At 29.3% G+C, this 115,343-nt stretch carries 115 protein-coding genes and 1 pseudogene (1 of these 116 running past the window's edge); 46 read left to right on the top strand and 70 right to left on the bottom strand.

All coding sequences use genetic code 11. The annotated features are described in order from the left end of the window. The 4 genes in view from F754_RS0100585 to F754_RS0100570 are tightly spaced (at most 60 nt apart) and all read right to left on the bottom strand, a layout consistent with a single transcriptional unit that may run on beyond the window. Positions 1-572: the 5' portion of a heme o synthase gene (locus F754_RS0100585; protein WP_023647976.1), read on the bottom strand. The gene continues 340 nt to the left of window position 1, outside the view; only the first 572 of its 912 coding nucleotides appear in the window; the start codon lies at positions 570-572; its stop codon lies off the left edge, out of view. Positions 573-601: 29 nt separating this feature from the next. Continuing rightward, positions 602-2,236, bottom strand: coding sequence for a cytochrome c oxidase subunit I (gene ctaD, locus F754_RS0100580; RefSeq protein ID WP_023647975.1), 1,635 nt, complete (start codon positions 2,234-2,236; stop codon positions 602-604). A gap of 1 nt (position 2,237) precedes the next feature. Beyond that, the gene (coxB, locus tag F754_RS0100575; RefSeq protein ID WP_023647974.1) at positions 2,238-3,053 is read right to left on the bottom strand and encodes a cytochrome c oxidase subunit II; all 816 of its coding nucleotides are present in this window, start codon (positions 3,051-3,053) and stop codon (positions 2,238-2,240) included. A gap of 60 nt (positions 3,054-3,113) precedes the next feature. Beyond that, a complete protein-coding gene (locus tag F754_RS0100570) occupies positions 3,114-3,812 on the bottom strand; it encodes a 16S rRNA (uracil(1498)-N(3))-methyltransferase (protein WP_023647973.1) in 699 nt (232 codons plus the stop codon). Positions 3,813-3,828: 16 nt separating this feature from the next. Between F754_RS0100570 and F754_RS0100565 the strand changes: the two genes are divergently transcribed. Beyond that, a complete protein-coding gene (locus tag F754_RS0100565) occupies positions 3,829-4,491 on the top strand; it encodes a haloacid dehalogenase type II (RefSeq protein WP_023647972.1) in 663 nt (220 codons plus the stop codon). Here F754_RS0100565 and F754_RS07520 read toward each other — a convergent pair. Beyond that, positions 4,484-4,843: pseudogene (locus tag F754_RS07520) on the bottom strand (helix-turn-helix transcriptional regulator). The gene F754_RS0100565 and the pseudogene F754_RS07520 sit on opposite strands and share 8 nt — an antisense overlap. 94 nt (positions 4,844-4,937) lie before the next feature. On the opposite strand from F754_RS07520, the gene F754_RS0100555 reads away from it, so the two are divergent. From F754_RS0100555 to F754_RS0100545, 3 genes are read left to right on the top strand one after another with little or no spacing between them, the layout of a single operon-like run. Beyond that, complete coding sequence (locus F754_RS0100555; protein WP_023647971.1) at positions 4,938-5,177, top strand: CDGSH iron-sulfur domain-containing protein; 240 nt, start codon at positions 4,938-4,940, stop codon at positions 5,175-5,177. A 36-nt stretch (positions 5,178-5,213) separates the two neighbouring features. Next, entirely contained in the window at positions 5,214-6,050 is an 837-nt protein-coding gene (locus F754_RS0100550) for a pirin family protein (RefSeq protein ID WP_023647970.1), read from the top strand. 3 nt (positions 6,051-6,053) lie between these two features. After that, positions 6,054-7,028 (top strand): quinone oxidoreductase, encoded by a 975-nt coding sequence (locus tag F754_RS0100545; RefSeq protein WP_034390894.1) that lies wholly within the window; start codon positions 6,054-6,056, stop codon positions 7,026-7,028. Here F754_RS0100545 and F754_RS0100540 read toward each other — a convergent pair. Continuing rightward, positions 7,021-7,425: a DUF2721 domain-containing protein gene (locus F754_RS0100540; protein WP_023647968.1), complete on the bottom strand. Its 405-nt coding sequence runs from the start codon at positions 7,423-7,425 to the stop codon at positions 7,021-7,023. The two genes, F754_RS0100545 and F754_RS0100540, sit on opposite strands and share 8 nt — an antisense overlap. Before the next feature lie 52 nt (positions 7,426-7,477). On the opposite strand from F754_RS0100540, the gene ubiA reads away from it, so the two are divergent. The 5 genes from ubiA to F754_RS0100515 are packed head-to-tail and all read left to right on the top strand — an operon-like array spanning position 7,478 to position 13,104. Then, positions 7,478-8,341 (top strand): 4-hydroxybenzoate octaprenyltransferase, encoded by an 864-nt coding sequence (gene ubiA / locus F754_RS0100535; RefSeq protein WP_023647967.1) that lies wholly within the window; start codon positions 7,478-7,480, stop codon positions 8,339-8,341. A gap of 4 nt (positions 8,342-8,345) precedes the next feature. Further along, positions 8,346-10,082, top strand: coding sequence for an ATP-binding cassette domain-containing protein (locus tag F754_RS0100530; RefSeq protein ID WP_023647966.1), 1,737 nt, complete (start codon positions 8,346-8,348; stop codon positions 10,080-10,082). Between the two features lie 2 nt (positions 10,083-10,084). Next, positions 10,085-11,335: a 3-deoxy-D-manno-octulosonic acid transferase gene (locus tag F754_RS0100525; RefSeq protein WP_023647965.1), complete on the top strand. Its 1,251-nt coding sequence runs from the start codon at positions 10,085-10,087 to the stop codon at positions 11,333-11,335. Then, positions 11,316-12,257, top strand: a complete 942-nt coding sequence (gene lpxK, locus F754_RS0100520; protein WP_023647964.1) for a tetraacyldisaccharide 4'-kinase — start codon at positions 11,316-11,318, stop codon at positions 12,255-12,257. The genes F754_RS0100525 and lpxK overlap by 20 nt, the downstream gene beginning before the upstream one ends. Beyond that, a complete protein-coding gene (locus F754_RS0100515; RefSeq protein WP_023647963.1) occupies positions 12,244-13,104 on the top strand; it encodes a lysophospholipid acyltransferase family protein in 861 nt (286 codons plus the stop codon). The genes lpxK and F754_RS0100515 overlap by 14 nt, the downstream gene beginning before the upstream one ends. Positions 13,105-13,110: 6 nt before the next feature. Here F754_RS0100515 and F754_RS0100510 read toward each other — a convergent pair whose 3' ends face one another. Further along, positions 13,111-13,308: a DUF2093 domain-containing protein gene (locus F754_RS0100510; RefSeq protein ID WP_023647962.1), complete on the bottom strand. Its 198-nt coding sequence runs from the start codon at positions 13,306-13,308 to the stop codon at positions 13,111-13,113. Positions 13,309-13,329: 21 nt separating this feature from the next. On the opposite strand from F754_RS0100510, the gene purD reads away from it, so the two are divergent. Next, positions 13,330-14,592 (top strand): phosphoribosylamine--glycine ligase, encoded by a 1,263-nt coding sequence (purD, locus tag F754_RS0100505; protein WP_023647961.1) that lies wholly within the window; start codon positions 13,330-13,332, stop codon positions 14,590-14,592. 2 nt (positions 14,593-14,594) lie between these two features. Beyond that, entirely contained in the window at positions 14,595-15,158 is a 564-nt protein-coding gene (gene rsmD / locus F754_RS0100500; protein ID WP_023647960.1) for a 16S rRNA (guanine(966)-N(2))-methyltransferase RsmD, read from the top strand. Here the strand turns inward: rsmD and F754_RS0100495 are convergent. Genes F754_RS0100495 through F754_RS0100470 form a run of 6 tightly spaced genes read right to left on the bottom strand, consistent with a single transcriptional unit; the run spans position 15,155 to position 21,557 of the window. Continuing rightward, positions 15,155-16,294, bottom strand: coding sequence for a glucose-6-phosphate isomerase (locus F754_RS0100495; RefSeq protein ID WP_155242597.1), 1,140 nt, complete (start codon positions 16,292-16,294; stop codon positions 15,155-15,157). The two genes, rsmD and F754_RS0100495, sit on opposite strands and share 4 nt — an antisense overlap. 18 nt (positions 16,295-16,312) lie before the next feature. Next, on the bottom strand, positions 16,313-16,624 hold the full coding sequence (locus F754_RS0100490) for a DUF3035 domain-containing protein (RefSeq protein WP_023647958.1): 312 nt from the start codon (positions 16,622-16,624) through the stop codon (positions 16,313-16,315). After that, entirely contained in the window at positions 16,611-17,111 is a 501-nt protein-coding gene (lspA, locus tag F754_RS0100485) for a signal peptidase II (protein WP_023647957.1), read from the bottom strand. Before lspA ends, F754_RS0100490 begins: the two co-directional genes overlap by 14 nt. Next, positions 17,111-19,825: an isoleucine--tRNA ligase gene (locus tag F754_RS0100480; RefSeq protein WP_023647956.1), complete on the bottom strand. Its 2,715-nt coding sequence runs from the start codon at positions 19,823-19,825 to the stop codon at positions 17,111-17,113. Before F754_RS0100480 ends, lspA begins: the two co-directional genes overlap by 1 nt. Beyond that, positions 19,825-20,745: a bifunctional riboflavin kinase/FAD synthetase gene (locus F754_RS0100475; RefSeq protein WP_023647955.1), complete on the bottom strand. Its 921-nt coding sequence runs from the start codon at positions 20,743-20,745 to the stop codon at positions 19,825-19,827. Before F754_RS0100475 ends, F754_RS0100480 begins: the two co-directional genes overlap by 1 nt. Beyond that, positions 20,739-21,557, bottom strand: coding sequence for a TIGR01459 family HAD-type hydrolase (locus tag F754_RS0100470; protein ID WP_023647954.1), 819 nt, complete (start codon positions 21,555-21,557; stop codon positions 20,739-20,741). Before F754_RS0100470 ends, F754_RS0100475 begins: the two co-directional genes overlap by 7 nt. A gap of 122 nt (positions 21,558-21,679) precedes the next feature. Between F754_RS0100470 and groES the strand changes: the two genes are divergently transcribed. Together groES and groL are read left to right on the top strand one after the other, a co-directional pair. Further along, the gene (gene groES, locus F754_RS0100465) at positions 21,680-21,970 is read left to right on the top strand and encodes a co-chaperone GroES (RefSeq protein WP_023647953.1); all 291 of its coding nucleotides are present in this window, start codon (positions 21,680-21,682) and stop codon (positions 21,968-21,970) included. A gap of 23 nt (positions 21,971-21,993) precedes the next feature. Beyond that, complete coding sequence (gene groL, locus F754_RS0100460) at positions 21,994-23,655, top strand: chaperonin GroEL (protein ID WP_023647952.1); 1,662 nt, start codon at positions 21,994-21,996, stop codon at positions 23,653-23,655. Between the two features lie 196 nt (positions 23,656-23,851). Here the strand turns inward: groL and F754_RS0100450 are convergent, their stop codons facing one another. Continuing rightward, positions 23,852-25,423 (bottom strand): DEAD/DEAH box helicase, encoded by a 1,572-nt coding sequence (locus F754_RS0100450; protein ID WP_023647950.1) that lies wholly within the window; start codon positions 25,421-25,423, stop codon positions 23,852-23,854. Between the two features lie 177 nt (positions 25,424-25,600). Here F754_RS0100450 and typA point away from each other — a divergent pair, with 177 nt between their 5' ends. Continuing rightward, entirely contained in the window at positions 25,601-27,427 is a 1,827-nt protein-coding gene (gene typA / locus F754_RS0100445) for a translational GTPase TypA (RefSeq protein WP_023647949.1), read from the top strand. Here the strand turns inward: typA and F754_RS0100440 are convergent. Beyond that, on the bottom strand, positions 27,424-28,071 hold the full coding sequence (locus F754_RS0100440; protein WP_023647948.1) for a membrane protein: 648 nt from the start codon (positions 28,069-28,071) through the stop codon (positions 27,424-27,426). The two genes, typA and F754_RS0100440, sit on opposite strands and share 4 nt — an antisense overlap. A gap of 51 nt (positions 28,072-28,122) precedes the next feature. Here F754_RS0100440 and F754_RS0100435 point away from each other — a divergent pair, with 51 nt between their 5' ends. Continuing rightward, positions 28,123-28,803: a hypothetical protein gene (locus tag F754_RS0100435; protein ID WP_023647947.1), complete on the top strand. Its 681-nt coding sequence runs from the start codon at positions 28,123-28,125 to the stop codon at positions 28,801-28,803. Positions 28,804-28,805: 2 nt separating this feature from the next. On the opposite strand, the gene F754_RS0100430 is transcribed toward F754_RS0100435, so the two are convergent. From F754_RS0100430 to tldD, 3 genes are read right to left on the bottom strand one after another with little or no spacing between them, the layout of a single operon-like run. After that, complete coding sequence (locus tag F754_RS0100430; protein WP_023647946.1) at positions 28,806-29,777, bottom strand: NAD(P)-binding protein; 972 nt, start codon at positions 29,775-29,777, stop codon at positions 28,806-28,808. After that, positions 29,774-31,090: a protein for maturation of antibiotic MccB17 gene (locus F754_RS0100425; RefSeq protein WP_023647945.1), complete on the bottom strand. Its 1,317-nt coding sequence runs from the start codon at positions 31,088-31,090 to the stop codon at positions 29,774-29,776. The genes F754_RS0100430 and F754_RS0100425 overlap by 4 nt, the downstream gene beginning before the upstream one ends. Before the next feature lie 3 nt (positions 31,091-31,093). Then, positions 31,094-32,506 (bottom strand): metalloprotease TldD, encoded by a 1,413-nt coding sequence (tldD, locus tag F754_RS0100420; RefSeq protein WP_023647944.1) that lies wholly within the window; start codon positions 32,504-32,506, stop codon positions 31,094-31,096. Between the two features lie 89 nt (positions 32,507-32,595). Between tldD and F754_RS0100415 the strand changes: the two genes are divergently transcribed. Then, on the top strand, positions 32,596-32,943 hold the full coding sequence (locus F754_RS0100415; RefSeq protein WP_023647943.1) for a DUF393 domain-containing protein: 348 nt from the start codon (positions 32,596-32,598) through the stop codon (positions 32,941-32,943). On the opposite strand, the gene F754_RS0100410 is transcribed toward F754_RS0100415, so the two are convergent. Genes F754_RS0100410 through F754_RS0100395 form a run of 4 tightly spaced genes read right to left on the bottom strand, consistent with a single transcriptional unit; the run spans position 32,940 to position 36,536 of the window. Next, positions 32,940-33,233 (bottom strand): hypothetical protein, encoded by a 294-nt coding sequence (locus tag F754_RS0100410; protein WP_023647942.1) that lies wholly within the window; start codon positions 33,231-33,233, stop codon positions 32,940-32,942. The two genes, F754_RS0100415 and F754_RS0100410, sit on opposite strands and share 4 nt — an antisense overlap. A 30-nt stretch (positions 33,234-33,263) precedes the next feature. Beyond that, positions 33,264-34,430, bottom strand: coding sequence for a hypothetical protein (locus tag F754_RS0100405; protein ID WP_023647941.1), 1,167 nt, complete (start codon positions 34,428-34,430; stop codon positions 33,264-33,266). A 29-nt stretch (positions 34,431-34,459) separates the two neighbouring features. Next, on the bottom strand, positions 34,460-35,650 hold the full coding sequence (locus F754_RS0100400) for a cyclopropane-fatty-acyl-phospholipid synthase family protein (protein WP_023647940.1): 1,191 nt from the start codon (positions 35,648-35,650) through the stop codon (positions 34,460-34,462). A 1-nt stretch (position 35,651) separates the two neighbouring features. Further along, positions 35,652-36,536, bottom strand: a complete 885-nt coding sequence (locus tag F754_RS0100395; protein ID WP_023647939.1) for a dihydrodipicolinate synthase family protein — start codon at positions 36,534-36,536, stop codon at positions 35,652-35,654. Positions 36,537-36,585: 49 nt separating this feature from the next. Between F754_RS0100395 and F754_RS0100390 the strand changes: the two genes are divergently transcribed. After that, the gene (locus tag F754_RS0100390) at positions 36,586-37,545 is read left to right on the top strand and encodes a glycosyltransferase family 9 protein (protein ID WP_023647938.1); all 960 of its coding nucleotides are present in this window, start codon (positions 36,586-36,588) and stop codon (positions 37,543-37,545) included. Here the strand turns inward: F754_RS0100390 and F754_RS0100385 are convergent. Next, positions 37,542-38,045, bottom strand: a complete 504-nt coding sequence (locus F754_RS0100385) for a J domain-containing protein (RefSeq protein WP_023647937.1) — start codon at positions 38,043-38,045, stop codon at positions 37,542-37,544. The two genes, F754_RS0100390 and F754_RS0100385, sit on opposite strands and share 4 nt — an antisense overlap. A gap of 16 nt (positions 38,046-38,061) precedes the next feature. Here F754_RS0100385 and F754_RS0100380 point away from each other — a divergent pair, with 16 nt between their 5' ends. Next, positions 38,062-40,137, top strand: coding sequence for a S9 family peptidase (locus F754_RS0100380; RefSeq protein ID WP_023647936.1), 2,076 nt, complete (start codon positions 38,062-38,064; stop codon positions 40,135-40,137). Positions 40,138-40,239: 102 nt separating this feature from the next. Beyond that, on the top strand, positions 40,240-40,686 hold the full coding sequence (locus tag F754_RS0100375; protein ID WP_023647935.1) for an Hsp20 family protein: 447 nt from the start codon (positions 40,240-40,242) through the stop codon (positions 40,684-40,686). A gap of 42 nt (positions 40,687-40,728) precedes the next feature. Here the strand turns inward: F754_RS0100375 and F754_RS0100370 are convergent, their stop codons facing one another. After that, the gene (locus F754_RS0100370; RefSeq protein WP_023647934.1) at positions 40,729-41,034 is read right to left on the bottom strand and encodes a hypothetical protein; all 306 of its coding nucleotides are present in this window, start codon (positions 41,032-41,034) and stop codon (positions 40,729-40,731) included. 126 nt (positions 41,035-41,160) lie between these two features. Between F754_RS0100370 and F754_RS0100365 the strand changes: the two genes are divergently transcribed. Then, positions 41,161-42,471, top strand: coding sequence for an NCS2 family permease (locus F754_RS0100365; protein WP_023647933.1), 1,311 nt, complete (start codon positions 41,161-41,163; stop codon positions 42,469-42,471). A 38-nt stretch (positions 42,472-42,509) separates the two neighbouring features. On the opposite strand, the gene F754_RS0100360 is transcribed toward F754_RS0100365, so the two are convergent. Next, the gene (locus tag F754_RS0100360; RefSeq protein WP_034390888.1) at positions 42,510-43,043 is read right to left on the bottom strand and encodes a phosphoribosyltransferase domain-containing protein; all 534 of its coding nucleotides are present in this window, start codon (positions 43,041-43,043) and stop codon (positions 42,510-42,512) included. A 32-nt stretch (positions 43,044-43,075) separates the two neighbouring features. Between F754_RS0100360 and F754_RS0100355 the strand changes: the two genes are divergently transcribed. Then, on the top strand, positions 43,076-43,966 hold the full coding sequence (locus F754_RS0100355) for a hypothetical protein (RefSeq protein ID WP_023647931.1): 891 nt from the start codon (positions 43,076-43,078) through the stop codon (positions 43,964-43,966). 4 nt (positions 43,967-43,970) lie between these two features. Then, positions 43,971-44,267, top strand: coding sequence for a DUF1330 domain-containing protein (locus F754_RS0100350; RefSeq protein WP_023647930.1), 297 nt, complete (start codon positions 43,971-43,973; stop codon positions 44,265-44,267). On the opposite strand, the gene F754_RS0100345 is transcribed toward F754_RS0100350, so the two are convergent. Next, positions 44,254-44,889, bottom strand: coding sequence for a DNA-3-methyladenine glycosylase (locus tag F754_RS0100345; RefSeq protein WP_023647929.1), 636 nt, complete (start codon positions 44,887-44,889; stop codon positions 44,254-44,256). The two genes, F754_RS0100350 and F754_RS0100345, sit on opposite strands and share 14 nt — an antisense overlap. Next, positions 44,882-45,763 carry a DMT family transporter gene (locus F754_RS0100340; RefSeq protein ID WP_023647928.1) on the bottom strand — a complete coding sequence of 294 codons (882 nt, stop codon included), beginning with the start codon at positions 45,761-45,763 and terminating at the stop codon, positions 44,882-44,884. The genes F754_RS0100345 and F754_RS0100340 overlap by 8 nt, the downstream gene beginning before the upstream one ends. 34 nt (positions 45,764-45,797) lie before the next feature. On the opposite strand from F754_RS0100340, the gene msrA reads away from it, so the two are divergent. The 4 genes from msrA to F754_RS0100320 are packed head-to-tail and all read left to right on the top strand — an operon-like array spanning position 45,798 to position 51,187. Continuing rightward, entirely contained in the window at positions 45,798-46,241 is a 444-nt protein-coding gene (msrA, locus tag F754_RS0100335; RefSeq protein WP_023647927.1) for a peptide-methionine (S)-S-oxide reductase MsrA, read from the top strand. A gap of 1 nt (position 46,242) precedes the next feature. Beyond that, a complete protein-coding gene (locus tag F754_RS0100330) occupies positions 46,243-47,055 on the top strand; it encodes a sulfurtransferase (RefSeq protein WP_023647926.1) in 813 nt (270 codons plus the stop codon). A 3-nt stretch (positions 47,056-47,058) separates the two neighbouring features. Continuing rightward, positions 47,059-48,054, top strand: coding sequence for an efflux RND transporter periplasmic adaptor subunit (locus tag F754_RS0100325; RefSeq protein ID WP_023647925.1), 996 nt, complete (start codon positions 47,059-47,061; stop codon positions 48,052-48,054). A gap of 4 nt (positions 48,055-48,058) precedes the next feature. Further along, positions 48,059-51,187, top strand: a complete 3,129-nt coding sequence (locus F754_RS0100320; protein ID WP_023647924.1) for an efflux RND transporter permease subunit — start codon at positions 48,059-48,061, stop codon at positions 51,185-51,187. Here the strand turns inward: F754_RS0100320 and F754_RS0100315 are convergent. Both F754_RS0100315 and vanZ read right to left on the bottom strand, forming a co-directional pair. Then, positions 51,177-51,776: a lytic transglycosylase gene (locus F754_RS0100315; protein ID WP_023647923.1), complete on the bottom strand. Its 600-nt coding sequence runs from the start codon at positions 51,774-51,776 to the stop codon at positions 51,177-51,179. The genes F754_RS0100320 and F754_RS0100315 overlap by 11 nt on opposite strands. Next, positions 51,757-52,152 (bottom strand): VanZ family protein, encoded by a 396-nt coding sequence (vanZ, locus tag F754_RS0100310; RefSeq protein ID WP_023647922.1) that lies wholly within the window; start codon positions 52,150-52,152, stop codon positions 51,757-51,759. The genes F754_RS0100315 and vanZ overlap by 20 nt, the downstream gene beginning before the upstream one ends. Positions 52,153-52,196: 44 nt before the next feature. Between vanZ and F754_RS0100305 the strand changes: the two genes are divergently transcribed. After that, positions 52,197-52,910: a 2,3-bisphosphoglycerate-dependent phosphoglycerate mutase gene (locus tag F754_RS0100305; RefSeq protein WP_023647921.1), complete on the top strand. Its 714-nt coding sequence runs from the start codon at positions 52,197-52,199 to the stop codon at positions 52,908-52,910. Here F754_RS0100305 and F754_RS0100300 read toward each other — a convergent pair. From F754_RS0100300 to polA, 7 genes are read right to left on the bottom strand one after another with little or no spacing between them, the layout of a single operon-like run. Then, the gene (locus F754_RS0100300) at positions 52,888-53,577 is read right to left on the bottom strand and encodes a nucleotidyltransferase family protein (protein WP_023647920.1); all 690 of its coding nucleotides are present in this window, start codon (positions 53,575-53,577) and stop codon (positions 52,888-52,890) included. The genes F754_RS0100305 and F754_RS0100300 overlap by 23 nt on opposite strands. Position 53,578: 1 nt before the next feature. Further along, complete coding sequence (locus F754_RS0100295) at positions 53,579-54,529, bottom strand: phosphotransferase (protein WP_023647919.1); 951 nt, start codon at positions 54,527-54,529, stop codon at positions 53,579-53,581. A 9-nt stretch (positions 54,530-54,538) separates the two neighbouring features. After that, positions 54,539-54,994 (bottom strand): tRNA (adenosine(37)-N6)-threonylcarbamoyltransferase complex ATPase subunit type 1 TsaE, encoded by a 456-nt coding sequence (tsaE, locus tag F754_RS0100290; protein WP_023647918.1) that lies wholly within the window; start codon positions 54,992-54,994, stop codon positions 54,539-54,541. Beyond that, positions 54,978-56,264: an adenosylhomocysteinase gene (locus F754_RS0100285; protein WP_023647917.1), complete on the bottom strand. Its 1,287-nt coding sequence runs from the start codon at positions 56,262-56,264 to the stop codon at positions 54,978-54,980. The genes tsaE and F754_RS0100285 overlap by 17 nt, the downstream gene beginning before the upstream one ends. Before the next feature lie 40 nt (positions 56,265-56,304). After that, positions 56,305-57,852 carry a HAMP domain-containing histidine kinase gene (locus tag F754_RS0100280; protein ID WP_023647916.1) on the bottom strand — a complete coding sequence of 516 codons (1,548 nt, stop codon included), beginning with the start codon at positions 57,850-57,852 and terminating at the stop codon, positions 56,305-56,307. Next, positions 57,852-58,559: a response regulator transcription factor gene (locus F754_RS0100275; RefSeq protein WP_023647915.1), complete on the bottom strand. Its 708-nt coding sequence runs from the start codon at positions 58,557-58,559 to the stop codon at positions 57,852-57,854. Before F754_RS0100275 ends, F754_RS0100280 begins: the two co-directional genes overlap by 1 nt. Before the next feature lie 49 nt (positions 58,560-58,608). Further along, a complete protein-coding gene (gene polA, locus F754_RS0100270) occupies positions 58,609-61,383 on the bottom strand; it encodes a DNA polymerase I (protein ID WP_023647914.1) in 2,775 nt (924 codons plus the stop codon). 114 nt (positions 61,384-61,497) lie between these two features. On the opposite strand from polA, the gene F754_RS0100265 reads away from it, so the two are divergent. Further along, the gene (locus tag F754_RS0100265) at positions 61,498-62,049 is read left to right on the top strand and encodes a BioY family transporter (RefSeq protein WP_023647913.1); all 552 of its coding nucleotides are present in this window, start codon (positions 61,498-61,500) and stop codon (positions 62,047-62,049) included. Here F754_RS0100265 and F754_RS0100260 read toward each other — a convergent pair. Next, positions 62,042-62,605, bottom strand: a complete 564-nt coding sequence (locus F754_RS0100260; RefSeq protein WP_023647912.1) for an ActR/PrrA/RegA family redox response regulator transcription factor — start codon at positions 62,603-62,605, stop codon at positions 62,042-62,044. The two genes, F754_RS0100265 and F754_RS0100260, sit on opposite strands and share 8 nt — an antisense overlap. Positions 62,606-62,751: 146 nt before the next feature. Between F754_RS0100260 and F754_RS0100255 the strand changes: the two genes are divergently transcribed. From F754_RS0100255 to speB, 3 genes are read left to right on the top strand one after another with little or no spacing between them, the layout of a single operon-like run. Next, positions 62,752-63,936 (top strand): type III PLP-dependent enzyme, encoded by a 1,185-nt coding sequence (locus tag F754_RS0100255; RefSeq protein ID WP_023647911.1) that lies wholly within the window; start codon positions 62,752-62,754, stop codon positions 63,934-63,936. After that, positions 63,936-64,979 (top strand): deoxyhypusine synthase, encoded by a 1,044-nt coding sequence (locus F754_RS0100250; RefSeq protein WP_023647910.1) that lies wholly within the window; start codon positions 63,936-63,938, stop codon positions 64,977-64,979. Before F754_RS0100255 ends, F754_RS0100250 begins: the two co-directional genes overlap by 1 nt. Before the next feature lie 3 nt (positions 64,980-64,982). After that, entirely contained in the window at positions 64,983-65,858 is an 876-nt protein-coding gene (gene speB, locus F754_RS0100245; protein ID WP_023647909.1) for an agmatinase, read from the top strand. A 1-nt stretch (position 65,859) separates the two neighbouring features. Here speB and F754_RS0100240 read toward each other — a convergent pair whose 3' ends face one another. The 4 genes from F754_RS0100240 to F754_RS0100225 are packed head-to-tail and all read right to left on the bottom strand — an operon-like array spanning position 65,860 to position 69,386. Further along, positions 65,860-66,408, bottom strand: a complete 549-nt coding sequence (locus F754_RS0100240; protein ID WP_023647908.1) for a queuosine precursor transporter — start codon at positions 66,406-66,408, stop codon at positions 65,860-65,862. Continuing rightward, positions 66,408-66,719, bottom strand: coding sequence for a 50S ribosomal protein L28 (rpmB, locus tag F754_RS0100235; protein WP_023647907.1), 312 nt, complete (start codon positions 66,717-66,719; stop codon positions 66,408-66,410). Before rpmB ends, F754_RS0100240 begins: the two co-directional genes overlap by 1 nt. 52 nt (positions 66,720-66,771) lie before the next feature. Beyond that, positions 66,772-67,824: a quinone-dependent dihydroorotate dehydrogenase gene (locus tag F754_RS0100230; protein WP_023647906.1), complete on the bottom strand. Its 1,053-nt coding sequence runs from the start codon at positions 67,822-67,824 to the stop codon at positions 66,772-66,774. Next, positions 67,824-69,386 carry a lysine--tRNA ligase gene (locus tag F754_RS0100225; RefSeq protein ID WP_023647905.1) on the bottom strand — a complete coding sequence of 521 codons (1,563 nt, stop codon included), beginning with the start codon at positions 69,384-69,386 and terminating at the stop codon, positions 67,824-67,826. Before F754_RS0100225 ends, F754_RS0100230 begins: the two co-directional genes overlap by 1 nt. A gap of 89 nt (positions 69,387-69,475) precedes the next feature. Between F754_RS0100225 and F754_RS0100220 the strand changes: the two genes are divergently transcribed. Genes F754_RS0100220 through F754_RS0100210 form a run of 3 tightly spaced genes read left to right on the top strand, consistent with a single transcriptional unit; the run spans position 69,476 to position 73,030 of the window. Next, the gene (locus F754_RS0100220) at positions 69,476-70,915 is read left to right on the top strand and encodes a TrkH family potassium uptake protein (protein ID WP_023647904.1); all 1,440 of its coding nucleotides are present in this window, start codon (positions 69,476-69,478) and stop codon (positions 70,913-70,915) included. 2 nt (positions 70,916-70,917) lie between these two features. After that, a complete protein-coding gene (locus tag F754_RS0100215) occupies positions 70,918-72,294 on the top strand; it encodes an MFS transporter (protein WP_023647903.1) in 1,377 nt (458 codons plus the stop codon). Next, entirely contained in the window at positions 72,284-73,030 is a 747-nt protein-coding gene (locus tag F754_RS0100210; protein WP_023647902.1) for a C40 family peptidase, read from the top strand. The genes F754_RS0100215 and F754_RS0100210 overlap by 11 nt, the downstream gene beginning before the upstream one ends. Here F754_RS0100210 and F754_RS0100205 read toward each other — a convergent pair. Both F754_RS0100205 and F754_RS0100200 read right to left on the bottom strand, forming a co-directional pair. Continuing rightward, entirely contained in the window at positions 73,027-73,923 is an 897-nt protein-coding gene (locus F754_RS0100205; protein ID WP_023647901.1) for a prephenate dehydrogenase/arogenate dehydrogenase family protein, read from the bottom strand. The genes F754_RS0100210 and F754_RS0100205 overlap by 4 nt on opposite strands. Then, a complete protein-coding gene (locus F754_RS0100200) occupies positions 73,920-75,005 on the bottom strand; it encodes a histidinol-phosphate transaminase (protein ID WP_023647900.1) in 1,086 nt (361 codons plus the stop codon). The genes F754_RS0100205 and F754_RS0100200 overlap by 4 nt, the downstream gene beginning before the upstream one ends. A gap of 190 nt (positions 75,006-75,195) precedes the next feature. Here F754_RS0100200 and F754_RS0100195 point away from each other — a divergent pair, with 190 nt between their 5' ends. The 12 genes from F754_RS0100195 to F754_RS0100140 all read left to right on the top strand — a co-directional run bounded on the left by F754_RS0100195 (position 75,196) and on the right by F754_RS0100140 (position 84,242). Further along, positions 75,196-76,314, top strand: a complete 1,119-nt coding sequence (locus F754_RS0100195) for a homoserine O-acetyltransferase (protein ID WP_023647899.1) — start codon at positions 75,196-75,198, stop codon at positions 76,312-76,314. A gap of 3 nt (positions 76,315-76,317) precedes the next feature. Further along, a complete protein-coding gene (metW, locus tag F754_RS0100190) occupies positions 76,318-76,914 on the top strand; it encodes a methionine biosynthesis protein MetW (protein ID WP_023647898.1) in 597 nt (198 codons plus the stop codon). A 1-nt stretch (position 76,915) separates the two neighbouring features. Next, positions 76,916-77,635 (top strand): hydroxyacylglutathione hydrolase, encoded by a 720-nt coding sequence (gene gloB / locus F754_RS0100185; protein WP_023647897.1) that lies wholly within the window; start codon positions 76,916-76,918, stop codon positions 77,633-77,635. A gap of 64 nt (positions 77,636-77,699) precedes the next feature. Then, positions 77,700-78,113, top strand: coding sequence for a 50S ribosomal protein L21 (gene rplU / locus F754_RS0100180; protein WP_023647896.1), 414 nt, complete (start codon positions 77,700-77,702; stop codon positions 78,111-78,113). 12 nt (positions 78,114-78,125) lie between these two features. Beyond that, positions 78,126-78,380, top strand: a complete 255-nt coding sequence (rpmA, locus tag F754_RS0100175) for a 50S ribosomal protein L27 (RefSeq protein ID WP_008544325.1) — start codon at positions 78,126-78,128, stop codon at positions 78,378-78,380. A gap of 27 nt (positions 78,381-78,407) precedes the next feature. Continuing rightward, a complete protein-coding gene (obgE, locus tag F754_RS0100170) occupies positions 78,408-79,391 on the top strand; it encodes a GTPase ObgE (protein ID WP_023647895.1) in 984 nt (327 codons plus the stop codon). Then, complete coding sequence (locus tag F754_RS0100165) at positions 79,381-80,487, top strand: glutamate 5-kinase (RefSeq protein WP_023647894.1); 1,107 nt, start codon at positions 79,381-79,383, stop codon at positions 80,485-80,487. The genes obgE and F754_RS0100165 overlap by 11 nt, the downstream gene beginning before the upstream one ends. Before the next feature lies 1 nt (position 80,488). Beyond that, positions 80,489-81,739, top strand: coding sequence for a glutamate-5-semialdehyde dehydrogenase (locus F754_RS0100160; protein ID WP_023647893.1), 1,251 nt, complete (start codon positions 80,489-80,491; stop codon positions 81,737-81,739). 14 nt (positions 81,740-81,753) lie between these two features. After that, a complete protein-coding gene (locus F754_RS0100155) occupies positions 81,754-82,260 on the top strand; it encodes an adenylyltransferase/cytidyltransferase family protein (RefSeq protein WP_023647892.1) in 507 nt (168 codons plus the stop codon). A 17-nt stretch (positions 82,261-82,277) separates the two neighbouring features. Continuing rightward, complete coding sequence (gene rsfS / locus F754_RS0100150) at positions 82,278-82,628, top strand: ribosome silencing factor (RefSeq protein WP_023647891.1); 351 nt, start codon at positions 82,278-82,280, stop codon at positions 82,626-82,628. Continuing rightward, entirely contained in the window at positions 82,625-83,764 is a 1,140-nt protein-coding gene (locus F754_RS0100145) for a S41 family peptidase (protein WP_023647890.1), read from the top strand. Before rsfS ends, F754_RS0100145 begins: the two co-directional genes overlap by 4 nt. A gap of 1 nt (position 83,765) precedes the next feature. After that, entirely contained in the window at positions 83,766-84,242 is a 477-nt protein-coding gene (locus F754_RS0100140; RefSeq protein WP_023647889.1) for an RNA pyrophosphohydrolase, read from the top strand. Here the strand turns inward: F754_RS0100140 and atpC are convergent. The 27 genes from atpC to trmD form a co-directional block, all read right to left on the bottom strand. Next, on the bottom strand, positions 84,235-84,627 hold the full coding sequence (gene atpC / locus F754_RS0100135) for an ATP synthase F1 subunit epsilon (RefSeq protein WP_023647888.1): 393 nt from the start codon (positions 84,625-84,627) through the stop codon (positions 84,235-84,237). The genes F754_RS0100140 and atpC overlap by 8 nt on opposite strands. Next, positions 84,627-86,045, bottom strand: a complete 1,419-nt coding sequence (gene atpD / locus F754_RS0100130) for a F0F1 ATP synthase subunit beta (protein ID WP_023647887.1) — start codon at positions 86,043-86,045, stop codon at positions 84,627-84,629. Before atpD ends, atpC begins: the two co-directional genes overlap by 1 nt. Positions 86,046-86,047: 2 nt before the next feature. Continuing rightward, positions 86,048-86,923, bottom strand: coding sequence for a F0F1 ATP synthase subunit gamma (locus F754_RS0100125; RefSeq protein ID WP_023647886.1), 876 nt, complete (start codon positions 86,921-86,923; stop codon positions 86,048-86,050). A gap of 6 nt (positions 86,924-86,929) precedes the next feature. Further along, complete coding sequence (locus F754_RS0100120) at positions 86,930-88,465, bottom strand: F0F1 ATP synthase subunit alpha (protein ID WP_023647885.1); 1,536 nt, start codon at positions 88,463-88,465, stop codon at positions 86,930-86,932. After that, the gene (gene atpH / locus F754_RS0100115; protein WP_023647884.1) at positions 88,466-89,023 is read right to left on the bottom strand and encodes an ATP synthase F1 subunit delta; all 558 of its coding nucleotides are present in this window, start codon (positions 89,021-89,023) and stop codon (positions 88,466-88,468) included. It abuts the gene before it with no gap. Between the two features lie 108 nt (positions 89,024-89,131). After that, entirely contained in the window at positions 89,132-91,087 is a 1,956-nt protein-coding gene (priA, locus tag F754_RS0100110) for a primosomal protein N' (protein ID WP_023647883.1), read from the bottom strand. Between the two features lie 22 nt (positions 91,088-91,109). Next, a complete protein-coding gene (lpdA, locus tag F754_RS0100105; RefSeq protein ID WP_023647882.1) occupies positions 91,110-92,510 on the bottom strand; it encodes a dihydrolipoyl dehydrogenase in 1,401 nt (466 codons plus the stop codon). Then, positions 92,511-93,830, bottom strand: coding sequence for a 2-oxoglutarate dehydrogenase complex dihydrolipoyllysine-residue succinyltransferase (gene odhB, locus F754_RS0100100; RefSeq protein ID WP_023647881.1), 1,320 nt, complete (start codon positions 93,828-93,830; stop codon positions 92,511-92,513). 6 nt (positions 93,831-93,836) lie between these two features. Next, positions 93,837-96,746: a 2-oxoglutarate dehydrogenase E1 component gene (locus tag F754_RS0100095; RefSeq protein ID WP_023647880.1), complete on the bottom strand. Its 2,910-nt coding sequence runs from the start codon at positions 96,744-96,746 to the stop codon at positions 93,837-93,839. Between the two features lie 34 nt (positions 96,747-96,780). After that, a complete protein-coding gene (sucD, locus tag F754_RS0100090) occupies positions 96,781-97,656 on the bottom strand; it encodes a succinate--CoA ligase subunit alpha (protein ID WP_023647879.1) in 876 nt (291 codons plus the stop codon). Beyond that, the gene (sucC, locus tag F754_RS0100085) at positions 97,657-98,817 is read right to left on the bottom strand and encodes an ADP-forming succinate--CoA ligase subunit beta (RefSeq protein ID WP_023647878.1); all 1,161 of its coding nucleotides are present in this window, start codon (positions 98,815-98,817) and stop codon (positions 97,657-97,659) included. 2 nt (positions 98,818-98,819) lie between these two features. After that, complete coding sequence (gene mdh, locus F754_RS0100080) at positions 98,820-99,782, bottom strand: malate dehydrogenase (RefSeq protein WP_023647877.1); 963 nt, start codon at positions 99,780-99,782, stop codon at positions 98,820-98,822. An 8-nt stretch (positions 99,783-99,790) separates the two neighbouring features. Further along, on the bottom strand, positions 99,791-101,284 hold the full coding sequence (locus F754_RS0100075) for a CoA-acylating methylmalonate-semialdehyde dehydrogenase (RefSeq protein WP_023647876.1): 1,494 nt from the start codon (positions 101,282-101,284) through the stop codon (positions 99,791-99,793). Between the two features lie 39 nt (positions 101,285-101,323). Beyond that, positions 101,324-102,103, bottom strand: coding sequence for a succinate dehydrogenase iron-sulfur subunit (locus tag F754_RS0100070; protein WP_023647875.1), 780 nt, complete (start codon positions 102,101-102,103; stop codon positions 101,324-101,326). Beyond that, positions 102,103-103,878 (bottom strand): succinate dehydrogenase flavoprotein subunit, encoded by a 1,776-nt coding sequence (locus F754_RS0100065; RefSeq protein ID WP_023647874.1) that lies wholly within the window; start codon positions 103,876-103,878, stop codon positions 102,103-102,105. The genes F754_RS0100070 and F754_RS0100065 overlap by 1 nt, the downstream gene beginning before the upstream one ends. Beyond that, positions 103,878-104,204, bottom strand: coding sequence for a succinate dehydrogenase, hydrophobic membrane anchor protein (gene sdhD, locus F754_RS0100060; protein ID WP_023647873.1), 327 nt, complete (start codon positions 104,202-104,204; stop codon positions 103,878-103,880). Before sdhD ends, F754_RS0100065 begins: the two co-directional genes overlap by 1 nt. Before the next feature lies 1 nt (position 104,205). Then, positions 104,206-104,589, bottom strand: coding sequence for a succinate dehydrogenase, cytochrome b556 subunit (gene sdhC, locus F754_RS0100055; RefSeq protein ID WP_023647872.1), 384 nt, complete (start codon positions 104,587-104,589; stop codon positions 104,206-104,208). Then, a complete protein-coding gene (locus tag F754_RS0100050) occupies positions 104,579-105,586 on the bottom strand; it encodes an aspartate-semialdehyde dehydrogenase (protein ID WP_023647871.1) in 1,008 nt (335 codons plus the stop codon). Before F754_RS0100050 ends, sdhC begins: the two co-directional genes overlap by 11 nt. A 19-nt stretch (positions 105,587-105,605) precedes the next feature. Continuing rightward, positions 105,606-106,715, bottom strand: a complete 1,110-nt coding sequence (locus tag F754_RS0100045) for a dimethylsulfoniopropionate demethylase (RefSeq protein ID WP_023647870.1) — start codon at positions 106,713-106,715, stop codon at positions 105,606-105,608. Further along, positions 106,712-107,488: an alpha/beta hydrolase gene (locus F754_RS0100040; RefSeq protein ID WP_023647869.1), complete on the bottom strand. Its 777-nt coding sequence runs from the start codon at positions 107,486-107,488 to the stop codon at positions 106,712-106,714. Before F754_RS0100040 ends, F754_RS0100045 begins: the two co-directional genes overlap by 4 nt. 8 nt (positions 107,489-107,496) lie before the next feature. Then, a complete protein-coding gene (locus F754_RS0100035; RefSeq protein WP_023647868.1) occupies positions 107,497-109,113 on the bottom strand; it encodes a long-chain-fatty-acid--CoA ligase in 1,617 nt (538 codons plus the stop codon). A 2-nt stretch (positions 109,114-109,115) separates the two neighbouring features. Next, a complete protein-coding gene (locus F754_RS0100030) occupies positions 109,116-110,879 on the bottom strand; it encodes an acyl-CoA dehydrogenase C-terminal domain-containing protein (RefSeq protein WP_023647867.1) in 1,764 nt (587 codons plus the stop codon). A gap of 26 nt (positions 110,880-110,905) precedes the next feature. After that, positions 110,906-112,012, bottom strand: coding sequence for a 3-isopropylmalate dehydrogenase (gene leuB, locus F754_RS0100025; protein ID WP_023647866.1), 1,107 nt, complete (start codon positions 112,010-112,012; stop codon positions 110,906-110,908). After that, positions 112,005-112,610 (bottom strand): 3-isopropylmalate dehydratase small subunit, encoded by a 606-nt coding sequence (gene leuD, locus F754_RS0100020; RefSeq protein WP_023647865.1) that lies wholly within the window; start codon positions 112,608-112,610, stop codon positions 112,005-112,007. Before leuD ends, leuB begins: the two co-directional genes overlap by 8 nt. Continuing rightward, positions 112,610-114,013, bottom strand: coding sequence for a 3-isopropylmalate dehydratase large subunit (gene leuC / locus F754_RS0100015; protein ID WP_023647864.1), 1,404 nt, complete (start codon positions 114,011-114,013; stop codon positions 112,610-112,612). Before leuC ends, leuD begins: the two co-directional genes overlap by 1 nt. Before the next feature lie 11 nt (positions 114,014-114,024). Beyond that, positions 114,025-114,579, bottom strand: coding sequence for a 50S ribosomal protein L19 (gene rplS / locus F754_RS0100010; protein ID WP_023647863.1), 555 nt, complete (start codon positions 114,577-114,579; stop codon positions 114,025-114,027). A 16-nt stretch (positions 114,580-114,595) separates the two neighbouring features. After that, complete coding sequence (gene trmD, locus F754_RS0100005) at positions 114,596-115,282, bottom strand: tRNA (guanosine(37)-N1)-methyltransferase TrmD (protein ID WP_023647862.1); 687 nt, start codon at positions 115,280-115,282, stop codon at positions 114,596-114,598. Between the last annotated feature and the right edge of the window lie 61 nt (positions 115,283-115,343).

The following is a 115,343-nucleotide window of genomic DNA, read 5'->3' as shown; positions in this document are numbered from 1 at the left end:
TGAGATGGAGTCCAAAAGAAAATTATTAAAAAGAATGTAATAGGTTCCAATGATAAGGAATTTGTAGCTATAGCCCAGCCTATTACAGGCGGTAAAGCACCTGCGGCTCCACCAATTACTATGTTTTGTGGTGTTTTTCGCTTTAACCAAACCGTATAAATCAAAACATAAAATAAAATTGTAAATAGTAATAAACTTGCAGATATTCTATTGGCAAAAAAATCAAGTGCAATCACTGAAAATATTGAAAGCGCAACTCCAAAAACCAATGCCTGATTTTTATTTACTTTACCCGTTGGTATTGGTCTTAAACAAGTTCGAGTCATCAATGCATCTAGGTCTGACTCATACCACATATTCAATGCACCAGCCGCTCCGGCACCAATAGATACAAGTATAATTCCTATAATAGCATCTTTAGTTGAAATTACATTTGGTGCCATCAACAATCCTACAGCGCAGGTAAAGATAACCAACGACATTACTCTAGGCTTCATCAACTTAAAGAGCTCAGAAAAATTAAAGACGTCTTCCTGACTTAAATTTCTATTCTTTGTTTTAGATTTAATCATTAATACTCAGTTTAAAAATCTAAAAATTATTAACTTGTAGATTTTTCAATACCTTCTTCATTTTCAAATTTTGGAAGTTCTTCAAAAGTATGAAAATTTGGAGGTGATGGAACTGTCCATTCTAACGTTGTTGCACCTTCTCCCCATGGATTTTGAGCTGCAGCTTTTTTCTTCGAAAAAGCCCAAATAAGATTTGCAAAAAATACTACAAGACCAATTACAGAAATATATGATCCAATTGATGATATGTAGTTCCAGCCAGCAAATGCATCAGGATAATCTGCGTATCTTCTAGGCATTCCTGCTAGTCCTAAAAAGTGTTGTGGAAAGAATACTAAATTAACTCCAATGAAAGTTAACCAGAAATGTAATTGTCCTAAAAATTCTGAATATTCATATCCAGACATTTTACCAAACCAATAGTAAAAGCCCGCAAAGATTGCAAAAACTGCCCCTAAAGATAATACGTAATGAAAGTGAGCAACAACATAATATGTATCATGCATTGCAGTATCTACACCTGCATTAGCAAGAACAACTCCTGTTACTCCACCAACTGTAAATAAAAATATAAATCCTAATGCCCACACCATAGGTGTTTTAAATGAAATAGAGCCACCCCACATCGTTGCAATCCAAGAAAATATTTTAATACCTGTTGGAACAGCAATAATCATCGTTGCAGCCAAGAAGTATGCTTTAGTATCTGTGCTAAGCCCAACTGTGTACATGTGGTGAGCCCACACAACAAAACCAACAATACCGATTGCAACCATAGCATAAGCCATACCTAAATAGCCAAAAACTGGTTTTTTTGAAAATGTAGAAACAATATGACTGATCATTCCAAAGCCTGGTAAAATTAAAATATAAACTTCTGGGTGACCAAAAAACCAAAATAAATGTTGAAAGAGGACAGGATCTCCTCCTGTTTGTGCATCAAAAAAAGCCGTACCAAAATTTCTGTCTGTTAATAGCATTGTGATTGCGCCTGCTAAAACTGGTAATGATAGTAATAATAAAAAAGCTGTAACTAGAATAGACCAAGCAAATAAAGGCATTTTATGCAATGTCATTCCTGGAGTTCTCATATTTAAAATTGTGGTAATAAAGTTTACCGCACCTAAAATAGATGAAGCTCCTGCTAAGTGTAAACTTAAAATAGCAAAGTCCATTGCAGGTCCTGGCTGACCAGCTTTAGAGGATAAGGGAGGGTAAATAGTCCATCCACCACCAACGCCTGTTTGGCCTGGAGGGCCATCCATAAAGATAGAAAGTATTAATAAGATAAATGAAGTCGGTAATAGCCAAAATGAAATGTTATTCATTCTTGGAAAAGCCATATCTGGGGCACCAATCATTATTGGAACAAACCAGTTACCAAAACCACCAATCATTGCTGGCATAACCATAAAGAAAATCATTATCAAACCATGACCAGTAACTAACACATTATATAGATGATAATTGCCGCCTAAAATCCCATCACCAGGATGCATCAATTCCATTCTCATTAAAACTGAAAACGCTGTACCAATAACCCCTGCAATAATTGCAAATATTAAGTACATTGTTCCAATGTCTTTATGGTTAGTTGAATAAGCCCAACGCTTCCAACCAGTTGGCGTATGATGATCGTCGTGTGATGTAGTTTGTGTATACATGTTATTTGCTCGCTAGTTTTTTAAATTGATCTTCTTTTATAATTTCTTTTGCAAATTTTATTTTGGCTCCTGTTAGCCATTCTGTATAATCTTCTTCTGAAACCACTCTTACTGTAATTGGCATAAAGGCATGCTTAATTCCACAAAGCTCAGAACATTGTCCATAATAAGTTCCAACTTTTTCAGCTTTAAACCATGTTTCATTAATTCTTCCAGGCACAGCATCTCTCTTAACTCCAAAAGATGGGAGTGCCCAAGCATGCAAAACATCATTTGCTGTAATTAAAACTTTAATTACCTTATTTACTGGAACAACAACTTCATTATCAACAGCTAGTAATCTTGGCTGATTCTTTTTTAAATCTTTTGTCTCAATCATATATGACTCAAAGATAATATTTTCGTCTGGATACTCGTATCCCCAATACCACTGGTAACCTATTGCTTTGACTGTTACATCTGCTTTTGGAATAGTGTCTTGTTTATATAAAATTTTAAATGATGGAACTGCCATCACAATTAAAATTAAACATGGGATCAATGTCCATAAAATTTCAACTGTAACATTGTGAGTTGTTTTAGATGGATTAGGATTTCTTGATGCTCTAAATCGAATACAAGCATAAACCATTAAGAATAAAACAAACACACTGATTGCTATAATGATTGGAAGCAAAAGATTGTTATGAAAGTTAACAATATCTCTCATTCCATCAGATGCAGGATCTTGGAAGCCTAATTGCCAGTCTTTAGGTTGGTTAGCTAAAGCGCTTGAAGCAGTAAATACAGACAGAAATATATATAAAATTTTTTTCATTTTTTTACCCTATATAGATTGTCTTTAAAAAAAATACACTTTACTTTTAGCGACAAAATATCAATTAATGGCGTAATTTATGATCGATAGAGCAGAAATTACAGCCGTTTCAGTTCTTAAGATATTTTCGTTAATTTTAATAGCCTGAACACCATTATAATTAAGAATCTTTTCCCTCTCCTCCTCAGAAAAATCTCCCTCGGGTCCTATAATTACACACTTCGGTTTTGTCGTTAACTTTTTAAGATCAATTTTAGTATTAGAAGTGTTGAGATCTGTAAATATTAAATCTATTTCGTTACTTAGAAAATTTTTTAATTTTTGAGGTTTCTCTATTATCGGAATCGTTATTCTATTTGATTGTTCAGCAGCTTCTATAATTACTTTTTCTAATCTATCTTTATTTATCTTTCTAACAATTGTTCTGTCAAAAATAATAGGTAAAAATTTTGTAACCCCTAATTCAGTTGCTTTTTGTATCATGAAATTAAAATAATTAGATTTGATAGGTGAAAACGCTAACCATAACTCTTTGAAGTTTTCTTTTTGTCTTAATTGTTTTATAACATTAAATTCAACAATACTTTTTGAAATTTTCAATATTTTTGCCTCCCATTCTCCACCACTATTGAATAAAGAAAAAACTTCGTTTTCTTTAATTCTCATAACTTTACTTACGTAATGAGATTGTGATTTATCGAGTGTGGCTGTAAAATTAAGTGATAAACTTTCACGATAAAATAATCTAATATTACCCATTAAAGTAAGTTTAATTATGAAAAATATTAAAGCAATAATTTTTGATGCATATGGAACTTTATTTGATGTGAATTCGGCTGCTGAGAAATGTAAAGATAAAATTGGTGATAAGTGGGAAAGTTTTGCAAATTACTGGCGAACTACTCAACTAGAATATACTTGGCTTAGAAGCTTAATGAAAAGACATAAAGATTTTTGGCAAGTAACTGAAGATAGTTTGGACAAATCTATGAAAGCTTATGAAATAGATTCTTCAATGAGAAATGAATTACTAGATCTTTATAAAATTTTATCACCATTTAAAGAAGTGCCAGAAGTTTTAAAATCACTTAAAGAAAAAAATTATAAACTAGCTATCCTTTCAAATGGAACACCTTCTCTTTTAGGGGAACTGGTTAAAAGTAATAAATTAGATAATTTATTTGATGATCTTTTTTCAATAGAGGAAGTTGGTATTTATAAACCAGACTCTAAAGTTTACGATATGCCAATTAACAAATATAAAATTCAAAAAAATGAAGTTGTCTTTTTAAGCGCTAATACTTGGGATGTATCAGGTGGTGGAAATTATGGATTTAATTCTATTTGGGTAAATAGAAATAATAATATTTTTGATAACCTTGATTACAAACCTCAAAATGAAATCAAAAATCTAAAAGAGTTACTTAATATTATCTAATTCTATTTTCTTCAAAGTTTTTATTAAGTTTTAAAGAGATAGTTCTTGTGTTTTTTCTATTCCATTCAGAAAAAGATTCTAGAATAGGAATTACTGATAAGCCAAATTCAGTAAGTGAATACTCTATTTTTGGAGGTACTAATTGATGAACTTTTCGACTCACAATGCCATCAGTTTCTAGCTCTTTAAGTTATTTAGATAACATTTGTTGAGTTATAGTTTTTAAACCTCTCTTAAGAATATTAAATCTAACTTTCTTATTATTGTATAAAGTAAATAAAATTCTAATTTTCTAATTACCTCCTAAAAAGTAAATTGCTCTTTCTGCTGGACATTCTATTGAATTTTTTATGGTATATTTTTATATGCTAGTATGTTTATTTTGCGTTCTTGCGTAATCTGAAACAAAGTATTAGATGCTAGTCAATTTAATCGAAAGGGTAAAAATGACTAAAGGACAAAGAGCAGGAGATGGACCAATTGCAGTAGAAGTTGAAAAAGATAAATCTTATTACTGGTGCGCATGTGGACTTTCAAAAAAACAACCATTCTGCGATGGATCACATAGTGGTACAGAATTTAAACCTCTTCCATACAAAGCATTAGAAACTAAAAAAATGTTTTTTTGTGCATGTAAACAAACAGACGGTCAGCCTTTTTGTGATGGTTCACACAACAAAAAGTAACATTGAAATTAAAAATATATTAACTACTTTGAGGCTATGAATAATATTGAAGTAAGTAAAATTATAGAACCTATTCCAGCATCAGATGGTGCTGGTGTTAAATTAAAAAGAAGCATTGGTGTTGAACCAAACTACTTTGATCCATTTTTAATGCTAGATGAGTTCGGATCAGAAAATAGCGAGGATTATATTGCAGGTTTTCCACCTCACCCTCATCGAGGAATTGAAACAGTTACTTATATGTTAGCTGGAGATTTTGAACATAAAGACAGCACTGGTGGTGAAGGCAGAATGACTGCAGGAGATGTTCAATGGATGAAAACTGGTAGTGGAATAATTCATTCTGAAATGCCAGCGATGAAAGAAGGTAGGCTTCACGGTTTTCAATTATGGGTAAATATGCCTGCAAAATTAAAAATGAGTAAGCCTGAATATATTTATATTGATGCAGATAAAATGAGCATCCATAAAGACGGTGATAAACAAGTTAAAGTAATAGCTGGTAAATTTGAAAATGCTGAAGGGCCTGTTAAAGGTCATAATGTTGAGCCAGTTTATTTTGATGTTGAATTGAAAAAAAATAAAGAATTCAATTTTAGATTACCCTCTACTCATAATACTTTTATTTATTTGATTAATGGTGAAATCGAAATTGGCAAAAATAAACACGACAATGTTGAAGATAGTACTTTGATACTGTTAACTAGGGGTGAAGATTTAACTGTAAAAGGTAAATCAGATGCAAAATTTTTACTCATTTCAGGAAAGCCAATTAATGAAGAAATTGCAAGAGGTGGGCCTTTTGTAATGAATACTAAAGCTGAAATCTTGCAAGCAGTTCAAGATTATCATAATGATACATTTGTAAAATAAATTATGAAAGCAGTAGAAATTAATAAAACTGGTGGACCTGAAGTATTAGAAGTTAAAGATATATCTTTAGAAAAACCAGGCCCTGACCAAGTAACAATTGAGCAAAAAGCTATTGGACTAAATTATATTGACACTTATCATAGATCAGGTTTGTACCCATTAAAACTACCAATTGGTCTAGGTTTGGAAGGTGCAGGTATTATTACTGAAGTTGGAGAAAACGTAAAAGATTTTAAAGCTGGAGACAAAATATCTTATGCTGGTATTCCATTAGGTTCTTATTCAACACACAGAAATTACCCAACAAAAAATCTTATTAAAGTACCAGATGGTATTGATCTAGAAGTTGCTGCAACTTTGATGACAAAAGGTTTAACAACTTTTTACTTATTGCATAAAACTTTTACGGTAAAATCAGGTCAAACTATTTTATTTCATGCGGCAGCTGGAGGAGTTGGTCAAATTTTTGGTCAGTGGGCTAAAAGTTTAGGGTGTACAGTTATAGGAACTGTTGGATCTGATGAAAAAGTAAATATAGCAAAAGAAAATGGTTATGATCATGTAATCAATTATAACAAAGAAGATTTTGCAAAAAAAGTTTTAGAGATTACAGACGGAAAAGGTGTTCCAGTTGTATATGATGGTGTGGGTAAAGATACTTTAAATGGATCTATTGAATGTTTGGCAATAAGAGGAATGATGGTTTCTTTTGGAAATGCCTCAGGACCTTTATCAGATATAAATGTTCCTAAAATGCTTCAACCAAAAGGCCTGTATCTTGTTAGGCCTGCTATGCAACAATATCTGTCTACTCGAGAAGAGCTAGATGAAGCTTCAAAAGTTATGTTTGAAAAAATTAGTTCTGGAAAAGTAAAAATAAAAATATTTAAAAAGTATAAATTAAATGAAGTGATTCAAGCCCACTATGATTTAGAGGGAAGAAAAATTTTAGGTCCTGCAGTAATTATTCCTAGTTAACGTCTACATCCATATCAGCCATATGTAGTTTTAATGCATTAGTTGAAATATGAATTTCTCTAATAAAAAATAAAATTGAAATAATCATAGACAAACAACAAGAGCCAAAAATTAATCTTGCAATTAATATTTCATTTAAATAAAGACCTAATACAGTCATCATATTGAACAGAAATCCAAAAGCAGCAAACATGATAGTCCATCTCAAAAGAGTAATTCTTCCACTTAGGTTAATAAATTGCTTTTTCCACTCATGAGGTATGTGATTTTCATAAACATGCTCATCATGAAGCTCTCTGATAAGCTTACTAAGAGAATGAAATCTATTACTATAGATGCTCATAAGTAAAGGAATTGCTGGAAACATCAATGCTGTAACTGTGTAATCTATATTCATACGAATCAGTTTGATTATGAAACTAGCCTTTGTTATTTACAAGTAAAATATTATGAACCAATTAAAACTTTTCGTTGAATTAACCAGATTGCAGAAACCAATTGGTTATATGCTTTTATTTTGGCCATGTGCATGGGGACTTACTCTTGCCTATGATTTTTCCAAAGATTTGGGTAATTATTTTTTTTACTTAGTATTATTTTTTTTAGGTGCAGTGTTGATGAGATCAGCTGGATGTATTGTTAATGATATTTTGGATAAAGAATATGATAAAAAAGTTTCTCGAACAAAAAACCGTCCTATAGCCTCTGGAAAGATATCTAATAAACTTGCAATTTTTTATACAATAATTTTATGCTTATCAGCATTATTAGTACTCTTAAATTTAAATAATTATACTATAATTTTAGCCTTGGGTTCAATGCCTCTTGCTTTTACCTATCCATTAATGAAAAGATACACATACTGGCCCCAATTATTTTTAGGTATTACTTTTAACTACGGTCTAATACTTGGATGGACTTCAATTAAAGAGGAAATAGATTTAATTCCAATATTGTTTTACTTTGGAGCCATATTTTGGACACTGGGGTATGATACCATTTATGGATACCAAGATATTAAAGATGACGAAATTATAGGATTAAAATCAACATCAATTAAATTTAAATCAAATCCAATAATATTTTTGATCATATGTTATTCAATTTTTTACCTGATAACACTAAGTATGGGTTTTTTGATGAATCTTAACAATTTATTTTTTTTCTCTTTAGCTTTTGTATTTTTGCAAATATTTTACTTTCAATTAAAAATATTGAAAATTGATAATGCCAAAAACTGTTTAAAAATTTTTAAATCAAACAATTTTCTTGGTCTATTAGTATATTTTGGAATATTTATTGGAAAGTTTTAAATAGATGAATAATAGAGCAATTTTAACTAGACTATATTACAGCTATACAAAAAAATATTTAAAAAATATTTTAGCTTCAGTTTTTTTTACTGTTTTGCTAGCAGGAAGCACATCTTCAGTTGCTTATCTGTTGGACCCCGCTATTAAACAATTGTTTGTAAACAAAGATCAAAAATATTTATATTTAATACCATTTTTAATTATTCTTGCATTTGCAATAAAAGGAATTTCTCTTTATTTAGCCAAAGTAATTATGATAGGTGTATCTGAAGAAGTAAGAAGAGATATTCAAACAGATATGTTTTCTTCTTTAATAGTAGCAGATACAAAGTTAGTTGATAATAAACATTCTGGAAAGTTTATTGCAAACTTAACAAATGATGTTAACACGATAACCAATCTTGTAAGTACAGCAATACTTAATTTGTTTAAAGATAGTTTAACTTTAATTGGTTTATTGACCGTAATGTTTTATCAAAATTGGAAATTGGCATTAATTTCTATAATTATGATACCCTTGGCTAGTTATGCAGCTAGAATAATTGGAAAAAGAATGGGTAAAGCAACCACTCAACAAATGGATACAGCGGGTCTCTTAAACTCGTACTTAATTGAAATATTTAAAAATCATAAATTAACAAAAATTTTTCAGAAAGAAACATATGAAAAACTGAGAGCTGAAAAACTTATTAATAGATTTAAAGAAAATTCAAAAAAAATAAATATTATTTTTGTTAGAGCGTCACCAATAATGGAATTTTTAACTGGAATTATGATTGCTTTTTTAATTTTTTATGCAGCAAAATTAATTACAAAAAATGAACTTGAAGTTAGTAATTTTTTTTCATTTCTAGCAGCAATGATGCTAGCATATCAGCCAGTGAGGTCTCTTGCGACTTTAAATATTGTTGTGCAACAAGGTTTGGCTGGAGCAAGAAGGGTAATACCTGTAATAGATGACATTCCAGAGATAAAAGATCAAAAAGACTCAAAAAATTTGATCATAAAAAATGCTCAAATAGAATTTGAAAATGTTGATTTTAAGTATTCAGAAAATGAAGATAAAATTTTAAATTCACTTAACCTAAAAATACCAGGTGGAAAAATGACAGCTCTAGTTGGGCATAGTGGAGCTGGAAAATCTACAATATTAAATCTTATTCCAAGATTTTATAATACTGAGAGTGGTGAAATTAAAATAGATGAACAATCAATTAATGATTTAACTGTTAATTCTGTTCGAAAAAATATTTCATTAGTAAGTCAAGATACAACTTTATTCGATGATACTATTAAAAATAACATTGCTTATGCAAATTTAGATGCTTCGTATGAAGAGATAGTTGAAGCTGGAAAATTTTCTTTCGCTAGCGAATTTATTGAAAAATTACCAAAAAAATATGACACTATAATTGGTGAAAATGGGGTTAGGCTTTCAGGTGGGGAAAAACAAAGATTATCTATAGCAAGAGCAATACTCAAAAAAAGCCCAATAATTTTACTTGATGAAGCAACGTCTTCTTTAGATGCTGAGACTGAAGATAAAATTCAAAAAGCAATAAGCTTTTTAACGAAAGGTAGAACTACTATTGTTATTGCACACAGATTATCAACAATACTAAATTCAGATAAAATTTATGTTATTGACCATGGAAAGGTCGTTGGAGAAGGCAAACATGATGAGCTTTTAACTTCTTCAGAGGTTTATAAAAACTTCTATGAAAAGCAAGTTAGAAAATAATAATGTTTTTTATATATCAAACCATATTAAGTCTACTTATTATATTTTCTCCAATAATATTTATTTTTAGATTATTTAAAAATAAAGAAAACAAAAGAAGTATTTTAGAAAAAATATGTTTTTCATCAAAAAATCGAGGTAGTGGAAAAATAATTTGGTTTCATGGTGCTAGTGTTGGAGAGATCTTAAGCATTGTTCCAATACTTGAAAAATATGAAAAGCACAAATCTATAAAAAAAATTCTATTAACAACCAGTACATTAAGTTCATCCAAAGTAATAAAAAAACTAAAATTTAAAAAAATAACACATCAGTTTTATCCTTTAGATCACGCTTTATTTGTAAAGAAATTTTTGAACCATTGGAAACCAAATTTAGCAATATTTATAGAGTCTGAAATTTGGCCAACAATGTTTAAAGAAATTAATAAAAAGAAAATTCCTTTAATTCTTTTAAACGCGAGAATAACCCGAAAAACATTTAAAAGATGGATCAAAGTAAAAGAATTTACGCAATCTATTTTCAATAATATTTTAATTTCTTATCCTCAAAATCAAGAAACTAAATTATACCTAAAAAAATTAGGATCAAAAAAAATAATTAAAATTGGAAATCTAAAATTTGTTGAAAATAAGTTTGAAAAACAAATTTCATATAGCAAAAGATTTAGATCAATATTTCAAAACAAAAAAGTTTGGGTTGCATCCAGTACACATAAAACTGAAGAAATATTTTGCGCAAGAGCTCATATTGAGCTTAAAAAACAGAATAAAAATTTAATAACTATAATAATCCCTAGACACGTTCACAGAACTGAAGAAATAGTAAGTGATATTCAAAATTTGGGTCTTAATATTGCTCTTCATAGTTCTAATAATAGTAATCTAAAAGATACAGACATTTATATAGTCGACACGTTTGGGGAAACTAAAAAATTTCATAAAATAGCATCATCAGTTTTTTTAGGAGGATCTATTATATCAAGAGGAGGTCAAAATCCTTTAGAAGCTGCACGATTTGGAGCAAGAATTTTGCATGGACCAAATGTTGATAATTTTAAAGATGTGTACAAATTGTTAAAATTTTTTAAGATTTCTAAACAAATCAATAGTCCAAAAAAATTAGCTTCTCTAATTTCATTTAAAAAAAATAAGCATAAAGCTCTCAAAATAAAAAAAATTGGAAGAAAAATTTTCAATAAAACTGTGATAGAGATAGATAATCTTATTAATAATGAATTTAAAAAAACCTAAATTTTGGGATTACAATAAACCAAATTTAATTTCATACTTTTTACTTCCATTTTCAATTTTATTAAATTTTATTCAATCTATTAGAAAAAGATCGAAAGCAAAAAATTTTAAAATTCAAACAATTTGTGTTGGTAATATCTATATTGGTGGGACAGGAAAGACATCTTTAAGTATAAAAATAAATGAAATTCTTAATAGACATAATATTAAATCCTGTTTTATCAAAAAATTTTACCCAGATCAGAAAGATGAGCAAAAAATTTTAAGTAATAAAGGTAAGCTTTTTTTAGACTCAAATAGAGTAGATGCTATCAATCAAGCTATAGATGAAAATTACGAAATTGCAATTTTAGATGATGGTTTGCAAGATTATTCAATAAAGTATGATAATACATTTGTTTGCTTCAACAATCTTAATTGGATTGGAAATGGATTATCTATACCAGCTGGACCATTAAGAGAAAATATTAATAATTTAAAAAATTATCAACACATTTTTTTAAACGGAAATCTAGAAAATATTGAGGTTATAAAAAAATATTTATTTTCTATTAACTCTAAAATTAATATTCATTTAGGCAAATATGTTCCTTCAAATCTAAAAGAATTTGATAAACAGAAAAGATATTTAGTTTTTTCTGGTATAGGAAATCATAAAACTTTTGTGTCTATGATTAAAAATTATGGATTAAATGTTGTTATGAATATAGAATTTCCAGATCATTATACCTATACAAATTATGATATAAAAAAAATATTAAAACAATCAAAAAAAATGGAAGCAAAAATCATAACAACAGAAAAAGATTTTTATAGACTTGAAGGTCGATTTAATGAAATTCAAGTTATAAAATCTGATTTACAAATATTAGATGAAAAAAAATTAATTAATTCTATTTTAAAAAAAAATGAAAATAATTAAATATTTTTTTCAGTTCTTATTTTTTATAATTTTTTTTTTCTTATTTAAAGTATTTGGCTTTAAAATTTCTTCTTCAATAGGTGGTAAATTATTTGAAATTATAGGCCCTATTTTTAGATCTAAAAAATTGATTGATTCAAATATAAAAAAAGCTGTACCAAATATAAATTCTAAAGATTTAAAAAAAACTACTAGATTAATGTGGAATAACTATGGAAGAATTTTTGCAGAATATATTTTTATTAAATGTTTTAGAAATGGCAAACTTAATTCGAGAATAAGTATAGAGGGTCAAGATATCCTTGAAGAAATAAAAAAACTTAATCAACAGGTTGTTTTTATTTCAGGACATTTTAGTAATTTTGAACTAATGGCAATGCATTTAGAAAAAGTTGGAATTAAATTAACTGCAATATACAGGCCTCTTAATAATATTTTTTTAAATATAATAATGGAAAATATAAGAAAAAAATATATTTGCAAAAATCAGATTAAAAAAGGTATTGGAGGAATGAAAAAAATTATTAATCTTAAAAAACAAAATTATTCAACTGCGCTTATGATTGATCAAAGAGTTTCGGAAGGTATAAGATCTAATTTTTTTAATAACCCAGCTCTAACTACAACAATACCAGCACAATTAGTCAAAAAATTTAAAATACCTGTTGTTCCGATTTATATTGAAAGAGTAAATAATTTAAACTTTAAGATAACTGTAAGTAAACCAATTCACTTTACAGACGGTGATTCTATTGAAAAAATTACAGATGACTTGAATAAGGTTCTTGAAACAATGATATTAAATAAACCAGAACAATGGATTTGGTCACATAATCGCTGGAAATAAAAATTTTTATTTTTTTTTAACAGACTCTCTTTTTTGAAAAGCCTCCTTATATGAATAATAAGGCTCTTGGAGTTCTACATTCCAATAATTTAAGTTATTTATATCAATTTGTTTTCCTGATATGGCGCAAATAACATGATCTCCAGTTTCTATAATTTGAAAATTATTAGGAAAATATTTTATTTTAGCTAATTTTTTTTGCATTTTTAGTTTATACATTTCTACATGAAAGTTGGAGTAATAGGAAGTGGTGGACGAGAAAATGCAATTTGTCATAGTCTTAAAAAATCAACTAAAATTGATAAAATCTTCTGCTTTCCTGGTAATGCAGGAACAGCAAGTATAGCTGAGAATATAGAATTTGATTTATCCGATTTTGAAAATTTTAAAAAATTTATATTAAAAAATCAAATTGATTTAATTGTGGTTGGTCCAGAGAAACCTTTGGTAGATGGGATTGTAGATTATTTAGAAAAATTCGATATTAAGGTTTTTGGTCCTAATAAAATTTCATCACAACTTGAAGGTTCAAAAATATTTACAAAAAAAATTTGTGAAAAGTTTAATATACCAACTGCAAAATTTGGTATATTTGAAAATAAAAAAGAGGCAAAAAAATTTTTACAAAATTCTAATTTTCCAATTGTAATTAAGGCTGATAATTTAGCTTCTGGTAAAGGTGTTTATATTTGCAATAATTTTGAAGAGTCAAATATTGCTATAGACGAAATATTTAATGGAAAATTTGGAAAAGCAAACAATTTATTAATAGAAGAATTTCTTGAAGGTGAAGAAATGAGTTATTTTATTATTAGTGATGGAAAAACTATTAAAAATTTTGGTACAGCCCAAGACCATAAAAGAGTTTTAGAAGGTGATAAAGGAAAAAACACAGGTGGAATGGGTGCCTATTCTCCTTCAAGATTAATATCAAATGAATTGGAGGAAAAAATTATTAATAAAATTATTGAGCCTACCCTAAAAGGACTTAACGAAATTAATACAAGTTTTAAGGGTTTTTTATATGCTGGTTTAATGATTGTTAATAACGAGCCATATTTAATAGAATATAATGTTAGAATGGGTGACCCTGAATGCCAAACAATTCTTCCTAAACTAAAGACTGATTTAATAGATATTCTGATAGCTTGTTGTGAAGAAAAATTAGATGATATAAATATTCAGTGGCTAGATAAAAAAAGTTTATGTGTAGTCCTTTGTTCAAAAGGGTATCCAGACAAGTTTTTAAAAAATATAGAAATTAGAAACTTAAACCAAATCAAAATTTCCGATACTAATTTTTTATTTCATGCTGGAACAGTGAAAAAAAATAATGAGGTGTATGCAGTTGGAGGAAGAGTTTTAAATTTTGTTTCTATTTCTGATAATTTTGCAGACTCAAAAAAAGAAATTTTAGATAATATTGAAAGATTAAATTGGTCTGGTGGTTTTTATAGAAAAGATATTGGTTATAAAGTAATAAAATAAAAATGCGTATTATTTCAGGTGATTTTAGAGGAAAAAAAATTAACCAACCAAAAGATATTAAAACACGACCTTTGAAAGATTTAACTAAAGAGTCAATATTTAATATTATTTCCCATTCAAATAAAATTAATATTGATCTCAAAAATTCAAACGTACTTGATCTATTTTCTGGAGTTGGCTCATTTGGTATAGAGTGTTTATCAAGAGGTGCAAGATATGTAACATTTGTTGAAAATTACAATGGGGTTTTAAATATATTAAAAAAAAATCTGATAAACTTAAAGGATGTAATTAATTACAAAATCATTAAAAAAGATATAAACGATAGTAATTTTTTTTCAGAGATTAATTTTAGTTATGATATTATTTTTTTAGATCCACCATACAAAGATAAAAATTTATCAACAATTTTAAAAAATATTATTGCAAATAAAAATTTAGCTGAAAATGGTATTATAGTTATACATAGACACAAAAAAGAAGATGACTTGTTACCTAATAATCTTAAAATAATTGAGATGAAAATATATGGACTATCAAAAATTACTTTTCTATCTAATAATTAAATCAATAAATTTTTCGTTTCTGTTTTTATTAATTCAACAGCTGGCTGATCATAAGGATTTAGATTAAGAGATTTTCCTAATAAAATTGTTTCTAAAATAAAAAAACAAAATAATTCTCCAAGTGTTTTCTCATCTCGATTTTTAATTTCAAAACTTCTAAATGGAATATTTTTTTTTCTAAAAACATTTTCGGTTGCTTGTTTTTGGGCTAAAGTTATTTTAGATAAATCTTTATCTTTAAGATAATTGTGGGAAGGTAAAATGAGTTTACTGTTAACTTTTTGTGATTTTTTTTCTTTAACATAAAAAAAAGTAAAAAAATTATTTTGAAATCCGTCTAAATATAATTGCATAACACTATGATTATCTTTTGGCATATTGGAAACTATTGGTAAAATTCCTGATTTTTTTTTACCTAAACTTTCTGCAACAAGTTGTTGATACCACTTAAATAAACTTTCAGACTTTTCATCGTAATTAATAATTACTGAATTAAATTTTTTTTTTTTTGAAAAGTGAAGAATTGAGCCAGCATTAGACACCAAACTATTTATAAATTTTTTATTTTTAACTAAATTATTAAATTGTTTAAACTTTGAGGGATTTAAACCCATTAATTCAGAGGGGATCATGCCTACTTCTGATAATACGGAGTATCTTCCACCAATATAATTATTATGATGAATAATTTCTGCTTTCAATTTATTTGCCAAAAGATGAAGATAACTATTTTTATTCTCGGTTATAAAAATATTTTTATCTTTTTTTTTAATTAAGATATTTGCGTTTATAATCGTTTCTATTGTGTTTCCAGACTTAGAAATAATTAAATTTGTATATTTTTTTTTGTTATCTACTTCTATATTTGTTTGTAAATTATCAACAAATAAAAAATTTTTTTTTATTTTTTTTTTTAAAAAATCATAAATCGCATTAGCACCTAGAGAAGATCCCCCCATTCCAATAATTCTAAAGTTGGTAGCTTTTTTATATTTAAGAATTTTTTTCTTTTTAAAATTATTTTGATAGCTTGTCTTAAATGATTCTATTACTTGATTTTTTTCATTTAAAATTAATCTAAGATTTTTTTTTATATGTAATGAATTAGTTATTTTTTTAAAATTAATTAACTTTATTCCAGAAGTTATCATTAACTAATTTTTAATTTTTTCTATTAAAAGTTTTTCAAAAGAGGATTTAGAATTATTAGACTTGTTAGAATTACTATTGGTGTTATTAGATTTTGTAATTAATTCTTTTACCTGGTTACTTTCATCTTTATTTTTAGTATCCTCAGAATCTGGAACAGGTAAATCATTATAATCAGGTGGCATTAATAATGGTGACTTTTTTTCTACTAAAAATTCGTCACTATTTTTTTTTCTTGAATCAATACTTTCTTTAACTGATGCACATGATGCAAGTAGAACAAAAATAATTATAAAATGTAAATTAAATCTTTTCATCTTTATTATTATTATCAACTATTTCTGTTAAAATCATAAAAATTATACCTGTTGTAATAAAAATATCAGCTACATTAAAAATAAACCAATGAAATTCTCCTACATGAAAATCTATAAAATCTGGAACAGCATTAAAAAAAATTCTGTCATGTAAATTTCCTAATGCCCCACCAACAACCATTAACAATGAATATCTCTTAAAACGATGACTTTTTACTGACATTACAATTAGAGTAATAATTATAATCAAAATTATTAAACTCAAAATATTATAAAGGTATGTCTCATTAAATGAGAGTAAACCAAACGCAATTCCTTTGTTCCAAATTAATACAATGTTTAAATAAGTAGAATTAAAGATATCTGATCCAAGATTATTTTTATCTAGTTGAACAATATATATTTTTGTAAGCCTATCTAAAAAATATATTAAAGCTACTATTGAAAAACTAATATAAAAATTTTTACTTAAAAATTTAAAAATCATTAAGAATGTCTTGGGCAAGGGTCAACATTTAACTTCCAACATATCGGACACTTTGAACCTTCGGCTTTCATAGTTTGAACTTTTGTTTCAGAGTTTTCTAAATAAGATACCTCTGCACTAGAAGTAATACATAATTCTGAAAAATCCACATCTGCTGAAATATCACTTAATTTTTTATCTAAATTAATTTTTAAGCTTGCCTCTAAACTTGATCCGATTTCTTTACTAGCTCTTTTTTCCTCAATACTAATATTGCAGACATTTCTAATTTTAATAAGCGCCAACCATTTTTGATTTAAATTTTCATTTTTGAAACTTATTGGAAGATCTAAAAATTTTGTTAAATGAATACTTTTATTATTATTCATTATCAACCTATATATCTCTTCAGTGGTAAAAGATAGAATTGGGGCAAACCATTTTAATAGCAAATTTAGAATAATATTTAGTAAAATAATTGTAGACTGTCTTTTTTTAGAGTCTTTTGAGTCACAGTATAAAGTATCTTTTCGGATATCAAAATAAAATGCTGATAAATCTACAGTACAAAAATTTAATAACTCTTTATAAAGATTATGAAAATCATAATTATCAAAATAATTTTTAAAATTTTCATTCAAAGAATAAATCTTATGTAGCATAAATTGTTCTAATTCAGGCAGCTCAGATAAATTTATTTTTTCTAAATCAATTTCTTCAAAATTATCATTTAAATTTCCAAGTAAATATCTAAAAGTATTTCTAATTTTTCTATAAGAGTCAGCATGCTGATCTAAAATCGAATGATCAATTCTTAAATCCTCAGCATAGTTGGATGAAGCTACCCAAATCCTTAAAATGTCAGCACCATATTTTTTTAAAATATCTTCAGGAGCGATTACATTTCCAAGAGATTTAGACATTTTTAATCCTTTGCCATCAACAACAAAACCGTGGGATAAGATTGACTCAAATGGAGCTTTTCCTCTTGTTCCACAAGACTCTAGCAGTGATGAATGAAACCAACCTCTGTGCTGATCTGAACCTTCAAGGTACATTGATGCTGGCCATTTAAGATCTTTTCTTTTTTCTAATACAAAAGAATGAGTGGATCCACTATCAAACCACACTTCAACAATATCACTTAACTTCTCATATTCCTCTGACTTATATTTTTCACCTAAAAATCTTTGTGGATTGTCTGAAAACCAACAATCAGAACCCTCATTTTCATAAATATTTGCAATATTTTCGTTAACTTCATCATCAACTAATATCTCTTTAGTTTTTTTATTAACAAAAATTGGAAGAGGAACTCCCCAAACTCTCTGTCTTGAAACACACCAGTCAGGTCTAGTTTCAATCATGGATTTTAATCTTTCTTTTCCTTTGCTAGGATAAAACGTTGTATCATCAAGAGCTTTTAAAGCTGTCTCTCTCAGTTTATGACTTTCCATTGATATAAACCATTGAGGTGTTGCTCTGTGAACCAATGGGGCTTTAGATCTCCATGAATGAGGATAAGAATGTGTTAGCTCCCCATTTGCCAATAATTTTTTTTGTTCTTTAAGCTTTTCAATAACAATTGGATTGGCTTTAAAAATGTGATTGCCTTCAAATAAATGAACATTCTTGGTATATTTTCCATCTCCATCCACTGTTTCAATGGCTTTAATTCCATGATTTAAACATAAGTTAAAATCATCTGGTCCATGACTTGGTGCACAATGAACAATACCCGTGCCTTGTTCTGTTGTTACAAATCTAGCTTCCAACATTGGAATATCGTATTCGTAGCCTAAATTAAGAAAAGGGTGATTACAGATTGTGTCTTTAAAATCTTTACCTTTAAATTTTTTAATTTCTTTATAACTTTTTATTGAACATTCATTTATAACAGACTCTAATAGGGCTTTTGCAATAACTATCTTTCGGTTTTTAAAATCACCTTCATCGTTTAATTGTATTAATACATAATCAAGAGCTTCGTTATAAGCTAAAGCTTTATTTGCTGGTATAGTCCACGGAGTAGTTGTCCAAATAATAATCTCACTTCCTTCAAGTTCTTTCAAGTTAGATGATTTTACAGGAAAGGAAGTATAGATAGTATCAGATCTATGATCCTGATATTCAACTTCTGCATCCGCAAGTGCAGTTTTTTCAACAGTAGACCATAATACAGGTTTGAAACCTCGGTATAAACTGCCCTCTTTCAAAAACTTTCCTAGTTCCCTAACAATTTGAGCTTCTGCATCATAACTCATAGTAGAGTAATAATTTTCCCAGTCACCTATAACACCTAATCTTTTAAATTGTCCTTTATGAACCTCAATCCATTTTTCTGCAAATGATCTACATTCTTTTCTAAACTCTACTATTGGAACTTCATTTTTATTTTTTTTATTTTTTTTATATTGTTCCTCTATTTTCCATTCGATTGGTAAACCATGACAATCCCATCCTGGAACATAAATTGAGTCTTTTCCATCCATCTGATGAAATTTTACTATAATGTCTTTTAAAATTTTATTTAGAGCAGTACCCATGTGAATATTGCCATTTGCATAGGGAGGGCCATCATGTAAAACAAACTTTTCCTTGCCTTTGCTAGATTGTCTAAGCTCTTGATATAAATTAATTTTTTTCCAATATTCTAGAATTTCAGGTTCCCTTACTGGTAAATTAGCCTTCATAGAAAAAGCTGTCTTTGGAAGATTAATTTGTGAGTTGCTCATTATGCTCTTTTTGCTATTTTTAAATCTAATATAATTTGAGATTTCAACTTATTAATGTTTTTAAATTTTTTTTCTTTTCTTATAAATTTTAAAAACTCAACTGATAAGTGCTTATTATAAAGATTTCCAGAAAAATTAAACAAATGAACCTCTAGTAAGATTTTTTTTTGATTAAATGTTGGTCTATAACCAAGATTTGCTATTCCTTTTAAAATTTTGAGATTATTTTTTCTTAAAACTCTTACAGCATACACTCCTGGTTTAGCTAGAATATAATCTTTAATATCTATGTTGCATGTTGGAAAACCAATTTTTTTTCCAACTTGTCTACCTTTTTGAACTATCCCATCGATAGACCATTTTCTATTTAATAAATTATTAGCTTTTTCTAAAAAACCTTTTTCCAAATAACTTCTAATTAAAGAAGATGAAACTATCTTTTTGTCAATTAAAAGAGGTTTTGGTTTAATAACTTGATAATTATATTTTTTCTCATTTTGAATTAAAAACCCCACATCTCCTTCTCTTTTATTTCCAAATCTAAAATTATTACTAACAAATATGAATTTTGCTTTTAATTTATTTGATAAAATATTTTTTATAAAATTAATGGATTTTGTTTTTGAAAAAATTTTATCAAACTTTTTTGTTACAATAAAATCAACATCAAGATTATTTAATAGATTTAGTTTTTGATCAATACTAGATAATCTAAAATTTTTTAAAGATTTATTAAAAAACATCTTTGGCATTGGTTCAAAATTAACTACACCAATCTTTAAGTTATATTTTTTTTTATATAATTTAGCTAATTTAAATAATTTTTGATGACCAAAATGTACTCCATCAAAATTACCAATAAGTATTATTGACTCTTTGTGACTCTTTTTAATATTAAAATTGTTATATAATTTTACCATTTTAAATCCGTCTGCACAAAGTTCACAATTGACTCATATTGTTTTGATACATTTTCTATTCCATTATTTTGTATTTCATTTTTATGTACTCCATTAGAAATTAACAAAGAATCATAATTCAAAAGATTAGCACCTTTAATATCAGTATTAAGATTGTCTCCAATTGATAAGATCTTTTTATTATCATTATCTATTGATTGATTATAAACCTCTGGATAAGGTTTGCCAAAATACACAACTTCACCTCCCATTTTTTCAAACACCATTGCAACTGATCCAGCGCACAATTCTCTTTTATTTCCTTTATCAACTATTAAATCTGGATTTGTGCAAATCATTTTTTTTTTAATATGATTTTCTAATAAATCTTTATAATGATTTAAATCCTGATCATAATCATCAAACAAACCCGTACACAATAGGTATTGGCTTTCATTAATATCTTTAGATTTATTATTTCTAAAATCATTAAATAAATCAAAATCTCTAGGTGGACCTATATGATAAAATTTTTTTGAAGAATAAAATTTTTTTAAATAATTTAGAGCCGCTTCCCCTGAGGTAAAAACTTTATCTCTAAACTCTTTTTCCATCCCCATTTTCTCTAAAAATTCTTTAACAGGCTGAATAGGTCTTGGTGCATTAGTTAATAAAATAAAATCTTTATTGATCTCTAATAATTTTTTAAGAGTAAAAATTGCATCTTCATGAAGTTTTACTCCATTATGCATTACTCCCCATAGATCAATATAAAAAAGATCATAATTTCGAGCAATAGACTTCAAGCCTTCGGAATCTAAATTTTTAGTCATAATTTAAGGTATAAACCATAAAATCCTTAATTTCCTAGCATTTTTAGTAACTTATTTTTCGTATTATCTTGAAAAAGTTAGGTCAGTATCTATATGAAGACCATATTTAATAAGGAGAATTTATGAAGTTTAAACCGTTACATGACAGAGTATTAATTGAAGTTTTAGATAGCAGTGAAAAAACTGCTGGTGGCATAATCATTCCAGACACAGCACAAGAGAAACCTCAAGAAGGAAAAGTGGTAGCAATTGGTGGTGGAGCTAAAACTGAAGATGGAAAATTAATTCCAATGGATGTTAAAGTTGGTGACAAAGTTTTATTTGGCAAATGGTCTGGAACTGAAGTCAAAATTGATGGCAAAGAATACAGCATAATGAAAGAGTCAGACATTATGGGTATTTCAGGTAAATAATTTAATTTAAAGGAGAAAGTAAAATGGCAAAAATAATTAAATTTGACGCTGAAGCAAGAGCGGCAATGATGAGAGGTGTCAATATTTTAGCTGATACCGTAAAAGTTACCTTGGGTCCAAAAGGCAGAAATGTTGTAATGGACAAATCTTACGGTGCACCAAGAATTACAAAAGATGGTGTTTCTGTTGCTAAAGAAATTGATCTTGATGATAAATTTGAAAACATGGGTGCTCAAATGGTTAAAGAGGTTGCTAGCAAAACTAATGAAGAAGCTGGTGATGGTACGACTACTGCAACTATTTTAGCTCAAGCAATAGTTAAAGAAGGAATTAAGTATGTAACTGCAGGCATGAATCCAATGGATGTAAAAAGAGGAATTGATGCTGCGGTAGAAAACGTTAAAGAAAATTTAATTTCCTCTGCAAAAAAAGTTAAAGACAGTGATGAAATTGCTCAAGTTGGAACAATTTCTTCAAATGGTGATAAAGAAATAGGGTCGATGATTGCAAAAGCTATGCAAAAAGTTGGAAATGAAGGTGTTATAACTGTTGAAGAAGCAAAAGGAATTGACACTGAACTTGATGTTGTTGAAGGTATGCAGTTTGATAGAGGTTACTTATCTCCATACTTTATTACTAATAGTGATAAAATGACAACTGAGTTAGATAACCCTTACATCTTATTACATGAAAGTAAATTAACTAACTTACAACCAATGGTTCCATTATTAGAAGCTGTTGTGCAATCAGGTAGGCCTTTGATGATCATCTCTGAAGATGTTGAGGGAGAAGCATTAGCTACTTTAGTTGTAAACAAATTAAGAGGTGGATTAAAAGTTGTTGCGGTAAAAGCTCCAGGATTTGGTGATAGAAGAAAAGCTATGCTTGAAGATATTGCTATACTAACTGGTGGCCAAGTAATTTCGCAAGATCTTGGAATTAAACTTGAAAATGTTAAACTTGAAGATCTTGGATCTTGTAAAAAGATTAAAGTTGACAAAGATAACAGCACAATCGTTAGTGGTAGTGGTAAAAAATCAGATATTGCGGCTAGATGTGACTCAATTAAAAAACAAGTTGATGAAACTACATCTGACTACGATAGAGAAAAGCTTCAAGAAAGACTTGCTAAATTAGCAGGTGGTGTTGCAGTTATCAAAGTTGGAGGTGCAACTGAAGTTGAAGTTAAAGAAAGAAAAGATAGAGTTGAAGATGCTTTAAATGCAACTAGAGCCGCTGTTGAAGAAGGTATTGTAACAGGTGGTGGATGTGCACTTTTATATGCTGCTCAAAACCTTGATAAAGTAAAAGCTAAAGGTGATGATCAAAAAGCAGGTGTAGATCTAGTTAGAAAAGCTTTAGAAGCTCCTATCAGACAAATTACCAAAAATGCTGGTGTAGATGGTTCAGTAGTAGTTGGTAAATTGTTAGAGCAAAAGAAAACTTCATATGGATATGATGCTCAAAGTGAAGAGTATTGTGATATGTTTGCAAAAGGTATCATTGACCCAGTTAAGGTTGTAAGAACTGCTCTTCAAGATGCTGCATCTATATCTGGATTATTAGTAACTACTGAAGCTATGATCGCTGATAAACCAGAAGAAAAAGATGCTGGTGGCGGAATGCCTGGTGGAATGCCTGGTGGAATGGGCGGCATGGGTGGAATGGGTGGAATGGGAATGTAATCCCACTCTTTTCTGAAAAGAAATTTAAAGGCCATCTTTTTAGATGGCCTTTTTTTTTGATAAAATGCTATAATCTTAATATGTCGAAAAGATATAGTGGAAAATCATTTAAAGACTCTAGTGTTAGTAAAAAACCAAAATTAAGTCTGAAAGAAAAGAGAAAACAAAAAAAAGAAAAGACTAAAAAATCTTAAGATTAAGCTATTTTTTTACTGTGTTTTTTAAAACTAAATTTTTTTGGTCTGTTATTTCTACTCTTAAATTTTTTTTTTCCCTTAAAACCATTTTTTCTTTTCTCTGAATTTGAAGATGTATTTTCTGATGGTTTTCTGCCAAAATATTTTGGATTGTTTGTAAAGCCAGATGGTTTTAGGTCATTTTTTTTTGAAAAACTTGATTTTCCTTTAAAACCAAAACTTTTTTTCTCTCCATCTCTTGATGGTTTATCTCTAAAACTTGATTTTCCTTTAAAACCAAAACTTTTTTTCTCTCCATCTCTTGATGGTTTGTCTGATCTGTTATTGCCATAAGATTTTTGTTTATCTCTAAAACTAGAAGGTCGATTCTGCCTACCTTTTCCAAAAGAACTTTTTTCATTTCTAGCTTTTCTTTTTTTATTATTTGGCCCCTTACCTCTTCTTTTATTTTTTGAAACTCTTCTTAAACCACTAGGGGCTGGTTTGAAATTTGGATCAATCAACTTGTTTATAGAATTCCACATCAGTCTATCATCAGGCATTAAAAAAGTTAAAGCAGACCCTTCAGATCCTGCTCTAGCCGTCCTTCCAATTCTATGAATATAATCCTCTGGAACTTGTGGTAGATCATAATTTATTACATGTTGAATTAAAGGGATGTCTAAACCTCTAGCTGCAACATCTGTTGCAATTAAAATTCTCTTTAATCCTTTTCTAAAAGAATTTATAACACGATCTCTTTTACTTTGACGAAGGTCACCATGAATTGCATCAGCTGAATGGCCCTCATCTTTTAATTTTTTAACCATTTTATCAGCACCTCTTTTAGTTTTAACAAAAACTAAAATAGAACCTTTTCTGGCTAAAAATTGATCAATTAATTCATCGTATTTATTTTCTTTAAAGACTTGAAGAGTTTCTTGTTTAATCTTTGCAATTGGAACAGATGTGGCTCCTGTGGAAATTCTTTCAGGTTTGTTTAAATATCTATCTGAAATTCTTAAAATATTTTGAGGTAAAGTTGCTGAAAATAATAAGGTTTGATGATCTTTTGGAACAAATTTTAAAATCATTTCAATTTGAGGAGTAAACCCCATATCTAACATTCTATCAGTTTCATCTAAAACCAAATACTTTGTAGCTGATAAATTTAAGCTTTTTCTTTTTAGATGGTCATTAATTCTTCCTGGAGTTCCAACTATTATTCTAGATCTATTACCTAGTTGTCTGAGCTGTTTTTGCATCGACTCTCCGCCAATAAGTAAAGCTGATTTAATATTTATTTTATCGCTTATAATGCTCTTAATTGCCTCCATTACTTGAGTGGCTAGTTCTCTTGTAGGACACATGACTAGAGCAAAAGCATTTTTATCTAAAATCAATTTATTTATTAAAGGAATACTAAAAGCTAATGTTTTTCCTGTTCCTGTTTGTGCTGTTCCCAAAATATCTTTTCCCTCTAAAGCAGCTGGTATCGCCATACCCTGAATAGGAGTAGGTTTTGTAAAATTCATTTTTTGTAATGAATTTTTTAATGAGTCTTCTATTTTGAGTAATTTAAAATTTTCCATTTAATGATTTAGAAGTTTTGATCTTGATTCTATGTTGCTTCTAATTTTATTGCGATATCTATATGTTTTTAAAACAATCACAAGAAATGAATTCTCTACTAGAGTCTATTTACCAAGTAATTGCTGTCTTTTTTTAAGTTTTCAAATCAAAGAATTAATGTATAAGAGCCACAATTTATGAGCAATAACATCAGAAACATCACCATCATTGCACACGTTGACCATGGCAAAACTACCATGATTGATAATCTAATGAAACAAAGTGGTTCATTTAGAGAAAATGAAGTTGTGGATGAAAGATTGATGGACTCTGGAGAACTAGAAAAAGAAAGAGGAATTACTATTCTAGCTAAACCTGCATCAATAAATTGGCAAAATTCTAGAGTAAATATTATAGATACACCTGGCCACAGAGATTTTGCTGCGGAAGTTGAGCGTGTATTAAGTATGGCAGATGGCGCATTACTGCTAATTGACTCTGCAGAGGGAGTAATGCCTCAAACAAAATTTGTATTAGCTAAGGCTCTCAAACAAGGGTTAAAACCAATCGTTGTAATTAATAAATTAGATAAAGCCGATCAGAGAGCTAATGAAGTATTAGATGAAACTTTCGATTTGTTTGTAAGCTTAGATGCAAATGAAGAACAATTGGATTTTCCAGTTTTATATGCAAGTGGGAGATCTGGTTGGGCAAGTAAAGAAGTTGACGGTCCCAGGGAAAATCTTCACCCACTATTAGATCTAATAATCGAACACGTTAAACCAGCAGAGTTAGATAAAACAAAGCCTTTTGCTATGCTATCAACTTTACTTTATGCGGATAGTTTTTTAGGAAGAAGTCTGGTTGGAAGAATATCTCAAGGAACTGCAAAAGCTAACCAACCTATTAAAGCAATTAACCTTAAAGGTGAAAAAGTAGATGAAGGTAAGCTTACAAAGATTTTTAGATACGAAGGGACTAAAAAAGTTCCAATTGAAATAGGTGAGGCTGGAGATATTGTAGTAATTGCAGGATTAGAAAAAGCAAATGTTGCAGACACAATTTGTGACCCAGAATTAAACGACCCAATATCAGCAACTCCCATAGACCCCCCTACAATGTCTATTACGATAAGTGTTAACAGTTCACCTCTAGCTGGGACTGAAGGAAAAAAACTAACAAGTACACAAATCAGAGATAGATTAGTTTCAGAAGCTCAAAATAATGTTGGTATTACTTTTTCTCAGAATACAAATGTAGACTCATTTGTAATAAGTGGTCGAGGTGAATTAATGCTTGAGATTTTACTTACACAAATGAGACGTGAAGGTTTTGAAATGACTGTAAGTCCTCCAAAAGTACTGTATCAAAAAGATGAAGCTGGTAATAAGCTTGAACCTATTGAAGAAATCACTGTTGATCTTGATGAAGAGTATTCTTCAAAAATAATTGATTCTATGAACAGAAGAAAAGGTAAACTTTTAGATTTAAAAGATACAGGAAAAGATAAAAAAAGATTAGTATTTCACGCACCAACAAGAGGTCTAATGGGTTATACAAGTAGATTCTTAACCCTAACAAAAGGAACCGGTGTAATTAATAGAATTTTTCATGGATATGGAAAGTTTGAGGGAGAAATGGATGGTAGAAAAAATGGTGCTCTAATTTCAATGTCGACAGGAAAAGCGGTAGCATTTGCAATATTTAACCTGCAGGCTAGAGGTGAAATGTTCGTAACTCATAACGATCCAGTATATGAGGGTATGATTGTGGGATTAACTCCAAAACCTGGTGATATGATTATAAATGTCATGAAAGGTAAGCAATTAACTAATATGAGAACACAAGGTACAGATGAAAATGTTGTGCTTACACCAGTAAGACAAATGTCAATTGCTGAACAATTAAGTATGTTAAATACTGATGAAGCTTTAGAGATTACCCCTAAGTCACTTAGACTAAGAAAAGCAATTCTTAATCCTCATGAAAGAAAAAAAAGTGAAAAGTCAGGTGCTGCAGCCTAATTAAATAATTTATTAACTAAAAATAATCCTAAAGCTACACAAGGTCCAATACCAAACGCAAAAATTAAAGTTCCTGCACCAACAGTTCCACCAAGATACCAGCCTGCTAATACTGCAAAAATTTCCAAAAAAGCTCTTACTAAAGCAATTGGGAGATTAGTAAGTTTTGTTAGTCCAGTCATTAATCCATCTCTAGGACCTGGACCAAGGTTTGCAACAAGATAAATTCCACTACCTAAACCAACTAACAAAACTGAAAAAATCGCTAAAAAATATTTAATCAATATTGACGAAGGAGCATCAAAAAAATTTAAAGTGACATCTATCATCCCGGCTATAATAATAATATTAAAAATTGTTCCTAAGCCAGGTTTTTGTCTAATAAATATCCATAAAAAAAGTACAGATACGCTTATAAAAAAGGTTGCAGTTCCAATAGATAAACTTGTAGTATTAGATATTCCTTCAGCAAGTACAGACCATGGAGAATTTCCTGTTGTTGATAAAATTAAGAGACCTTCTCCTAATCCAAAAATTGCTAAACCAAAAATTAAAAAAAAAGATGTAGATAATTTTGGCTTAAAATTAAAAGAGTTATCTGAACTCCAAGATACTATCGGTATATTTTTAATTTTTAAAAACATTTTTTAATAAATTACTTCTTTTAAAGTTAAAGTCTATTAAAGTACTCATTTATGAAAAAATTTTTATTGTTCTTATTTTTCTTAATCTATTCATTTAATAGTACGGCACATATGGCTCACTATAATAAATTCAATAAAATAGAGATGGAAATTTTGAGAGATGGCGAAGTCATTGGTTATAATTACTATTTTTTTAAGAAAGACTCAGATAATATAATTGTTACAAATCAATTAAAATTTACTGTTAAATTATTTGGAGCAACTATTTTTGAAGTTGAGAGTTACGGTGAGGAAAAATATATCAAAGATAAATTAATTTCTTTCAATTCAAAAACTCGTCAAAATAAAAAAGATAAATACGTTCAGCTACAGCTTAATGAGCAAGAAAATGAATACGATATTAAAGGCTCATCTTATACAGGTAGTGCATCAATCGAAAATGTGATTGGAAATTGGTGGAGTCATAAAATTTTACAAACAAACTCTCAAATAAGTCCTATTTCTGGAAGTATTAAAGAACAGGTAGTTACTTTTATTGGAAAAGAAAAAATCGAATTATATGGAAAAACCTATGAAGTAGAGCGCTTTAAATTAACATCAAAAGACATGTCTATTCCTAAAGACAAAAGATTAAATTTTGATATTTGGTTTGATAAAAAAAATGCTTTAATCCTTAAAGTCACCTATTCTCGAATGGGAAACTGGGAATATAAAGTTAAAAAATTTGAATAAATTCATTTAATAATTTTTTTGTAAAGATCATTGGCACTTATCCAGCCAGCTTCAAGTCTTGGTCCAACAAACCAATCTGCACATACTCCAAAATTTAATGATGAGTTCCAGTAACTTTTTATTTTTAAAGGATTTGAATTTGATGAATATTTCCAGCCATGATTAAGAGAAAATAATACTTTAGTTTTTTTAATACCTGTAAGCTTGAAGAAATGATCAATTAAAGTTTTAGAATTTATATCTTTATTTTTTCTATTTTTATTAATCATCTTATTTGCCCAATTATAAGTACTTTGCAAAGTCCATAAATCTTGATTGCTTTTAAATCTTTTTTTACTGTTTTCTTTTGCAGCCCAACCCAAAATTTTGTCATCAAATAAATAGCTACTCACATTATTGTTTGTTTTTTTTATTGAAAACATAACTGTAATGTTAGCATCCATCTTTACTTTTTTCTTTATGAATGGAGCTTTTATAAATTCTTTTGATAACTTTGATAGTTGAGTAAATGGACAAGTTAGAATTATTTTTTCATAAATCTTTCTATTTCCATCAGAAAAAGTAAGTATCCATTTTTTGTCTTTGTAGTCAATTTTTTTTAATTCAGTTTGAAAATAACATTTAATATTTTTTAAAAGATATTTGCTAATATCATTGTTCCCTTTTCTACCGATTATCTTTACATGATTTTTATTTTCTTTTTTAAATTTATTTAAAAATAAATGTTTACCACCCCATTCTTTTAATATTTTCTTTTTTATTAAAACATTAATAAATTTTTTAAAAGCTGGACTTTTAGGTGAAATGTATTGAGTGCCGTGATCAAATCCTTTGTATTTGTCTAATCTTTTAAAAGAAGATCTTCCTCCTGGCCCCCTTGCCTTATCAAATAAATCAACTGAATAGTTTTTACTTAAAAGACTTGCAATAGTTGCACCTGATATTCCTGAGCCAATTACGCAATATTTGCTCATTTACCAGCAACGGTCATACCTTCTATCATCATGGTAGGGGAATTCACCGAGTATTTGAATTCCAGATCATTTGCTAATGTAATATTCTTAAACATTTCATTAAAGTTTCCAGCTATAGTTATTTCATTTACTGGATATTTAAATTCTCCATTTTCAACAAAAAACCCAGTGGCACCCACTGAATAATCACCTGTTACAAGATTTGTTCCATGACCGATAGTTTCAGTTACGTATAAAATTTTAGAGTGGCTTTTCAGTAATTCTTCATATTTAACATTCCCATTTTCAAAATAAAGATTAGTGCTTCCACCACTTCTTCCATTTGATTTTAGGTTTAATTTTTTTCCATTATAGGTATCAACCAAGTAATTATTTAGAATTCCATCACTAACTAATTTTAATGTGTCTGTTTTAACTCCTTCAGAGTCAAAACACTTTGAGCCCATACCTTTAATCAAATCAGGCTTATCAATAATGTTAATTGAATTTGAAAAAATTTGTTGGTTTAATTTATCTTTAAGAAATGATGTTCCTCTTGCAATAGATGATGCAGAAATTGCGCTCGCGAAAGAACTTAGAAATCCTTTTGAAATTCTTTTATCAAAAATAATACTGTACCTATCACTACCAATTTTTTTTGGATTAAGTTTTTTTACAGTTTGCTCAGCTGCAATTTTTCCAAGTTCAGTAGGGTTAGAAATATCATTTAAATGACATTTACTTGTAAATTCATAGTCTCTTTCCATATTATTTTCATTTTTTGCAACGGTAACACAAGAGGCTGTAAATGATGAAGATTTGTAACCATTACAAAATCCATCACTATTAGCTAGAATAAAATTTGATTTATTTTCTGTAAAACCAGACTCTGTATTTATGATTTTTTTATCAATTGAAGCTGTCTCTTCTAACTCTCTCAAATAATCTATTTTTTTATCATTTTCTATATGTGATTGATCATACAAGTTCAAATCATTAATATTTTTTGCTAAAAGATCTTTATCCGGAAGAGAATTGAATTCATCGTCAGGAGTAATTTTTGTAGTTTCGAAACATTTTTCAATTAATATTTTTAGATTTTCATCTAATAAATTTGAAGAAGAAATTGATGATTTTTTTTTGCCTAAATAAGTATCAATACTTATTGCTAAACTATCAGATCTATTTGACTCATCTAAAACTTTATTTCTAAAACTTACTGTTTCTGAAATTGAGTTTCCCACAGTTACACATACATCTGTAGCTCCAAGATTTTTGGCTAGATCTAAGCAATAGGAAGCCTTAGATTTTAAATACTCTTCATCTTTAATCATGATTTACAGTTTTGTTCCACCTACTGTCATTTTATCAATTAGAATTGAGGGTTGTGCTACTCCTACTGGCACACCTTGACCTGCTTTACCACAAGTTCCAATACCTGGGTCCATCATCATATCATTTCCAACCATTGAAACTTCTTTTAAAATTGAAGGACCATCTCCGATTAAAGTTGCACCCTTAATTGGTGAACCAATTTTTCCATTAATTATTTCATAAGCTTCGGTGCAATTGAAAACAAATTTTCCTGATGTGATATCTACTTGTCCTCCTCCAAAACTTACTGCGAATATTCCCTTATCAACTGACTTAATCATTTCATCTTGAGTTTGTTTTCCACTTAACATCATTGTATTTCTCATTCTTGGAAGCACAATATGTTTGTAACTTTCTCTTCTTCCACTGCCTGTAGATCTGGTGTTCATTAGCCTTGCATTTAATCTGTCTTGCATGAAGTTTTTTAAAATTCCATTTTCAATCAAAACTGTTCTTTCAGTGGGAGTACCCTCATCATCAATAGTCAAACTACCTCTTCTTTTATCAATAGTTCCGTCATCAACAATTGTAACTCCCTCGCTAGCAACTTTTTGACCCATTAAATCATGAAATGCAGATGTTTTTTTTCTATTAAAATCACCCTCTAAACCATGGCCAATGGCTTCATGAATTAATATAGCTGGCCAACCTGGGCCTAAAACAACTTTCATTTCACCTGCTGGCGCTGGTTTACTATCTAAATTAATGGAAGCAATTCTAAGTGCTTCTTCACAAACATTTTTCCAATTATCATTTTTTAAATAATCATCATATGACTGTCTTCCACCTATTCCATAAACACCTGTTTCTTTTCTGCCATTTTTTTCAAGCATTACTGAGACGTTGAATCTAATTAAAGGACGGACATCTGTTAAAGCTTCACCACCGGATCGAATTATTTCAATAGATTTTTGTTCTCCGCTAAAACTAGCCGTAACCTGCTTTACCGTTGAGTCTTTTTTTCGCAAATAATCATTTACATTATTTAAAACTTTTAGTTTTTCATCTAATGTTTTTTGTTCAATAGGATTAATATCATCATAAAATTTTTTATTTGTCTTTGGAATTTCATGATTATAAGTTCCTTTAATTGATTTAAGTGTAGATTTAAGATTTTTTGCTGAATTTTTTAATGCATCTTTTGATATTTCATTTGAATGAGAATAAGCAACTACCTCATTAGAAATCGCTCTAAATCCAAAACCAAGATCAGAGCTATAGTTTGAACTTTTAATTTTATTATCATCTAATAAAATTGACTCTGATTTTGAGTTTTCAAAATATATCTCTCCATCATCACAATTTTTTAAAGTTTCAGATACAATTTCATCTACATCTTTTCGAGATAAGTCTGATTTATCAAAAAAATTACTCATAGACTCTACATAGTTGTTTGTATGTAATTTTCAATGGATGATTTTACGCATGTACAATATTTGATCTCACATGTAGTTATTCTTTAATAATGAAAGTTTATTTTAATAATTCCTGCAAAATTTGTCGTTCAGAGATTAATCTATACAAAAAAGAGAAGATTGAAGAAATCGACTGGATTGATATTACCAATAATTTAAATGCTGAAAAAGAAACATCAAAAAAAGATAAAGAGCTTTTAAGAAGATTGCATGTTAAAGACGGAAATAGAATAATTGAAGGAGCAGAAGCTTTTCTTTTTGTTTGGAAAAAAATTCCAAAATATAAGTTTTTGTACAAATTTTTTAAACTTCCAATAATTTTTCAAATTTTTAAATTTACTTATGAAATTATTGCCTATTTTTTATATTTAAAAAATAAAAAACAACTAAAGAACTAGCTTGTAAAAAATAATAAAATTTTACTTAATAAAGACATGGAGGCAATAAACATAATCATTACGACAGAATACATTAAAGTAATAATCTTGTTTTTTTTTCTTCTTAATCTTACAAAATCTTTATCATCTAAATCTGAAATATCCCTTTCTCCAACTACATGATAATCATAACTCCAACGCCATGTGGAGTCTCCAAGTCTAGGATCTAGATTATTAAAATAGTTTATCCAAGCAAGAATATACCTTAAGATAAAATACAGAATTAACATAGTAAGTGTGCCAAAAAACATTCTAGATATTACTTAATTTAATAAGAGAGTTTAATTGTTATTTTTACCTCTTTTTCTTGCAATAAGCTGTGTAAGCGAGTCTACCATCGTATCTGATGCTTTGAATATTTCATTGTTTTTAAACTCGTGAGAAATATTTTTTTCAGGATTTGTCTTGTCTTCAATAACTATTCCCTCATCTGGAGAGTTATTTTTAATATAAATTAAAAGCAACCATTCCTCATCAGAAGACTCATCCCATTTTACAAAAATTTCTCCTGTCTCAAATCTTTTATCAATACATCTAAAAATAGACATATGCCTTGTGATATGTCTTTTATTTAACTGAAATACCAAACTACTCGCACTACGATAAAAACTTTCAAGAGCAAATTCTATTTTTTGTCTTGCTATAGTATATTCTTTTTCTTTTTGTAGAAGTGTTTCTCTATCTTCATCGCCTTGTAATCTTACTCCGAGGGCTTCTACTCTTTCTTTTATTTTCTGGTCCCTGATTATTCGATATTTTTCTTTTAATTTTTCTATACGCTGTTGAAGACCAGCGTAATCATCTCTTTTTTCTCTAAGAGATATTCTTTCAAGTTTTTCTAATTCTTTAACTTCTCTAATTCTAAATTTTTCAATTTGTTTTTCTAATCTTAATTTTTTTAAGAATTGCTTTTGTTTTTCAGCTTGCTCTATTCTCAACAAAGCTTGTTCTTTTCTTAAGAAAATTTTTATATCTTTTGCTCTTTGTCTTTCTAATTTTTCTTCATCTTTTAAAGCTTGTTCCTGGAGCTTAATCTTTAATTCTTTCTGTTTTTGTTTTTCATTTTCAAGGTTAATTTTTTCTCTTCGTTCTTTTTCTAATTTTTCAAGTTTAAGCCTTCTAGCTTCATCTTTTTTGGTTTCTTTATATTCAAAAATTGTATTTGCTATTTTATCAAAGAAAGCTTGAATATATTTTTCAATGTTTAGATTAATTTTAAAGTTTATTTGAGGTTTTAAAGAATTTTGAAAATTTATTATTTTCAAAATTAGATTTTGTTTTTTTGGTACTTTTTTTATCTTTGTTTTTTTTTTAATTTTACTTATATTTTTAGATTTAACCTTTGATTTTGCTTTTTTTACTTTTTTAAAAGTATATGGAATTTTTTTCTTAACTTTTTTTTTTGCTTTAGTTTTAATTCTTTTGGATTTTTTTTTTATTTTTTTCATTAAAAGAGATAATTATTTCTATCAATAAATTATTGATAAATATAGTCTCTTGTTGTGGGTGTAGATGAATAATTTTTTGTAAGTTGAAATTGATATACAACCTGATCTCCCCACTTAAATGCCATTTCACAACCTGTTAGATAAAACTCCCACATTCTAAAAAAATTTTCGTCAAACATTTGAATAATTTTTTCTTTATTTTTATTACAGTTTTCTTTCCAATGTCTTAACGTGTGTGAATAATGAAGTTTTAAAACTTCAATATCAGAAACAATTAACCCAGCTTTTTCTATAGGAGTTGTTACTTCACTCAAACTAGGGGTATAACCTCCTGGAAAGATATATTTTGTTATCCATGGATGCGGGTCTCTTGGTGGATTTACGGAACCTATTGTATGAACTAAAGAAATTCCATCATCACTCAGTAATTCATCTATTTGATTAAAAAACTTCTTGTAAAACTTCCTACCAACATGCTCAAACATTCCAACACTTACAATTCTATCAAATTTTTCATTAAGCTGACGGTAATCTATCAATTTAAATGTTAATCGATTTTCTAAATTAAGCTCCTTTGTTTTTTTATTACAATATTTAAATTGATTTTCAGACAATGTTATTCCTGTAACATTGCAATTAACACTTTTAGCTATATCAATAGCTAAAGATCCCCAACCACACCCGATATCCAAAACTTTATGACCTGGTTTTATGTTAAGTTTTTTTATTATATGTTGAATTTTATTATTTTGAGCTTTTTCGAGTGTTTCATTCTCATTTTTAAAATATGCACACGAATACTGCCTCTTAGGGTCTAAAAATAAATCATAAAGGTCATCCGAAATATCATAATGATGAGATACGTTCATTTTAGATTTTTTAATAAAATTAAAGTTAGTTAGATATCTATAAGACCCTCTCAATTTATTTATTAAATGACTAAAAAAATTAAGTTCATTTCTTCCAAAATTCATTAAAGCTAAATCTAAGAAATCACTCAAACTTCCATTTTCAATTATTATATCTCCAGCAGTATAAGCTTCTCCAAAATATAAATCTGGATGAAGTAACAATTTGTAGTGAAGCTTTTTATCTAAAATTTTAACTTTGATTGGATTATTGCTTAGTGGTGATCCAATAATATAATTTTTGGAGTTAGCATCTTCAAGGATAAAACCATCTTTCTCAAAAACCCTATTAAGAAATCTAGCTAATTGCACTTTAAGCTACCATTACAGGTTTTGTAGAAAAATTTAATTTTTCTAAATTATCAATAAGCTCCTTTTCCTCTTTAGAATTTAAAATTGATAATGGTGGTAAAACATTTTTATAACTTAAATCATTTTTTGAAAAAAAAGTATGAAGTCCTGATATCAAATTATATTTTTCAAACGTATTTCTAACATCACAAAGTTTTTGATTAGCTGATTGCTCATTTTTTTTAAAAAAATCATCGTAAACTTTTCTAGCTAAGCTTGATGTGGCATTACAAGTCGCTGTAATTATTCCTGAACACCCGAGCTCTAATCCTTTCAACAATTTAGACTCTGATCCTGGTAAAATTGAAAAATTATCTATTTCTAGATTTTCAAAAAGATTATATGAGCTGTCTTTAACACCAATAATTTGTTCTGGAAATAATTTTACTAATTCTTGAACACACTCAACACTAAACTTATATCCACATAATTTTTCAAAATTATAAAGTATTATTTCGCAATCTGGGTGCGCATCAATAATTTTTGAGTAAAAACTAATAACATTATGATCTGAATATTTATAAAATGCCGGTGGCATAATTAAAAATTTTTTGAAATTTAAAGACCTAGCTACACTCATTAAATTTATAGTTTCACTTAAAGAATTTAAACCAGTACCAATTATATATTTTTCTTTATATTTGCTTGACGATAAATGATTAAATAAATTAATTTTATCTGAAATAGATATAAGTTGAGCTTGACCTGTGCTACCAAATATTGCGGCTCCATGGCAACCTTGATCAATAACCATTTCAGCATGTTCAATGGTTTTTTTAGTATTTAGTGATAAATCATGATTTAAAATTGACATTGATGCAGCATAAATACCATTAATTTTACTCATATTTAAAATTTATATAAAAATATTAGATAGTAAAGTTTATAAATACAATATGAAAATATTAGCTATTCAAAATCGAATGGGCATTGGTGATACTGTAATCTTTTTACCGTATATTAGAGAAATTTCTAAAAGATTTAATACTCCTGTTAACCTGCTTGTAAAAAAAAGCTCAAAAGCAGATCAATTTTTAGACCAGACTGAATATATTGATAAAATAATTCATCTTGAACAAAATAAAAAAAATGGAAAACATGGTGGCATCATTGGAGCTTTAAGATTAGCAAAAGATTTAAGAAAATATAAATTTGATAAAGTTTATATTTTCAATTCATCTTTAAGATTTAATCTAGTTGCAAGAATTGCTGGAATTAAAAGTATCTATCAATACCCTCTTTTTAAAAAAAAAAATCAACATATAATTAATCCTGCAATAGCATTAATTAAAAAAAATTTTAATGTTGACATAAATAGCGATCCTCAAATTAATATTGATGAAAATTTAAAACAAATTGCAATTTCAAAATACGAAATTAACTCTAATGAATTAAATATTCTTCTAGCAATAGGGGGTTCTGGGCCAACCAAAAGAATTCCGGCTATTACTTTTTTATCAGTTATTAAAAAAATTAATCAAATAAAAAGATGTAAATTTTTTTTAGCAACAGGAAAAAATGATGAAGAACAAAAAATTTTGAATCAAATAATGAATTCGGAATTTAAAGAAAAATGTATCCCCCTTGATAACTTAAAAATTTCAGAAACATTACCAATTATTAAAAATTGTGATGTTTCAATCTGTAATGACACAGGTTTTAGTCACTTATCATCTGCACTTGGAATAAAAACAATAACTTTAATGGCAGATACTCCTTTGATTTATGGCTCTTACAGTTCTAATATGTATCCAATTATTCCAGATGGTGAAACTACTGTAGGTCACAATACTTTTGGTAAAGATAGGATAAATCCTGACAAGATATTCAATAAATTAAAATCAATAATTGATTAGGAAATATCTTTGATCACTATTTCTTTTGCCTCATTAACAATTGCTGAAAGTCTTGCTGTTTCAGGAGAAATATCTGGATGAATTTTTTTTTGAATTTTTATATATGCCTGGTTAATTGTTTTCATAGTTGGTTTTTTGTTAATATCTAGGTTTAATATTTTATAAGCTTCTGAAACAGAGAGAGTATTGGAGTTATTATTTTGGGATTGATTAAAAGAAAATCTTCCTGATCTCCTAAGTGTTTGTATCAGCCTAAATAATGAAAATAATTGAAAAACTGATAATCCTTTAAGTTTAACTAAAGCTAAACTTAAAAGAGTTAAAGGTAGTGTAAGTAAAATTTTTCCCCCTACTGCAAATATCACAGCTAAAAAAATTAAGATCAAAATTGTAAATAATCTTACACTTTTTGACATTTTTTTGGTGAAAACAGCCCTCCACCATTTCATAAAAAAATACAAAATAGTCAAAATTATCAGTGTATAAATTATTATATTCATATATTTCCTATATTTTATGAAAATACCATATCTCAAAAAAAAACCAGAAATAAAATCATGTCATGATGTTACATGGGAAGATAATTATAGCTGGATACATCAAAAAAATATTTTAGAGGTTCTTAGAGATAAAAATAAACTACTACCAGAGGTAAAAGCTTATCTTGAGGAGGAAAATAAATATTCCAACCATTATTTACAGGACACTAAACCTTTACAAAAAAAATTATTTGATGAAATTAAGGAAAGAATAAAATTAGAAGATGAGTCTCTTCCTTATAAAGACCATACTTATGAATACTGGACCAAGACAACTAAAACTGGAAATTATTCAATTAAACTTAGAAAAAAAATTAATTCAGATATTGTTGAAGAAATTTGGAATGGAGATAAAGAAAAAGAAAGTCTAGGTGTAGAATACTTTGGTGTCGGAGATTTAGAAGTTAGTAACAATGACAAATATTTAGGTTATTCTTTAGATACTAAAGGGTCAGAATATTACACAATTTTTTTAAGAAATATTGAAAGCAATAAACTCATTTCAAAAGAAATTAATGAAACTTCGGGAGGAATTACTTTTAGCCAAGATGACAAATTTATTTTTTATTCAAGACTTGATGAAAATCATCGAGCAAGAAAAATATTTAGACATGAGATTGGAAATTTTAAAGATCAAGATCAGTTAATATTTGAGGAAAAAACTGAAGCATTTACTGTAAGTATTGGTTTAAGTTCAGATGAAAAATATTATTTTATTAATTCGTCTGATCATAACACTTCTGAACAATATTATTTTGGTGTAGACGAAAAGAATCCTACACCTAAATTAATAATGAAAAGAGAAAAAGGCATTCTTTACTCTGTAAGTTCTTGGTATGGAAAGTTTTATAATCACACTAATAAAGATGCAGAAGATTTTAAAATTGATATTTGTGACAACTTGGAAAATCAAAAGTGGGAAACGTTTATTCCCGCAAGAGATGAAGTTTTAATAGGTGGACTTACTTTTTTAAAAGACTGGATTATTCGATCCGAAACTTCTAACGCATTAGATAAATTGTTTGTAAGAAATATCTCTAAAGGAACTGAGGAAGAATTATTATTTTGTGATGAAAATATATATGTTCCAGGCATTTCTTTAATGCAAAAAGATAGAAACACTAACAATGTATACCTTGGTTACTCATCTCCAAAGACGCCATCAAGGGTCTATTTGTATAACTTACATAACAAATCAAAAAAACTTGTCAAAGAACAAGAAATACCTTCAGGACATAACCCAGATGACTACATTGTTGAAAGAATAGAATATAAATCACACGATGGAAGATTGGTCCCTTTAACAATTACTAGACATAAAAAAACTAAAATTGATGGCTCAGCTAACTTATTGCTTTACGGATATGGTTCCTACGGCAGTTCTATGAGTCCAAATTTTTCCTTCACAAGATTAAGTTTAATTAATCGAGATATCATTTGGGCAACCGCACACATTCGAGGTGGTATGGAAAAAGGAATGAAATGGTGGAAAGAGGGAAAACTTACTAATAAAAAAAATACTTTTGAAGATTATATTTTTGCTGCAAAATACTTAATCGATGAAAAGTATTCATCTAAGGGTAAAATAATAGGTATGGGAGGCTCTGCAGGGGGTTTGCTAATGGGTGCTGTTGTTAATCAAGCTCCAGAATTATTTTTGGGAATTATTATGGCTGTACCATTTGTTGACTCGTTAACAACAAATCTTGATCACTCTCTTCCATTAACTGTTGGAGAGTTTGATGAATTTGGAAATGCCAAAGAAAATAAAGAGCATTTTGATTATATATTTTCTTATGCACCCTATAATAACATTAAAAAAATGGACTACCCTCATATATTAATTACTACAAGTTTGAGTGATAATAGAGTTTTATTCGATGAGCCTGCAAAATTTACTGCAAAATTAAGAGATTATAAAACTGATAATAATTTACTTCTTTTAAAAACAGAAATGAATGCAGGACATGGAGGAAAATCTGGTAGAGATGGAGCAATTGAAGAAATTGCAGTTGACTATGCTTTTGCTCTTAAAATTTCAAAAAAAATTTAATTGTCTGGAACTTGAAAATTTAAAAATAACTCCCATATAACTATAGTAAGTCGCCTAATGGGGCTTATGTAAATAAACTTGCTTAAAAAAAAGGAGAATATTATGACAAGTAAGGATCTATCTATCTTTAACTCACTAAGACCTTTTTCAATTGGTTTTGATGATATGTTTGATCAGTTTGAAAATATGCTTGGAAATAGTAATTTGACAATGCAGTCAAATTATCCTCCATACAATATAAGAAAAACTGGAAAAGATAACTATGCTATTGAAGTTGCATTGGCTGGTTTTAACAAAAAAGATGTTGAGGTTGAGTTTGAAGATAATTTATTAACTGTAAGAACTAAATTAGTTAATAAATCAGAAGAAAATAATGATGATGGAGAAATTATTCACAAAGGTATTTCTCAAAGACAATTCGCTAGATCATTTACAATTGCTGATGATGTAAAAGTGAATGGTGCTGAGTTGAAAGATGGTCTATTGACAATCTCATGTGAAAGAATAATTCCTGAACATAAAAAGAAGAAACTTATAGAAATTAAATAAGGTTTCCTTACTTGTGGGGATAAAATCCTCGCAAGTACTTACTTAAAAACAACCATTGGATACAAATCCAATTACAATTTTATCAGAATTAATTTCAAATCTTCTCTCACAAGGAATTAAGTATTTTTTTGTATTATAAATTAATTCATAATTTCCTTTGGCATTTTTGAAATCTTCATCAGGCTTTCCTAAATCCATTTGCAGAACACTTGCGGGCTTGCTGATATATTTACTTAATTTTTCATTTTCCTTTTCAACAATTGCATCTGTTTTTTCTTTTATACTTTGACACCCTGCAATAATTAGAAATAAAGCTATTGTAACTAAAGATGCTTTTATTTTTTTCATAAATAGATCTTAACAACTCAATTATGGCATAAATATAAACTTCTGAGTTGAAATTTGTGAATAAAAGTTAGTTTTAAAGGGTGTTAATCAACAGAATCAAATATTTATCTCTCATTAGGAGGACAAATGCTTGAAAATTATTTCAATTATAAAAAACACAAAACTGATTTTAAGACAGAAGTAATAGCTGGAACTACAACGTTCTTAACTATGGCTTATATAATGTTTTTAAATCCATTTATCTTATCGGGAGAATTTGCCGGACCCGAAAAAGGTTTCTTTGATTTCGGCGCAGTGTATACCGCAACAATTTTAGCAACAGCTCTAGCATGTTTTATAATGGCTTTTTACGGAAAAACTTGGCCAATTGGACTTGCACCAGGTATGGGGATTAATGCTTTCGTTGCTTTTGGAGTTTGTGCAGGAATGGGCTACACACCTCAAGAAGCTTTGGGTGCAGTTCTAGTTGCTGGAGTATTGTTTTTAATTATATCTCTTACACCTATCAGAGCCTGGTTAATTAATTCAATTCCAAAAAGTCTTAAGTTAGGTATTGGAGCTGGTATAGGTTTATTTCTAGCAATTATTGGGCTACAAATTATGGAAGTAGTAGTTGATGATCCCGTTACGCTTGTAAAACTTGGTGACTTAAGTAATCCATTAGTTTTATTAGGTTGTGCTACTTTTGTTGCAATTATTGTAATGGAGAAAATGAATATCAAAGGTAATATCATTATTGGTATTTTGGTATTTAGTATTATTTCATGGGCAACTGGACTTGCAAACTTTAATGGTATTGCTAGCTCTCCTCCACCAATGACATATCTTTTTGAATTTGATTTGTCTGCGGCAATGACTGCTGGTATGTCGACAGTAATATTTACTTTATTATTTATCGATTTTTTTGATACCGCAGGAACATTAACTTCTGTTGCTAACGTAGCAGGTAAAGTTGACAAACAAGGTAAAGTTAAAGATATCAATAAAGCAATGTTATCAGATAGTGTTGGAACTGTTGCAGGTGCGATGATGGGAACTACAACTGTTACGAGTTATGTTGAGTCTGGTGCTGGTGTAAAAGCTGGTGGAAAAACTGGAATGACGTCTCTAGTAATTGGTGTGCTTTTTTTAGCGTGCATATTTTTTGCGCCGTTAGCAACAAGTTTACCAAAACAAATTGATGGTGCAGCTTTATTATTTGTATCAGTTTTGTTTGTAAGAAATATTACAGATATTGAATGGGACGATATAGCAGAGTCTGCTCCAGCTATTCTTGCAATGATTGCAATGCCTTTAACATACAGTATTAGTAATGGTATAGCTTTAGCATTTGTATCATACGCATTAATCAAATTGTTTACTGGTAAGTTTTCAACTACTTCGCCAGCAATATTTATTATTGCTATATTAAGTGTTATTAGTTTTGCAGTTGCTTAAAATTGTTTAATAGGGCTAGTGTTAACTAGCCCTATTCACTAATTTCTTTTTATTATTTCTTCTATAGACATCTCTTCATAATGCTCTGTAGGTTGAACAATCCATGGATCTGATGTCAATCTTACTGGACAAAAATTTGGTTCAAAAGTTGAAGATTTCTTTTTCCATAGACAAGCTGTTTTTACTTCCTCAATATAATTTTTTGTGGGTGTGTAATTTTTTAACCATTCTATGCTTTTATTCAGTGTTAAGCCTGTGTCTGAAAGATCATCAACCAAAAGTACTCTTTTATAATCTCTATTTTCAGCTAAAGAACTAATTTCTCTTGCAAACATCAATTGTCCTTGTTTATCTTCCATTCCTTTACCTGAATAACTCTGGATAACAATATAAGCGATTGGTAATTTCAAAATTCTTGAAAGAATATCTAAAATTGGTGCAGCTCCTCTCATTATACCTACCAAAACTGTTGGTTTGTAACTTTTATTAATTTCTATTGCTAACTTTTCAACAATTTTAGTATATTCATCAAAAGTGATAATTAATTTATCTGCCATAAAATTTCTTATCATATATAAAAAATTAAAAAAGATTAAAAATACATATGAAAATTTTTGACTGTTTTATGTACTTTGATGAAGAACAGGTTTTAGATCTTAGACTTAATGTTCTTTATCAAAATGTAGATTATTTTGTGATTGTTGAAAGTACATATAATCACAAAGGAGAGAAAAGAAACTTACTGTTTAATAGCAAAAAATTTGAAAAATTTAGTGATAAAATAATTTATTTAGTTTATGACAAAATTCCTCAATTAGTTAAACCCATTAAAGAAACTGACAATGAAAAAGAAAAAGATGGGAAATATATAATGAATGCATTGTATAGAGAAAATGCACAAAGAGATTTTATTCTGGAAGGTTTAAAAAGTGCTAAAAAAGATGATTTAATTTTAATTTCAGATGTTGATGAAATTCCCAAACTAAGTTCAGTAAACCTTAATCAAATTAAAAATGAAATAATTTTATTCAAGCAAGATATGTTTTATTACAAATATAATCTAAGTTTACCAAATTTTAAATGGACAGGAACTAAAGCTGTCAAAAGAAAGAATTTAGTTTCCCCACAATGGCTTAGAAATGTAAAAGATAGAAAATATCCTTTTTACCGTGTTGATACTTTTTTTTCAGATAAAAAATATATAAATATTCAAATAATTAACGATGGTGGATGGCATTTTTCCAACATTAAAAGCCCTAAAATGATTGAGCATAAATTAAGATCATATTTGCACCACAGAGAATTTGATCAAGTTTCATTATCAATTAAAGAAATAAATGAATTAGTAAAAAAAAAACAAGCTATATACGATCTAAGGGTTGATAAACGAGTCAACAAAGTTGGAAATGGGGTAATTCTTGAAAATTTTGAAATGAAAAAGTTACCAAACTATATAAATAATAATATAGATAAGTATAAAAATTGGTTAGATTAAAAATATGAAAGCATATTGGATAGCTCTTTACAAAAAAATTAATAATGTCGATAATTTAAAAAAGTACGCTGAAATTGTAACACCTATAATTAAGAGTTATGGTGGAAAACCTTTAGTTAGAGGTGGTAAATTTAAAACCTTCTCTGGTGATGAATTTCCAAGAACAGTAATTTGGGAATTTCCTAGTTTTGAAAAAGCAATAGAATGTCATGATTCAATTGAATATCAAGAAGGGTGGTCTCTAGCAAAAGATACAACTGAAAGACATTTGCAAATAAGTCAAGGTTTTAATATTGAATAGGTTCAGGATCTATACTTCGCCATAAATACCAAGTTGCAACAGAACAATAAGGTGAAAATTTTTTATTTAATAGTCTAATATATCTATCAGGTGGTAAATATTTTTTATTATAATTTTTAGAAATTGCTCTTAACAACCCAATATCCTGTATTGGCCAAATATTTGAGCGATTATAAGTAAATAATAAAATCATTTCAGCAGACCATCTTCCAATTTGTCTTAGTTCTGATAAATATATTATTGCTTCTTCATCAGACATACTTGGAATAAGTTTAGGATTAAATGATTTATCTAATGTTTGTTTTGCTAAACTTTTAATTCCTTTAACTTTTTGTCTACTTAATCCACAACTTTTTAATTGAGTAGTAGACAATTTGTAAACTGTTTTAGCATTTATTTTATTATTACATTTTTTTTTAAATTTTAAAAAAACAGAATTAGCTGCAGCTACACTAATCTGTTGTCCAATAATACTTTTACATAATGAAAAAAAAATATCTTTTCTAGTTGTTAAAACTGCTTCTGATGGAGATTTATATTTTTTTATTAAAGAAGACATTACCTTGTCTTTTTTAGATAAATAATCTTTTGCAATATTCCAATATTTGGGCGTTTTACTCATGTCTAGCAACCGATACTCTCTTCTTTAAAGTCATTTCTCTTTTAAATATTATGAATGAAGAAATAATAACCAATGAAGCACCTGCTAAAGTTTTCGTTGTTGGGACTTCATTCCAAATAAAGTAGCCAAATAAGATGGCAAACACTAATGCTAAATATTTTAGAGGGGTCACTAAGCTAACTTCAGAAAACTTATAGGATTGAGTCAACCATAAATTTGCAAGGCCTCCTAATATGCCTACCATTGATAACAAAAATAAATCCTTAAAACTTGGCATTATCCAATTTTGATAAAAGGTTAAAAAACTTAAAATCATAATTGAAAAAGAAAAGAAGAAACCAATGAGCCAAACAGGTTCAGTTGATGATAATTTTCTAATTGCTATTGCCACATAAGATAAACCTAAACAAAAAATTATAGGATAAATGTAATAAAAATTTAATGAACTAAATCCTGGTTCAGAAATAACAATAATTCCTATAAAACCAACCAAAACAGCTAACCATCTATAAAAACCAACTTTTTCATTTAACAAAAATATTGAAAATATAGTTGTAAATATTGGAGCAGCAAATGAAATACTAACAACTGTTGCTAAAGGCAAATTCCTTAAAGCAATAAATATAGATATTAAAGCTATTAAACCAGCTAAACATCTTTTAATATGAAGAAAACTACGGTCTGTTTTGTAAAAATCTAAATACCTATCTTTTGGAATAAGAAATAAAATAGGTATTATACCACAAAATCCCCTAAAAAATAAAACTTGTCCTATTGGATAATCATCAGACCATTTAACAATTACATCCATCAGTGAAAATGCACACACAGAAATGAACATGTAAAAAAAGCCCAATTGATTTTTTGACAGCATGTGATTAACTTTAAATTAATTAAGTAATTTATCAATGGAAATAGCAATTTTAGGATTAGGATGTTTTTGGGGGCCAGAAATTAAGTTTAGCAAACTTGATGGTGTTATCAAAACTGAAGTGGGTTATTGTGGAGGCAATAATAAAGTAACAACTTACAAAGAGGTATGCACTGGAACTACTAACCATGCTGAAGTTGTAAAATTAGACTTTGATCCTAAAATTATTTCTTATGAAAAAATACTAAAATATTTTTTTGAAATTCACGACCCAACAACTTTAAATTCTCAAGGTCCAGATTTTGGCACTCAATATAGGAGTGAAATATTTTGTTTAAATGATAAACAAAAAGAAATTTCAGAAAAGATAATTAAAGAAGAAAATATTAAATTTTCAGGAAAAATTGTAACCAAAACCTCACTACTTAAAAATTATTGCCCCGCAGAAGAGTATCATCAAAAATATTTAGAGAAGAGATAAAATGTCATTAGTTGATACAAGTTGGTTAGAAGAAAAAATTGATAATGTAAAAATTATTGATTGTTCATGGCATATGCCTCAAGCTCAAAGAAATGGTTTAGAGGAATATAATAAAAATCATATACCAAATGCAATTTTTTTTGATTTAGATAAAAATTCAAAAATAAATACTGACCTGCCTCACATGCTCACCGATATAAAATCTTGGGAAAAAATTATGGGAGATATGGGAATAGAAAATAAAGATGAAATTGTAGTATATGATAACTCTGATGTAATAAGTTCGTGTAGGTGTTGGTATAATTTAATTTATTTTGGTCATAATCCCAAACTTGTTCATGTTCTTGATGGAGGATTTAAAAAATGGAAAAAAGAAAATAAAATCACAAACAATAAAGAAGTAATCATTAGAACTTCGGTATATTCGTGTAAAGAAAATACAGAACTTGTTAAAAATAAAAAACAGATAGATGAAAACATTAATACAAAAGAATTCAATGTTGTTGATGCAAGAAGTAGGGAAAGATTTGAAGGTAAAGTTGCAGAACCCAGAAAAGGTTTAAGAAGTGGTTCAATAAAAAATTCTTTTTGTTTGCCTTTTTCTGAATTAATAAATGATGATCATTCTTTTGTAAGTAAAGATAAAATCCAAACCCAATTTGAGTTATTTAAATTAGACCTAAACAAAAATACAGTATTTTCATGTGGTTCGGGGGTAACTGCAAGTGTATTGGCACTGGCTTATTCGTTAATTAATGATAAATATATGCCGACAATTTATGATGGCTCATGGTCAGAGTATGGAAGAAACTAAAATATGAAAAGATCAACTAAAATTATATCAATAGTATTATTATTCTTTTTTATAATTGCAGCAGTAATCATAGCTAGAACAATGATTGGTAATCATTTTAAAAAAAAATTTAGTAAAAGACCTCCTCCAGGAATAATTGTAAAGGTTGTTGAACAAAAAATGTTTCAAAACACAATTGAAACATTTGGTACTGCTGTTCCGGCACAAATTAAATCGTTCAATATTGAAAAATATGAGATTCTAGAACCCATAAAGTATAACACAAAAGTTAAGGTTGGAGACGTAATTGCTAAACTTAAGAATAGAAATATAACTACTCCTTTCGATGGTATTATTGGCAAGCGAGATTTTTCTAATGATATTGATGTATCAAAAAGTTCAATTATATTGAATTTAGAAGATACTTCAGTTCTATTCGTTGATGTAGATATACCCGAAACATTTGCACCTTATGTTAAAAAAGATCAAAATGTTGAAATAAAATTTTCTGGAAATGCTCTTAAAAAATACTCTGGAGAAGTAGAATCTACTGCAAGCAGAATTGACACAAATAAAAGATCTCTGCCAGTTAGAATTAAACTTGATAATCCTAATAATGAACTTTTATCTGGGTCACTATTAGAAATCTCTATTAATTATAATGAGAGAAATTCATTAAGTATTCTTGATACAAGCCTTATAATGGAGGGTGATAATGTTTATGTATATAAAGTAGATAAAGAAAATACTGTAAGAAAAATACCAGTAGAAATTGGCCTAAGAAAAAAAGGAATTGTAGAAATCAAATCTGGTCTAGAAAATGGTGACACAGTAGTCGCTGAAGGCCTTAAAAAAACAAGACCTAATGGAAAGATTAAACCAATTAAGTATGGTACAAAACAAAAAGCATCAAGTTGGAAAAAAAAAGGTAGGCCAGCTAAAACTGAAATAAAAAAAAGTAAGTTTGATTGGTTAAAAAAATTAAACCCTTTTAAAAAATCTGAGACAGAGAAAAAATAAATAAATGTATATAACCGAAGTAAGTATAAAACGACCTGTTGTAGCTTGGGTCCTATCTTTAATTCTCATTGTATTTGGTTTGTTTGTTTATTCTGAACTACCAGTTAGAGAATTGCCTGATGGCTTGCAGCCACCTGTGGTACAAGTTAAAGTTGATTATAAATCTGCATCAGCTCCAATTGTAGATCAAGAAATAACTCAAGTAATAGAAGATGTTATTGGAGGTGCTGAAGGAATTAAAAATATTGACTCAAAATCTGAAAACGGAAGAAGTAGCATAAATATAGAGTTTGATACTGATATTGAACTTGATGATGCTGCAAACGATATAAGAGAGAGAGTTGCAAGAGTTGTTGATAATCTGCCTTCTGAAGCAGATGCACCACAAATATTAAAACAAGCTGCTGGTTTTACTACAACAATGTGGCTTTCTGTTTCGTCTTCAACATGGTCAGATTTAGAACTTGGTGATTATGCAGATAGATATTTGATAGATGCATTTTCAAGTGTAAAAAATGTTGGAAGAATTCTACTAGGAGGTCTTAGAGAGCTTAGTGTTAGAGTTTGGATTGATCCTATTAAATTAGCTGCAAATAATATGACTATTCAGGAAGTAGAAAATGCACTTCGAAATGAAAATATTAGTCTACCTGCTGGAACCTTAGAAGCAGAAAATATAGATTTAACTATAAATTTAGATAAATCCTACAACAATATTGATGAATTAAAGTTTTTACCTATTAAAAAAACAAAAGATAAAATTGTAAGATTATCTGATGTTGCAAATGTAGAGTTAGGTCCTGTTTCTGAAAAAACTTTATTTAAAGCTCAAAGCAAAAATAATTTAAACCAAAAAACAGTTGGAATTGGAATTTATGCAAAAAGTGGTGCTTCCACAGTTGAGCTATCAAAAGAAATACAAAAAAAAATTATTGAGGTAAGAAAAACTTTACCAGAGGGTTTAAAATTAGAAGTTTCTTTTAATAGAGCCACATACGTCAAGGCAGCAATTGATGAAGTTTTTAAAACTTTAGCAATTGCATTTGTTTTGGTTGTAATAATAATTTATTTATTTTTAGGTAATATTAAAGCAGTAATAGTTCCTGCAGTTGCACTACCAGTTAGTTTAATTGCATCATTTCTTGGAATTTATTTATTTGATCTTTCTATTAATATTTTTGTTTTACTTAGCTTCATATTGGCAATTGGAATTATAACTGATGACTCGGTTATAATGACTGATGCAATTTATAGAAGAATAGAAAATGGAGAAAACCCATTACTTGCTGCTTACAAAGGTTCAAAACAAATTACCTTTGCAATTATTGCTACAACTTTAATTTTACTTGCTGTTTTTATTCCGTTAATTTTTATAAAAGGAATATCTGGAACTTTATTTAGAGAAACTGCTATAGCTCTATCTTTTTCTATTGTTGTATCATCTTTCGTTGCATTAACTTTATCACCAATGCTCGCAAGTAAATTTTTGAAAAAAAAATCAAGCAATGGGTTTTTTGTAAAAAAATTTAATATTTTTTTTCAAGGATTTTCAAATTTTTATATAGAAACATTAGGCTACTGGGTTACCAAAAAGAAAACAGTAATAACTTTTATTTTTTTAATCATAGCAGGTTCGGTTGCATTATTTATGTATACTAATAAAGAATTACTTCCTAAAGAAGACAGGGGTGTTTATTTAGTTATTGGTTTTACAGATGAAGGTAGTTCTTTTGATTACACACAACAAAGAGCTCAAGATGTAGAAAAAAGATTACTTCCATTGCTACAAGCAGAGGAAAGTCCCTACAACAGATTTATCATGAGAGTACCTGGTTTTGGAAGCTCAGCAAATTCATTTAATAGTTTTATTATAATTGCTCTACTAGATGACTGGAAAAAACGAGATAAAGATGCAATGACAATCATGAGACAAGCTATTGGTAAGATAGTAACTGTACCTCAAACTCTAGCTTTTCCAATTTCCCCTCAAGGTATAAGAATTTCAAATTATAATAAACCAGTCCAAATGGTTATTTTAGGAAGTACCTATGAGGAATTAGAAAGTATTCAAAAAGAAGTTATTAATAAACTTCGAAGAAATAGAGGGTTATCAAGAATTGAGTCAGATTTTAATAGAAATAAACCAGAAGTAAAATTAGTTATAAATAAAAATAAAGCTAAAGATTTAGGGATATCGACTAGATCTATTGGTCAAACATTAGAGACTCTATATGGTGGTAAAAGAGTTACCACATTTAATAAATTAGGGAAAGAATATCCAATTATTATCCAACAATATCTTGTTGATAGAAAAGATAAAGATAGTTTAAGTAAAATATTTGTTAGATCTAGTACAACTGGAGAGTTAATATCACTATCAAACCTAGTTGATTTAAAAGAAGAAGGATCTGCAAAAGTATTAGCAAGATATGACAGGCAAAGAGCTGTAACAATTTCTGCAAATGTAAATGAAAATTATTCTCTGTTTGAGGCAATTGAATATCTAGAAAATATTATGTCAGAAGTTGCGCCTACCAACCAAATTACTTGGAAAGGTGAGTCTGAAGAGATCAAAGAAACTACTAATGAACTTTATATAATTTTTGCACTTGGTTTACTCACTGCATATTTGGTGATGGCTGCAACATTTAACTCTTTTGTCCACCCATTTATAATTATGCTTACAGTTCCATTGGCTGTTTTTGGTGGTTTAGTTTTTATTCTATTTTTAAACAGCTCAATAAATATTTTTTCTCAAATTGCTCTTGTAATTTTAATTGGTATTTCAACTAAAAATAGTATTTTAATTGTAGATTATGCCAATCAAATAAGAACGACTGGTAAAGATTTGGTTAGCTCAGTAAAAGAAGCATCTAGCTTAAGATTTAGACCAATTATGATGACATCTATAAGTACCATGATAGCAATGATGCCTTTAGTGATAGGAAATATTGGACCAGGTGCTGGTGAAGCATCTAGGCTAGCTGTTGGAGCAACTATTCTCGGAGGAATGATAATTTCTACTTTCTTTACATTATATGTAACACCAACAATGTACTTAGCGCTTGCTAAAAATAGTCAAAGAATAGACTCGGTTGATTTAGAGCTTAAAAAACAACTATCTAAAAAATAATATATTTATTTCTACTCAGTGAGGTACTGCATTCTTTTAGTTGATTTTTATAAACATTAGATTGTTTCTCAACTCTTTTTGCTAAATTAATTATTTTTTTATTTTTTTTATAATGTTTATAATTTCCCCATCCCTCATGATAAGCAACATATTGTTTAAAAGCATCAGTTTTAGATATATTTAAGATAGAACTAGATTTACTAGTATACCACCCAATAAAATCAACACTATCCTTGAACCTAGTTCTAACTGCGAGCTTATTTCCAGTCTCTTTTTTATATTGTTCCCAGGTTCCATTAATTGCTTGAGAATATCCAAATGAACTTGAAGGCCTTTTATAAGGGATTACTTTAAAAAGTTTTTGCCTAGGCGGTTTTGCAAGCCAATCAAAATCTGACTCCATTTTAATGATGGCTAGCTGCAAATAAACAGGGGTTCCCCATTTTTTTTCTGATTTATTTGCATGTTTAAACCATAAATATCTTTCATTAAATATAGAACAGCTATTTGAAGTATTTTTAGGAACTGAAGAGCAGCCTGAAATTAGAATAACTAAAATAAATAAATAATTAATTCTTAAAATTTTCATTTTTTTTAAAAAAGTAAAATATAATTATTACTACAATCACACCTACAAGATTTCCAAATAAATCGGTAAATTGAAAACTTCTCTCTGGTATAAAGTTATGTAATATTTCGAGGATTATGGACAAAAATATCAAATAAATACTTAAAAATTTTAATTGTTCAATTTTTTTAAAAGTAAAAAAGCCAACAAAAGAAAGAATTAAAAAAGCATAAACATGATTAGATGAGATTATAAGATCTGGGGTAATTTGTGGTTGTAAACTTACATCATTATACAAATACCAACCTAGGATACTTCCTGGAAACAAATATAAAATGATTAAAATAAAATTGCATAAGTAAAAAAAAAATTTATATTTTGAAAAATAATTGATCATTAAGAATAGTTTTATTTATCAAATTGGTCTAAAAAGATAAACAAATGAGTTATTTAGTTTTAGTAAGACATGGCCAAAGTATTTGGAATCTTGAAAAAAAATTCACAGGCTGGGTAGATGTAGATTTAACTGAAAATGGTAAGTTAGAGGCTAAAAAAGCTGGTGAACTAATAAAAATAAAGAATATAAATATTGATATTTGTTATTCATCTTTTCAATTAAGAGCAAAAAATACCTTAAAATTAATAAAACAAGTATTGCAGAATATAAAAGTTTCAAAAGAAGCCTGGGAATTAAATGAGCGGCATTATGGGGCTCTCACAGGTCTAAATAAAGATGAAATGAAAATTAAACTTGGTGAAGAAAAAGTTCATCAATTTAGACGTTCGTGGGATTTACGACCAGACCCATTAGATAAAAATAACCCTTACCATCCTATTAATATTGATGCCTATAAAGAAATACCTATAAATAAAATTCCTGACACAGAATCTCTTAAAGATACTTATGAAAGAGTATTAGAGTTTTATAAACGAGAAATAGAAAAAGAAATTTCTAATAATAATTTTTTAATTTCTGCACATGGAAATTCGATTAGAGCATTATGTAAATATTTATTTAAATTAGATGAAAATGAAATATCTAAATTAGAGATCCCAACTGGAAATCCATTATTAATAAATTTAGATGAAAAGAAAAAAATTACTGATTGCAAATATTTAGATAGTGAAAGAGCTAAAGATCTTGTAGTTTTTTAAAAGTTTCAAGATCTGATAAATGATAAAACTCAGTATTGGTCTCAAATCCATGCAGTTCTTTTTTTTCAATTAGATCATTCCATACATTTGTTATTGAAAAAATTTTATCCTTATAATCAAACAGAAGTTTTTTATTCATAATTTGACACCCTGTATAAATAAATTTCCTATCATTATTTTTTAGAATTAAATTTTCTTTAAGATCAAAATCACCAGTCAAATTTTTATCAAAACTTAATTCCTTTTTTACTAATAAAAGGATATTTTTTAGTTTTTTAGAAAAATACATCTTTTCCATTTTAATAATTTCATCAGAATAATTTTTTTTCCATATTGTGTCTGGGTTAAATATTAAAACATTATCCTCATTCGTATTTTTCATCATATTGCTTATGCCACCACCTGTATCAAGAATACTCTCTCCATCTTCAACAATTATGATTTTTGATTTAAATTTTTTATAATTTATAAAGTTATGAATTTGATCTTTTAAATAAAAAGTATTGAGAATAATTTGTTGTATACCCAAACTTTCAATTAGATTAATGCAAGTTTCAAGCACAGTAATATTGTTAAATTTAATCAAAGGTTTGGGGATATCTAGTGTTAGCGGATTTAGTCTTTTTCCAAATCCTGCACATAAAATAAATGCTGTATTAATTCTCATTTTATTTAGTTATAAATTTAGGAAAATTATGTGCTAATAACAACTTCAAATTATTTAGGTCTTTATTTTTACGCATCCTACTATCGATCATCTTCCAAGCATATGGAATAAGCTTTAAATATTTTCTTTTCTTATCTCTTTCTGCCAGTCTCATGAATATTCCAATAATTTTCAAATTTCGAAGAACTGATAAAATATCAAAATCATTTTTAAATTTATTTACATCAATTTTCTTATTAGTGTTTAAATAATATTTAAATACTTTGTTTTTTAATGAATTAGATGTTTTGTATCTCACATCATCAATTAAAGACGCTAAATCATAGGCTTTGTTTCCAATAAGAGCATCTTGATTATCAATTAATCCAATTTGATTTTTAGAGTTTATGATTAAGTTTGAAACATGAAAATCTCTATGAACAAAAGTATCATTTTTAAAATTTAGTTTTGATAATAATAGCTTAATTTCTTTTTTAAATTTACTATTGAATATATTGATTTTTTTTTTATCTAATTTTTTTTTAACATACCAATAACTAAATAACTTTGCCTCATCTAATATGATCTTACTTTTATAATATTTAATTAGGTAAAATTTGTTTCTAAAATCTTTAATTTTTTTGTCTTTAACTAATTGAATTTTATTTAAAATATTAATTACTTTTTTAAATATAAAATATTCATTTTTTTTATTTTTTGAAAATATTTGAAAAATTGTTTCATTTCCCAAATCTTGTATTTCAATATAATTCTTTTTATAATTTTGACTTAATAGTTTAGGGGCAACTATATTATTTTTAATTAAAATTTTATTAATTGAGTCATAAATTAATAAATTTTTAATTTTTTCTTTGTTTGCAAATACTATAATTGAATTTTTTTTGATATTTCTATAAAATTTTCTAAAAGATGCATCGCCTTTAATTGCCTTAAAATCTTTTGAAAGTTTCATATTTAAGAATTAATCTAAACCATCAATTTTAACAGATCTATTATTTAATTCATTTTCATAGTTAAATATTAAATCTATAGTTTTCTTAAAGTTTGCTTTGTTAATTAATTCAGGCCATTCAATGAGTGTTATTGTATTTTCATTTTTATCGAAAAGATCTAAATTTTTAATTTCAGACTCATCTTTTAATCTAAATAAATCATAGTGTTTAATCACCAAATTATTTACCTCATACTCATTAAGTAAGTTAAACGTTGGACTTGTTATCTCTGTAGTTTGTAATTTTTTTTTTATTTGAAATTGATTGATCAAATATTTTACAAAAGTAGTCTTACCCACCCCCATTTCTCCATATAAAAAAATTACCTCATCCCCTGTTAAATAATTAGAAAAATTCTTAGCTAATTCTTTAGTCGTCTCTTCCGAGGATATATCTATTATGCTATTTTTAATAGCGATAGGCATTTGGTTTGAATGGACCTTCAGTCCCAACACTTATATAATCTGCTTGTTCTTTGGATAATTTAGTAAGTTTAGCACCAACTTTTTTTAAATGAAGAGTTGCCACTTTTTCATCAAGATGTTTAGGAAGTACATAAACTTTATTTTCATAATTTTTATAATTATTCCAAAGCTCAATTTGTGCAATTACTTGATTTGTAAATGAAGCACTCATAACAAAACTTGGATGTCCAGTTGCGCAACCTAAATTAACCAATCTTCCCTCTGCTAGTAGAATAATTCTTTTTTTACTTGGCAATTCTATTTCATGAACTTGTGGTTTAACTTCACTCCATTTGTAATTTTTAAGAGCATCAACTTGAATTTCATTATCAAAGTGACCTATATTACATAAAATTGCTCTATCTTTCATATCTCTCATATGATCGGCAGTGACAATATCTTTGTTGCCCGTAGCTGTTACAACGATATCAGCTCTACTAATAGCTTCTTCCATTAAAACAACTTCATATCCCTCCATTGCAGCTTGTAACGCGCATATTGGATCTGCTTCAGTAACTAAAACTCTTGCCCCACTTTGTCTTAGTGATGCTGCGCTTCCTTTACCTACATCTCCAAAGCCAGCTACAATTGCAATTTTTCCTGACATCATTACATCTGTTGCTCTTCTAATTCCGTCAACTAAACTTTCTCTACAACCATATAAATTATCAAATTTTGATTTAGTAACAGAGTCATTAACGTTAATTGCAGGCACTAAAAGAGAGCTATCTTTTTCCATCTTATTTAAAGCTTTTATTCCAGTAGTAGTTTCTTCTGAAACTCCTTTTATATCTTCCATTAAATCTTTATATTCATTATGCATAATTGCAGTTAAATCACCGCCATCATCTAAAAGCATATTTGGCTTCCAATCAGGTTTTCCAACAATCGTTTGTTTAATGCACCAAAGATATTCTTCCTCTGTCTCACCTTTCCATGCATAAACAGGTATTCCAGCTTTTGCGATTGCAGCAGCTGCATGATCCTGAGTTGAAAATATGTTGCATGAAGACCATCTAACCTCAGCACCTAAAGCAACCAATGTTTCTATTAATACGGCTGTTTGAATAGTCATATGCAAACAACCAATAATTCTTGCACCTTTTAAAGGTTTGGTGTCTGAGTACTCTTCTCTTAATGCCATTAATCCTGGCATTTCACTTTCAGCTATCGAAATCTCTTTTCTACCAAATTCAGCTGATGATATATCTTTGACTTTATAATCTTCCATGAAAAAGTCTTATACAGTTAACGAAGGACAAATCAAGCTATTATGATTGGACGTTTGGAAATCTTATTTCTATAATTGCACCATCTCTATCTAATCGATTTGATGCTATAATTTCACCATCATGAAGATCAACTAAATTTTTCACAATATTTAATCCAAGACCTGAGTGCTCTCCAAATTTATCAGGTCTATTGCTATAAAACCTTTTGAATATTTTTGAAGTATCTTTCTCTTTAAATCCTTGTCCATCATCAACAATCTTTACCAAAATTTTTTTATCTACAGTATTTGATATATTAACACCAATATTTCCACCTTCTTTACAAAATGAAATTGAATTATCTAATAGGTTGGCAATTATTTGTTCAATTCTGTTCTCAATACCATTAATAATATATTTTTTATTACCGTCATTTTCATAATTGATTTTGATATTTTTTTTAACCTCTTGGATATTATTATAATCTTCGACAACAGATTGAATAATTGACTCTATATTGATTTTTTTCATTTCTTCTTTGCTAAGAGCCACTTCATCTTTTAGCATCTGAGAATAATCAGTTATTAGTCTTTCAATTCTCAAAACATCATGGCTAAGAATATTTAGTAATTTCAATCTTTGCTCTGAATTATTAGAATCTTGAAGTATCTCTGAAGCACTTTTAAGAGATGCCAAAGGGTTTCTTATTTCATGAACTAGATCTGTAGAAAAATTCTCAGCATGAGCAACTCTTTTTTGAAGTTCAATTGTCATATCGTCCAGTGAATTTGATAAAAGTCCCAATTCATCATTACGACTTTTTAAACTCTCAATATTTGTTTTGATTTGACTTTTATCTTTAATAACTTTTGTATAGCTTACAAGATTTTGAATTGGTTTAATAAAATATCTGCTCAAAACAAAAGAGAAGATTAAAATCACAAAACCAACTGCAATTGCAGTTCTTAAAACAAAAGCTTTCCTCTCATCAGTGGCTATTTTTATATCATTAGCATTTTCTGTAATAGCAATGTATCCAATATTTGAATTATCTTTAATTACATTTTTTATTGTAATTAATCTAAATTGATTAAAACCTTCCTGTATGAATGTATATGAATTTCCGTAAGCATTAGAATTTATATATTTTTTCAAAATATCTTTAAAAGATAAATTTTTATTTTCAGTTACATTAATATTTTCATTTTTACTTTTTTTAGTATTTTCATTATCATTTAAACTTTCAAATTCAATTTCATTTAATCTTGTGGAAAAAGATCTTGGATCAAGATCTAAAGTATCTGTATCACCTACAATATTAAAATCATTATCAAAAAATATTACTCTATCCAAGTTTTGAAAAATGAATCTAGTTGAAAATAAAAACTTTCTAATATCATCAACATCAAATTTAACATCCAATCTTATAAGAGTAATAATTGTATTATCTATTACATTTAAATGTTTTGCTGATTTCTTTTTAATTAGATTGGGTTGAACATTATTTAGATAAACAAAAGTGTATAAGCTAATAATTGTAAAGATTATAAAATTTATAAATAAAAATTTTTTTAATATAGATAGACTTTTTAAGTATTTACTAAACATTAGCTAACATTCCATCTATATCCACTACCATATCTAGTTTCAATAGCTGAAAAATCAGGGTCCACTTTTTTAAATTTTTTACGAATTCTTTTAACATGACTATCGATAGTTCTATCCTCGATATCAGTATCTTCTCTATAAGCAATATCCATTAATTGAGCTCGTTCTTTAATAATTCCTGGTCTTTTTGCCAACTCTTTAACAATTAAAAATTCTGTTGTAGTCAGTTTATCTGGAAGCTGTTTATTATTCCACTCACATTCGAGTTGGGATGGATCTAGTTTTAGTCTTCCGTGAGAAATTAAACTTTTATTTTCCTCTAAAATATTATTAGAGTCTTTTTTTCTCAGCTGAACTCTAATTCTTTCAATCAATACTTTAATTGAAAAACCTCCAGATTTTTTTACAAAATCATCGGCTCCTAGTTTCAATCCTAACAATTCGTCAATCTCATCATCTTTAGATGTCAAAAAAATTACTGGTAATGAAGTTTTTTTTCTAAGTTTTTTGAGTAACTCCTCACCATCCATTTTAGGCATTTTTATATCAACCACTGCCAGATCAGGAGGCATTCTAGTTAGACCAATTAATGCACTTTCACCATCAATATAAGTTTGAACTTTAAAGCCTTCTTTCTCTAAAGCAATACTCAAGCTCGTTAGAATATTTCTATCATCATCTATTAAAGCTATAGTTTGTTTGTGCATTTCTTATATAAAAATACTAAATTGTTCTAAATTGGGCAATTAAATTAAATTAATGAAGCATTCCCCAATTATCACCAACATTAACATCAACAGTTAATGGGGTTGAAAATGAATGATAGTCACTTTGAGCAACACTAGTCATTTCTTCTTTTATTAATTTGACCATACTTTTTTCATCTTTTTTTGGTACCTCAAATATTAATTCATCATGAATTTGTAAAAGCATTTTAGATTTATTATTTTTTTGTTCTAATAATTTTTTATCTAATCTAATCATAGCCAAACGCATAATTTCTGACGCAGACCCTTGTATAGGAGCATTAATTGCAGCTCGCTCTTGAAAATTTCTAACATTAAAATTTTTATCATTAATTCCATTGAAATGAGATCTTCTACCAAAAATGTTATTAACGTAACCACTTTTTCTACAAAACTTAATTGTACTATCCATATAAACCTTTATTTCAGGAAATTTTGCAAAGTATGCGTCTAGAAATTCTTCAGCTTCATAATTTGAAACATTAATCTGTTTTGCTAAACCGTACTGTGAAATTCCATAAATAATTCCAAAATTAATTGCTTTAGCTTTTCTTCGATGATCTTGATTTACTTTGCTAATATCAATATTAAAAATCTGACTAGCTGTTAAAGAATGAATATCCTCATTATTTTTAAAGGCTTTCTTAAGCTCTTTAACACCTGCAAGATCTGCTAAAATTCTCATCTCAATTTGATTATAATCTGCTGAAATTAATAAATGATCTTTTTTTGCAGCAAAAGCTTTTCTTATATCTTTTCCATCCTCTGATTTTATTGGAATATTTTGTAAATTCGGATCACTAGATGCTAATCTGCCAGTTGTAGTAGCTGCCAGCAAAAATGAGGTGTGCACTCTTTTTGTTGATGAATTAATGTGTTCTGGCAAAGAATCTGAGTAAGTATTTTTAAGTTTTGACACTTGCCTCCAGTCTAGAATTAATTGTGGAAATTCGTGCCCTTTAAAAGCTAAATCTTCTAAAACACTTGCGCTTGTAGCAAAGCTTCCTTTTTTAGTCTTTTTTAGACCTGCTATCTTAAGTTCATTATAAATTATCTCACCTAGTTGCTTTGGAGAGGCAATATTAAATTTTTTTTTTGAAATTTTAAAAACTTTTTTTTCTAAGTTATTTATTTTTTTTTCAAATTTTAAAGATAGTGATTTTAAAAATTTACTATCAACTTCAATTCCTTCCATTTCCATAAAAGCAAGTATCTTAATTAATGGTTTTTCGAATATTTCATAAATATTAATCATTTTTTCTAGCTTTAAATTTTTTATAAATTTTTTGTATAACCTAAAAGTAATATCTGCGTCTTCAGCAGCATAATCTTTAGCTTTATCAATCTCTACATCACTAAAATTTATCTCTTTCTTTCCTGTTCCGACAATTTCTTTAAAAGAGATTGTTTTATGACCTAAGTGAATTTCTGATAGAGTATCCATATTGTGTCTATTTTTTCCTGCATCCAACACATATGACATAAGCATTGTATCTTCCATTGATGAAATTGTTATGCCTTGTCTGTACAAAACTATAAAATCAAATTTAATATTTTGACCAATCTTTTTAACACTTGGATCCTCTAACAAAGGTTTTATTTTTTTTATGACAATATTTTTATCAATACATTTTGATGATTTATGCCCTATTGGTATATAACAAGCTTTTCCAATTTTTGAACACAGGGAAACACCCACTAAGTCTGCCTGATGTGGATCTAGAGAATTTGTTTCTGTGTCTACAGCAATCTCTCCTACTTCTTCAGCCTCTTTTATCCATTCATCTATTTCATCAGGATTTTTAATTAAATAATAATTCTTACTGTTGATTGCTTGTTGCTTAACTAGAGCTTCTTTTTCACTTTGCTTATTTAATAATTTTGGTTCCCCGTATGCAGAAATGACGGAACTCAAAAGCCGATTAAATTCCATTTCTCTTAAAAATGCATAAAGTTTATCTTTATCTATTTCTTTTAGTTTAAACTCTCCCAATTCTCTATTGGTTGGAGCATCTTTCATTAAAGTCACAAGCTGTTTACTAATCAATGCTTTATCTTTATTTTCAATTAACGTTTCTCTTCTTTTGTTTTGTTTAATTTCACCTGCTGACTTTAAAAGCTTTTCTAAAGTTCCATATTTATTAATTAGTTCTGCAGCTGTTTTAACTCCTATACCTGGAACTCCAGGAACATTATCGCTACTATCTCCTGCTAAAGATTGAACATCAATCACTTTTGAAGCGTCAACTCCAAACTTTGTAATAATATCTTCTTCTGAAATGAATTTATTTTTCATAGGGTCAAATATACGAACCCCTTTTTCATACAATTGCATCAGATCCTTATCTGATGAAACAATTGTAACTTTAGCACCTATCTTTAATATTTTTTCGACATAAGTAGCAATTAAATCATCTGCTTCATAATTAGGTAAATCAACTGATGGTAAATTAAAAGCTAGTACTGACTTTCTGATATAATCAAATTGAGGAGCTAAGTCATCAGGTGCTTCTGAACGATTGGCCTTATAGTCACTGTAAATATCATTTCTAAATGTCTTTCTTGCTGAGTCAAAAATTACTGCAAAATGAGTTGGTTTTTGTAAATTTTGATCTGACTTTGAATCTTCTAGTAACTTAAATAGCATACTACAAAATCCACTTACTGCTCCTGTTGGTAATCCATCACTCTTTCTAGTTAACGGTGGTAGTGCATAATAAGCTCTAAAAATATATCCTGAGCCATCAATTAGGTAAAAATGATCTGTTTTTTTAATTTTATCCATTAAAATATCATTAAATATTACAGTCGTATTAAAATCTGTATATAAAAAAATTTATTTTTTTAAGTTCTTTAATTATACCTAGATTATTTATAACTTTGATAGTATGATTTAGTTATGGAGCTGACTAAAAATATATTACACACAAAATTAATAAAATCAGCTCTAGCAATAATACTTGGATCAATTGCACTAACTATATCAGCTAAAATAAAAATACCTTTTTATCCAGTTCCAATGACAATGCAAACATTTGTAGTTTTGTTTTTAGGTATTAGTCTTGGATATAAAATAGGTCTTGCAAGTATAGGTTTATATTTGTTTGAGGGAATTTTAGGTTTACCTGTTTTTTCAAATTCTCCTGAAAAAGGTGTTGGGTTAGTTTACTTTACAGGTCCAACTATGGGTTATTTGATAGGTTTTTTAACAGCAGGATATTTAGCTGCTAAAATTAGTAATAAAAATAATTTTTTAATGGTTTTAGTTAAACTTATAGTAGCAACCTCAACTATTTATATATTAGGATTATTGTGGTTAGGAACTCTTATTGGGTGGGATAAACCAATTATAGCTTTAGGTGCACAACCATTTCTATTAGCAGAAGTTTTTAAAGTTGTGCTTTTAGCCTTGTTAACGAAACAAATTTTAAAAATTAGAAATATTATCTAGGTGATCTTTTAGAAAGGATTCTTTGAAGAGTTCTTCTGTGCATTTTCAATCTTCTTGCAGTTTCTGAAACATTTCTATTACATAGCTCAAATACTCTATGGATATGCTCCCATTTCACTCTATCTGCAGACATTGGATTTTCTGGAGGAGCTGCTTTTTTTGCAGGATCTGCAAGTAAAGCTTTTTCAACATCTTCTGCGTCAGCAGGTTTAGCAAGGTAATCTATAGCACCTTCTTTAATAGCCGCAACAGCAGTTGGAATGTTTCCATAACCTGTTAACATAATTATTCTACTCTCACTATTTGTAGTTTGAATTTCTTTTACAACCTCTAGTCCGTTACCATCTCCAAGTCTTAGATCTACCACTGCAAATCCAGGTTTCATTGCTTTAACAGTCTCTACACCTTTTTTCACACTCTCTGCTTGAGTAACTTCGAAACCTTTTTTTTCCATCGCTCTAGCCAATCTTTCTCTAAATGGATTATCGTCATCAACTATAAGTAGAGATTTGTTCTCAAAATCGTTAATATTTTTAAGGATTACTTGTTCTTTCATAAGTACAATATGGTGATTAGTTCATATAATTCAATACCTATTATTTGCTTTACTTTATTAATCTATGGGCTTAATAGGAAGAAATTTTAAAGTTTTTTAGCAATAAAAAGCTTTTTTTTATTAAATTTTTTTTGGAGGCATTTCTAATGCAAAAATTTAAATCAGTTGAACAAATTATAAATCAACTGAAACCTGAAAAACCGATTTATTGTATAAGAAAGAATTCTATTCGATCTGCAGTTAAATATTTCAACAAAAATTTTCCTGGCAAAATCTTATATGCTGTTAAAACAAATCCACATCCTGCTGTAATTCAAACAATTATAGATAGTGGTGTAGAACAATTTGATGTTGCTTCCATAGAAGAAATTAAAAGTATCAGAAATTTTAGCAAAACAGCAAAATGTTCTTACATGCACACAGTTAAAAGTAGAGAAAGTATTAAAGAGGCTTATTTTAATTTTGGAGTTAAAACATTCTCACTAGATACAAAGGATGAATTGATAAAAATAATTGAAAGCACAAATAAAGCAAAAGATTTAGAATTATTTGTAAGAGTTGCTGTTTCTAACGAGCATGCCGAAATCGATTTATCAAAAAAATTTGGCGCATTAAACTCAGAGGCAGCAGGATTATTAAGACTGGTGAAACAACATGCTAAAAAAATTGGACTAAGTTTTCATGTTGGTTCACAATGCATGCATCCAATTTCATACTCAAAAGGAATTAATGAAATTGGAAATATAATTAAAAAAACAAAAATATTACCTGATTACATTAATGTTGGTGGAGGATTCCCAACAATTTATCCTGACTTAATACCTCAATCTATGGACAGCTATTTTAATGAAATAAAAAAAGGATTTGAAAACTTAAAGCTTGAGAAGTTACCTGAAATTATTTGTGAACCAGGAAGAGCATTAGTGGCAGAAAGTGGCTCTACAATTGTAAGAGTAAATCTAAGAAAAAAACAAAAACTTTATATTAATGATGGTACTTACGGAACTCTGTTTGATGCAGGAACACCTAATATAGTTTTTCCATCAAAAATGCTTAAAGACAATACAAATAAAATAATATCAAAAAAATTAACTGCTTTCGATTTTTTTGGACCAACATGCGATAGCATGGATTATATGAAAGGTCCTTTTCTTCTACCTAATAATATTATGGAAAATGATTATATTGAGCTTGGCCAACTAGGTGCTTATGGTTTAACATTTAGAACTCAATTTAATGGCTATTACTCGGATGAAATATTTGAAGTTGAAGATAAACCAATCATGACAATGTACGAAAAAGACGTTAACAAAGCTACTTTGGTTGCTTAATGTCAGATCATAAAAACACAGCTCATAATAGTAAAAAAGACTTCTTAAAAAATCCTGTTGAACATATCGATATCACATCCTTCGACTCTCGAAAAATAATCTCTTCAATGGAAAAAATGTCCTTTGTTTCAAGAGAAACAGCTAATGCTGCAAATATTTATAACGACATGTTAAAAGATAAAGATTGTACAATATTTTTAACTCTAGCTGGATCAACATCAGCTGCTGGATGCATGAATATTTATAAAGATTTAGTCAAATACAATATGGTAGATGCAATTGTTGCAACTGGAGCTTCTATAGTTGATATGGATTTTTTTGAAGCACTTGGATTTAAACATTATCAAGGTTCACAATTTCAAGATGATACTGAACTTAGAAATAATTATATAGACAGAATATATGATACTTACATTGATGAAGAAGAGCTTCAAATGTGTGATAAAATTATTTGCGATATTGCTGATAGTTTAGAACCAAGAAGTTATACATCTAGAGAATTTATTTATGAAATGGGAAAATATTTAAAGAAAAATTCAAAAAAGAAAGACTCTTTAATTGAAACAGCATTTGATAACAATGTACCAATTTTTTGTCCAGCATTTACAGATTCTAGTGCTGGTTTCGGTTTAGTAATTCATCAAGAAAAAAATCCAAAACAACACATGACTATAGACTCTGTAAGGGAATTTAGAGAACTAACAGAAATTAAAATTAAATCTAAAGGGTCAGGTCTATTTATGATTGGTGGAGGTGTGCCAAAAAATTTTATACAAGACACTGTGATTTGTGCTGAATTATTAGGTAAAGAAGTTGATATGCATAAATATGCAGTTCAAATTACGGTGGCTGACTCAAGAGATGGCGCTTGTAGTAGCTCAACTTTAAAGGAAGCAAGCTCTTGGGGTAAAGTTGATATAACAAAAGAACAGATGGTATTTGCAGAAGCAACAAGTGTATTACCTTTGATCGCAAGTGATGCTTATCATAAAGGTGAGTGGAAAAATAGAGATAGAAAAAACTTCACAAAAATTTTTGAGTAAAAATTGAAATATCTTTCAAATAAAAATGGATTTCTTGGGATTGACAATAAAGTTGATTTCAAAGAAAAAGTTGTGGTAGTACCTTTTGGACTTGAAAAAACTGTCAGTTATGGTGGGGGAACTAAAAATGGACCCAAGGAAATTATTAAAGCCTCTCATCAAGTAGAGCTATACGATGAAGAATTAAACTGTGAACCATACAAAAAAATAGGTATCAAAACTTTAAGACCTTTTAAGATAGATAAAGATATTAGAAAGGCTCTTTCCAAAATGTCTAAAATTAATAAGGAAATTTTAGATAAAAAACTTTTTCCCATGACCTTTGGTGGTGAGCACTCAATTACTCCAGGATGCATTGCTCCCTTTGTAAAAAAATACAAAGATATTTGTCTTCTACACTTTGATGCTCATGCTGATCTTCGAGAAAGCTATAATGGAGAAAAATTTTCACATGCTTCAGCAATAAAAAGATGTTTGGATTTCCCAAATGTTTCATTAATTTCTTTTGGTATAAGAAATATTTCTGAAAGTGAGATTCCATTTTTAAAGAAAAACTCATCAAGAATTAATATTTTTTGGGCGAAAGATAAGAGTAAATGGAATTTAAATAAATTTAAGAAATTAATAAAGAATAAAACAGTTTATCTTACATTTGATGTTGATGGCTTAGACTCGAGTATTATGCCTGCAACTGGAACCCCTGAACCAGGTGGATTATTGTGGGATGAAACTTTAAATATTATTAGAATTGCAGCGAAAAATTCAAAAATTGTTGGTGCTGATATTAATGAATTGTCTCCAATAAAAGGTTTTAATTCTTACAACTTTCTCGTAGCAAAGTTAGCTTACAAAATTTTATCTTATAAGTTTTTGTACTAAATTAAATAGGTTTACTAATTTTAAGTAAAATTTTAAAAGGTATCAACATTAGTAAAGATACAAAAAATTTTACTGCTAAATCACCTAATGATAATGTTATCCAAGGAACTCCTGTTGCATAAAATGATATTGAAAAAAATAAAAAAGTATCAACTGTTGAACCAATAAAAGATGAAGTTAAAGGCGCTATAAACCATTCCTTTTTTCTTAAACGATCAAAAATTTGAATATCTAGTAGTTGTGCTGTGATAAAAGCAACTCCAGATCCAATTGCTATTCTTATTGAGATTAAATCTGCAAAATCAGTTGAGAATAAAAGAGTAAAGATTATTCCTATAAAAAATCCTATATATACGATTTTTTTCGCTACAAATTTACCATAAAATCTATTTGCTAAATCTGTGATTAAAAAAGCTACAGGATAACTAAAGGCTCCGTAAGTAAGAATTTCACTTAAGCCATAATAATTTATTGGAAATTGTACGAGATAATTAGATGATAAAACAACTACTCCCATCAAAATTGATAGAGTAATAAATAGTTTGTTCATTAAGCAGATTTAGCTGCAGGCTTTTTCTTAAATGGAGATTTTATAAGTATACTTTTTTTTAATTTCTTTAATCTAGGTGATAAATTTTTATTTTTAACAGCTTTAAGAAATTCATCAAAGCTACCTTTTTTATCAACAGATCTAACACCAGAATTACTCACTGTTAATTTAAGGCTTCTCTTCATTAATTCACTTGTGAATTTTACTTTTTTTAGATTTGGTAAAAATCTTCTTTTAGTCTTGTTGTTAGCATGACTTACATTATGACCCTTCATTGGGATTTTGCCGGTTAATTCACATTTTTTTGACATAATAATAGTGCCTATATAAGGGGAGATGCGTAAAGCGTCAAGTTTAATACATTTAAGATAGAGTTTTATTTCCTACGATTTCAGTATAATTTTTAACACCATCTCTAATTAATAATTCTTTTAGGTCCTTTTTAATAATTCCAGCAATATTTGGGCCATTGAAAACCATTCCTGTATAGAGCTGAATAAAATCTGCTCCAGCTATAAATTTATCATAAGCAGATTGACCTGAGTCAACTCCACCAACACCTATTATTTTAATTTTACCTTTTAATAATTTGTAAAATTTATTTATCAAAAGATTTGATTTTTCCTCAATTGGTTTTCCCGACAAACCTCCTTTTTGATGTCTTTGAATATTGCTAAGTTTATCTCTTGTGGCTTCTGAAGTGTTTGAAACAATTATTGCTTTTATTTCATGTTCTAAAAGAATTTCAGTAATTTGACTCACCTGATCTTCACTGATGTCTGGTGAAACTTTAACAGCAATAGGAACATTTGATTTTAAATTTTTTCTTTCTGTCATAATAGATTTGAGCAAGTCTTGTAATTTATTGCCTTCATGAAATGTTCTTAAATTTTCAGTGTTCGGTGATGAAATATTAATTGTGATATAATCAGCTTCATCATAAAATTTTTTTAATCCAATTAGATAATCATTTAATCTATTACTAGAGTCCTTATTTGGACCAATATTAATACCTAATAATCCTAATTTTTTGTTTCGCTTAATACGTTCTTTTACGATTTCAGCACCATGATTATTAAAACCTAGTCTATTAATCAACGCTTCGTCCTCTACCAATCTAAACACTCTTGGCTTAGGATTGCCATATTGTTTTAAAGGGGTAATTGTTCCAACTTCAACAAACCCAAATCCTAATTTAAATAATGGATTATATACCTCGGCATTTTTATCAAAACCAGCTGCCATTCCGATCGGGTTATCTAAATCTTTTTCAAAAATTGTTGTTTGAAAAATAGGATCATTTTTATTTTCATCAAATACGTTTGGAATTAAATTAAATTTTAATGACTTAATTGCTAGAGTGTGTGCTTTTTCTGGATCTACTTTAAATATTAAAGGTCTTATTTTAGAAAACATTATTTTAATTTATTCATTAACAGCTCTGTTGTTTCTTTTACACCAAAAAAGCTTATAAAAAATCCCATTCGAGGCCCATTTTCATCTCCAAAAACTACTTCATATATCAATTTAAACCAATCTCTTAGGTTGTCTGCATAACCATTTTCTTTTCCAGTTGAATAAATCAATGTTTGAATATCTTCTGGAGACATTTCATCTGTGCATTTTTCAAGAGTTTTAATCAAAGCTTCAAGGGCTAATTTTTCTGATTGATTTGGTGTTTTATATTTTTTCTGAGCTTTAATTACGTCATTAAAATATTTTATTGCATAACCAACTAACCCATCAAAAATTGGAAAATTTGTTTCAGAAATATCTGATTTATATTTTTTAACAAACTTCCATAACAAGTCCTTACTGTCAGCATTGCTCGTTTCGACTAAATTCAACAACATTGAAAATGTCATAATCATCTCTTCTTTTGGAATATTTCCATTGTGGACATGCCAAACGGGATTCATTAATAATTGAAGTTCATTTTGTTTTTTTGACTTTTCAATACAGTCTAAATACTCATCAACAGCCTTAGGAACTATTTCTTTGTATAGTTTTTTTGCTCTTTTTGGATTTTGATACATATACAAAGATAAACTTTCTGGTGAAGCATATTCCAGCCATTGATCAATTGTAATACCATTACCTTTTGATTTTGAAATTTTTTCACCCTTATCATCTAAAAATAGCTCATAAGCAAAGCCAGACGGGTTTTTCTTTCCTAATAAATTTATTATTTTTGTAGATAAAATTGCACTTTCTATCAAATCTTTTCCATACATCTCAAAATCAACATCTAAAGCATACCACCTCATTGCCCAATCAACTTTCCATTGTAATTTACAATTTCCATCTAAAATATTTGCCTCTAATTTTTTTCCTTTATTTTCAAAAATAATTTTAGATTTTTCTTTATCAATTTCAATAACAGGAATTTCTAAAACATGTCCGGTCTCAGGGCAAATAGGCAAAAAAGGACTGTATGTTTGCTGACGCTCTTTACCTAATGTGGGAATTATAATATTCATAATCCCTTCGTAATTTTCTAAAATAATTTTAAGTGTTGGATTAAAAAATCCACTTTTATAAAGTGACGTAGAACTTTGAAAATTATAATCAAATTTAAAACTATCTAAAAAATTTTTTAACATTTCATTATTATGCTCACCAAAACTTTCAAATTTTTCAAACGGATCAGGAACTTGCGTTAATGGCTTATGAAGATTATTTTTCAATAATTCTTGATTTGGGATATTATCAGGTACTTTTCGTAAACCATCCATATCGTCAGAAAATGTTATTATTTCAGTTGGAAAATCAGATAATTGTTTAAGGGCATTTACCATCATTGATGTTCTTGCAACCTCTCCAAAAGTTCCTATATGTGGAAGTCCACTAGGACCATAACCTGTTTGAAGTGTAATTTTACCTTTCTTCTCAATGAAAGATTTTCTCTCTCTAAGTAATTTTTTTGCTTCAACAAAAGGCCAAGCACTTGTTTTGTCTAAATTTTCTTTTTTAATCATGAATTATGCATCTAAAAATCTTAAATCAGTGATTTTACTAATTCTTATAGAGTTGAAATTTATTTACCATAAAATAATGTTCTTTCAAAATGTCTAATTATAAAACTGTTTTTTTTACACTGGGAATTTTGCAAATAATTCTTGGGGTATCAATGTTCATACCTATTATTGTTCAATTTGCTTACTCTGAAATAGACTCTTCATTTTTTGGAGCATCAATCATTACAATAATTTTTGGAACTTTATTTTTTTTATCAAACTTAGACCACGATAAAAAATTAAATTTACAGCAAGCATTTCTCCTGACTGCACTTTCGTGGCTTAGTATAGCAATTTTTGGGTCTTTGCCATTTATATTTTCAACTATAGAACTTTCTGTAACAGATGCATTTTTTGAAAGTATGTCTGGAATTACGACCACTGGTTCAACTATTATCTCAAATCTAGAATTTACCCCGAAGGGAATTTTATTATGGAGAGCTATATTACAGTGGCTAGGTGGAATTGGTATTATTGTAATGGCCATAACTTTAATGCCAATAATGAATGTTGGTGGTATGCAATTATTTAAAATTTCAAGCAACGACTCATCAGAAAAAATACTTCCAAAATCAAAAGAAATAGCTTTAAGACTAATCTATATTTACTCAGGATTAACTATAATGTGTGCCACCACTTATTGGTTATTTGGAATGAGTAAATTTGATAGCTTAACTCATGCCATGACCACAATAGCTACAGGTGGTTTTTCAAATTATAATCAGTCTATTGGTTATTTTAATAGTATTCCTATAGAAATAGCTTCCATGATATTCATCTTATTAGGAAGTTTACCATTTATAGCTTACATCAAATTTATAAGTGGAAATAAAAAAATTTTTTTAACAGATGTACAAATCAAAACGTTTTTTAAAATTATCATAACATCAATTATATTATTGTCTGCATACTTAATATTAAATAATTATGAAAATTTTAATTTACGGTCAGTTTTTTTTAACAGTATTTCTATATTAACAGGAACTGGTTACGTGAATTCTGAATATGATAGCTGGGGGAGTTTTCCAATCACTTTATTTTTATTACTAATGTTTATAGGTGGATGTGCTGGATCAACAACTTGTGGTATTAAAATTTTTAGAATTCAAATTCTATATTCATTTATAGTAACTCAACTTAAAAAAATTATTTATCCCAAGGGTGTATTTGTGATTAAATATGATCAAAGTTCAGTTGATGATAAATTTATTGCATCAATAATTTCATTTATTTATTTTTACTTTGTGATTTTCTTTGTTCTTGCGGCTCTACTCTCTTTAACTGGTCTTGATTTTATTACTGCAATTTCAGGAGCTGCCACTTCAATTTCTAATGTTGGACCCGGATTAGGTCCAATTATTGGTCCCAATGGAGATTTTTCATCTTTACCTGATATTTCAAAATGGATTTTAACAATTGGTATGATTTTAGGTAGACTTGAGCTATTTGCAATATTAGTATTGTTCTTACCATCTTTTTGGAGAAATTAATTGTGTCTGAAAAAACAAAACAATCTTGGCTAGACTCTCTTTCGGTATATAGAGATATTCGAATGGTAAGAATTCTTCTATTGGGTGCAATTAGTGGATTTCCTTGGGTATTAATTGCAAGCAGTTTAAGTTTGTGGCTTAAAGAAGAAGGATTGAGTAGATCTACAATTGGATGGGCAGGTTTAATTTTTGGGGTATACGCCTTTAATTATTTGTGGGCACCAATCATTGATAGAATTCAAATTCCAATACTTACGAAAAAACTAGGTCATAGAAGAGGCTGGATAGTCTTGATGCAGTCAATTATTTTATTAAGCTTATTAGTTTGGAGTGTAATAAATCCTACAGAAAATTTAGCATTATTGATTACTGTTGGATTAATTATAGCTATAGCATCTGCGACTCAAGATATAACTGTCGATGCTTTAAGAATTGAACAAATAAATGAAAATGAGGGAAAATCTATGGCTGCTGGTGCAGCTATGGCCGTTGTTGGATGGTGGACAGGATATAAATTAGGAGGAGTTGTTGCTTTATTCTCAGCAGAATATTTTGAAAATCTAGGTATTAGGGATTATTGGCAAGCTACTTTTTTAATTTTAGGTGTTTTAATTATTTTAATGAATATAGGATTAATGTTTGTTCATGAACCAATAGAAACAGACAGGCAATCAAAACAAAAAGAGACTGACAAATTGATTGAAGGAAAACTTGGTTCTAGCAATATTATAACAAACTTTATTGCTTATATTACGGGAACTTTAGGTGGGCCTATTATTAGTTTTTTTAAAAAAAATGGTTATGCAATTGCTGTAGGAATTTTGGGATTTGTCTTTTTGTTTAAAATAGGTGAAGCTTTCATGGGACGAATGTCCATTGTCTTCTATAAAGAAATTGGATTTTCTAAAGGCCAAATTGCAATTTATTCGAAGGGACTTGGTTGGATAACAACAGTTGTATTTACATTATTAGGTGGAATAATGGCCATGAGAGCTGGAACAATTAAAACAATGTTCTTTGCTGGAGGACTTATGGCTTTAACAAATCTTTTATTTGCAGTTTTAGCATGGACGGGAAAATCTGAGATTTTATTTGCAGTTGCAGTAATAGCTGATGATATTACTGCTGCATTTGCAACTGTAGCATTTGTTGCATTTATATCATTATTAGTTGATAGAACGTATACGGCAACACAATATGCATTACTTGCTTCAATTGGTACCGCTGGTAGAACTACACTGGCTTCCTCTTCTGGGGCATTAGTTGATTGGTTAAATGGAGATTGGGGAACATTTTTTGTTTTAACCACTATAATGGTCATACCTTCTTTAATTTGTTTGTGGTTAATAAAAAACAAGATTAAAATTGGTGCAAAGTAATTTTTATTTCACAGGTAATTTTTCCAATATTTATAAAAAACCTTCGAGTAAATCAGAAGTAACCTCACAAATAATATATGGTGAGAAATTCAAAATTTTATCAAAAAATAAAAAATGGATTAAAATTAAAACTTTATTTGATAACTATAAAGGGTTCATAAAAAATTCTAAATATATAGAAAAAATTACCCCTAATTATAAAATCAGTAATCTCAAAGCTAGAATTTTTAAAAAACCTGGAACTGGAATAAATAGTTGGCTTCCATTTGCATCAAAATTATCTGTTTTAGAACAAAATAAGAATTATGTAAAAATTGAAAAAAATAAATGGATAAAAAAAAAAGATATTAAAAAAATAAACCATAAAGAAAACAATTTTACAAAAATATTTAAAAAATTTTTAAATGTAAAATATGTTTGGGGTGGAAAAACATTTCAAGGTATTGATTGCTCAGCTTTATTACAAATATTTTTTTGTTATAATAATTCGTTTTATCCAAGAGATACAAAAGATCAGATCAAGTACTCAAAAAAGAATTCAAAAGAAAGAAAATTCAAAAAAGGAGATATTATATTTTGGAAAGGTCATGTTGCTATGTGTTTAAATTCCAAACAACTAATTCATGCTTACGGTCCAGAAAAGAAAGTGATTGTTATGCCAATTATAAAAACAATTAATAAAATCCAAAGAAATGCAAAACTTAAAGTAAAAAAAATATCTAGAGTAAAATTTTAATTTCTTCCAAAATCAGGCGTGTCAATATCTTGTTTTAATTTAATAATTTTCGATCTTACTTTTTTAGTTTGAATAAGTTTTTTAATAATAGACTTATTATTTTTTGAATTAATATCTTTTTTAAATTGATTTAAATTTTTTATAAATAAATCAATCGCTTTAGAAATATTGTTTCTATTATTAAAAAAAATATCTCGCCACATAATTTCATTTGATGCTGCAATTCTAGAAAAATCTCTTAATCCACCAGCGCTATATTTGATTAGCCCATAACTTTGTTTTTTTTCAAAATCTTGCGCAGACTTCACCAAATTATAAGCAATTAAGTGGGGTAAATGACTAGTTATTGAAAAAATTTTATCATGTTTTTCAGGAGTCATTATAACTACTTTTGATCCAATTTTTTTCCAAAACTTAGTTAGAATATTTATATAATTTTTTTTAGTATTTTTCTCTTTTATAATTATACACCACTTATCAATAAACATATTTTCTCTACCATACTCCGGTCCACTTACCTCTGAACCAGTTATTGGGTGACTTTGAGTCCAGTGAACACCTTTCTTTAAGAATTTTTTTATAATTTTAGAAGTTTCAATTTTTGAAGAACCAATGTCAGTAATCAATGTTTTTGATGAAATAAAATTATTAATTTTTAAAATAATATCTTTGTATTCACTCATGGGAGTACAAAAAATAATTAGATCTGAATTAGTTACACCTTCTTTTAATGATTTTACAATTGTTCCAGATAACTTTAATTTTTTTATTTTACTAATATTCGATTTTGATTTTTCATAAATGAATATTTTCTTTGCTATTTTTTTTTTACTAATTCGTCTTAATAAAGATGAACCTAGTAATCCACACCCAATAATTAAAATATTTTTCATCTTTTAAATACTTGTTTAATAGTATTCATAAATTTTAAGTTTTCTTTTTTTGATCCAATAGTTAATCTTAATTTATTCTTTATATGATAACCATCTTCAGTTGATCTTAATATAATTCCCTTATTTTTAAGTTTTTCGTATAAAAATTTTGCTGAATAACTACATTTTTCAAAATTTAGTAGCAAAAAGTTTGCTGAAACTGAATTTGAATAAATATTATATGTCTCAAGAAACTTTTTAATGTTTCTGGCGTAAAATAAATTATGTTTAACTGATTTGTATATAAATGTTTTATCTTTAAGTGATTCTGCTGCAGCTAATTGAGCAATACCATTTACATTAAATGGAGGTTTTATCACATTAAGTGCGTCCACTATTTTTTTTGACCCATACCCCCAACCTACTCTCAAAGATGCTAATCCAAACATTTTAGAAAAGGTTCTTAGAATGAAAACATTATCCTTATTTTTAAATAAATCTAAACCTGATGAATAATCTTTATTTTGCATATATTCTGCATATGCATCATCGATAACTAATAAAATTTTTTTATTTAATTTTTTTCTTAGATCCAGAACCTCTTTTTTAGTTAAGTAAGTTCCTGTTGGATTATTTGGGTTCGCTATAAAAACAATTTTAGTTTTTTTTGTAATTTTTTTTAAAATTTCTTTGACCGAAACTTTAAAATTAATTTCCTTTGCAAATACAACTTTTGCACCAACAATTTTTGAGTAAATTCTATACATTAAAAAACTATATTCTGGAAGCACAACCTCATCTTTTGGATTTAAAAATAATTGACAAATTATTTGAATAACTTCATCTGAACCTGCTCCACAAATAATTTTATCTGAATTACATTTATAAGCTTTAGATATCGCTTTTCTTAAATTTTGAGATTTTCCATCTGGATATTTATCTAAAATTAGATCTTTATTTAATATAATTTTCCTAGCTTTGGGACTCATGCCTAAAGCAGACTCATTTGCAGATAACTTAATTACATTCTTAACTTTCTTAACTTTTGATTTACCAGGCTTATAAGCTTCAATATGAAATTTTTTGAAATTTGGAGTTATCATTTTTTTAATTTATGAGCTCTTTATAGATAAAATTACAAATTTTTATAGAGAATAAGAGGATTTTTTAAAAAATTGACATAATAAATAAGTTCTAGTAAAAAAATTATGCGCTGATTTAACTGAATTGCGAGCGCTTAAAAAAACCCGCTAAAATAGTTTTTTTTCTCACAATTCAAACAAGGCTTAAATTATGAATACTGAGAAGAATATAAAAACTTTAATTGTTAAAAAACCACTGAAATTAGACTGTGGTAAGACTATCAAAGATTTTCCGATTGCCTATGAAACATACGGTTCTCTTAATTCAAAAAAAGATAACGCAATATTAGTTTTTCACGCTTTAACAGGAGATCAGTTTGTAACCGGAATAAACCCTGTAACCAATAAAGAAGGATGGTGGAGTTATGCAGTTGGTCCTGATAAGGCTATTGATACAAATAAATATTTTGTTATTTGTTCCAATGTAATTGGTGGATGTATGGGGTCATATGGACCGAGTCACAAAAATCCAGATAATCAAAATATATTTGGGAAAAATTTTCCAATTATTACTATTAACGATATGGTAAATGCACAATATAATTTACTTGATCATTTTGGTATTGATAAACTATTTTCTATAGCTGGAGGTTCAATGGGAGGAATGCAAGTTCTTCAATTTATTAGCAACTTTCCTGATAAATCTAAAACAGTGGTGCCAATAGCAACTACCTCAAGTCATTCAGCACAAAATATTGCTTTTAACGAACTAGGTAGACAAGCAATTACGGCTGATAGCGACTGGAAAGATGGAAACTATACATCAAACAATACTAATCCTGGGAAAGGATTGGCAGTAGCTAGAATGGCAGCACATATAACATATTTATCTAAAAAGGGCTTGCAGGAAAAATTTGGAAGAAAATTACAAGAAAGAGAAGATCTTAAATTTGGTTTTGACGCTGATTTTCAAATAGAAAGCTATTTAAGATATCAAGGCTCAGTTTTTGTAGATAGATTTGATGCAAACAGCTATCTTTATATAACAAGAGCAATGGATTACTTTGATTTAGTAAAGCAATTCAAAGGTAATCTTTCAAATGCGTTTATAAATACTAAGGCAAAATTTTTTATTATCTCATTCACCTCTGATTGGCTTTACCCAACCCAGGAAAATAAAGATATTGTAATTGCTTTAAATTCTATAGGTGCTGATGTTGGATTTGTTGAAATTCAATCAGACAAAGGACATGACTCATTTTTGTTAGATGTACCAGATTTTTTAAGTGCACTAAAAAATTTTTTAGATAAATCTTATGATGAGAATTAAATTATGAAAAATGAATTTAGAGTGATAGCAGATTTAATTGAAAAAGATAAAAAGGTCTTAGACGTAGGTTGTGCTGATGGAACTTTAATGAAATTTTTAAAAGATAATAAAAATATTAATATTAGAGGATTAGAGATTTCAAAAGAAAAGGTACAAGAATGTATTGCAAAAGGTTTAACTGTAATTGAAGGAAATGCCGAAAAAGACTTAAAGCAATTTCCAGATAAATCATTTGATTACGTTGTTTTAAGTCAAACACTTCAAGCTTTTCTAAATCCTGAATTGGTTTTAGATGAACTTTTAAGAGTTGGAAAAAAAGCAATTGTTACTATTCCTAATTTTGGGTACTGGAAAGTAAGATTTCATTTATTATTTAAGGGTACAATGCCAATTACAAAAACTTTACCAGATGAGTGGTATAACACCGCAAATTTACATATGTGTACAATTAAAGATTTTTTTTATTTTGTTAAATCAAAAGATATAAAGATCTTTAAATCGCTCGCTTTAAATAATCTTAATACTTCATTAATAAATGATAATAATTTAGGGATTAAAAATATGTTTGCAGATCTTGGCATATTTTTGATAGAAAAATAAAATGTATATCGAAATTATACCCTGTCTCCAAGATAACTATAGTTATCTAATTATAGATGATAGTAACAATACGGCGTGTGTAATAGATCCTAGTGAGTCTCAGCCAATAATAGATTTTCTAGATAATAAGAATATAAAATTAAAATATATTCTTAATACTCATCATCATTATGATCATATCGGAGGAAATAAAGAATTAAAAAAAAAATTCCGATCAACTGTTGTGGGCTTTAAAGGAGATTCAAAAAGAATACCAGAAATAGATATTTTATTAGAAGATAATCAAATATGGAAAGCTGAAAACTTTGAAGCTAAAATAATGCATGTTCCTGGACACACTTCAGGTCATATTTGTTTCCATTTTTTTAAAGAAAAATTAATTTTTACTGGAGATACACTATTCTCACTGGGTTGTGGGAGATTATTTGAAGGTTCTTATGAAGAAATGTATGAGTCTTTGAACAAAATTAAAGTTTTACCAAAAGAAACAAAAATTTATTGTGGTCATGAATACACTTTAAGTAATTCAAAGTTTTGTAAAAAATTTGACTCTGAAAATAAAGATTTACAAAAAAAAATAGAAAAAATAGAAAAACAACGACACAATGGAACTCCAACAATACCCTCAACTTTAAAAGAGGAATTAGAATGTAATATATTTTTAAGAGCAAAAGATGTTGAAACCTTTTCAAAATTGAGAGATTTAAAGGATAATTTTTAATTAATTCGACTTGACTATAGCTTTGCTGCAACTATATTGCGGTTACTTAAATATAAATCATACTATGTCATACGCAGTAATAAAAACAGGTGGAAAACAATATAAAGTAAAATCTGGAGAGATTCTAAAGATTGAAAAATTACCAGATTCAAAACCTGACTCAAAAATAGAATTTAATGAAGTTCTTGCTTATGGTGATGATAAAACTATTGAAATTGGCACCCCTACAATTACAGGAGCAAAAGTTGAAGCTGATTTAATTAAAAATGGTAAAGATCGAACTATTTTAATTTTCAAAAAAAGAAGAAGACATAATTCAAGAAGAAAAAATGGGCATAGACAAGAGCATACTATGATAAGAATTAATAAGATTTTTTCTAAAGATGGTAAAGTTTTATCAGAAGCTGAAAAAATAGTTAAACCAACTAAAAAGGTTGAGACTGAAGTTAAAGAAAAAGCTGCAGTAACAGTAAAATAAATTAGGTAATTTATGGCAACAAAAAAAGCAGGTGGATCATCGAGAAACGGAAGAGATAGTGCTGGGCGTAGGCTTGGTGTTAAAAAGTATGGTGGTGAAACAGTAATCCCTGGAAATATAATTGTAAGACAAAGAGGAACAAAAATTTTTCCTGGAGAAAATGTGGGAATGGGTAAAGATCATTCAATTTTTTCAGTTGTTAAAGGTAAAGTTGTATTCAAAAAATCAAAAGCAGATAGAACTTTCGTTTCAGTAAAACCCAATTAATAGTACAACTTAAATAGATGTTGTATTATGAAATTTCTCGATCAAGTAAAAATTTATATTAAAGCTGGTAATGGTGGTGATGGCTCACCAAGCTTCAGAAGAGAAAAATATGTTGAATATGGTGGTCCAGACGGAGGTGATGGTGGAAAAGGTGGATCAATAATTTTAAAAGCTGAAGAAAATCTAAATACACTTATAGATTATAGATATCAACAACATCATAAAGCACAACGAGGAGAGAATGGGGCTGGACAAAATCGTACAGGTAAAGGAGGTGACGATTTATTTCTTAAGGTACCACTAGGAACTCAAGTTTTTGAAGAAGATAATAAAACTTTATTATTTGATTTTAATAAAAAAGGAGAGGAATTTGTTGTTGCTGTTGGAGGTAAAGGTGGATTGGGAAATACTAGATTTAAAAGTTCTACGAATAGAGCTCCAAGAAAATTTACTAAAGGTGGTGTTGGAGAAGAATTTACAATTTGGCTCCAATTAAAAACAATCGCTGACATTGGAATAATTGGATTACCTAATGCAGGAAAATCAAGTTTATTGGCCGCTATTACTAATGCAAACCCAAAAATTGCAAATTATAGATTTACCACTCTTAATCCTAATTTGGGAGTTGCATCCTACGATGATAAAGAAATAACTATTGCGGATATTCCAGGACTTGTAGAAGGAGCTCATGAAGGTGTGGGTCTTGGTATACAATTCTTAAAGCATATTGAAAGATGTAAGTCATTATTACATCTTATAGATATTACTAACTTAGATTTAAATGAGTCTTATGAACAAGTTAAAAATGAATTGAGAAATTACAGCTCTAAATTAATTGATAAAAAGGAACTTGTGGTACTGAATAAGGTAGATTTGGTAGATGAAGATACTGTTAAAGATGTAATTGATCATTTCTCTAAAGGAAAAAATTGTGAAATAATGACAATGACAACATTAGAGAAAGATTCTATATCTAAAATTAAAGCTAAACTTTTGTCATATGTCTCTTAAAAATTCAAAAATAATCGTTATCAAAATAGGATCTTCACTTCTAGTTGACAACAATAAAAAAATTAGAAAAAAATGGCTTTCTAGTTTTGCAAAAGATATCAAAAAATTAAAAGATAAAAATCAAAAGGTAGTAATCGTAAGTTCAGGTGCAATAGCTCTTGGATGTAAGAAAATGAATATAAATAAAAAAACGATAAAACTTGACAAAAGTCAGGCTATAGCCTCGATAGGCCAAATTGAGTTGATGAATTTGTTTTCACAAACATTTACAAAATATAAGTTAAATATATCACAAATCTTATTAACTCTTGAAGATACAGAGGAAAGAAGAAGATCTTTGAATGCCAAAAGAACTTTTGAAAATTTATTTGATTTAGGTTTTATCCCAATAGTTAACGAAAATGATACAATAGCTACGTCTGAAATAAAATATGGTGATAATGATAGACTAGCGTCTAGAGTGGCTCAAATTACTGATGCTGACACTTTAATTCTTCTTTCAGATGTAGATGGTCTTTATACAAAAAATCCAAAAATTTACAAAGACGCTGAATTAATTAAAAATGTAAATAATTTTAAAAAAGATTTGAAAGAAATTAATATTAAAGGTGTAAATGAGTATGGTAGTGGTGGAATGCACACTAAAATAGAAGCAGCAAAAGTTTGTCAATTGGCTGGCTGTAATATGGTTATTGCAAATGGGCTAGGTTTTAATCCTATTTCAAAGATAAGTGATAAAAATAATTGTACATGGTTTCATTCTAAAGTTTCAAAACTTGATGCTAGAAAAAAATGGATCATAAGTTCAATAGCACCAAAAGGATCAATAATAATTGATGAAGGTGCAAAAAAAGCGCTAAGGTCAGGAAAAAGTTTACTAGCTGCTGGAATTAAAAAAATCTCAGGAAAATTTAATAAAGGGGATCATGTCAAAATTCTTGATAAAAAAAATAATGAGTGTGCTAGAGGCTTAAGTTCTTTTACTTCTGATGAAATAGTTAAGATAATGGGGCATCATTCAAATCAAATAGAAAAATTATTAGGTTATGTTTCAAAATCAGAAGTTATTCATAAAGATGATATGGTAGAGATTTAAAATGAGTAAAATAATGAATTTAATAGGTGTAAAAAGCAGAAAAGCATCTGAGAAAAAAGTTGATATAGATACCAAAAATAAAGTTTTGCGCCTTTATGCTAAATTACTCGATAAAGAAAATGGATTAATTTTAAGAGAAAACTTAAAAGATATAAAATTTGCCAAAAAGAAGGGGGTTAAAGAAAACTTAATTAACAGACTGAGAATTGATGAGGTAAAGCTTAAAAACATAAAAAACTCTATTATTAAAATTTCAAAACTAAAAGATCCTGTAAATGTTACTTTAAAAAAATGGACTAGACCAAATGGGTTAAAAATTAAAAAAGTGACCATACCAATAGGTGTAATAGGTGTTATTTTTGAAAGTAGGCCCAATGTAACATCTGATGTGGCAAGTTTATGCTTTAAATCTGGTAATGCAGTAATTCTTAAAGGTGGATCAGAGGCTATAAATACTAACAGGATACTGTCAAAATTATTTCGACAAGCTCTTCTAAAAAATAAAGTTGATGAGAATTATATTCAATTTGTAGACTCTAAAGATAGAAAAATGGTCGACATCATGCTTTCTAAAATGAAAAAATACATAGATGTGATAATACCTAGAGGTGGAAAAAACTTAGTTAAAAGAGTTCAAGATTTTTCTACAGTTCCTATAATTGGTCACTTAGAGGGTATCTGTCATACATTTATTGATAAAGATGCAGAATTAAATATGGCATCAAATATTGTTTATAATGCAAAATTAAGAAATACGGCTATTTGTGGTGCAACTGAAACTATTTTATTTCATGACAAGATAGTTAAAAAATTTTGTAATCCAATTTTAAAGAAACTTGAGGATGAGAATTGTAAAATATATGGGGATAATATCTTAAGAAAATACTACAAAGGCAACATGTATTCTGCCAAAGAGAAAGATTGGTCTACAGAATATTTAACAGCTACTGTATCAGTGAAAGTTGTCAAAAGTTCTGATGAAGCTATCAATCATATAAACAAATATGGAACTATGCATACTGACTCCATTATTACTAAAAATAAAAATACAGCTAACAAGTTTTTAAAGAATATTAAAAGTTCTATTGCAATGCATAATACTTCAACACAATTTGCTGATGGTGGTGAATTTGGATTTGGTGGTGAAGTAGGTATATCAACAAATAAACTTCCTCCAAGAGGTCCTGTTGGATTAGAACAATTAGTTTCATATAAATATGAAATATCAAGCAAAGGAAAAATAAGAAAATAAACTAAATATAGAAAATGAAAATTGGAATTTTAGGAGGTTCATTCGATCCAGCTCACAAGGGTCATTTAGCAATATCTAAGGAAGGTAAAAAAAGATTTAAACTTGAAAAAATTATTTGGGCAATTACTAAAAAAAATCCACTCAAAGCTGAAAGTAAAACACCTATATCTAAAAAGATAAAAGATTGTAAAAAAATAATAGGATTAAATTCTTTCATAAAAGTAAAATTTTATGAAAATATTATAAAATCTAATAAAACTATTGATTTAATCAACTACCTAAAAAAAAATAAGAATATTGAAATTTTTTTTTTAATGGGAGCTGACAATTTAATCAACTTTCACAAATGGCATAAATCAGAATTAATTTCACAAAAATGTAATATCATTGTATTTGATCGTCATGGTTATAAAAAAAATTCTTTAAAATCAAAGACATTTAAGAGACTAAATAATAAAACTCTTACATTTGTAGAGTTTAATAAAGTCAACATTTCATCTTCTCAATTAAGAAAAATTTGATAGTCTATTTTTAATTAATGGATAAAATTTCAGATCTCAAATCAGTTGTAATTAACACACTGGATCTCAACAAAGCACAAGATATTGTCACAATTGATCTTAAAGATAAAAGTTCAATGGCTGATTATATGATTATTGCAAGTGGTACTTCTTCAAGACATATTCAGTCTTTATCAGAACAAGTTTTAGAAAAATTAAAAGATAATGGAATTAAAAATTCTAAAATAGAGGGCAAAGAAAGCAATGAATGGAAACTTGTTGATGGTATTGATTTAATTGTTCATATTTTTCATCCAGAAAAAAGAAAGTTTTATGAGCTTGAAAAAATTTGGTCAGAACTAATCCCAAAAGAAAAGGTTATTATATGAAAAAAATTCAATTATATTTAATAATAATTTTATCTTCTTTTTTTTTATCAAATTCAATAAATTCAGCTGAATTAGATATTTATAAAAAAATTGATTTATTTGGCGAGGTTCTGGAAAAAATAAACAAAGAATATGTGGATGAAATTAATCAGTCTGAAAGTATGGACTCAGCTATTAACGGTCTTCTTCAATCACTTGATCCCTATTCATCTTATATGTCCCCAGAAATATTTCAGGAGATGCAGACAGAAACTAGTGGAGAGTTTGGTGGTCTTGGAATTGAAGTCAGTATGGAAGCTGGTGTAGTAAAAGTAATTACTCCTATAGATGATACTCCCGCATCAAAAGCAGGAATTAAAGCTGGAGACTATATTGTAAAAATAGATAATGTTCAGGTACAAGGAAAATCATTAAGTGAAGCAGTTGACCTTATGAGAGGTCTAGTGGGGACTGATATTGAGCTCACTATAAGACGAAGAGGAGTAAAGAAAGCTCTCACATTCAACATAACAAGAGAAATAATTCAAGTTCAATCTGTTAAATCAGATCTTTTAGAAAATAATATTGGTTACATCAGATTAACTTCTTTCAATGATAATAGTAGTGATCAAATTAAAAAAAAAATTAAAAAGTTAAAAGAAAATGAAAACTTAAAAGCATTTATATTAGATCTTAGAAATAATCCTGGTGGACTATTATCTCAAGCAATAAGAATTTCTGATTTCTTTCTTGAAAATGGAGAAATCGTATCAACAAAAAGTAGAAAAAAATCAGAAAATAGAAAATGGTTTGCAAGAAAAGGAGATATTACTGAAGGAAAAACTTTAGTAGTACTGATCAACTATGGCTCTGCATCAGCGTCAGAAATTGTTGCAGGAGCTCTTAAAGATCATAAAAGAGCTATTATACTTGGTGAAAATAGTTACGGCAAAGGGTCAGTGCAATCTATTATTCCTTTAAAGAATAAAGGAGCTATAAGATTAACAGTTTCCAAATACTATCTTCCATCTGGAGAGTCTATATCTGAAGTTGGTGTAAGGCCAGATATTGAGGTGAATGAAGAAGGTGATGATTTTAGAATTAAAACTGATACTGATAATCAGTTGAATTATGCAATTAAATTACTAAACGGTTAATATGAATAAGAATTTTAGCGAACTACCGCTAAGAACTGGGGTAGGAATAATTCTATTAAATAATGACAATAAAGTTTTTGTTGCGAGAAGAATAGATAATGCAAAAAAGTTTTGGCAAATGCCACAAGGCGGGGTTGATGAAGGCGAAGATTTTTTAAAAGCAGCTTATAGAGAACTAGAAGAAGAAACTAGTGTTAAAAGTGTAGAATTAATAAAAGAATTAGATGGAACAATTACTTATGAACTCCCTGAACGTTTATTAGGAATTATTTGGAAAGGTAAATACAAAGGCCAAAAACAAAAATGGTTTTTAATGAAATTTACTGGAGATGAAAAAGAAATTAATATTAAAACTAAAAATCCAGAATTTTTAGATTGGAAATGGATAGATCTTGATCAAATTACAGAAGTTGTAGTAGATTTTAAACTGCACGTTTATAAAGAGCTTCAAGAAAAAGTTAGAAAAATTATTAATTAATAGATCTTAATACTTCAATCTTTTGATCAACTAAATACTTTGATTGGTCAGTAATATCAGGCTTACCTGCTTCTTCTTCAGCTAATTTAAGTAAATCTTGCTGTTTCGATTTGTCTAAATCTGCAAGATTAAAAATTGAGCTAGTTAGAATTGATAAATTATTATTCTTAAATTCAACAATCCCATCCTCAACATAATAATTTTCATCTCCAGATTTTGATAAAATTTTGATTATCCCTGGTTTTAAAAATGAGATAATAGAAATATGGTCTTTAAGAATACCCATTTCACCTTCAAAAGCAGGCACAACAACCTCAGAAACATCTTCTTTAACTAAAAAAGACTTTTCTGGGTTTACTATCTCAATCTTAAACTCTTCACTCATTATGCGGCAGCTTCTTTAGCCATTTTATCAGCTTTTTCTATCGCTTCTTCTATAGTTCCAACCATATAAAAAGCAGCTTCAGGTAAATGGTCATAATCGCCTTTACAAATTGCAGCGAAGCCCTTTATTGTTGAATCTAAATCAACTAACTTACCAGGAGAACCAGTAAACACTTCAGCTACAAAGAATGGTTGAGATAAGAATCTTTGTATTTTTCTAGCTCTAGCTACAACTAATTTATCTTCTTCAGATAATTCATCCATACCTAAAATGGCAATGATGTCTTGTAAAGATTTATAAGTTTGTAAGATTTTTTGAACTTCTCTAGCAACTCTATAATGCTCATCACCAACTATTCTAGGATCTAAAATTCTTGAGGTAGAGTCAAGTGGATCAACTGCTGGATAAATACCTATTTCTGCAATTTGTCTTGAAAGAACGGTTGTTGCATCTAAGTGAGCAAATGAGGTTGCTGGCGCAGGGTCAGTTAAGTCATCAGCTGGAACATAAATTGCCTGTACTGAAGTAATTGATCCTTTATTAGTTGTAGTAATTCTTTCTTGAAGGTTACCCATATCAGTTGCAAGTGTAGGCTGATAACCAACAGCTGATGGTATTCTTCCCAATAGAGCCGATACCTCTGAACCTGCTTGAGTAAATCTAAAAATATTGTCTACGAAGAAAAGAACGTCTTGACCCTCTTGATCTCTAAAATACTCAGCTACAGTCAATCCTGTAAGAGCAACTCTAGCTCTAGCTCCTGGAGGTTCATTCATTTGTCCATAAACTAACGCTGCTTTAGATCCAGCTCCATCTTTCTTGATTACACCTGAGTCTATCATCTCGTGGTATAAATCATTTCCTTCTCTAGTTCTTTCTCCAACGCCAGCAAATACTGAAAAACCACCATGTGCTTTTGCAACGTTGTTAATTAATTCCATAATCAAAACTGTTTTTCCAACTCCAGCTCCACCGAATAGACCAATTTTTCCACCTTTTGCATATGGTGCTAATAAATCAACTACCTTAATTCCTGTAACTAATATTTCTGTTTCTGTTGACTGATCACTAAATTCAGGAGCCGCTCTGTGAATCGGCCACTTTTCTTTTGTTTTTACTTCACCTTTTTCATCGATAGGTTCACCAATAACGTTTATAATTCTTCCCAACGTTTCTGGTCCAACAGGAACTTGAATAGGTGCTTTAGTGTTTATAACCTCATCACCTCTCTTTAATCCTTCGGTAGCGTCCATTGCAATTGTTCTAACTGTAGATTCTCCTAGATGTTGAGCAACTTCTAAAACTAGTCTATTATTTCCATTTTTACACTCTAATGCTGATAAAATTTCTGGAAGATCTTCATCAAATTTTACGTCTACTACTGCTCCAATGACCTGTGTAATTTTTCCTTTACTCATAATTATAAACTCTCTGCTCCTGATATGATTTCTATTAGTTCTTTAGTAATTGCTGCCTGACGACTTCTATTATACTCAATAGTAAGCTTGTCAACCATTTCACCTGCGTTTCGGGTTGCATTATCCATTGCACTCATTCTTGAGCCCTGTTCACTAGCTGAATTCTCTAACATCGCCTTAAATATTTGTGTTGAAATATTTTTTGGCAATAAATTGCTTAAAATCTCATCTTCATCTGGTTCAAACTCATAACTATCCTGAGATTTTTCTTCCTCTGAATTTTCAACATTTAAAGGAATTATTTGTTGAGCTTGAGGAATTTGCGTAATTACATTTTTGAATTGATTGTAAAAAATAGTACAAACATCAAACTCTTCAGCGCCAAATTTTTCAATTACCATTTTGCCCACTTTATCAGCATCAAAATAATTTGCGTGTTTTGACTCTTTAAATGAAATATTTGCAATTATCTTATCACCATAAGCTCTTTTAAGTTGATCATTTCCTTTTGAACCTACAGTAATAATCTTTAATTCTTTTCCATCTTTCAAAAGTTTTGCAAAGTAGGTCTTGGCTTTTTTAATTATATTTGAATTAAACCCACCACACAAACCTCTATCTGATGTCATTACAACACAAAGATGTACTTTATCATTACCTGATCCAGATAATAATTTTGGAGCATTTTCTTTGTCTGAAATCCCACTAGAAAGATTAAGAATTATATTATTCATCTTTTCTGAATAAGGTCTTCCCTTCTCAGCACTTTCTTGAGCCCTTCTAAGCTTTGCCGCTGCTACCATCTTCATAGCTTTTGTAATTTTCTGTGTAGATTTTACACTAGCTATTCTTTTTTTAAGGTCGTCTAAACTTGCCATAATTAATTAAGATTTAAAGTTTTCCTTTAACTGAGTAATTGCTTCAATTAGTAATTTTTCTTTATCATCTTCAAGTTTGCCTGAACTTTGAATTGAATCAATTATTTCAGGTTTATCAGACTTGCATTTTTCAATGATTTTGTTTTCAAACTCAGCAATATCTTTTAATTCAATATCATCCAAATATCCCTTTACTCCACAGAAGACAGATATTACTTGTTCGGCTACTGTCATTGGTGAATATTGTTTTTGTTTAAGAAGTTCAGTTAATTTTGATCCTCTATTTAAAAGTTGCTGTGTTGATGCATCTAAATCAGAACCAAATTGAGCAAAAGCAGCCATCTCTCTATACTGTGCTAACTCTAATTTCATTGATCCAGAAACTTTTTTCATCGCTTTTGTTTGCGCTGAAGAGCCAACTCTAGAAACAGATAAACCTACGTTAATAGCTGGTCTAATCCCTTGGTTAAAAAGTTCAGTTTCTAAGAAAATTTGACCATCTGTAATTGAAATTACGTTAGTTGGAATAAACGCTGATACGTCACCACCTTGTGTTTCAATAATCGGAAGTGCTGTTAAAGAACCTCCACCATGCTCATCACTTAATTTCGCAGCTCTTTCTAACAATCTACTATGTAGATAGAATACATCACCTGGGTAAGCTTCACGTCCTGGAGGTCTTCTTAAAAGTAAAGACATTTGTCTGTAAGCAACAGCTTGCTTAGATAAATCATCATAAATGATTAATCCATGCATTCCATTATCTCTAAAATATTCACCCATTGTACACCCTGTATAAGGCGCTAAAAACTGAAGTGGCGCAGAGTCAGACGCTGTTGCAGCAACAATTGTTGTGTACTCCATTGCCCCAGCTTCTTCTAATGTTTTTTGAATTTGTCTTACAGTTGATCTTTTTTGACCAATCGCAACATAAATACAATAAAGTTTTTGTTTCTCATCACCAGATTCATTAATTTTCTTTTGGTTAATAATAGCATCGATTGCAACTGCAGTTTTACCTGTTTGTCTGTCTCCAATAATTAACTCACGCTGTCCTCTTCCTACTGGAACTAGACTATCAATAGATTTCAAACCTGTTTGCATAGGTTCGCTAACTGACTGTCTTGGAATAATTCCTGGAGCCTTAACTTCAACTCTGCTTTTTTGAACACTTTTATCTAAAGGTCCTTTACCATCAATTGGATTTCCTAATCCATCAACAACTCTACCTAATAATTCTTTTCCAACTGGAGTATCAACGATGTTACCAGTTCTTTTAACTGTATCACCTTCTTTAATATTTCTGTCATCTCCAAAAATTACAACACCAACATTTTCGCTTTCTAAGTTTAAAGCCATACCTTTAGAGCCATCGGCAAATTCTACCATCTCTCCAGCCTGAACATTATCAAGACCATAAATTCTAGCGATACCATCTCCTACTGATAATACTTGTCCAACTTCGGTTACTTCTGCTTTATCACCAAAATTTTTAATTTGTTCTTTTAGTATCTTTGTTACTTCTGAAGGATTTATTTCCATTTAAGCCTCTATCATTCTGTTTTCGATTTGTTGTAATTTATTTTTAATTGAGGTATCCACCATAGTACTTCCAACTTGCACTACTAAGCCTCCTATTAAACTTTGATCATATTTGTAGTTTAATTTTATTTTTGAGCTAAAGTTTTTTGTTAAGTCATCTGTGATTTTAGAAATTTCGTCACCAGATAATTCTTTTGCTGATTTTAATTCTGCTTTTAATTCTCCTCTTTTTTTTGAACAAGTTTCAATAAAACTCTTTAAAATTTGTTCTACATAAAAAAAACGTCTTTTAGTGATTAAAAAACTTAAGAAATTTTTTAATAAATTTTCAAATTTGTTATCATTAGAAATATTATCTAAAACTTTTAGAAGATCTTCTTGGCTGTTTGTAGGGTCCTTAATTAAATTTGAAAAATCTTTACTTGATGAAATCAAACTTAAGATAGATAAAGATTGATCTTCTACTTGTGAAAGAACACTGTTTTCGCTTGCAAGTTCATACAAAGCTAAAGAATATCTGTCAGCTGAAGTTATTGAAAATCCCTTATTTTTACTCAACTTAGTACCTCTGTTATGTTGAAGATAATTTTAAAATCACGCTTTAATTAGCATATGAGTATAATGTCTTCAAGTAACACATTCGTTAAAAAGTGCTTTTTTTAAGGGTTAATTGAAGTTTATTGGATCAACATCAACTGAAAGTTTTATTCCTGATGAAAATTTGTAATTTGGGATAATTTCTGCAATTGAGTTCTGCAATTTGAGAGATTTTGAACCCCTGATTAACATTCTTACTCTAAATTTCCTTTTTAGCCTAAAAATTGGCGCACTTACTGGCCCTAACACTCTCCCCTCAATTTTTTTTTCAATAAAATTTTTAAAATAAAAAGCTTCTTTTTCTAATTTTGCTTCATTGTCACCTGTTAAGATTAATGAAATAAATCTTTGAAATGGTGGAAGCTTGTTTTGTTTTCTAATATCTAATTCTCTATCAAGAAAAATATCAGGATTACTATTGGTTAAATCTGAAATCATTTTAGTATTTGTGTTATAAGTTTGAAAATATACAGTTGCAGGTTTTCCTGTTCTTCCTGCTCGTCCAGAAAGTTGATGGTACAACTGTAAGTTTTTTTCAGCTCCTCTTAAATCATGTCCTTGCAAGGAAAGATCAATATCAACTACCACAATACAATTAAGGCTTGGAAAATGAAAACCTTTAGAAATTAACTGGGTTCCAACTAAAATTTGAACTTCATTATTAATTATTTTTTCTAACTTTTCAATAGAACTTTTTTTATTCATGGTGTCACTTGAAAAAATTTCAATTTTTTTTGATGGAAAGTTTTTTTTAACTTCTTCTGATATTCTTTCAACACCAGGACCGCTAAAAATAAATTCACAATCCCCATCTTTTACGCAAGTTCTTTTTAAAGAAGATTTAAAACCACAATAATGGCACAATAAATTATTTTTTCCTTTATGGTAAACTAAATTTATTGAGCAATTAGGACATGAGTAACTATTAAAGCATTTGTTGCAAAGTACATGTGGAGAAAAACCTCGTCTATTTAAAAAAAATAATACTTGATCATTTTTATCAAGATGAAAATTTACTTTTTCAATTATTTTTTTTGAAAGCCAAGATTGTTTTTCTAATTTTGTTTCATTAAGATTAATTATTTCATAATTTGGTAATGATGCGTCTTGGTAACGTTTTTCTAGTTTAGAAATACTATATTTACCTTTTTTAATATTTTCATAAGTTTCAATTGAAGGAACAGCAGTTATTAAATTGATAGGGATATTTTCAAATGACGCTCTTGAAATAGCCATGTCTCTTGCATTGTAGGTAACACCCTCATCTTGTTTGTAAGATTGATCATGTTCTTCATCAACAATAATTAAACCTAGTTTTTTAAAAGGTAAAAATAGTGATGATCTAGCACCTATGACAACTTTAATTTTTCCATTTGTAACTCCACTCCAAATAATTTCCTTTTTTTTTTTTGCAATACCAGAGTGCCAAACTGCTGGAGTAAAACCAAAAAATTCTATAAATTTTTTTTCAAATTGACCTGTTAAGCCAATTTCTGGTAATAAAATTAAGCCCTGAAAACCTTTGTTTATTATATCTTTAAGGGCTTCAAAATAGACCATAGTTTTTCCTGAACCCGTTGTACCTTGAAGAACATGAACTCTAAATTTTTGATTAGAGACATTCATTTTTTTAAGGGATTTTTTTTGTTCTTCAGAAAGCTTAATTGTATTTTTTTTAATATCTGTTTCAAAAACTTTGAAAGTATCTTTTTGAAACTTTTCTACAGCATTACTACTTAATAAAACCAGTTTTAAAGCCATTCCTTTTGGAATTATATTATATTCTGAAAACCAGTTAAGGAATTTAATGGTTTTTTTTTTTAATGGCGTAACATCTAATTTTTTTAAGACATTCTTTATCTTAAAATTTCTATTATTCTTTTTTTCAAATTCATCCCAAACGACGCCTGTAATTTTAGATTTACCAAAAGGCACCACCACATAATCACCTACTTTTAAACCAATATCACTTTCATAGGTAAAAGGATGATTGAATATGTTGGGTAAAAGAATCGGTACTTTCATATCTTGATAATATGAAAAAAAATTAAGAGTGTATTGCTCTTTTATCTACTGATAATGCTGCTTCTTTAACAGCTTCTGAAAATGTTGGGTGAGCGTGACAGGTTCTAGCAATATCTTCAGAGCTTGCACCAAATTCCATTGCAACACCTATTTCTGCAATAAGTTCTCCAGCATGAGGTCCAATAATATGCGCACCCAAAACTTTATCTGTAGTTTCGTCTGCTAAAATTTTAACAAACCCCTCTGCATCATCTATAGCTTTTGCTCTAGAGTTTGCCATAAATGAAAACTTACCAATTTTATATTTTGTGTTTAATTCTTTTAATTGTTCTTCTGTCTTACCAATTGATGCTACTTCAGGGGTAGTATAAATAACACCAGGTATTGTATCGTAATTCACATGACCTGATTGACCTGCAATATTTTCTGCAACTGCAATTCCTTCATCTTCTGCTTTATGAGCAAGCATTGGTCCACTTATAACATCGCCTATTGCATAAATATTATTAATATTAGTCTTAAACATATTGTCTGTTTTAACTCTTTTTCTTTCATCTAATTCAACTCCAGCAGCTTCTAAGTTTAAACCATTAGTATTTGCTTTTCGCCCAACTGATATAAGTACAACATCACAATCAAAATTATTTTTATTACCGTCTTTATCACTTGTTGTAACAACTGCTCCTGATTTATTATTTTGAATAGCTTCAACTTTATTTTGCAAATTAAATTTGATGCCTTGTTTTTTTAAAATCTTCATGAATTCTGAGGAAATTTCTTTATCCATACCTGGAGTAATATGATCTAAAAATTCTACTACTTGCACTTCAGCTCCTAATCTTGACCAAACTGAACCCATTTCTAATCCTATGTAGCCACCACCAACGACAACCATTTTTTTTGGAACTTTATCTAATTTTAATGCACCTGTTGAAGAAACAATGACCTTCTCATCAATTTCTATTCCTGGTAAGGACACTGGTACTGAACCTGTTGCTATCACTGTTTTTTCAGCTTCAATGGTTGTTTCTTTATTTTGATCGTCCTTAATTATGATTTCATTTTGAGATTTGAAGCTTCCAGTTCCTTTGTAATAAGTTACCTTATTTTTCTTAAGTAAAAACTCGACACCCTTAGTGAGTATAGTCACTGCTTTATCCTTACTTTTCATCATTTTTCCAAGATTTAGCTTAACCTCGCCTACTTCAATTCCTTTACTGGACAAGTTTTGAACTTTATGAAATTCTTCAGATAGATTTAATAAACTTTTTGAGGGTATGCATCCAACATTTAAACATGTTCCTCCGAGAGATCCTCTTGACTCAACACATGCTGTTTTTAATCCAAGTTGAGCAAGCCTTATAGCACAAACATAACCACCAGGCCCCCCTCCAATTACAACTGCTTGAAATTTTTCCGTCATTTAGATATCCAAAAACAACCTTCTAGGGTCTTCTAAATTTTCTTTAACCATTTTTAAAAATGAAACTGACTCTTTGCCATCAATTATCCTGTGATCATATGACAAAGCCAAATACATAATTGGTCTAATTTTTATTTCTCCTTCAGCCACAACAGGTCTATCAACAATATTATGCATTCCAAGTACACCTGATTGAGGAAGGTTCAATATTGGTGTTGATAACATTGATCCATAAACACCCCCATTACTAATTGTAAAAGTTCCTCCTTGAAGATCTTCAATAGTTAATTTTCCATTTCTTGCTTTTTCTGAAATTACTTTAATATTTTTTTCAATTTCAGCAAATGATAATTCATCAGCATCTCTTAATACAGGTACAACTAAACCTTTTTCAGTTCCTACAGCAAAACTAAGATTATAATAATTTTTGTAAATTATTTCATCACCATCTATTTCAGCATTTACTGCTGGGAAATTTTTTAATGCAACAACACATGCTTTAACAAAGAAAGACATGAAGCCCAACTTTATTCCATAACGATTTTGAAAATCTTGCTGATTTTCTTTTCTCATTTCCATAATATTCGTCATATCAACTTCATTAAAAGTAGTTAACAAAGCTGCATTTTCTTGTGCTTGTTTTAATCTTTTAGCTATCGTTTGTCTTAGTCTGGTCATTTTAATTCTTTCTTCTTGACCATACTTAACTTTTCTCTCTGAAGGCTGGGGATTAGCTCCCATTAAACTTATAAGGTCACCTTTTAAAACTCTTCCATCTTTTCCTGAGCCTTTAACTGAATTAATATCTATTTTATTTTCTACAACAATTTTTCTAACTGCTGGTGAAAGTGTTTGGCTTTCCGTATTAATTTTGGGTTCTGATTTCTCTATTTTAGCCTTTGGAGCTTCTTGCTCTTTGACCTCGTCAGTTAAAATTAATGGTTCATCTTGATTATTTTTTTCAATTTTTTCCTCAAAAATTTTTGGTTCTTTTTTAGATGGGTCTAATTTGATTACGTTGTCTTCTATTTGAGTAGGTTCCTCTATTTTAACCTCTTCTTTCTTAACTTTCTCTGTTGATCCACTTTCTGATACTGAGCCAAGCAATGCCCCCACTTCTACCACTGATCCATCTTTTGAATTTATTTCAGTTAAAAAACCTTTTATAGGTGATGGAACTTCAAGATTAACTTTATCTGTTTCAAGCTCTACTATCGGTTCATCAGCTTCAACAGCATCTCCTGCGTTTTTAAGCCATTTTGCTACTGTTGCCTCGGTAATGCTTTCACCAAGAACAGGAACTACAATTTTTTCACTCATTTATAATTACTCAAATACCTTATTAATTATTTCTTGTTGTTGAGAATTATGCCTCTTCGCATAGCCAGTTGCTGGGGATGCATCAGGGCTTCTTCCTATATAAGAAATTTCACTATTATTAGCCTTAATAGTGTCTAATGTCCATTGGATATAATCTCTAACTGAAAACCAAGCTCCCATATTTTTAGGTTCTTCTTGGCACCAAAAAAATTTAGCGTTCTTTGCATATGGTTTTAATTCTTTAACAAGTGTTTTTGCAGGAAATGGGTAAAGTTGCTCTATTCTAAACAAAATTACATCATCTTTTTTTAATTTTTCTCTAGCCTCTAATAAATCAAAATAAACTTTTCCTGAACACAAAATTACTTTTTTAATTTCAGAACTTTCTTTTAATTTTATAAAACCTTTAGTTTGAGGATCTATTGCATGATCCCAAAGTATTCTATGAAAAGAATTTGACTTACTAAAATCCTCTAAATTTGAAACACAATATTTATTTCTAAGTAAAGATTTTGGTGTCATCAGAATTAAAGGTTTTCTAAAATCTCTATGCATTTGTCTTCTTAGAGCATGAAAATAATTTGCAGGTGTTGTGCAATTCATAACTTGCATATTGTCGTTTGAACATAACTGTAAAAATCTTTCCAATCTAGCTGATGAATGTTCGGGTCCTTGACCTTCATATCCATGAGGTAGCAACATTACTATCCCTGAAGCTCTTCTCCATTTTCTTTCCCCTGATGCAATAAATTGATCAATCACCACCTGAGCACCATTTGCGAAATCTCCAAACTGTGCTTCCCATAAAGTAAGAGTGTTAGGCTCTACTAAACTATAACCGTACTCAAATCCTAGAACAGCTAATTCAGATAAAAAGCTATCAACAACTTCGAATTGCTTCTGATTGTTAGAAATATTATTTAAAGGAACATATCTAGTGTTATCTTTTTGATTTCTTAAAACTGAATGTCTTTGACTAAAAGTGCCCCTTCCAGAGTCTTGACCAACTAATCTTACTGGATAACCTTCTTCTAATAGAGATCCAAACGCTAAAGCTTCAGCTGTTGACCAATCAATATTAGACCCTCTTTTAACAGCTTCTTTTCTATTGTTTAATATTTTGACTATAGTTTTGTGTAAATTTAATTCGTCAGAAGATGCATTTATTTTTTCTGAAATCTCTAATAGCTTTTTAGTATCTGCACCGGTTACACCTCTTTTATCCTTACCTTTTTCTGGTTTGTAAGCTGACCACGTACCTTCAAACCAGGCAATTTTTGGTTTATAATCTTTTGCATTTTTAAACTGATCATCAAGTAAGTTTTTAAAAGTCTTAATGAAATTATCTAAGTTTTCATTTGATATAACATTTTCATCTACAAGTTTTTTACCATAAACTTTTGTTGTTGAGGGATGTGATCTTATTTTTTCATACATTAAAGGTTGAGTAAATGATGGTTCATCTCCTTCATTGTGACCAAACCTTCTATAACAAATTAGATCTATAACCACATCTCTGTTGAACTTTAATCTAAACTCTGTTGCTATTCTGGACGCAAAAACAACAGCTTCTGGATCATCTCCATTTGCATGAATTATTGGGGCGTCAACCATCTTTGCTATGTCAGAAGGATATGGAGAAGACCTAGCAAATCTAGGACTAGTAGTGAACCCTATCTGATTATTGACTATTATATGAATTGTGCCTCCAGTATTATGACCAGGTAACCCGGACATTGCAAAACATTCTGCTACAACACCTTGCCCTGCAAACGCTGCATCACCATGAATTAAAATTGGTATTACCTTGTTTCTCTCTTTATCTTTATGAAAATATTGTTTTGCCCTAGTTTGACCAAGTACAACAGGATTAACTGCTTCTAAATGTGATGGGTTATCAGTTAAACTAACATGGACTGAGTTTCCATCAAACTCTCTATTTGATGAGGCACCTAAATGATACTTAACGTCTCCCGCCCCTTCATCCGATGAGGTTACAAACTCTCCAGCAAACTCATTAAATATTCTTTTGTAAGACTTTTGTAATACATTGGCTAAAACATTTAATCTTCCTCTGTGAGACATGCCAATCTTAACCTCTTTTACTTGAGACTGGCCACTAATTTTAATTATTTGCTCTAAGGCAGGTATTAAACTTTCTCCCCCATCTAATCCAAATCTTTTAGTTCCAACATATTTTGTATGAAGAAATTTTTCAAAACCTTCTGCTTGAATTAATTTATTTAAAATAGCTTCTTTACCATTTTTGGTAAAATTCAAATTATCATCTGATTTTTCAATTCTATCTCTAAACCATTTTCTCTCTGTTGGATTGGAAATGTGCATATATTCATAACCAACGGGTCCACAATAAGTTTTTTTTAAAAAACCTAAAATTTCCTTAATATTTGAATTTTGTTTATTGATTACTCCACCAAGGTAAATGTTTTTTTGATAATCTGTTTTTTTAAAACCAAAAGACTCTGGATGAAGTTCATCTAAATAATCTGATTTCATCAATTCAAGTGGATCAAGTTTAGCTATAAGATGTCCACGTTGTCTGTATGATCTGATCATTGAAACTGCTTTAATAGAGTCTTCGTTAGATCTTGATGAACCTGGACTTACACCATTATTATTTACCGTAATACCATTAGAATTTTGTTCTTCTTGGTCAATTTTTTTTTGAAGTTCGTCAATATCTACTGTATCTTTTTTAGGCCCCCATGAAGGACCATTAATTTCTTTTGCAATAATATTTAATTCATCACCAATACCTTCAAAATAATCTTTCCAACTATCAGGTAAATCTGCATCCTTGTTCACAAATTTAAGATACATTCGCTCAATAAATGCACTATTAGATTTGTTTAAAAATGAAGTTTTTTCGTACTCAAGATTTTTTGATGCCGACATCTAATTATTTAATATAGTCCTCTAATATTATTTTTCAATTTGACAATTTATTAAATAATGTTTTTCCAATTATTGAAGGCGATTTTGCGACTGTAATGCCAGATTTTTCCATTTTTTTAATCTTATCTTCGGCACCACCTTTTCCTCCTGAAATAATAGCACCCGCATGACCCATTCTACGACCGGGGGGAGCTGTGATCCCAGCAATAAACCCAACTATTGGTTTTTTGATTTTATGATTTTTAACAAACTCTGCAGCTTCTTCTTCTGCTGCACCTCCAATTTCTCCTATCATTAAAATAGATTCTGTCTCCTCATCATTTAAAAATAAATCTAAACAATCAATAAAATTTGTACCATTAATTGGATCACCTCCAATACCAATACAAGTTGATTGGCCCAAACCATTCTCTGTTGTTTGTGCTACCGCCTCGTAAGTAAGAGTTCCAGATCTAGATACAATTCCAACTGATCCTCTTTTGTGAATGTTTCCAGGCATAATTCCTATTTTACATTCATCTGGTGTAATTATTCCTGGGCAATTTGGTCCAATCAATCTACTTTTTGAACCATTTAATTTTTGTCTTACCTTAAGCATATCCTGAACTGGAATTCCTTCAGTGATACAAACAATTAATTCTATTGATGCTTCTATTGCTTCTATAATTGCAGCTGCAGCAAATTTAGCAGGCACATAAATCATTGTTGCATCCGCGCCAACACTATCTTTTGCTTCGATGACGCTATTAAAAACAGGTCTATCTAAATGTTTTTGACCACCTTTTTTTGGAGTCACACCACCAACTAAATTAGTTCCATATTTAATTGCTTGTTCAGAGTGAAAAGTACCATGTGTACCTGTAAAGCCTTGACAGATTACTTTTGTATTTTTATTAACTAAAACAGACATTTATTTAATTGCCTCTACAATTTTTTTCGCTGCATCATCTAAATTTTCAGCAGATATTAATTTTAATCCTGAGTTATCTAATATTTCTTTTCCTTCTTTAAAATTTGTCCCAGCAAGTCTAACAACTAATGGGGTACTAATATTTATTTCTTTGGCTGCGTCTACCACTCCTTGAGCAAGAACATCACATCTCATTATTCCTCCAAAAATATTAATTAAAATTCCTTTAACATTTTTGTCTGATAGAATTATCTTCAAAGCTGCTGAAACTTTTTCTTTTGAAGCACCACCACCAACATCTAAAAAATTAGCTGGCTCTTTTCCGTATAATTTTATTATATCCATAGTTGCCATAGCTAAACCTGCACCATTAACCATGCATCCAATACTTCCATCCAATTTTATATAAGCTAAATCATGTTTGCTTGCTTCTATCTCAGTTGGATCTTCTTCATTTAAATCTCTTAACTCAACAATTTCAGGATGTCTAAATAAAGCATTAGAGTCAAAGTTTACTTTTGCATCTAAACAAATTACTTTTTTCTCCTCAGTCAGAATTAATGGATTAACCTCAACCATATTTGCATCTGTTTTTATAAACATTTGATAAATTGATTTTATTAGCGAAATTGCTTGTGTTTTTGCACTATCAATTAAGTTAAAAATCTTAATTATCTCCTCACAATCTTTGTCAGAAATTTCATTACTTATATCAACTTTAGTTGTTATGATTTTTTCAGGTGAGTTACTTGCTACTTCTTCAATATCCATTCCACCTTGGTCGCTAGATATGAAAGCTATTTTAGAACTAGCCCTATCGACCAAACAAGATAAATAAAACTCTTTGTCTATATTTGATGACTCTTCAACGTATAATCTTTTTACTTCTCTTCCTTCAGGACCTGTTTGATGAGTAACTAAAGTTTTTCCCATCATCTCTTTTGCCGCCTCACTTAACTCTTCAATAGTATCTAAAATTTTTACTCCTCCAGCTTTTCCTCTTCCACCTGCATGAATTTGTGCTTTTAGAACATATTTTTTTGTATTTAATAATTTTGCTTTTTCTACTAAATCATCAACAGAGAGAGCAAAGACACCCTCTGGAACAGTTGCTCCATATTTTTTTAGAATTTGCTTTGCTTGATGTTCGTGAATGTTCATTATTACTTAGAAAGATCAGGATCTATTTTAGATGCTGCTTCCCAAAGAGCTTTGACTGCATCAATAGAATGCATAAATTCTTTTTTTTCTTTTTCATCTAAATCAATTTGCTCAATTTTTTCGACTCCATCTTTTCCAATAATAACTGGTACACCTGCATAAACATTATTCACACCATACTCTCCATTTAATTGAATTGCGCATGGTAGTAATTTTTTTTCGTCTTTTAAATATGACTCTGCCATTTGAACTCCTGATGCTGCAGGCGCATAAAATGCAGATCCTTTTTCAAGATATTTAACTATTTCAGCCCCACCGTCTCTAGTTCTCTGATTTATTTCCTCTAATCTATCTTGAGAAATCTTTCCTTCTTTAACTAAATCAAGTAAAGGTTTTCCTGAAACTTTTGTAAATCTAGGCATTGGTACCATGGTATCTCCATGTCCACCCATCACCATTGCATCTATTTCTTTTACCGGGATATTTAATTCTAAAGATAAAAATAATTTAAATCTAGAGCTGTCTAAAATTCCAGCCATCCCAACAACCTTATTAGCTGGTAAACCAGAAAATTTTTGAAATGCCATTACCATTACATCTAAAGGATTGGTAATACATATTACAAATGCATTCGGCGCATTTTGCTTAATACCCTCTGCTACTTGTTTTATAATCTTTAAGTTAATCCCTAACAAATCATCTCTACTCATACCTGGTTTTCTTGGCACTCCAGCAGTAATAATGATTACGTCTGAGTCTTTAATATCTTTATAGTCATCTGTACCTGAAAATTTTACATTAAAACCGTCAACTGATGAAGATTGTGCTATATCAAGTGCTTTTCCTTTTGCTATTCCACTTGCGACATCAAACAAAACTACTTCGTCTACCAATTCTTTTGTTCCAATTAAGTGTGCTAAAGTTCCGCCTATTTGACCTGCTCCAATCAAAGATATTTTGCTCATTTTTTTCCTTATTTCATTGTTGGCATTACAAATTCCGCATTTGAACGGATACCTGAAGGCCATCTAGATGTTACTGTTTTTAGTTTGGTATAAAATTTTATTCCTTCCATGCCATGCATTCCACTATCTCCAAATAAAGATCTTTTCCAACCACCAAAACTGTGAAAAGCCATTGGAACTGGGATTGGAACATTGACACCAACCATGCCTACTTGAATTTTATTTGCAAAAGTTCTACCTGCGTCTCCATCTCTTGTATAAATGCTAACTCCATTTCCATATTCATGATCGTTAATTAATTTAACTGCATCTTCAAAAGTTTTAACTCTAACTACTGATAATACTGGACCAAATATTTCTTCTTTATAAATCCTCATGTCTTTATTAACATGATCAAACAAACATCCACCTATATAAAAACCATTTTCATAACCTTGAAGTTTTAAATCTCTACCATCAACTACTAGCTTTGCCCCTTCTTCAACTCCTAGATCAACATAACTTTTTACTTTTTCTAAATGCTCTTTAGTAACTAAAGGTCCCATCTCAGAACTTTTATCCATTCCTGGACCAACTTTTAGAGCTTCTGCTTTTTTTGACAATCTTGAAACTAACTCGTCACCAATATCTCCAACAGCTAATGCAACAGATTGTGCCATACATCTCTCTCCTGCAGAGCCATAAGCAGCACCCATTAATCCATTTACAGCTCCATCTAAATCACAGTCTGGCATAACTACTAAGTGATTTTTCGCTCCCCCTAATGCTTGAACTCTTTTTTCATTTTTAGCTGCATTCTCATAAATATATTTAGCAATAGGCGTTGAACCTACAAAGCTTACTGCTTTTATGTCTTTATTTTCTAAAATTGCATCTACAGATTCTTTATCACCATTAATTACATTAAATACACCTTCTGGCAGTCCAGCCTCTGTAAGTAACTCTGCTAATCTCATTGGGCATGATGGATCTTTTTCTGAAGGTTTTAAAATAAAAGTATTTCCGCATGCTATAGCAATTGGGAACATCCACATTGGAACCATTGCTGGAAAATTGAATGGTGTAATTCCTGCAACAACTCCTAATGATTGTCTCATAGACCAACTATCTACATTCGTTCCTACATTTTCAGAAAATTCACCTTTTAATAAGTTTGGAATTCCACATGCAAACTCAACAACTTCTAATCCTCTTGTCAATGAGCCCCTTGCATCTTCATAAACTTTTCCATGTTCAGAAACTATTAGTTTTGTAAGTTCGTCAGAATTTTTTTCTATCAATTCTTTAAATTTAAACATTATTCTTGCTCTTTGAAGAGCGGGTTTTAAAGACCAAGTTTCAAAAGCTTGTTTTGCAACTTCGACTGCTTTATCTAAATCTGATTTTGAAGCAAGTCTTACTTCGGATTCTTGTTCTCCAGTTGCAGGATTAGAAACTTTTGCTTTTCTATCAGAATTGCCTGGAATAATTTTTCCACCTACATAGTGTTCAATTAATTTCATGAATACGGTGTTTTAGATCAAAAATGCTTATTAGTCTATTTAAACATTAGCAGTAGCTATCATTTTTTTAATTTCAGCTATTGCTTTTGCGGGATTTAAGCCTTTTGGACATGCACTAGTACAATTAAGAATAGTGTGACATCTATAAAGTTTTAATTCATCTGCAACTTTTTTCAATCTTGCATCTCTTTCTTCATCTCTGCTATCAATGATCCATCTATAAGCTTGAAGAAGAACTGCAGGACCTAAGTATTTATCTCCATTCCACCAATAACTTGGACAAGATGTTGAGCAACATGCGCACATAATGCATTCATAGGCACCATCAAGTTTAGCTCTCTCTTCTTTTGATTGTGTTATTTCAGTTATTTCTTTTGTTGAAGTATTTTTCAACCAAGGTTCAATGGATTGATATTGTTTGTAAAGTCCATCTAAGTCGCCAATTAAATCTTTTTTAACTTTTAAATGTGGTAAAGGATAAATATCTATATCACCATCAATTTCTTCATGAGGTTTAGTACATGCAAGGCCGTTTTTACCTCCCATATTCATAGCACAAGATCCACAAACTCCGTGAGCACAAGATCTTCTGTAGGCTAATGTCGGATCAATTTCATTCTTAATTTTATTTAAAACATCTAAAACTTTTGAAGGACAGTTATCCATGTCTACTTCATAGGTATCTAGCCTTGGGTTTTCTTCTGTGGAAGGATCCCATCTATAGACATTCACTTTTCTTAAATTTTTTGAACCAGTTTTATCTTGATAATATTTACCTTTAGTAACTTCAGAATTTTTAGGTAAATTTATTTGAACCATTAATACACTCTTTCTTGTGGTGGAAAGTATTGTACGTCATTAGTTAAAGTAGATTTATGTACTTCTCTATAGCTTATTTTTGTATTCTTACCATCACACCAAGCTAGTGTATGTTGCATAAATTTTTCATCATCTCTTTTTGGATAATCATCTCTCGCATGAGCTCCTCTGCTTTCTTTTCTATGATACGCGGAATCTACTGTTGTAATGGCCTGTCTTATAAGATTATCGAATTCTAAGGTTTCTACTAAATCAGTGTTGAATACTAAAGATCTATCTTTGACCGAAATAGAGTCCATTCCATCATATGTTTTTCTAATTTCATCAACTCCTTCTTTAAGATTTTTTTCAGTTCTAAAAACTGCACATTTAGATTGCATAGTTTTTTGCATAGCAAGTCTTAGATCTGCTGTACTATTATCACCTTTTGCATTTCTAAGTTTATCAAACCTATCCAAACATTTTTGAGTTTCAGACTCTCCAATTTCTTCATGTGGAGTTCCTGGTTTAACCAATTCAGCTGCTCTTTTTGCTGCTGCTCTTCCGAAAACAACTAAATCAATTAACGAGTTAGATCCTAATCTATTTGCTCCATGAACCGAAACACATGCTGCCTCTCCGATTGCCATCAATCCAGGAACAGTTTTTTCAGAACCATTCACTGTCAGGACTTCTCCTTTATAATTTGTTGGAATACCTCCCATATTGTAGTGAACAGTAGGCACAACTGGAATTGGTTCTTTAGTTATATCAACATTTGCAAATAATCTTGCGGCATCAGTAATTCCCGGTAATCTACTTTCAATAATTTCTTTATCTAAATGACTTAAGTTTAGATGAACATGATCTTGCTCTTTACCGACTCCTCTTCCTTCGTTAATCTCAATTGACATTGATCTACTAACTACATCTCTTGATGCTAGATCTTTTGCATTAGGTGCATATCTTTCCATGAATCTTTCACCTTTTGAATTTGTAAGATAACCTCCTTCACCTCTAGCTCCCTCAGTTATTAAAGTACCATGACCATATATCCCTGTTGGATGAAATTGTACAAATTCCATATCTTGCAAAGGTAGTCCAGCTCTAAGCACCATTGCATTTCCGTCACCTGTGCATGTATGAGCTGATGTAGCTGAGTAATATACTTTTCCATAACCACCTGTTGCAATAATTACTGTATGTGCTCTAAATCGATGAATTGTTCCATCATTTAAATTCCATGCAACCAATCCTTTACATTCACCGTCTTTCATCAATAAATCTAAAGCAAAATATTCTATAAAAAACTCTGTGTTATGTTTAAGAGCTTGTCCGTAAAGAGTGTGTAGTATTGCGTGACCTGTTCTATCTGCTGCTGCACAAGTTCTTTGTACTATGCCATTACCATAATTTTTAGTCATTCCTCCGAACGGTCTTTGATAAATTTTTCCCTCCTCGGTTCTGCTAAAAGGTACTCCGTATTTTTCTAATTCAATTACTGCTTTTGGAGCTTCTTTACATAAATATTCAATACTATCTTGATCGCCCAACCAATCAGCACCTTTAACGGTATCATACATATGCCATCTCCAATCATCTTCGCCCATATTCCCTAAGGCAGCTGAAATACCACCTTGGGCAGCAGAAGTATGGCTTCTTGTTGGAAAAACTTTTGAAATACAGGCTGTTTTAAGTCCAGCTTCACTTAGACCAACAGCTGCTCTTAAACCAGATCCACCTGCTCCAAGAACAACAACATCATATTCATGATCGATAATTTTGTATGAACTCATTAGTTAAGATTAAATAAAAAAATAATTGTTAATAATGGTATAATTATAGCAGAAATAAATAATAGTCTGTTTGCGACATTTTTGATTTTGTCATCAGTAATATAGTCCTCAAAAACCTCACTTATAGTTAATGAAGAAAAAAAATAAGCCAAAATGATAAAAAAGCTAAATAAAAACTTAGAAACTGGGTCAGTAAAAAATTTTACAACATCTAGATAATTATTATCATAAATATTTACAAAATTAATGATGAACCAAAACATTAAAGGTAATAAAATTATCGATGATATCTTAATAAATACCCATTTTTTTGTAGCTATATTCATATTAAATAAAATTTTTACCTACTAAATAGATCAAAATAGTTAATAGAAATGAACCAAAAATAACTATAAGACCTGATATACGAGTCGTTTGTAATTCAAAGCCATAGCCCATATCCATTATTAGATGTCTAATCTCACTTAACATTTGAAAACTAAAAGACCACACTAATCCTAGTACAATAAATTTACCAAATATAGAATTTAGAAATTGATTAATAAAATTATAGTTCATGTCTCCTAAAACTAATAAAGAAACCCAGATACAAACAAGTGTTATTGCAACAATATTAATAATTCCCGTTATTCGGTGTGAGATAGATACTAATGATGAAATGTGCCATCTATAAATCTGAATATGTGGAGATAATGGGTTTTTATTTTCCATAAAAATTATTTTTGATTAATGTTTCTGCAATCTCAACTGCATTCAAAGCTGCACCTCTTAAAAGATTGTCTGATACAATCCAAATATTTAAGCCATTAGTAACAGTTTTGTCTTCTCTAATTCTTGAAATAAATGTTTCATTTTTGCCCTCAGCCTCTAAAGGAGTTGAATAGCCTCCATCAGCTCGTTCATCAATTACTTTACAACCTTCAAAATTATCTAGAGCCTCTCTAACTTTTTCTAATGTAAAAGATTTTTCAAATTCTATATTAACTGATTCTGAGTGAGAAACTAATACTGGCAATCTTACACATGTAGCTGTTAGATCTATATCGTTATCTAAAATCTTTTTTGTTTCATTTGTCATTTTAAGCTCTTCTTTTGTGTAGCCATCATCTGCAAATACATCTATGTGAGGAATTGCATTAAACGCAATTTGTTTTGTAAAGTTTTTAGACTCAACTTTCTTGTTCTGCAAAACTTGTTTTGTTTGTTCTATTAATTCATCCATTGGAGCTTTGCCACCTCCTGAGACTGACTGATATGTTGAAACAACTATTCTTTTAATCTTAAACAAATCATGTAATGGCTTTAAAGCTATAACAAGTTGAGCAGTTGAGCAGTTTGGATTTGCAATTATATTTTTTTTTATATTATTAAGATGGTCTGAATTTACCTGAGGTACTATTAAGGGGACATCAGGATCCATTCTATAGAAACTTGAGTTATCAATTACTAAAGAATGCTTAGCAGCAATTTTAGCAAAATTTTCTGAAATTTTTCCTCCGGCTGCAAAAAAAGCAATCTTTACTTTTGAAAAATCAAAGGTTTCAAGATCAATTACCTCATGTTCATTTCCATTAAAATTAATTTTAGATCCAGCACTTCTAGATGATGCCAATAAATATAAATTATCTACAGTCAGTTCTTTCTTTTCAAGAACTTCCAATATTTTTCTGCCTACATTACCAGTGGCTCCTACGATAGCTATATTCATGATTTTGTTGAAGTTTATACTAAATGAAAGGCAAATCGCAAACGTTTCCAGAGCAAATATTGCCGGTTATCTCTGCTTTAACACTTTGGGACACTTCCCAATTAGGCTTTTTCATCATAGCTATGCCAATAACTTTTCCAAAATGTGGAGAATAACAAGCTGATCTTAATTCTCCAATGATATTACCATTTTCATCTTTCAAATCTAATGATCCTGACATACTAATTTCTTTAGCATCCAATTTAACACCCATTAATTTTTTTCTAATTCCAGCTAACTTAACTTTTTTAAGTTTTTCTTTTCCTAAAAAATTAATATCACTATCCAACGAAACATATTGATCAAAACCACATTCAAGAGGATTATCATTATTATCAAAATCATTCCCATACGAAAGTAACCCACTTTCAATTCTTTCAATTAAATTTGGGCAACCTGGTTTTACATTAAATTCTTTTCCAACTTCAAATAAGTAGTCATACAATTTCAGTCCTGATTGTGTGTTTTGAACATACACTTCATACCCTCCTTGTTTAGACCATCCAGATCTAGCAATTAGATGTTGTGCTCCTTCAAAATCAAAGTAACTAAAGCCAAAAAATTTTAATTCTTTTATTATTTTTCCAAAAACTTTTTCCATTAAATCAAAAGATTTAGGACCTTGAATTGCAATAATATCAACAATTGGTTCAGCAATTTTGACATCAAATTTATATCCAGAAGCTAAACCTTTTGCAAAAAAGATCACATCTGAGTCAGCAATCGATATCCACCATTTATCCTCTGCTAACTTTAAAACTACAGGGTCATTTACTAAATTCCCATCACCATCAATGATTGGACAATAATAGCATCTGCCAATTTTAGATTTTGATAAATCTCTACACGTCATTAATTGAACAAGTTTTGCAGAGTCTTTCCCTTGAATTTCAACTTGTCGTTCAGCTGCAACATCCCAAACTTGAACATCTTTTTTTAAATGTTTATAAGATTCTTCAATAGAACCAAATGCAGCTGGTAGAAGCATATGATTATACACAGTATAAGCTGTCACACCCTGTTTTTCTATTCTAGAAGTGTAAGGTGTACTTCTAAGTCTTCTAGATTTTGCAATTGAATAACTTTTCATTTTTGTAAAAATTCCAAGACTTTCTCTCTCATTTCAAAGGCTTTTTCAATCATAATCATGTGACCACATCCATCAATTACATGAGTAGTTGAATTATCAACCATGTTTGCAAATTTTTTTCCAACTTCAATATTAACCATTTTGTCTAAAGCACCAAAGACAAACATTGTTGGACAATCAATTGTTTTTACAGCGTTCGAACCATTTACATAATTATTGCAAGCAACAAGATCTACTCCTAATATCTGACTAATATCTCTTGGGGATTGGATTATTCTTTTTATGGGATTTCCACCTATAAATTTTTTTGACCCTTCATAACCCCACTTCATCATTAGTTTAACAGCATCTGTATCTCCATTTTCTGCTAAATCTATTAAGTCTTGATTTACAGGCATTTTATAAGATCCTCCAATAAAAACTAACTTTTTTAACCTATTTTTGAATTTATTTGAGTACTCTAGCATCTCCAAACATCCTTGGGAGTGACCGACTAAAGTGATTTTATCTAATCCTAACTTAATAAATACTTTTTCCAACCAGTCAGCAATCTCTTCAATTGTTTTAAGACAAGGGCCTTCTGAATTACCATGTCCAGGTAGATCAAATGATAATACATTAAAGTTTTTGTTTGAAAAAAATTGTTCAACTAAGGACCAAACTATATGCGAAAGACCACTCCCATGAAGAAAAATAATAGTTTCTTTTTTATGATCTAATTCTTTTCCAGCATCTGATGCGTGAACACTTTTATTTTCTAGCTCGAATATCAAATAATTTCCTAAAACTGTTTTCTTAATTCAAATTTCTGAATTTTTCCTGTTGATGTTTTTGGCAATTCACAGAATATAACTTTTTTAGGTACTTTAAAACCTGCTAGAGTTTCCTTACAAAAGTCTATTAATTCTTTTTCTGTAACTGGTTTATCTTGAACTATTTCTATAAATGCACAAGGAACTTCACCCCATTTTTCATCCGGTTTTGCGACTACTGCTGCGATAGATACTGATGGATGCTTTGCAAGTGTATTCTCGATTTCAATAGATGAAATATTTTCACCTCCAGAAATTATAATATCTTTAGATCTATCTTGTATCTTAACATAACCATCTGGGTACATAACTGCTAAATCACCAGTGTGAAACCAACCACCAACCATTGCTTTATCAGTTGCAGCTTTATCTTTGAAATATCCTTTCATTACTACATTTCCTTTAATCATAATTTCACCGATAGTTTTTCCATCATATGGGACTTCTTTCATTGTTTCTGGATCCATGATTGTAACCCCTTCAGTATTAGGATATCTAACACCCTGTCTTGCTTTAATTTCGTTCTGTTTTTCTTCATCAAAATCATTCCATTCATCATTCCATGCGCATTGAGTTACATGTCCATATGTTTCGGTTAATCCATAAACATGCATAACTTCAAAACCAAGATCTTTCATTTTCTTGAAAATTATACTAGGTGGCGGAGCTCCTGCAGTTAACACATAAACTTTATTTTTAAGTTTTTTTCGATCAGCTTCAGGTGATCCTGTAATCATATTTAGTATAATTGGTGCACCACCAAAATGAGATACATTGTATTTATCTATTAGCTCAAAGATTTTTTTTACATCTATATTCCTTAGGCAAATAGTTCTTCCATTTAACATTGGGACAGTCCAAGGATAGCACCAACCATTACAATGAAACATTGGAACAATAGTTAAAAAATTCAACCTATTTGGCATATTCCAGGCAACTGTGCTTCCAGTAGACATCAAGTATGCGCCTCTATGATGGTAAACAACTCCCTTGGGATTACCTGTTGTTCCTGAAGTATAGCTTAAAGATATAGCTTGCCACTCATCTTCTGGCATTTTCCAGTCATAATTTTCTTCACCTGTATTTAAAAAATCTTCGTACTCTAGATCACCAATTTTTTCTAACTTCGATTGATCTGCATGTTTATCATTTATATCAATGATAATAATTTTTTTATTAATCTTTTCTAAAGCTTTTTTGACCTCAACATGTAGCTGTCTATCAACGACTAATACTTTAGCTTCACTATGATCTAAAATATAAGCAATAGTGTTTGCGTCTAATCTCACATTGATAGTATTTAATACACCTCCCGTCATTGGAACTGAATAATGTGCTTCAAAAATTTCAGGAGTGTTAAATGCTAAAAATGAAACTGTATCTCCTTTACCAATTCCAATTTTTGATAACGCACTAGCAAATTTTACAACTCTTTTATAAACTTCTGTCCATGTATATTTTCTATCCTCATAAACTATTGCCTCATAATTTGGATAAACATCTTTTGCTCTTTGTAAAAATGTTAATGGAGTAAGAGGAATATGATTAGCTTTATTCTTATCTAAGTTTGTATCGTAACTACTCATGATTAATTGAATTTAAAATTCATTATATTAGAACTTCCTGATATTGCAGATTTGTAATGAAGCTCAGCTCTTGGCAAAACTTTATCAAAATAAAATTTTGCAGTATTTATTTTATCTTCATAAAATTCTTTATTAGACTCATAATCATTGAAGCTCACTTCTAAAACCTTGATCCAAGAATATGCTATTGAGACATAACCAAGTGTTTTTAAATAATCATTTGCAGCAGCACTAACATCATCTTTTTCAATTTTGTTTTTATCTTCAATCCAGCCTGTAAATTTATATAAAATATCTAAGTAATAGTTTAATTCTTTAGAATATGACTTCACTTTTTCATTTTTACTATCACATTCAGCTTTAACCATATCTAAAAATTTCTTAATGATATTTCCATTTTTGTTTACAAGTTTTCTAAAAACTAAATCAGCTGCTTGAACTGAATTCGTTCCTTCATAAATCGGGGTAATTCTGTTATCTCTATATAATTGTTCAATTCCTTGGTCTTTTGTATATCCATAGCCACCGTGAATTTGCATAGCATCATTGGTTATTTCCATTGCTAAATCAGTAAATAAAGATTTTACAACAGGAGTCATTAACGAAACGTAATCCGAGGCTTCTTGTTTGATTTTTTCATCTGGATGGTAAAGACTGACTTCAGTTTGTTGTGACAACCAAAAACAAAGCGCTCTTTCTCCCTCAATTATAGATTTCATGTTTAATAAAGATTTTCTTATATCTGCATGTTCAATAATAAAATCTGCACCATTTGTAGATTTTGTATTATTGGTTTTACCTTGTTTTCTCTCTTTAGCGTAGGCCAAAGAATTTTGGTATGCAATTTCTGAAATACCTAAACCTTGAATACCAACAACAATTCTCTCTAAATTCATCATGGTAAACATTGCATTCAAACCTTTGTCTTTTGATCCAATCATATAACCTGTTGCATCATCAAAATTTAAAACACATGTAGCAGAACCTTTAATGCCCATTTTACTTTCGATTGATCCTGTTGAAATTCCATTTCTTTGTCCGACTGTTCCATCTTCATTTACAATAAATTTTGGAACTAAGAATAAACTTATACCTTTTGTTCCTGTTGGTGAGTCTGTTGATCTTGCTAAAACTAAATGAACAATATTTTCAGTTAAGTCATGATCTCCTGATGTAATAAATATTTTTTGCCCACTAATTTTGTAAGTGCCATCAGATTGGTGTGTGGCTTTTGTTTTTAACAATCCTAAATCTGTTCCACAAACTGGCTCGGTTAAACACATGGTGCCGCTCCACTTTCCTTCAACTATCTTTGGTAAATATTTTTCTTTTATTTCTTCAGGCGCATGATGATTAATACAATTATAAGCACCTATACTTAATTCACTATATAGTTTAAAAGATAAACTTGCTGACGAAAGCATTTCATCAAAGAATGCACTAACTGTTTTAGGCATACCCTGACCACCATACTTTGGATCACAAGACAATGATGTCCAGCCATCTTCGATATACTTTTGGTAAGCTTCTTTATATCCTGGAGGCGTTCTAACTACACCATTTTCTAAAATTGCAGGATTTTCATCTCCTATCTTTGCAAGAGGTAAAATTAAATTTTGATTTATTTTAGCTGCTTCATCTAAAATATCTTTGACCAAATCTGTGCTAACTTCATCGTATTTTTTTAATTCATTATAGTTTTTATTGTCTCTCAACTTTTCAAAGAGAAATAACATATCTTCTACTGGCGCGGTGTAACTTGGCATATTTAAAGCTTAGAATAATTCTAAGATTATTGCAATTTTGAAATTATCGCATCACCCATTTCAGATGTTGAAGTCTCTTTCATGCCATCTGATAAGATATCTTTTGTTCTAAGATTGTCATTTAATACATCTTGAACTGCTTTTTCTAGGCTATCTGCTTCATTATCAAGATCTAAAGAATATCTCAGTGCCATTGCAAAACTTAATATTGATGCAATCGGATTAGCTATTCCTTTTCCAGCAATATCTGGTGCAGATCCATGAATTGGTTCATACATAGCTCTCATTTCACCATCTTTATTTTTTGCTCCCAATGATGCGGATGGCAAAAGACCTAAAGAGCCTGTTAACATTGAAGCTTGATCTGAAAGCATATCACCAAAAAGGTTATCTGTTACTATGACGTCAAATTGTTTTGGATTTCTCAAAAGCTGCATTGCACAATTGTCAGCAAGCATATGGCTTAATTCTACATCTTTGTATTCTTTATCATGAAGTTCTTGAACCTCTTCCTTCCAAAGTTGTCCTGCCTCCATTACGTTTGATTTTTCACAAGAAGTCACTTTATTTGATCTTTTTTTAGCTAAATCAAAAGCAACTCTTGCCACTCTTGCAATTTCACTAGTTGTATATGTATGTGTATTAATTCCTTTTCTCTCACCATTATCAATTGGTTTAATACCTCTTGGTTCACCAAAATATATTCCCCCTGTTAATTCTCTAACTATCATGATGTCTAGGCCAGACACAATTTCTGGCTTTAGTGTTGAGGCATCTACTAGCTGCTCAAAACAAATAGCTGGTCTTAAATTTGCAAATAATTTTAATTCTTTTCTAAGTTTTAATAATGCTCTTTCAGGTTTTTTTGAAAATTCTAAACTATCCCATTTAGGACCTCCAACAGCACCAAGCATAACTACTTCACTTTCTAAAGCTTTATAAAATACTTCGTCGGTTATAGGTGTCCCATGCTTATCATAAGAACAGCCCCCTGCAAGATCTTCATCTATTTCAAAATCTAATGATTTATTGTCATTAAACCAATTAATAATTTTTTTTACTTCGCCAATAACTTCAGGACCTATGCCATCACCAGGTAATAAAAGTATTTTTCTTTTTTTTACTTTAATCATTAAAAATCCAAGGTTTTTTATTTTTTAAACCTATTTCAAAGCTCTCAATTTTGTCTGATTTTTTTAAAGATAGAGCAATATCATCTAACCCTTCAAGCAAACACTTTTTCTTAAATGGGTCTACATCAAACTTGATTTCATTATTTCCATAAACTATTTTTTCATCATTTAAATCAACTGAAATTTCTTCTTTTCTATTTGCATATTCTGATAATTCTTTAATTTTTTCTTCTTCTAAAATTATGGGTAAAATTCCATTTTTAAAGCAATTACTATAAAATATATCTGCATAACTTGAACTAATTACACATGTTATACCAAAATCTAATAATGCCCAAGGTGCGTGCTCCCTAGAGGAGCCACATCCAAAATTTTTACCAGCGATTAAAATTTTAGAACTGTCGTAAGGGTTTTGATTTAAAACAAAATCTCCAATTTCTTTGCCTTGATCGTCATATCTCATTTCAAAAAATAAATTTTTTCCTAGTCCAGTTCTTTTAATTGTCTTTAAAAATTGTTTAGGAATAATCATATCTGTATCAATATTTACTATTGGTAAATATGCAGGTATACTTATTAATGTATTAAATTTTTGCATTAGTTTTGATACTTCCTTACGTCATCTAGACTTCCGGAAATTGCTGCAGCAGCTGCCATGCCAGGACTAACTAAATGAGTTCTGCCACCTCTTCCTTGTCGTCCTTCAAAATTTCGGTTTGATGTAGAAGCACATCTTTCCTTAGGTTTTAATTTATCAGCATTCATTGCTAAACACATTGAACAACCTGGCTCTCTCCATTCGAAGCCAGAATTAACAAATATTTTATCTAATCCTTCTTGTTCAGCTTGTTCTTTTACTAAACCAGAGCCTGGAACAACCATTGCATTTACATGTGATGATATTTTTTTATCTTTTAAAATTTTAGCCGCTTCTCTTAAGTCCTCTATTCTGCCATTTGTACAACTTCCAATAAATACCTTGTCTATTCTTATGTCTTTAGCTGACATATCTGGTGTTAATCCCATATATTTTAAAGATCTTTCAATAGAGTTCTTTCTATCCTCGTCACTTTCACTTTGTGGATTAGGAACTTTTCCATCTATAGTAATTACATCTTGAGGAGAGGTTCCCCAAGTAATCATTGGTAAAATTTCATCTGCATTTAAATTCAGCTCTTTATCAAAACTTGCGTCAGCATCAGTTTTTAGAGTGTTCCAATAACTTAAGGCTTTTTCCCAATTATCTCCTTTTGGAGACATGGGTTTTCCTTTTAAGTAATTAAATATTTTTTCGTCCGGTGCAATTAAGCCCGCTCTTGCCCCACCTTCTATTGTCATATTACAAATGGTCATTCTTTGCTCAACACTTAAAGATCTAATTAAGTCACCCGCATACTCTATGACTGAACCAGTTCCACCAGCTGTTCCGATTTTACCAATAATTTGAAGTATTACATCTTTTGACGTTACACCTAAAGGTAATTGACCATTAACATTTATAATAAAATTTTTTGCTTTTTTTTGTACTAATGTTTGTGTTGCTAAAACGTGTTCAACTTCAGATGTTCCAATACCAAATGCTAAGGAACCAAAAGCACCATGGGTAGCTGTGTGACTATCCCCACAAACTATTACTGTTCCAGGTTGAGTAAAACCTTGCTCAGGTCCAATAATATGGACTATCCCTTGACGTTTGTCATCCATCCCAAAAAGTTGAACTCCAAATTCTTTGCAGTTAGCTTCTAACGTATCAACCTGTATTTTTGAATCTGTATCAACTATTCCTTTTGTTCTATCGGTTGTAGGCACATTATGATCAGCCACCGCTAAAGTTAAATTAGGATGTCTAACTTTTCTATTTGAATTTCTTAAACCTTCAAAAGCTTGGGGACTTGTTACTTCGTGAACTAAATGTCTATCAACAAACAATAACGCTGTTCCATCATCTTGTTGATCAACCAAGTGATCGTTCCAAATTTTATCGTAAAGAGTAGTAGACATTGAAAAAAAAATTATTTTTTTTCTGAAGTACTTTCTGATTTTGGTTCTTCTTTTGAAACCTCTGCTGCTGGTACATCTTCATTAGGAGCTTCTGTTGTTTGAGCCACTTCTGCAGTTGGAGCTTCTTCTTTAGGAGTCTTTACTGCTGTTGCAACATTTTCTTCTGTTACAGTTTCAGGTTTTACATCAACATCAATTCCAATTTTCTTTCTTATTTTTTCTGCAATTCTTGCTGATTTACCAGTTCTGTCTCTTAAGTAATAAAGTTTAGCTCTTCTTACTTTTCCTGATCTAATTACTTTAATTGAATCTATAAGTGTTCCATATAATGGAAAAGTTCTTTCAACACCTTCCCCAAAAGAAATTTTTCTTACTGTAAAAGAGGAGTTTAAATCTCTATTTTTTTTAGCAATACAAACTCCTTCAAAATATTGAATTCTTTCTTTTTTACCTTCGGTAATTCTAACGCCAACCTTAACTACGTCTCCTGGATAGAAATCTGGAATTTTTTTCTCTGAAAGTATTTTTTTAACGTTATGTTGGTTTATATCCTCAATTGTTTTCATATTAATGTGTATAAAATTAATTCTTATTATATTTTTGCCATAAATCTGGTCTTCGGTCGCGTGTTATAGCCTCAGATTGAGATAAACGCCAGTCTTTAATTTTATTGTGATTCCCTGATAAAAGCACTTCTGGGACGCTTTTTTCCTCCCAAATTTGCGGTTTTGTGTATTGTGGGTACTCTAGCAACCCATTTTCAAAACTTTCATCCATACTAGAATTTTCATTACCTAAAACTCCAGGCAAAAGTCTTAATATACTATCAATTACAACAAATGCTGCTGTTTCTCCTCCTGATAAAATATAATCTCCAATACTTATCTCTTCTATGTTTCGAGTAGATAGCACTCTTTCATCTACTCCTTCAAAGTGACCACAGATGAAAGATACCGATTTTTCGTTAGATAATTCTTGAGCATAATTTTGATCAAATTTTTTTCCTTTAGGTGATAAGTATATTACTTTCTCACCTTCTATTTTATTTTGATCTAATGATTTAGCTAGGACATCTGCTTTTAAGAGCATTCCTGAACCTCCACCATAAGGTGTATCATCTACTGTTTTATGTTTATCGTCAGCTGCATCTCTTATGTTTACAATATTTAAGTTCCACAACTTTTTGGATAAAGCTTTTCCATAAAGGCCTTTTGATAAAGGCCCAGGAAAAACTTCTGGATAAAGTGTAAATACTTGAGCTTGCCACATAAATTGTATCTAAGTTATTTTTGTTCCTCTTTAGGAGCCTCTGCTGCTGCTGGAGCGTCTT

Origin of the sequence: Candidatus Pelagibacter ubique HTCC8051 (assembly GCF_000472605.1) — a bacterium.
GTDB lineage: Bacteria > Pseudomonadota > Alphaproteobacteria > Pelagibacterales > Pelagibacteraceae > Pelagibacter > Pelagibacter communis_B.
Note: the sequence above shows the minus strand (reverse complement) of the source record. Positions and strands in the feature narration are given on the sequence as shown.

Bases quoted from the DNA above. Each gene is read 5' to 3' on its own strand.
- ctaD (WP_023647975.1), bottom strand. From the start codon at position 2,236: ATGTATACACAAACTACATCACACGACGATCATCATACGCCAACTGGT.
- coxB (WP_023647974.1), bottom strand. From the start codon at position 3,053: ATGAAAAAAATTTTATATATATTTCTGTCTGTATTTACTGCTTCAAGC.
- F754_RS0100570 (WP_023647973.1), bottom strand. From the start codon at position 3,812: ATGGGTAATATTAGATTATTTTATCGTGAAAGTTTATCACTTAATTTT.
- F754_RS0100565 (WP_023647972.1), top strand. From the start codon at position 3,829: ATGAAAAATATTAAAGCAATAATTTTTGATGCATATGGAACTTTATTT.
- F754_RS0100555 (WP_023647971.1), top strand. From the start codon at position 4,938: ATGACTAAAGGACAAAGAGCAGGAGATGGACCAATTGCAGTAGAAGTT.
- F754_RS0100550 (WP_023647970.1), top strand. From the start codon at position 5,214: ATGAATAATATTGAAGTAAGTAAAATTATAGAACCTATTCCAGCATCA.
- F754_RS0100545 (WP_034390894.1), top strand. From the start codon at position 6,054: ATGAAAGCAGTAGAAATTAATAAAACTGGTGGACCTGAAGTATTAGAA.
- F754_RS0100540 (WP_023647968.1), bottom strand. From the start codon at position 7,425: ATGAATATAGATTACACAGTTACAGCATTGATGTTTCCAGCAATTCCT.
- ubiA (WP_023647967.1), top strand. From the start codon at position 7,478: ATGAACCAATTAAAACTTTTCGTTGAATTAACCAGATTGCAGAAACCA.
- F754_RS0100530 (WP_023647966.1), top strand. From the start codon at position 8,346: ATGAATAATAGAGCAATTTTAACTAGACTATATTACAGCTATACAAAA.
- F754_RS0100525 (WP_023647965.1), top strand. From the start codon at position 10,085: ATGTTTTTTATATATCAAACCATATTAAGTCTACTTATTATATTTTCT.
- lpxK (WP_023647964.1), top strand. From the start codon at position 11,316: ATGAATTTAAAAAAACCTAAATTTTGGGATTACAATAAACCAAATTTA.
- F754_RS0100515 (WP_023647963.1), top strand. From the start codon at position 12,244: ATGAAAATAATTAAATATTTTTTTCAGTTCTTATTTTTTATAATTTTT.
- F754_RS0100510 (WP_023647962.1), bottom strand. From the start codon at position 13,308: ATGCAAAAAAAATTAGCTAAAATAAAATATTTTCCTAATAATTTTCAA.
- purD (WP_023647961.1), top strand. From the start codon at position 13,330: ATGAAAGTTGGAGTAATAGGAAGTGGTGGACGAGAAAATGCAATTTGT.
- rsmD (WP_023647960.1), top strand. From the start codon at position 14,595: ATGCGTATTATTTCAGGTGATTTTAGAGGAAAAAAAATTAACCAACCA.
- F754_RS0100490 (WP_023647958.1), bottom strand. From the start codon at position 16,624: ATGAAAAGATTTAATTTACATTTTATAATTATTTTTGTTCTACTTGCA.
- lspA (WP_023647957.1), bottom strand. From the start codon at position 17,111: ATGATTTTTAAATTTTTAAGTAAAAATTTTTATATTAGTTTTTCAATA.
- F754_RS0100480 (WP_023647956.1), bottom strand. From the start codon at position 19,825: ATGAGCAACTCACAAATTAATCTTCCAAAGACAGCTTTTTCTATGAAG.
- F754_RS0100475 (WP_023647955.1), bottom strand. From the start codon at position 20,745: ATGGTAAAATTATATAACAATTTTAATATTAAAAAGAGTCACAAAGAG.
- F754_RS0100470 (WP_023647954.1), bottom strand. From the start codon at position 21,557: ATGACTAAAAATTTAGATTCCGAAGGCTTGAAGTCTATTGCTCGAAAT.
- groES (WP_023647953.1), top strand. From the start codon at position 21,680: ATGAAGTTTAAACCGTTACATGACAGAGTATTAATTGAAGTTTTAGAT.
- groL (WP_023647952.1), top strand. From the start codon at position 21,994: ATGGCAAAAATAATTAAATTTGACGCTGAAGCAAGAGCGGCAATGATG.
- F754_RS0100450 (WP_023647950.1), bottom strand. From the start codon at position 25,423: ATGGAAAATTTTAAATTACTCAAAATAGAAGACTCATTAAAAAATTCA.
- typA (WP_023647949.1), top strand. From the start codon at position 25,601: ATGAGCAATAACATCAGAAACATCACCATCATTGCACACGTTGACCAT.
- F754_RS0100440 (WP_023647948.1), bottom strand. From the start codon at position 28,071: ATGTTTTTAAAAATTAAAAATATACCGATAGTATCTTGGAGTTCAGAT.
- F754_RS0100435 (WP_023647947.1), top strand. From the start codon at position 28,123: ATGAAAAAATTTTTATTGTTCTTATTTTTCTTAATCTATTCATTTAAT.
- F754_RS0100430 (WP_023647946.1), bottom strand. From the start codon at position 29,777: ATGAGCAAATATTGCGTAATTGGCTCAGGAATATCAGGTGCAACTATT.
- F754_RS0100425 (WP_023647945.1), bottom strand. From the start codon at position 31,090: ATGATTAAAGATGAAGAGTATTTAAAATCTAAGGCTTCCTATTGCTTA.
- tldD (WP_023647944.1), bottom strand. From the start codon at position 32,506: ATGAGTAATTTTTTTGATAAATCAGACTTATCTCGAAAAGATGTAGAT.
- F754_RS0100415 (WP_023647943.1), top strand. From the start codon at position 32,596: ATGAAAGTTTATTTTAATAATTCCTGCAAAATTTGTCGTTCAGAGATT.
- F754_RS0100410 (WP_023647942.1), bottom strand. From the start codon at position 33,233: ATGTTTTTTGGCACACTTACTATGTTAATTCTGTATTTTATCTTAAGG.
- F754_RS0100405 (WP_023647941.1), bottom strand. From the start codon at position 34,430: ATGAAAAAAATAAAAAAAAAATCCAAAAGAATTAAAACTAAAGCAAAA.
- F754_RS0100395 (WP_023647939.1), bottom strand. From the start codon at position 36,536: ATGAGTAAAATTAATGGTATTTATGCTGCATCAATGTCAATTTTAAAT.
- F754_RS0100390 (WP_023647938.1), top strand. From the start codon at position 36,586: ATGAAAATATTAGCTATTCAAAATCGAATGGGCATTGGTGATACTGTA.
- F754_RS0100385 (WP_023647937.1), bottom strand. From the start codon at position 38,045: ATGAATATAATAATTTATACACTGATAATTTTGACTATTTTGTATTTT.
- F754_RS0100380 (WP_023647936.1), top strand. From the start codon at position 38,062: ATGAAAATACCATATCTCAAAAAAAAACCAGAAATAAAATCATGTCAT.
- F754_RS0100375 (WP_023647935.1), top strand. From the start codon at position 40,240: ATGACAAGTAAGGATCTATCTATCTTTAACTCACTAAGACCTTTTTCA.
- F754_RS0100370 (WP_023647934.1), bottom strand. From the start codon at position 41,034: ATGAAAAAAATAAAAGCATCTTTAGTTACAATAGCTTTATTTCTAATT.
- F754_RS0100365 (WP_023647933.1), top strand. From the start codon at position 41,161: ATGCTTGAAAATTATTTCAATTATAAAAAACACAAAACTGATTTTAAG.
- F754_RS0100360 (WP_034390888.1), bottom strand. From the start codon at position 43,043: ATGATAAGAAATTTTATGGCAGATAAATTAATTATCACTTTTGATGAA.
- F754_RS0100355 (WP_023647931.1), top strand. From the start codon at position 43,076: ATGAAAATTTTTGACTGTTTTATGTACTTTGATGAAGAACAGGTTTTA.
- F754_RS0100350 (WP_023647930.1), top strand. From the start codon at position 43,971: ATGAAAGCATATTGGATAGCTCTTTACAAAAAAATTAATAATGTCGAT.
- F754_RS0100345 (WP_023647929.1), bottom strand. From the start codon at position 44,889: ATGAGTAAAACGCCCAAATATTGGAATATTGCAAAAGATTATTTATCT.
- F754_RS0100340 (WP_023647928.1), bottom strand. From the start codon at position 45,763: ATGCTGTCAAAAAATCAATTGGGCTTTTTTTACATGTTCATTTCTGTG.
- msrA (WP_023647927.1), top strand. From the start codon at position 45,798: ATGGAAATAGCAATTTTAGGATTAGGATGTTTTTGGGGGCCAGAAATT.
- F754_RS0100330 (WP_023647926.1), top strand. From the start codon at position 46,243: ATGTCATTAGTTGATACAAGTTGGTTAGAAGAAAAAATTGATAATGTA.
- F754_RS0100325 (WP_023647925.1), top strand. From the start codon at position 47,059: ATGAAAAGATCAACTAAAATTATATCAATAGTATTATTATTCTTTTTT.
- F754_RS0100320 (WP_023647924.1), top strand. From the start codon at position 48,059: ATGTATATAACCGAAGTAAGTATAAAACGACCTGTTGTAGCTTGGGTC.
- F754_RS0100315 (WP_023647923.1), bottom strand. From the start codon at position 51,776: ATGAAAATTTTAAGAATTAATTATTTATTTATTTTAGTTATTCTAATT.
- vanZ (WP_023647922.1), bottom strand. From the start codon at position 52,152: ATGATCAATTATTTTTCAAAATATAAATTTTTTTTTTACTTATGCAAT.
- F754_RS0100305 (WP_023647921.1), top strand. From the start codon at position 52,197: ATGAGTTATTTAGTTTTAGTAAGACATGGCCAAAGTATTTGGAATCTT.
- F754_RS0100300 (WP_023647920.1), bottom strand. From the start codon at position 53,577: ATGAGAATTAATACAGCATTTATTTTATGTGCAGGATTTGGAAAAAGA.
- F754_RS0100295 (WP_023647919.1), bottom strand. From the start codon at position 54,529: ATGAAACTTTCAAAAGATTTTAAGGCAATTAAAGGCGATGCATCTTTT.
- tsaE (WP_023647918.1), bottom strand. From the start codon at position 54,994: ATGCCTATCGCTATTAAAAATAGCATAATAGATATATCCTCGGAAGAG.
- F754_RS0100285 (WP_023647917.1), bottom strand. From the start codon at position 56,264: ATGGAAGATTATAAAGTCAAAGATATATCATCAGCTGAATTTGGTAGA.
- F754_RS0100280 (WP_023647916.1), bottom strand. From the start codon at position 57,852: ATGTTTAGTAAATACTTAAAAAGTCTATCTATATTAAAAAAATTTTTA.
- F754_RS0100275 (WP_023647915.1), bottom strand. From the start codon at position 58,559: ATGCACAAACAAACTATAGCTTTAATAGATGATGATAGAAATATTCTA.
- polA (WP_023647914.1), bottom strand. From the start codon at position 61,383: ATGGATAAAATTAAAAAAACAGATCATTTTTACCTAATTGATGGCTCA.
- F754_RS0100265 (WP_023647913.1), top strand. From the start codon at position 61,498: ATGGAGCTGACTAAAAATATATTACACACAAAATTAATAAAATCAGCT.
- F754_RS0100260 (WP_023647912.1), bottom strand. From the start codon at position 62,605: ATGAAAGAACAAGTAATCCTTAAAAATATTAACGATTTTGAGAACAAA.
- F754_RS0100255 (WP_023647911.1), top strand. From the start codon at position 62,752: ATGCAAAAATTTAAATCAGTTGAACAAATTATAAATCAACTGAAACCT.
- F754_RS0100250 (WP_023647910.1), top strand. From the start codon at position 63,936: ATGTCAGATCATAAAAACACAGCTCATAATAGTAAAAAAGACTTCTTA.
- F754_RS0100240 (WP_023647908.1), bottom strand. From the start codon at position 66,408: ATGAACAAACTATTTATTACTCTATCAATTTTGATGGGAGTAGTTGTT.
- rpmB (WP_023647907.1), bottom strand. From the start codon at position 66,719: ATGTCAAAAAAATGTGAATTAACCGGCAAAATCCCAATGAAGGGTCAT.
- F754_RS0100230 (WP_023647906.1), bottom strand. From the start codon at position 67,824: ATGTTTTCTAAAATAAGACCTTTAATATTTAAAGTAGATCCAGAAAAA.
- F754_RS0100225 (WP_023647905.1), bottom strand. From the start codon at position 69,386: ATGATTAAAAAAGAAAATTTAGACAAAACAAGTGCTTGGCCTTTTGTT.
- F754_RS0100220 (WP_023647904.1), top strand. From the start codon at position 69,476: ATGTCTAATTATAAAACTGTTTTTTTTACACTGGGAATTTTGCAAATA.
- F754_RS0100205 (WP_023647901.1), bottom strand. From the start codon at position 73,923: ATGAAAAATATTTTAATTATTGGGTGTGGATTACTAGGTTCATCTTTA.
- F754_RS0100200 (WP_023647900.1), bottom strand. From the start codon at position 75,005: ATGATAACTCCAAATTTCAAAAAATTTCATATTGAAGCTTATAAGCCT.
- F754_RS0100195 (WP_023647899.1), top strand. From the start codon at position 75,196: ATGAATACTGAGAAGAATATAAAAACTTTAATTGTTAAAAAACCACTG.
- metW (WP_023647898.1), top strand. From the start codon at position 76,318: ATGAAAAATGAATTTAGAGTGATAGCAGATTTAATTGAAAAAGATAAA.
- gloB (WP_023647897.1), top strand. From the start codon at position 76,916: ATGTATATCGAAATTATACCCTGTCTCCAAGATAACTATAGTTATCTA.
- rplU (WP_023647896.1), top strand. From the start codon at position 77,700: ATGTCATACGCAGTAATAAAAACAGGTGGAAAACAATATAAAGTAAAA.
- rpmA (WP_008544325.1), top strand. From the start codon at position 78,126: ATGGCAACAAAAAAAGCAGGTGGATCATCGAGAAACGGAAGAGATAGT.
- obgE (WP_023647895.1), top strand. From the start codon at position 78,408: ATGAAATTTCTCGATCAAGTAAAAATTTATATTAAAGCTGGTAATGGT.
- F754_RS0100165 (WP_023647894.1), top strand. From the start codon at position 79,381: ATGTCTCTTAAAAATTCAAAAATAATCGTTATCAAAATAGGATCTTCA.
- F754_RS0100160 (WP_023647893.1), top strand. From the start codon at position 80,489: ATGAGTAAAATAATGAATTTAATAGGTGTAAAAAGCAGAAAAGCATCT.
- F754_RS0100155 (WP_023647892.1), top strand. From the start codon at position 81,754: ATGAAAATTGGAATTTTAGGAGGTTCATTCGATCCAGCTCACAAGGGT.
- rsfS (WP_023647891.1), top strand. From the start codon at position 82,278: ATGGATAAAATTTCAGATCTCAAATCAGTTGTAATTAACACACTGGAT.
- F754_RS0100145 (WP_023647890.1), top strand. From the start codon at position 82,625: ATGAAAAAAATTCAATTATATTTAATAATAATTTTATCTTCTTTTTTT.
- F754_RS0100140 (WP_023647889.1), top strand. From the start codon at position 83,766: ATGAATAAGAATTTTAGCGAACTACCGCTAAGAACTGGGGTAGGAATA.
- atpC (WP_023647888.1), bottom strand. From the start codon at position 84,627: ATGAGTGAAGAGTTTAAGATTGAGATAGTAAACCCAGAAAAGTCTTTT.
- atpD (WP_023647887.1), bottom strand. From the start codon at position 86,045: ATGAGTAAAGGAAAAATTACACAGGTCATTGGAGCAGTAGTAGACGTA.
- F754_RS0100125 (WP_023647886.1), bottom strand. From the start codon at position 86,923: ATGGCAAGTTTAGACGACCTTAAAAAAAGAATAGCTAGTGTAAAATCT.
- F754_RS0100120 (WP_023647885.1), bottom strand. From the start codon at position 88,465: ATGGAAATAAATCCTTCAGAAGTAACAAAGATACTAAAAGAACAAATT.
- priA (WP_023647883.1), bottom strand. From the start codon at position 91,087: ATGAAAGTACCGATTCTTTTACCCAACATATTCAATCATCCTTTTACC.
- lpdA (WP_023647882.1), bottom strand. From the start codon at position 92,510: ATGACGGAAAAATTTCAAGCAGTTGTAATTGGAGGGGGGCCTGGTGGT.
- odhB (WP_023647881.1), bottom strand. From the start codon at position 93,830: ATGAGTGAAAAAATTGTAGTTCCTGTTCTTGGTGAAAGCATTACCGAG.
- F754_RS0100095 (WP_023647880.1), bottom strand. From the start codon at position 96,746: ATGTCGGCATCAAAAAATCTTGAGTACGAAAAAACTTCATTTTTAAAC.
- sucD (WP_023647879.1), bottom strand. From the start codon at position 97,656: ATGTCTGTTTTAGTTAATAAAAATACAAAAGTAATCTGTCAAGGCTTT.
- sucC (WP_023647878.1), bottom strand. From the start codon at position 98,817: ATGAACATTCACGAACATCAAGCAAAGCAAATTCTAAAAAAATATGGA.
- mdh (WP_023647877.1), bottom strand. From the start codon at position 99,782: ATGAGCAAAATATCTTTGATTGGAGCAGGTCAAATAGGCGGAACTTTA.
- F754_RS0100075 (WP_023647876.1), bottom strand. From the start codon at position 101,284: ATGAAATTAATTGAACACTATGTAGGTGGAAAAATTATTCCAGGCAAT.
- F754_RS0100070 (WP_023647875.1), bottom strand. From the start codon at position 102,103: ATGGTTCAAATAAATTTACCTAAAAATTCTGAAGTTACTAAAGGTAAA.
- F754_RS0100065 (WP_023647874.1), bottom strand. From the start codon at position 103,878: ATGAGTTCATACAAAATTATCGATCATGAATATGATGTTGTTGTTCTT.
- sdhD (WP_023647873.1), bottom strand. From the start codon at position 104,204: ATGAATATAGCTACAAAAAAATGGGTATTTATTAAGATATCATCGATA.
- sdhC (WP_023647872.1), bottom strand. From the start codon at position 104,589: ATGGAAAATAAAAACCCATTATCTCCACATATTCAGATTTATAGATGG.
- F754_RS0100050 (WP_023647871.1), bottom strand. From the start codon at position 105,586: ATGAATATAGCTATCGTAGGAGCCACTGGTAATGTAGGCAGAAAAATA.
- F754_RS0100045 (WP_023647870.1), bottom strand. From the start codon at position 106,715: ATGAAAAGTTATTCAATTGCAAAATCTAGAAGACTTAGAAGTACACCT.
- F754_RS0100035 (WP_023647868.1), bottom strand. From the start codon at position 109,113: ATGAGTAGTTACGATACAAACTTAGATAAGAATAAAGCTAATCATATT.
- F754_RS0100030 (WP_023647867.1), bottom strand. From the start codon at position 110,879: ATGCCAAGTTACACCGCGCCAGTAGAAGATATGTTATTTCTCTTTGAA.
- leuB (WP_023647866.1), bottom strand. From the start codon at position 112,012: ATGATTAAAGTAAAAAAAAGAAAAATACTTTTATTACCTGGTGATGGC.
- leuD (WP_023647865.1), bottom strand. From the start codon at position 112,610: ATGCAAAAATTTAATACATTAATAAGTATACCTGCATATTTACCAATA.
- leuC (WP_023647864.1), bottom strand. From the start codon at position 114,013: ATGTCTACTACTCTTTACGATAAAATTTGGAACGATCACTTGGTTGAT.
- rplS (WP_023647863.1), bottom strand. From the start codon at position 114,579: ATGAAAACAATTGAGGATATAAACCAACATAACGTTAAAAAAATACTT.
- trmD (WP_023647862.1), bottom strand. From the start codon at position 115,282: ATGTGGCAAGCTCAAGTATTTACACTTTATCCAGAAGTTTTTCCTGGG.